Annotated in this window: 89 protein-coding genes, 2 tRNA genes, 1 rRNA gene and 4 pseudogenes (1 of these 96 running past the window's edge); 68 read left to right on the top strand and 28 right to left on the bottom strand. The window is 67.9% G+C overall.

The window, feature by feature from the left end:
* From rrf to F8O04_RS09610, 21 genes and pseudogenes are all read left to right on the top strand, one after another.
* A 5S ribosomal RNA gene (rrf, locus tag F8O04_RS15345) occupies nt 1–71 on the top strand; the annotation flags it as partial.
* A 940-nt stretch (nt 72–1,011) separates the two neighbouring features.
* A complete protein-coding gene (locus tag F8O04_RS09700) occupies nt 1,012–2,229 on the top strand; it encodes a tetratricopeptide repeat protein (protein WP_158029006.1) in 1,218 nt (405 codons plus the stop codon).
* An 87-nt stretch (nt 2,230–2,316) separates the two neighbouring features.
* The gene (locus F8O04_RS09695) at nt 2,317–3,360 is read left to right on the top strand and encodes an HAD-IIA family hydrolase (RefSeq protein ID WP_158029005.1); all 1,044 of its coding nucleotides are present in this window, start codon (nt 2,317–2,319) and stop codon (nt 3,358–3,360) included.
* Between the two features lie 11 nt (nt 3,361–3,371).
* Nucleotides 3,372–3,593, top strand: a complete 222-nt coding sequence (locus F8O04_RS09690) for a hypothetical protein (protein WP_158029004.1) — start codon at nt 3,372–3,374, stop codon at nt 3,591–3,593.
* A gap of 1 nt (nt 3,594) precedes the next feature.
* Complete coding sequence (locus tag F8O04_RS09685; protein ID WP_158029003.1) at nt 3,595–4,497, top strand: TlyA family RNA methyltransferase; 903 nt, start codon at nt 3,595–3,597, stop codon at nt 4,495–4,497.
* Complete coding sequence (locus F8O04_RS09680) at nt 4,494–5,429, top strand: NAD kinase (RefSeq protein ID WP_158029002.1); 936 nt, start codon at nt 4,494–4,496, stop codon at nt 5,427–5,429. Before F8O04_RS09685 ends, F8O04_RS09680 begins: the two co-directional genes overlap by 4 nt.
* Nucleotides 5,426–7,168, top strand: a complete 1,743-nt coding sequence (gene recN / locus F8O04_RS09675; RefSeq protein ID WP_158029001.1) for a DNA repair protein RecN — start codon at nt 5,426–5,428, stop codon at nt 7,166–7,168. Before F8O04_RS09680 ends, recN begins: the two co-directional genes overlap by 4 nt.
* A 6-nt stretch (nt 7,169–7,174) precedes the next feature.
* Nucleotides 7,175–9,037 carry a CTP synthase gene (locus tag F8O04_RS09670; RefSeq protein WP_158029000.1) on the top strand — a complete coding sequence of 621 codons (1,863 nt, stop codon included), beginning with the start codon at nt 7,175–7,177 and terminating at the stop codon, nt 9,035–9,037.
* On the top strand, nt 9,034–9,666 hold the full coding sequence (locus F8O04_RS09665) for an NUDIX domain-containing protein (protein WP_158028999.1): 633 nt from the start codon (nt 9,034–9,036) through the stop codon (nt 9,664–9,666). The genes F8O04_RS09670 and F8O04_RS09665 overlap by 4 nt, the downstream gene beginning before the upstream one ends.
* Nucleotides 9,667–9,704: 38 nt before the next feature.
* A complete protein-coding gene (locus F8O04_RS09660; RefSeq protein WP_158028998.1) occupies nt 9,705–10,787 on the top strand; it encodes a site-specific tyrosine recombinase XerD in 1,083 nt (360 codons plus the stop codon).
* A 48-nt stretch (nt 10,788–10,835) separates the two neighbouring features.
* Nucleotides 10,836–12,218, top strand: coding sequence for a heparan-alpha-glucosaminide N-acetyltransferase domain-containing protein (locus F8O04_RS09655; RefSeq protein ID WP_158028997.1), 1,383 nt, complete (start codon nt 10,836–10,838; stop codon nt 12,216–12,218).
* Nucleotides 12,219–12,361: 143 nt separating this feature from the next.
* Entirely contained in the window at nt 12,362–13,411 is a 1,050-nt protein-coding gene (locus F8O04_RS09650) for a ParA family protein (RefSeq protein ID WP_225734954.1), read from the top strand.
* Nucleotides 13,395–14,270, top strand: coding sequence for a segregation and condensation protein A (locus tag F8O04_RS09645; protein WP_225734953.1), 876 nt, complete (start codon nt 13,395–13,397; stop codon nt 14,268–14,270). The genes F8O04_RS09650 and F8O04_RS09645 overlap by 17 nt, the downstream gene beginning before the upstream one ends.
* The gene (gene scpB / locus F8O04_RS09640) at nt 14,260–14,889 is read left to right on the top strand and encodes an SMC-Scp complex subunit ScpB (protein WP_225734952.1); all 630 of its coding nucleotides are present in this window, start codon (nt 14,260–14,262) and stop codon (nt 14,887–14,889) included. Before F8O04_RS09645 ends, scpB begins: the two co-directional genes overlap by 11 nt.
* A gap of 709 nt (nt 14,890–15,598) precedes the next feature.
* Nucleotides 15,599–16,354, top strand: a pseudogene (locus F8O04_RS09635) (pseudouridine synthase); the annotation flags it as partial.
* A gap of 82 nt (nt 16,355–16,436) precedes the next feature.
* Complete coding sequence (locus F8O04_RS14835; RefSeq protein ID WP_188726475.1) at nt 16,437–17,057, top strand: hypothetical protein; 621 nt, start codon at nt 16,437–16,439, stop codon at nt 17,055–17,057.
* 147 nt (nt 17,058–17,204) lie between these two features.
* Nucleotides 17,205–18,311, top strand: a complete 1,107-nt coding sequence (locus F8O04_RS09630) for a prephenate dehydrogenase (protein WP_158028994.1) — start codon at nt 17,205–17,207, stop codon at nt 18,309–18,311.
* Nucleotides 18,308–19,042 (top strand): (d)CMP kinase, encoded by a 735-nt coding sequence (gene cmk, locus F8O04_RS09625; RefSeq protein WP_158028993.1) that lies wholly within the window; start codon nt 18,308–18,310, stop codon nt 19,040–19,042. Before F8O04_RS09630 ends, cmk begins: the two co-directional genes overlap by 4 nt.
* Nucleotides 19,042–20,598 carry a ribosome biogenesis GTPase Der gene (der, locus tag F8O04_RS09620; protein ID WP_158028992.1) on the top strand — a complete coding sequence of 519 codons (1,557 nt, stop codon included), beginning with the start codon at nt 19,042–19,044 and terminating at the stop codon, nt 20,596–20,598. Before cmk ends, der begins: the two co-directional genes overlap by 1 nt.
* A 187-nt stretch (nt 20,599–20,785) precedes the next feature.
* The gene (locus F8O04_RS09615) at nt 20,786–22,237 is read left to right on the top strand and encodes a glyceraldehyde-3-phosphate dehydrogenase (RefSeq protein WP_158028991.1); all 1,452 of its coding nucleotides are present in this window, start codon (nt 20,786–20,788) and stop codon (nt 22,235–22,237) included.
* 155 nt (nt 22,238–22,392) lie between these two features.
* Nucleotides 22,393–22,466 (top strand) — tRNA-Pro (locus F8O04_RS09610).
* Between the two features lie 82 nt (nt 22,467–22,548).
* On the opposite strand, the gene F8O04_RS15290 is transcribed toward F8O04_RS09610, so the two are convergent.
* The 8 genes from F8O04_RS15290 to F8O04_RS09570 form a co-directional block, all read right to left on the bottom strand.
* On the bottom strand, nt 22,549–22,806 hold the full coding sequence (locus tag F8O04_RS15290; protein ID WP_225735000.1) for a recombinase family protein: 258 nt from the start codon (nt 22,804–22,806) through the stop codon (nt 22,549–22,551).
* 403 nt (nt 22,807–23,209) lie between these two features.
* A complete protein-coding gene (locus F8O04_RS09600) occupies nt 23,210–27,436 on the bottom strand; it encodes a YobI family P-loop NTPase (protein WP_188726182.1) in 4,227 nt (1,408 codons plus the stop codon).
* A 444-nt stretch (nt 27,437–27,880) separates the two neighbouring features.
* A complete protein-coding gene (locus tag F8O04_RS09595) occupies nt 27,881–28,135 on the bottom strand; it encodes a hypothetical protein (RefSeq protein WP_158028988.1) in 255 nt (84 codons plus the stop codon).
* 475 nt (nt 28,136–28,610) lie between these two features.
* Nucleotides 28,611–29,468 (bottom strand): hypothetical protein, encoded by an 858-nt coding sequence (locus tag F8O04_RS09590; RefSeq protein WP_158028987.1) that lies wholly within the window; start codon nt 29,466–29,468, stop codon nt 28,611–28,613.
* Complete coding sequence (locus F8O04_RS09585) at nt 29,465–30,325, bottom strand: hypothetical protein (protein ID WP_158028986.1); 861 nt, start codon at nt 30,323–30,325, stop codon at nt 29,465–29,467. Before F8O04_RS09585 ends, F8O04_RS09590 begins: the two co-directional genes overlap by 4 nt.
* Before the next feature lie 430 nt (nt 30,326–30,755).
* Nucleotides 30,756–31,760 carry a hypothetical protein gene (locus tag F8O04_RS09580; RefSeq protein ID WP_158028985.1) on the bottom strand — a complete coding sequence of 335 codons (1,005 nt, stop codon included), beginning with the start codon at nt 31,758–31,760 and terminating at the stop codon, nt 30,756–30,758.
* A gap of 92 nt (nt 31,761–31,852) precedes the next feature.
* The gene (locus F8O04_RS09575; protein ID WP_225734951.1) at nt 31,853–32,614 is read right to left on the bottom strand and encodes a LacI family DNA-binding transcriptional regulator; all 762 of its coding nucleotides are present in this window, start codon (nt 32,612–32,614) and stop codon (nt 31,853–31,855) included.
* 27 nt (nt 32,615–32,641) lie between these two features.
* Nucleotides 32,642–33,277 carry a small multidrug efflux protein gene (locus F8O04_RS09570; protein WP_158028984.1) on the bottom strand — a complete coding sequence of 212 codons (636 nt, stop codon included), beginning with the start codon at nt 33,275–33,277 and terminating at the stop codon, nt 32,642–32,644.
* Between the two features lie 196 nt (nt 33,278–33,473).
* On the opposite strand from F8O04_RS09570, the gene F8O04_RS09565 reads away from it, so the two are divergent.
* Nucleotides 33,474–34,247: a helix-turn-helix domain-containing protein gene (locus F8O04_RS09565; RefSeq protein ID WP_158028983.1), complete on the top strand. Its 774-nt coding sequence runs from the start codon at nt 33,474–33,476 to the stop codon at nt 34,245–34,247.
* Nucleotides 34,247–34,966, top strand: a complete 720-nt coding sequence (locus F8O04_RS09560; RefSeq protein ID WP_225734950.1) for a GOLPH3/VPS74 family protein — start codon at nt 34,247–34,249, stop codon at nt 34,964–34,966. The genes F8O04_RS09565 and F8O04_RS09560 overlap by 1 nt, the downstream gene beginning before the upstream one ends.
* A gap of 32 nt (nt 34,967–34,998) precedes the next feature.
* Here the strand turns inward: F8O04_RS09560 and F8O04_RS14830 are convergent, their stop codons facing one another.
* A complete protein-coding gene (locus F8O04_RS14830) occupies nt 34,999–35,313 on the bottom strand; it encodes a hypothetical protein (RefSeq protein ID WP_188726183.1) in 315 nt (104 codons plus the stop codon).
* Between the two features lie 225 nt (nt 35,314–35,538).
* On the opposite strand from F8O04_RS14830, the gene F8O04_RS09550 reads away from it, so the two are divergent.
* A tRNA-Pro gene (locus tag F8O04_RS09550) sits at nt 35,539–35,609 on the top strand.
* Nucleotides 35,610–35,815: 206 nt separating this feature from the next.
* Here F8O04_RS09550 and F8O04_RS09545 read toward each other — a convergent pair.
* The 3 genes from F8O04_RS09545 to F8O04_RS09535 are packed head-to-tail and all read right to left on the bottom strand — an operon-like array spanning nt 35,816 to nt 38,785.
* Nucleotides 35,816–37,210: an MFS transporter gene (locus F8O04_RS09545; protein WP_158028982.1), complete on the bottom strand. Its 1,395-nt coding sequence runs from the start codon at nt 37,208–37,210 to the stop codon at nt 35,816–35,818.
* Nucleotides 37,200–38,135, bottom strand: a complete 936-nt coding sequence (locus tag F8O04_RS09540) for an NADP-dependent oxidoreductase (protein WP_225734949.1) — start codon at nt 38,133–38,135, stop codon at nt 37,200–37,202. Before F8O04_RS09540 ends, F8O04_RS09545 begins: the two co-directional genes overlap by 11 nt.
* Nucleotides 38,132–38,785 carry a DsbA family oxidoreductase gene (locus tag F8O04_RS09535; RefSeq protein ID WP_158028981.1) on the bottom strand — a complete coding sequence of 218 codons (654 nt, stop codon included), beginning with the start codon at nt 38,783–38,785 and terminating at the stop codon, nt 38,132–38,134. Before F8O04_RS09535 ends, F8O04_RS09540 begins: the two co-directional genes overlap by 4 nt.
* Before the next feature lie 74 nt (nt 38,786–38,859).
* On the opposite strand from F8O04_RS09535, the gene soxR (F8O04_RS09530) reads away from it, so the two are divergent.
* Nucleotides 38,860–39,309, top strand: a complete 450-nt coding sequence (gene soxR, locus F8O04_RS09530; protein ID WP_158028980.1) for a redox-sensitive transcriptional activator SoxR — start codon at nt 38,860–38,862, stop codon at nt 39,307–39,309.
* A gap of 400 nt (nt 39,310–39,709) precedes the next feature.
* Here soxR (F8O04_RS09530) and F8O04_RS09525 read toward each other — a convergent pair whose 3' ends face one another.
* Nucleotides 39,710–40,483: an SDR family NAD(P)-dependent oxidoreductase gene (locus tag F8O04_RS09525; RefSeq protein ID WP_158028979.1), complete on the bottom strand. Its 774-nt coding sequence runs from the start codon at nt 40,481–40,483 to the stop codon at nt 39,710–39,712.
* Nucleotides 40,484–40,595: 112 nt separating this feature from the next.
* Between F8O04_RS09525 and F8O04_RS09520 the strand changes: the two genes are divergently transcribed.
* The 4 genes and pseudogenes from F8O04_RS09520 to F8O04_RS15285 form a co-directional block, all read left to right on the top strand.
* A complete protein-coding gene (locus F8O04_RS09520; protein ID WP_158028978.1) occupies nt 40,596–41,174 on the top strand; it encodes a TetR/AcrR family transcriptional regulator in 579 nt (192 codons plus the stop codon).
* A gap of 453 nt (nt 41,175–41,627) precedes the next feature.
* Nucleotides 41,628–43,178 (top strand): MFS transporter, encoded by a 1,551-nt coding sequence (locus F8O04_RS09515; RefSeq protein WP_158028977.1) that lies wholly within the window; start codon nt 41,628–41,630, stop codon nt 43,176–43,178.
* Between the two features lie 151 nt (nt 43,179–43,329).
* Complete coding sequence (locus F8O04_RS09510; RefSeq protein ID WP_225734948.1) at nt 43,330–43,782, top strand: DUF4260 family protein; 453 nt, start codon at nt 43,330–43,332, stop codon at nt 43,780–43,782.
* 135 nt (nt 43,783–43,917) lie between these two features.
* A pseudogene (locus F8O04_RS15285) lies at nt 43,918–44,012 on the top strand (flavodoxin family protein); the annotation flags it as partial.
* A gap of 193 nt (nt 44,013–44,205) precedes the next feature.
* Here F8O04_RS15285 and F8O04_RS09500 read toward each other — a convergent pair.
* Nucleotides 44,206–44,802: a hypothetical protein gene (locus tag F8O04_RS09500; RefSeq protein WP_158028975.1), complete on the bottom strand. Its 597-nt coding sequence runs from the start codon at nt 44,800–44,802 to the stop codon at nt 44,206–44,208.
* A gap of 254 nt (nt 44,803–45,056) precedes the next feature.
* Nucleotides 45,057–47,816: an ATP-binding protein gene (locus tag F8O04_RS09495; RefSeq protein ID WP_225734999.1), complete on the bottom strand. Its 2,760-nt coding sequence runs from the start codon at nt 47,814–47,816 to the stop codon at nt 45,057–45,059.
* Between the two features lie 502 nt (nt 47,817–48,318).
* On the opposite strand from F8O04_RS09495, the gene F8O04_RS09490 reads away from it, so the two are divergent.
* The 4 genes from F8O04_RS09490 (at nt 48,319) to F8O04_RS09475 (ending at nt 54,313) form a co-directional block, all read left to right on the top strand.
* On the top strand, nt 48,319–49,383 hold the full coding sequence (locus F8O04_RS09490) for an extracellular catalytic domain type 1 short-chain-length polyhydroxyalkanoate depolymerase (protein WP_158028973.1): 1,065 nt from the start codon (nt 48,319–48,321) through the stop codon (nt 49,381–49,383).
* A 222-nt stretch (nt 49,384–49,605) separates the two neighbouring features.
* On the top strand, nt 49,606–51,309 hold the full coding sequence (locus F8O04_RS09485) for an alpha/beta fold hydrolase (RefSeq protein WP_188726185.1): 1,704 nt from the start codon (nt 49,606–49,608) through the stop codon (nt 51,307–51,309).
* Between the two features lie 342 nt (nt 51,310–51,651).
* The gene (locus F8O04_RS09480) at nt 51,652–52,938 is read left to right on the top strand and encodes a glutaminase (RefSeq protein ID WP_158029192.1); all 1,287 of its coding nucleotides are present in this window, start codon (nt 51,652–51,654) and stop codon (nt 52,936–52,938) included.
* 532 nt (nt 52,939–53,470) lie between these two features.
* The gene (locus F8O04_RS09475) at nt 53,471–54,313 is read left to right on the top strand and encodes an alpha/beta fold hydrolase (RefSeq protein WP_158028971.1); all 843 of its coding nucleotides are present in this window, start codon (nt 53,471–53,473) and stop codon (nt 54,311–54,313) included.
* 118 nt (nt 54,314–54,431) lie between these two features.
* On the opposite strand, the gene F8O04_RS09470 is transcribed toward F8O04_RS09475, so the two are convergent.
* Complete coding sequence (locus tag F8O04_RS09470) at nt 54,432–54,683, bottom strand: GPP34 family phosphoprotein (protein ID WP_188726186.1); 252 nt, start codon at nt 54,681–54,683, stop codon at nt 54,432–54,434.
* Between the two features lie 120 nt (nt 54,684–54,803).
* Here F8O04_RS09470 and F8O04_RS09465 point away from each other — a divergent pair, with 120 nt between their 5' ends.
* Nucleotides 54,804–54,953 (top strand): hypothetical protein, encoded by a 150-nt coding sequence (locus tag F8O04_RS09465; protein ID WP_188726187.1) that lies wholly within the window; start codon nt 54,804–54,806, stop codon nt 54,951–54,953.
* An 82-nt stretch (nt 54,954–55,035) separates the two neighbouring features.
* A pseudogene (locus F8O04_RS15090) lies at nt 55,036–55,161 on the top strand (alpha/beta hydrolase); the annotation flags it as partial.
* Between the two features lie 78 nt (nt 55,162–55,239).
* On the opposite strand, the gene F8O04_RS09455 reads toward F8O04_RS15090, so the two are convergent.
* Nucleotides 55,240–55,911: a MerR family transcriptional regulator gene (locus tag F8O04_RS09455; RefSeq protein WP_158028968.1), complete on the bottom strand. Its 672-nt coding sequence runs from the start codon at nt 55,909–55,911 to the stop codon at nt 55,240–55,242.
* Nucleotides 55,912–56,342: 431 nt separating this feature from the next.
* Here F8O04_RS09455 and F8O04_RS09445 point away from each other — a divergent pair.
* The 7 genes and pseudogenes from F8O04_RS09445 to F8O04_RS09415 all read left to right on the top strand — a co-directional run.
* Nucleotides 56,343–56,802 (top strand): annotated as a pseudogene (locus F8O04_RS09445) (relaxase domain-containing protein); the annotation flags it as partial.
* A 143-nt stretch (nt 56,803–56,945) separates the two neighbouring features.
* The gene (locus tag F8O04_RS09440; RefSeq protein WP_158028967.1) at nt 56,946–57,401 is read left to right on the top strand and encodes a hypothetical protein; all 456 of its coding nucleotides are present in this window, start codon (nt 56,946–56,948) and stop codon (nt 57,399–57,401) included.
* A 641-nt stretch (nt 57,402–58,042) separates the two neighbouring features.
* Nucleotides 58,043–59,176, top strand: a complete 1,134-nt coding sequence (locus F8O04_RS09435) for a serine hydrolase domain-containing protein (RefSeq protein ID WP_158028966.1) — start codon at nt 58,043–58,045, stop codon at nt 59,174–59,176.
* Nucleotides 59,177–59,325: 149 nt separating this feature from the next.
* On the top strand, nt 59,326–59,676 hold the full coding sequence (locus tag F8O04_RS09430; RefSeq protein ID WP_225734947.1) for an ArsR/SmtB family transcription factor: 351 nt from the start codon (nt 59,326–59,328) through the stop codon (nt 59,674–59,676).
* Nucleotides 59,673–60,302, top strand: a complete 630-nt coding sequence (locus F8O04_RS09425) for an SRPBCC domain-containing protein (protein WP_188726188.1) — start codon at nt 59,673–59,675, stop codon at nt 60,300–60,302. Before F8O04_RS09430 ends, F8O04_RS09425 begins: the two co-directional genes overlap by 4 nt.
* Nucleotides 60,295–60,507, top strand: a complete 213-nt coding sequence (locus F8O04_RS09420; RefSeq protein WP_158028963.1) for an iron chaperone — start codon at nt 60,295–60,297, stop codon at nt 60,505–60,507. The genes F8O04_RS09425 and F8O04_RS09420 overlap by 8 nt, the downstream gene beginning before the upstream one ends.
* A gap of 216 nt (nt 60,508–60,723) precedes the next feature.
* Entirely contained in the window at nt 60,724–61,194 is a 471-nt protein-coding gene (locus F8O04_RS09415) for an SRPBCC family protein (RefSeq protein WP_225734946.1), read from the top strand.
* A 146-nt stretch (nt 61,195–61,340) separates the two neighbouring features.
* Here F8O04_RS09415 and F8O04_RS09410 read toward each other — a convergent pair whose 3' ends face one another.
* Both F8O04_RS09410 and F8O04_RS09405 read right to left on the bottom strand, forming a co-directional pair.
* On the bottom strand, nt 61,341–61,802 hold the full coding sequence (locus F8O04_RS09410; protein ID WP_158028961.1) for an ABC-2 transporter permease: 462 nt from the start codon (nt 61,800–61,802) through the stop codon (nt 61,341–61,343).
* 21 nt (nt 61,803–61,823) lie between these two features.
* Nucleotides 61,824–62,246: a hypothetical protein gene (locus F8O04_RS09405; protein ID WP_158028960.1), complete on the bottom strand. Its 423-nt coding sequence runs from the start codon at nt 62,244–62,246 to the stop codon at nt 61,824–61,826.
* 154 nt (nt 62,247–62,400) lie between these two features.
* Here F8O04_RS09405 and F8O04_RS09400 point away from each other — a divergent pair, with 154 nt between their 5' ends.
* The 3 genes from F8O04_RS09400 to F8O04_RS09390 all read left to right on the top strand — a co-directional run bounded on the left by F8O04_RS09400 (nt 62,401) and on the right by F8O04_RS09390 (nt 66,246).
* Nucleotides 62,401–63,606: a sensor histidine kinase gene (locus tag F8O04_RS09400; protein WP_158028959.1), complete on the top strand. Its 1,206-nt coding sequence runs from the start codon at nt 62,401–62,403 to the stop codon at nt 63,604–63,606.
* A gap of 8 nt (nt 63,607–63,614) precedes the next feature.
* The gene (locus F8O04_RS09395) at nt 63,615–64,292 is read left to right on the top strand and encodes a response regulator transcription factor (protein WP_308420181.1); all 678 of its coding nucleotides are present in this window, start codon (nt 63,615–63,617) and stop codon (nt 64,290–64,292) included.
* 97 nt (nt 64,293–64,389) lie between these two features.
* On the top strand, nt 64,390–66,246 hold the full coding sequence (locus tag F8O04_RS09390; RefSeq protein ID WP_158028957.1) for a heavy metal translocating P-type ATPase: 1,857 nt from the start codon (nt 64,390–64,392) through the stop codon (nt 66,244–66,246).
* Between the two features lie 73 nt (nt 66,247–66,319).
* Here F8O04_RS09390 and F8O04_RS09385 read toward each other — a convergent pair whose 3' ends face one another.
* Together F8O04_RS09385 and F8O04_RS09380 are read right to left on the bottom strand one after the other, a co-directional pair.
* Nucleotides 66,320–67,810: a sulfatase family protein gene (locus tag F8O04_RS09385; protein WP_158028956.1), complete on the bottom strand. Its 1,491-nt coding sequence runs from the start codon at nt 67,808–67,810 to the stop codon at nt 66,320–66,322.
* Nucleotides 67,807–69,606, bottom strand: a complete 1,800-nt coding sequence (locus F8O04_RS09380) for a sulfatase (protein ID WP_158028955.1) — start codon at nt 69,604–69,606, stop codon at nt 67,807–67,809. Before F8O04_RS09380 ends, F8O04_RS09385 begins: the two co-directional genes overlap by 4 nt.
* A 154-nt stretch (nt 69,607–69,760) precedes the next feature.
* On the opposite strand from F8O04_RS09380, the gene F8O04_RS09375 reads away from it, so the two are divergent.
* From F8O04_RS09375 to F8O04_RS09345, 7 genes are all read left to right on the top strand, one after another.
* On the top strand, nt 69,761–70,702 hold the full coding sequence (locus tag F8O04_RS09375; RefSeq protein WP_158028954.1) for an ABC transporter permease: 942 nt from the start codon (nt 69,761–69,763) through the stop codon (nt 70,700–70,702).
* Between the two features lie 2 nt (nt 70,703–70,704).
* On the top strand, nt 70,705–72,546 hold the full coding sequence (locus F8O04_RS09370; protein ID WP_158029191.1) for a dipeptide/oligopeptide/nickel ABC transporter permease/ATP-binding protein: 1,842 nt from the start codon (nt 70,705–70,707) through the stop codon (nt 72,544–72,546).
* Entirely contained in the window at nt 72,543–73,382 is an 840-nt protein-coding gene (locus F8O04_RS09365; RefSeq protein WP_158028953.1) for an ATP-binding cassette domain-containing protein, read from the top strand. The genes F8O04_RS09370 and F8O04_RS09365 overlap by 4 nt, the downstream gene beginning before the upstream one ends.
* Entirely contained in the window at nt 73,379–75,289 is a 1,911-nt protein-coding gene (locus tag F8O04_RS09360; protein ID WP_308420182.1) for a glycoside hydrolase family 3 protein, read from the top strand. Before F8O04_RS09365 ends, F8O04_RS09360 begins: the two co-directional genes overlap by 4 nt.
* A 342-nt stretch (nt 75,290–75,631) precedes the next feature.
* Nucleotides 75,632–77,032, top strand: a complete 1,401-nt coding sequence (locus tag F8O04_RS09355; protein ID WP_188726189.1) for an ABC transporter substrate-binding protein — start codon at nt 75,632–75,634, stop codon at nt 77,030–77,032.
* A gap of 103 nt (nt 77,033–77,135) precedes the next feature.
* Nucleotides 77,136–77,756 (top strand): TetR/AcrR family transcriptional regulator, encoded by a 621-nt coding sequence (locus tag F8O04_RS09350; protein WP_158028951.1) that lies wholly within the window; start codon nt 77,136–77,138, stop codon nt 77,754–77,756.
* Nucleotides 77,747–78,718, top strand: a complete 972-nt coding sequence (locus F8O04_RS09345) for a formylglycine-generating enzyme family protein (RefSeq protein ID WP_444544320.1) — start codon at nt 77,747–77,749, stop codon at nt 78,716–78,718. Before F8O04_RS09350 ends, F8O04_RS09345 begins: the two co-directional genes overlap by 10 nt.
* 184 nt (nt 78,719–78,902) lie before the next feature.
* On the opposite strand, the gene F8O04_RS09340 is transcribed toward F8O04_RS09345, so the two are convergent.
* The 3 genes from F8O04_RS09340 to F8O04_RS09325 form a co-directional block, all read right to left on the bottom strand.
* Entirely contained in the window at nt 78,903–79,394 is a 492-nt protein-coding gene (locus F8O04_RS09340) for a MarR family winged helix-turn-helix transcriptional regulator (RefSeq protein WP_158028949.1), read from the bottom strand.
* A 788-nt stretch (nt 79,395–80,182) separates the two neighbouring features.
* On the bottom strand, nt 80,183–81,142 hold the full coding sequence (locus F8O04_RS09330; RefSeq protein ID WP_225734944.1) for a TIGR01777 family oxidoreductase: 960 nt from the start codon (nt 81,140–81,142) through the stop codon (nt 80,183–80,185).
* Nucleotides 81,135–81,755 carry a DUF4166 domain-containing protein gene (locus F8O04_RS09325; RefSeq protein ID WP_158028947.1) on the bottom strand — a complete coding sequence of 207 codons (621 nt, stop codon included), beginning with the start codon at nt 81,753–81,755 and terminating at the stop codon, nt 81,135–81,137. Before F8O04_RS09325 ends, F8O04_RS09330 begins: the two co-directional genes overlap by 8 nt.
* Before the next feature lie 177 nt (nt 81,756–81,932).
* On the opposite strand from F8O04_RS09325, the gene F8O04_RS09320 reads away from it, so the two are divergent.
* Entirely contained in the window at nt 81,933–83,402 is a 1,470-nt protein-coding gene (locus F8O04_RS09320; protein WP_158028946.1) for a threonine/serine exporter family protein, read from the top strand.
* A 25-nt stretch (nt 83,403–83,427) separates the two neighbouring features.
* Here F8O04_RS09320 and soxR (F8O04_RS09315) read toward each other — a convergent pair whose 3' ends face one another.
* Both soxR (F8O04_RS09315) and F8O04_RS09310 read right to left on the bottom strand, forming a co-directional pair.
* Nucleotides 83,428–83,916 carry a redox-sensitive transcriptional activator SoxR gene (gene soxR / locus F8O04_RS09315; RefSeq protein WP_158028945.1) on the bottom strand — a complete coding sequence of 163 codons (489 nt, stop codon included), beginning with the start codon at nt 83,914–83,916 and terminating at the stop codon, nt 83,428–83,430.
* Complete coding sequence (locus F8O04_RS09310) at nt 83,897–85,426, bottom strand: MFS transporter (RefSeq protein ID WP_158028944.1); 1,530 nt, start codon at nt 85,424–85,426, stop codon at nt 83,897–83,899. The genes soxR (F8O04_RS09315) and F8O04_RS09310 overlap by 20 nt, the downstream gene beginning before the upstream one ends.
* A 480-nt stretch (nt 85,427–85,906) precedes the next feature.
* On the opposite strand from F8O04_RS09310, the gene F8O04_RS09300 reads away from it, so the two are divergent.
* Nucleotides 85,907–86,815 (top strand): M48 family metalloprotease, encoded by a 909-nt coding sequence (locus F8O04_RS09300; protein ID WP_158028943.1) that lies wholly within the window; start codon nt 85,907–85,909, stop codon nt 86,813–86,815.
* A gap of 115 nt (nt 86,816–86,930) precedes the next feature.
* On the opposite strand, the gene F8O04_RS09295 is transcribed toward F8O04_RS09300, so the two are convergent.
* The gene (locus F8O04_RS09295) at nt 86,931–87,545 is read right to left on the bottom strand and encodes a TetR/AcrR family transcriptional regulator (RefSeq protein ID WP_158028942.1); all 615 of its coding nucleotides are present in this window, start codon (nt 87,543–87,545) and stop codon (nt 86,931–86,933) included.
* A 129-nt stretch (nt 87,546–87,674) separates the two neighbouring features.
* Here F8O04_RS09295 and F8O04_RS09290 point away from each other — a divergent pair, with 129 nt between their 5' ends.
* The 12 genes from F8O04_RS09290 (at nt 87,675) to F8O04_RS09235 (ending at nt 96,097) form a co-directional block, all read left to right on the top strand.
* Complete coding sequence (locus F8O04_RS09290) at nt 87,675–88,238, top strand: dihydrofolate reductase family protein (protein WP_158028941.1); 564 nt, start codon at nt 87,675–87,677, stop codon at nt 88,236–88,238.
* A gap of 14 nt (nt 88,239–88,252) precedes the next feature.
* The gene (locus F8O04_RS09285) at nt 88,253–88,585 is read left to right on the top strand and encodes a VOC family protein (RefSeq protein ID WP_158028940.1); all 333 of its coding nucleotides are present in this window, start codon (nt 88,253–88,255) and stop codon (nt 88,583–88,585) included.
* A 95-nt stretch (nt 88,586–88,680) separates the two neighbouring features.
* Entirely contained in the window at nt 88,681–89,325 is a 645-nt protein-coding gene (locus F8O04_RS09280) for a TetR/AcrR family transcriptional regulator (RefSeq protein ID WP_158028939.1), read from the top strand.
* On the top strand, nt 89,318–90,319 hold the full coding sequence (locus tag F8O04_RS09275) for a hypothetical protein (RefSeq protein ID WP_158028938.1): 1,002 nt from the start codon (nt 89,318–89,320) through the stop codon (nt 90,317–90,319). The genes F8O04_RS09280 and F8O04_RS09275 overlap by 8 nt, the downstream gene beginning before the upstream one ends.
* On the top strand, nt 90,316–91,149 hold the full coding sequence (locus tag F8O04_RS09270) for a CPBP family intramembrane glutamic endopeptidase (protein WP_158028937.1): 834 nt from the start codon (nt 90,316–90,318) through the stop codon (nt 91,147–91,149). Before F8O04_RS09275 ends, F8O04_RS09270 begins: the two co-directional genes overlap by 4 nt.
* A gap of 233 nt (nt 91,150–91,382) precedes the next feature.
* Nucleotides 91,383–91,868: an FBP domain-containing protein gene (locus F8O04_RS09265; protein ID WP_158028936.1), complete on the top strand. Its 486-nt coding sequence runs from the start codon at nt 91,383–91,385 to the stop codon at nt 91,866–91,868.
* 62 nt (nt 91,869–91,930) lie between these two features.
* A complete protein-coding gene (locus F8O04_RS09260) occupies nt 91,931–92,854 on the top strand; it encodes an ion transporter (RefSeq protein WP_158028935.1) in 924 nt (307 codons plus the stop codon).
* 81 nt (nt 92,855–92,935) lie between these two features.
* A complete protein-coding gene (locus F8O04_RS09255; RefSeq protein WP_158028934.1) occupies nt 92,936–93,946 on the top strand; it encodes a metalloregulator ArsR/SmtB family transcription factor in 1,011 nt (336 codons plus the stop codon).
* 52 nt (nt 93,947–93,998) lie between these two features.
* Nucleotides 93,999–94,520: an arsenate reductase ArsC gene (locus F8O04_RS09250; protein ID WP_158028933.1), complete on the top strand. Its 522-nt coding sequence runs from the start codon at nt 93,999–94,001 to the stop codon at nt 94,518–94,520.
* A gap of 42 nt (nt 94,521–94,562) precedes the next feature.
* Nucleotides 94,563–95,189: an arsenate-mycothiol transferase ArsC gene (locus tag F8O04_RS09245; RefSeq protein ID WP_158028932.1), complete on the top strand. Its 627-nt coding sequence runs from the start codon at nt 94,563–94,565 to the stop codon at nt 95,187–95,189.
* A 162-nt stretch (nt 95,190–95,351) separates the two neighbouring features.
* A complete protein-coding gene (locus F8O04_RS09240) occupies nt 95,352–95,864 on the top strand; it encodes a hypothetical protein (RefSeq protein WP_225734943.1) in 513 nt (170 codons plus the stop codon).
* On the top strand, nt 95,861–96,097 hold the full coding sequence (locus tag F8O04_RS09235) for a hypothetical protein (protein ID WP_158028931.1): 237 nt from the start codon (nt 95,861–95,863) through the stop codon (nt 96,095–96,097). The genes F8O04_RS09240 and F8O04_RS09235 overlap by 4 nt, the downstream gene beginning before the upstream one ends.
* Before the next feature lie 89 nt (nt 96,098–96,186).
* Here F8O04_RS09235 and F8O04_RS09230 read toward each other — a convergent pair whose 3' ends face one another.
* A complete protein-coding gene (locus F8O04_RS09230) occupies nt 96,187–96,663 on the bottom strand; it encodes an SRPBCC domain-containing protein (RefSeq protein WP_158029187.1) in 477 nt (158 codons plus the stop codon).
* Between the two features lie 43 nt (nt 96,664–96,706).
* Between F8O04_RS09230 and F8O04_RS09225 the strand changes: the two genes are divergently transcribed.
* Both F8O04_RS09225 and F8O04_RS09220 read left to right on the top strand, forming a co-directional pair.
* On the top strand, nt 96,707–97,033 hold the full coding sequence (locus tag F8O04_RS09225; RefSeq protein ID WP_158028930.1) for an ArsR/SmtB family transcription factor: 327 nt from the start codon (nt 96,707–96,709) through the stop codon (nt 97,031–97,033).
* A gap of 154 nt (nt 97,034–97,187) precedes the next feature.
* Nucleotides 97,188–97,287: the beginning of a hypothetical protein gene (locus tag F8O04_RS09220; protein WP_158028929.1), read on the top strand. It continues 458 nt past the right edge of the window; the window shows 100 of its 558 coding nt (coding positions 1–100); its start codon is at nt 97,188–97,190; the stop codon falls past the right edge of the window.

Genomic DNA, 97,287 nt, shown 5'->3' with positions numbered 1-97,287 from the left:
CGGAAGCTAAGACACTCAGCGCCGATGGTACTGCAGGGGGGACCCTGTGGGAGAGTAGGACACCGCCGGACTTCTTTCACGAAACGCCCGCCCCACGCTTGTGGGAGCGGGCGTTTCGCACTTAACGACCCCGCGCGCGTATACTCGTGCATTCGTCGGCATGTCCGGCGCAACAACTTGACAGCGCATCCCACGGGAGAAGAGGACGTCCACATGGCAGAGAACGACGGCGAGCAGCGCCGGCCCCGCGACGATCGCGGTGGTGAACGAGCCGCCGGCGGTGGGCGGCCCTTCCGCGACAATCCCCGCCGCCAGGGCGAAGGTGATCGGAATCGCGAGGACAGCAATGGCGCTGTCGATCGCCGTGACGGGCAGCGGGACCGCTCGTCGGACCGCAGCCGTGATGGCGGAGGCTCTCCCGGTGGTGAGCGTCGGTTCTCTCGTGATCGGGATGGTGCTGGTCGTGGTGGCGATGGTGAGCGTCGGTTCTCTCGTGATCGGGATGGTGCTGGTCGTGGTGGCGATGGTGAGCGTCGGTTCTCTCGTGATCGGGATGGTGCTGGTCGTGGTGGCGATGGTGAGCGTCGGTTCTCTCGTGATCGGGATGGTGCTGGTCGTGGTGGCGATGGTGAGCGTCGGATCTCTCGTGACCGGGATCGTGACGCCGCAGGTGGCGAGCGGCGGTTCTCTCGCGACGGTCGAACGGACGGTCGAACGGGCGGTCAGCGGTCGGGGGCGGGGTCGCCCCAGCGCCCGGCCCACGGCGAGGGACGCTGGGGTGCCGACCGGCGCGATTCCGGTGGTTCCGGCGGAGGCCGGGCTGGTGCCAGCGATGGGGCACGCGGCGGCTCACGTCAGGGCGGCGAGCGACCGCGTGGCGGTGCGGCCTCGGGAGGGCGCCGTTTCGACGACCGCCGGGGAGTGCCCGATCGCCGCGAAGCACGGGGCGCGCCCCGGGGCGACCGGCGACCGTTCGACGACCGTGATCGCGAGCTCTCGCCAGAGGAGCAGATGCGTCGGGAGCTGCGTCCGGTTCGAGCCGAGCACGATGACCCCGAGATTCCGGCCGGCGTCACGGCCAAGGACCTCCCCTTCGCCGCCCGCGTGCAGCTCAAGACGCTCACCAAGGAGAACGCCGACTTCGTCGCGGAGCACCTCGTCATGGTCGCCATGCTCATCGACAATGACCCGGAACGCGCCCATCAGCACGCGTTGAGCGCGGTCAGGCGTGGTGGGCGCATTGGCATGGTGCGCGAAACGCTGGCGATCACGGCGTATCAGACAGGAGACTTCGCGCTAGCGCTGCGGGAGTTGCGGACCTACCGCCGCATCAGCGGCAGCAATGACCAGCTCGCGCTCATGATCGACAGCGAGCGCGGCCTCGGCCGACCCGACCGCGGGCTCGAGCTCGGACGTAGCGTCGACCTCGCCACGTTGCCGCCCCAGGAGCGCGTCAACGTCGCCATCGCCATGTCCGGGGCACGCCTCGACCAGGGTCAGCCGGAGCTCGCGCTCGCCGAGCTCGAGATCGAGCAGCTCGATGAGCGTCGAGCCTTCCCGTACAGCCCCGCGCTCTTCGGGGCCTACGCCGAAGTGCTGCGCGAGCTGGGCCGGGCGGACGAGGCCGAGCGCTGGGACGCGCTGGCCGTGCGCGCCGGGGACGCACTCGAGGCCGCAGACCACGACGAGCACGAGACGATCGAGGTCGTTTCGGAAGAGCTCGAAGGCGACGAACTCGCGGCGTACCTCGAACAGCATGGCCGAGTGGCTGACGACGACGCCGACGCGGAAAGAGACGCGGATGCGCCGCCTCGGTCGGACGACGCGCTGTCCACCGGAGAAGACGTGGAATCGACGCCTGAGTTCGAGTCGACGCCTGAGCCAGATTCGGATTCGGAGTCGGAGCTTGAGTCCGAGCCGGAGCCGGAGCCGGAGCCGGAGCCGGAGCCGGAGCCGGAGTCGGCGTTGGTGCCGGAGTCCGAGTCGGAACCGGAATCGGCGTTGGTGCGTGAGTCTGTGCCTGAGCTGGCGTCGGAGTCGGGGCCTGAACCCGAGTCGGGGCCTGAACCCGAGTCGGCGTCGGCATCGGACTCGGAGCCTGTGCCGGAGCCGGAGTCTGAGTCGGGGCCTGAACCCGAGCCGGAGTCCGAGCCGGGGCCTGAACCCGAGCCGGAGTCCGAGCCGGAGCCCCGTGCCAAGGAGGAGGGCCCAACGCTCTTCGATCTGTAGTGCCGGCGGGCCCTGCGTGGCCGAGGACGTCGGTGACGCCGTGGCACGCTCGGGTCCACCACCAACCAAACGACGAGAGGACGTCTTATGGGGCTCTTCACTCGGGGCACGGGCATGGGCCCGTCGCCCATCGAGGGCGCCGACCTGGTGCTCGCCGACCTCGACGGGGTCGTGTACCGGGGGCGAAACGCGATTCCGCACGCGGTCGAGAGCCTCCGCGGCATCCGGGCACGCGGCCTCGACGTCGGATACATCACGAACAACGCCGCCCGTACCGACGAGGCGGTCGCCGAGCAGTTGCGCGGCTTCGGCCTCGACGCCGAGCCGCGCAGTGTCGTGACGAGCCCGCAGGCAGCTACGACAATGCTGCGCGAGCACGTCGCCCCCGGCGCCCTCGTGCTGGTCGTCGGCGGCGAGGGGATCGAGCGCGAGCTCGAGCGCGCGGGGTACCGCATCACGAGGTCGGCCGATGACGCTCCGGACGCGGTCATGCAGGGCTTCGCCCGGCACGTCGGCTGGGAGCACCTGGCGGAGGCGGCGTTCGCGCTCGCCCGCGACATCCCCTGGATCGCGACGAACCAGGACTGGACGATCCCGGTGGAACGGGGGGTTGCGCCCGGCAATGGCACGCTCGTCTCGGCCGTCCACACCGCAGTGCAGAAGCTGCCCCTGGTTGCCGGCAAGCCGGAGACGCCGATCTTTGCCGAGGCCGTCCGCCGGTTCGGAGCCACGGCCCCGATCTTCGTGGGAGACCGGCTCGACACCGATATCCGCGGGGCGGCGAAGGCCGGAATGCGCAGCGTGCTCGTCCTTACCGGGATCGACCGGGCCAAGCAGCTGATCGCCGCGCCGCCCGGCGACCGCGCCGACTACATCATCGGCGACCTGCGGGGCCTCGAGCAGCCATACCCGAACATCGAGATCGATGCTCGGCCCGAGCGGGCGACCGCACGCGTCGGCAAGGCGCAGGTGACGGTCGACGGCATCGACGTGCGCATCGACGCCCCCAGCCGGTCGAACCTCGACCTGCTGCGCGCCGCCTGCGCGGCGATCGCGGCCTCGGAGAAGCTCATCTACGCGCTGCGCGTGCCGGAGCGCCTGTATACGGAGCCGGAGGGCGGCTGGATATGAGCGACGAGGGCATGATCGACGAGCGCGAGCCGGATGCGCGGCATCAGACCGGCGCCGAGCGGACCGGGGCTGAGCAGACCGGCGACGATCCGACCGGCGCCGAGCCCGGTGACCGGTTCGCCGACGTCGGCGAACACCTTGCCGAGATCGAGGCCGCCCCGCTGCAGGAACGCGCTGAACGCTACAGCCGTCTGCACGAGCAGCTGACGCGCGCGCTCGACGAGACCTCGTGACGTGCCGGGCGACACGACCGGGGCGTCTCGCCTCGACCAGGCCCTCGCCGGCCGAGGGCTCGCCAGGAGCCGCACCCACGCCGCCAGGCTGATCGAGCTCGGAGCGGTCACCGTCAACGGCGCCGTGGCGACCAAGCCCTCCCTGCGCGTGACCGAGGGTGACACGATCGAGGTGCGCGCCGAGCATCCCGAGCATCGCTACGTGTCGCGGGCGGCCCTGAAGCTGGTCGCCGCGCTCGACGAGTTCGGCATCGACCCGCGCGGTCGCGCCTCCCTCGATGTCGGTGCCTCGACCGGCGGTTTCACGCAGGTGCTGCTCGAACGAGGCGCACGACACGTCATCGCCCTCGATGTCGGGCACGGCCAGCTCGCGGAGCCCCTCGCCGGGCACCCCGACTTGACGCTGCTCGAGGGCGTCAACGCGCGCGACCTCACCCGTGACGGGCTCGACGGGATGCTGCGGGGTTCAGGCAGCGAAAGCCAGGAGGCCGAAGCCGACGACGGCGCCGGTCCCCGCACCCCGCGTGCCGGGGAGCTCGACCTCGTCGTGGCCGACCTCTCGTTCATCTCGCTCCGCCACGTGCTCGGACCCCTGCGCCGTACGGCCGGGGAGGACGCCGACTTCGTCGTGCTTATCAAGCCGCAGTTCGAGGTCGGCAGGCAGGGCGTCCGCGACGGGATCGTGGCCGATCAGCGGCTCGTGGGCGGGGCGGTGTCGGGCGTTGTGCAGCAGGCCTTCGAGGCGAATCTCGGTACGCTCGGCATCATGGCCTCGCCCATTGCCGGCACGCACGGGAATCGCGAATTCCTGGCGCACTTCGCCGCTCGGGGTGAGCATCCGACACAATGGACCGACCGCATCCGCGAGGTCACCGGGGACACCACGAGGGGAGAGCCGACATGAGCGACGCGAACCGCGCGACTCGCCGGCGCATCCTCGTCGTCGCGCACACCGGCCGGGCCGACGCGGTCGAGGCCGGGTTCCGCACCGTCGAGGTGCTCCTCGACCACGGTGTGACGCCCGTGCTCGAACCGGCGGTCGCCGACGCGCTGACGAGCATCGAGCCGGGCCGGCTTCGCAACGGCTGCGACCGCCTCCATGGCCGCGCAGACCACTCCGAGGTCGAGCTGTGCATCGTGCTCGGGGGAGACGGCACGATCCTGCGCGCCGCCGAGATCCTTCGCGAGACGGGCATCCCGATCCTTGGCGTCAACCTCGGCCACGTCGGCTTCCTCGCCGAGAGCGAGCGAGACTCGCTGCCATACGCCGTGAAGCGCGTGCTCGATCGCGACTACGTCGTGGAGCAGCGCATGACCCTCGACCTTACGATCACCAACGCCGCCGGCGACGTCATCGCGCGGGAGTGGGCCCTCAACGACGCGTCGATCGAGAAGGTCAACCGGGCGAAGATGCTCGAGGTCGTCGTCGAGGTCGACGGGCAGCCGCTTTCGAGCTTCGGCTGCGACGGCGTCATCTTCTCGACGCCGACCGGGTCGACCGCCTACTCGTTCTCGGCCGGGGGACCGGTCGTGTGGCCCGAGGTCGAGGCCATGCTCATGGTGCCGATCAGCGCCCACGCGCTGTTCTCCAAACCCGTCATCGTCAGCACGGCATCCACCCTCGCGGTGGAGATCGTGCCGCGAACCGGCGCCGCGGGCGTCATGTGGTGCGACGGTCGCCGCCAGGTCGATCTGCCGCCGGGGGCTCGCATCGAGGCGACGACGTCGTCGCAGCCCGTGACGCTCGCGCGGCTGCACGACGCGCCGTTCTCGCGGCGGCTCGTCGAGAAGTTCCGTCTGCCCACCTCCGGATGGAGAGGACCGGTGCCGCAGTGATCGGCGATATCGAGATCCGCGGTCTCGGCGTCATCGACCACGCCGAGCTTCCCCTCGGAGAAGGCTTCACGGCGATCACCGGTGAGACGGGCGCAGGGAAGACCATGATCGTGACGGCCCTCGGGCTGCTGCTGGGCGGCAGGGCAAAACCCGGCACGGTGCGGACCGGCGCGCCGAAGGCGGTGGTCGAGGGCCGCTGGATCGTCCCGGCCGACGGCGAGGTCGCGGGAGCCGTCGCGGATGCCGGCGGCGCGATCGAGACGTTCGGGATCACGGAGGATGCCCTCGAACTCGGCGAACTGCTCGTGACGCGCCAGATCAGCGCGACCGATGGCCGAAGCCGCGCCTGGCTCGGTGGCACGTCGGTGCCCGCCGCGACCCTCGCCGATCTCGGCGAGCAACTCGTGGTGGTGCACGGGCAGAGCGACCAACTGCGGCTGCGAAGCGAGGGCGCCCAACGTGCGGCGCTCGACGCGTTCGGCGGGATCGAGCTGCTCGCGGTGAGCGAGCGCGTCGCCGACGCGTGGGCGCGCGAGCGCGCGCTGCAGGCCCAGCTCGCAGGCCTCACTGCGGCGCGGGACGAGCGCGTGCGCGAGGCCGAGGCGCTTCGCACCGCCATCGCAGACATCGAACCGGTCGAGCCGAAACCCGGCGAAGACGCCGAGCTGTTGCAGCGCATCGAGCGGCTCGAGCACCGCGAAGAGATCCGCCGCCTCGTCGGCGAGGCGCACGCCTTGCTGCGCGGCGGCGACGAGAGCGCCTCGGAGGGAGTACCGGCGGCGGCCGCGCAGATCGAGGATGCCCGTGCCAGGGTCGAACGCGCCGCGGCGCGCGACAGCGAGCTCGAGTCGGTCTCGGCCGCTCTGACCGACGTGCTCTACGGCCTGGACGACGCGGCGCTCCGGCTCAGCGGATATCTCGACAGCCTCGACCTCGACGGCATCGGAGAGCTCGACGCGCTCAACGAGCGGCTCGCCTCGCTCGTCGACCTCACGCGCCGCTACGGGCCGGCGCTCAACGACGTCATCCGCACCTACGACGACGCCGGCATGCGGCTGATCGAGCTCGAGGGCGACGACGCCCGCCTCGATGAGCTGACCGACCAGGCCCAGACCGCTCGCGAGCTGCTCGAGAGCGAAGCCGCGACGCTGAGCGAGCTGAGGCGCCAAGCGGCGAAGGCGCTCGGCGAGCGCGTGACCGCCGAGCTGACGCAACTGGCGATGCCGGATGCCGTGCTGACGGTCGACGTGCAGCCGACCGAGCACCTCGGCGAGCATGGTGGCGACCGCGTGGCGTTCCAACTGCGACCGCACGCCGGCGCGACGCCCGCGCCGATCCAGCGCGGGGCATCCGGGGGCGAACTCTCGCGCGTCATGCTCGCGCTCGAAGTCGTGCTCGCCGATGCGAACCCCGTGCCGACCCTGGTCTTCGACGAGGTCGACGCCGGCGTCGGCGGCGCGGCCGCGATCGAGATCGGGCGCCGCCTTCGCCGCCTCGCCGGGCACGCGCAGGTCATCGTGGTCACGCACCTCGCCCAGGTCGCGGCCTTCGCGACCAACCACATCCAGATCGAGAAGTCGAGCGATGGCGAGGTGACGACCTCGTCGATCCGCTCGCTCACGGGCGATGCGCGGGTGGCCGAGATCACGAGGCTGCTCTCGGGGCTGCGAGAGAGCGAATCGGGCCGCTCCCACGCCGAAGAGCTGCTCCGGCTCGCCGAGCACGAGACCTCGGCCTGAGCAGGAATGCGAGACACCCGCGGTGAAACCGAGCACCGACCGACGGGTGGGATAGGATTGAAATCCGTGAATGACTCCGCCGCGGAACGCCCAGCGCTGCAACTGCCCCCCGTCAAGCACGTCTTCGTCACCGGCGGCGTCGTCTCCTCCCTCGGCAAGGGCCTCACGGCCGCGAGCCTCGGAAATCTGCTGACCGCGCGCGGAATCCGTGTCGTCATGCAGAAGCTCGACCCGTACCTCAACGTCGACCCCGGCACGATGAACCCGTTCCAGCACGGCGAGGTGTTCGTCACGTACGACGGGGCCGAGACCGACCTCGACATCGGGCACTACGAGCGATTCCTCGACGTGAACCTCAGCCAGTCGGCCAATGTCACGACCGGGCAGGTGTATTCGGAGGTCATCGCGCGCGAGCGCCGCGGCGAGTTCCTCGGCGACACCGTGCAGGTCATCCCCCACATCACCGACGAGATCAAGCGGCGGATGCGCCTGCAGGCCACCGAGGAGCCGCGGCCCGACGTGATCATCACCGAGATCGGCGGCACGATCGGCGACATCGAGTCGCAGCCGTTCATCGAGTCGGCGCGCCAGCTGCGTCACGAGCTCGGCCGCGACAGCGTGTTCTTCGTGCACGTGTCGCTCGTTCCGTTCATGGGCGCGTCCGGCGAGCAGAAGACAAAGCCAACGCAGCACTCGGTGCAGGCGCTGCGCCAGGCGGGCATTCAGCCCGACGCCCTCGTGCTTCGCAGCGACCGGCCCGTGACCGACAGCAACAAGCGCAAGATCGCGCTCATGTGCGACGTGCCGGAGCGCGCCGTCGTCAACACGGTCGACCTGCCGTCCATCTACGACATCCCATCGGCGCTGCGCGATCAGGGCCTCGACGAGTACCTCATCGAGCAGCTGCGCCTCGAGGGCGACGAGTTCGAGTGGTCGGGCTGGGAGCGCCTGCTGAAGGCCGTGCACGAGCCGAAGCACGATGTCACGGTCGCCCTCGTCGGCAAGTACATCGACCTGCCCGACGCGTATCTCTCGGTGACCGAGGCCCTGCGCGCCGGCGGCTTCGCCCACACGACGCGCGTGCAGGTGCGCTGGGTGCCGTCCGACGAGTGCGAGACCCCGGAGGGCGCCGCCCGCCTGCTCAGCGACGTCGACGCCGTCTGCGTGCCCGGCGGGTTCGGCATCCGCGGCATCGAGGGCAAGCTCGGCGCGCTCCGGTTTGCGCGCACCAACGAGATCCCGACGCTCGGCCTCTGCCTCGGCCTGCAGTGCATGGTCATCGAGGCGGCCCGGAACCTCGCCGGCATCGATGACGCCTCGTCGACCGAGTTCGACCCCGAGACGCCCTCGCCGGTGATCGCGACGATGGCCGAGCAGGTCGACGTGCTGCGGGGTGGCGACCTCGGGGGAACGATGCGCCTCGGCCTCTACCCGGCCACCCTGGCCGAGGGGTCGGTCGTCGCCGACGCCTACGGCACCACCGAGGTGACCGAGCGCCACCGGCACCGCTACGAGGTCAACAACGCGTACCGGGAGCAGATCGCCGACACGGGGCTCGTGTTCTCGGGCACCTCGCCCGACGGGACGCTCGTCGAGTTCGCCGAGCTGCCCCGCGACGCGCACCCCTACTATGTGGCGACACAGGCGCACCCCGAGCTCGCCTCGCGCCCGAACCGCGCGCATCCGCTCTTCGCCGGACTCATCGGAGCCGCGCTCGAGCGCCAGCGCCTGCAGCGTCTCGTCGAGGTCGACGACGTCGAGGCCAGCCCGGTCGGTGACGCGCCGGTGGCCGACCAGGTGGTCGTCGAGGGCGCGGATGCCGCGGGCGCGCCGGTCGTGGCCGACGAGTTCCCCGGCGGGCGCGAATGACCGACGGCAGCTTCGCCGACGAGCCCGCCGACGTCGAGATCGCCTCGCGAGAGACGCTGCACGACGGGTACGTGTGGAACGTCGTGAGCGAACGCTTCGTGCTCGGCGGGCAGACGATCACGCGCGAGTTCGTCGACCACACGGGCGCCGTCGCGGTGCTCGCGCTCGATGACGACGACCGGGCGCTCTTCATCCGCCAGTACCGGCACCCGGTGCGGGTGCGCGACTGGGAACTGCCGGCCGGCCTGCTCGACCAGCCGGGCGAAGACGCCCTCGAGGCGGCCAAACGCGAGCTGGCCGAAGAAGCCGACCTCGTCGCCGAGCAGTGGTGGGTGCTACAGGACTTCTTCACGACGCCCGGCGGCAACAACGAGTCGATCCGCGTCTACCTCGCCCGCGGCGTGCGGCCGACGGACGAGGCGTTCGCGCGCACGCACGAGGAGGCCGAGATCGAGCCGCGCTGGGTCGCACTCGACGACGCCGCCCGCGCGGTGCGCGAGGGGCGCATCCACAACGCCTCGACCGTGATCGCGATCTACGCGGCCTGCGCCTCGCGCGCCGCGGGCTGGGCCGATCTGCGGCCGGCCGACGCGCCGTGGCCGACGCGCCCGCCCGGACCCGCCGCCTGATGCTCCGCAGGCGGGTGGCTCGGCGATAGCATCGCCGCGTGCGTGACGCAGGGGCAGGGCCAGGGGCCGCGGCCGCCGATGGCGGCAGCACGGCGGCGCCCGCACTGGCCCGCCAGGTCGAGCGCTACCTGCGGCACGTGACAATCGAACGCGGCCTGTCGCCCAACAGCGTCGCGGCGTACCGTCGCGACCTCGCCCGATACCTCGGCGCGCTGGGCGTGTGGGGCGTTCCGGATGCTCGCAGCATCCGGCGGTCGCACGTCACCGAGTTCGTCGGCCGCCTACACGACGGCGACGCGTCGGCGGGGCATCCGCCCATGAAGCCGTCGTCGGTCGCGCGCGTGCTGTCAGCCGTGCGCGGCTGGCACCGGTTCCTGCTCGACGAGGAACTCGTCGACGAGGACGTCGCGCACGACGTCGCGGCCCCGAAGCAGGTGTCTCGCCTGCCGAAGGCGCTGACGGTCGACCAGGTCGCGGCGATCCTCGACGCCTCGGGCGGCGACGAGCCCGCGCAGCTTCGCGATCGCGCCCTGCTCGAACTGCTCTACGCGACCGGCGCACGCATTTCGGAGGTCGTCGCGCTCGACGTCGACGACCTCGTGCGCGGGGGAGGCGCAGGCCAGCCCACGCACGGCGGCGCCCACGGCGCCACGGATGGTGGCGCCCCGGCCAGTGGTGAGGACGATGCCTCGGCGGCTCGGCCGGCGATGCCGGATCTCGTGCGCGTGCGCGGCAAGGGCGACAAGCAGCGCCTCGTACCGGTCGGGAGCTTCGCACGCCGCGCGCTCGACGCCTACCTTGTGCGTGCCCGGCCGCTGTTCTCGGCGAAGGGGCGGGCGACGCCCGCCCTGTTCCTCGGCGTGCGCGGCGCGCGCCTCTCGCGCCAGAGCGCCTGGCACGTGCTGCACGCGGCGGCCGAGCGTGCCGGCCTCTCGGAGCACGTCTCGCCGCACGTGCTGCGGCACTCCTTCGCGACGCACCTGCTGCAGGGCGGCGCCGACGTGCGCGTGGTGCAGGAGCTGCTCGGGCACGCCTCGGTCTCGACGACCCAGATCTACACCCTCGTGACCGCCGATGCGCTGCGCGACGTGTACCTCACGAGCCACCCGCGCGCGCGATAGCGCCGACCGCGCCCGGTCGTGCCGCCCGTTCCCGGTAGCGTGGCCGGCATGACCTCGTCACCGCCCGAGCAGCATCCGGCGTCATCGACCGCGACCGCCGGATCGGCTCCGTCGTGGCGCGTCGACGGCCTCGACCTGGCCCGCTTCCTCGCGCTGATCGGCATGATGGGCACGCACCTGTGGCTGAGCGACGCCGAGGGAGCGACGATTCCGCTCACGGGAGCGCTCGAGGGCAAGGCCGCGTCCCTCTTCGCGGTGCTCGCGGGCGTCGGCATCGTGCTCGCCACGCGCCGCCACCTCGACGCCGGCGACGCGCGCGCGGCGCGGCTCGCGCTCTTCGGCCGCGGGGCCGCGCTCATCGTGATCGGGCTCGTGCTCGGCATGTTCTCGTTCTACATCCTCGTGATCCTGACGTACTACGGCGTGCTGTTCTGGCTGCTCATCCCGTTCGTGCGGCTGCGCGCGCGGTGGCTGCTGATCGCCGCAGCGGTGTGGGCGATCGTGTGGCCGTTCTGCTCGCACGGACTCCGGCTGCTGCTCGCCACCGATGACTGGCCGATCAAATCGCCGAACCTCGCCGACCTGCTCTCGCCGCACCTGCTCGTCACCGACCTGCTGCTGACCGGCACCTATCCGGCGATCGCGTGGATGGTCTACGGGTTCGTCGGCATGGCGATCGGCAAGCTCATCGTCGAGCGGGTCGGGTCGGTCGGCGTGTCCGGAACCGGCACGGCAGCGGCATTCTCGCCCGATCGCGGCCCGCTTCGTCGACTCGGCGCCCAGCTTGCCCTGTGGGGCGGCGGCGTGGCGGCGCTCGTGACGCTCGTGAACCTCGTGATCGTGCGCTACGTCTACCTCCCGACGCTCGGGTCGGGCGGGACCATGGACGACGGCGCGCCGGGCGGGCTCATGGGCGGCGACTGGGAGTCGGGGGCCGCTGACCCGGCGCAGGCACAACAGATCGAGCTCGAGTCGCTTCGCGAGAACGCGTACGGCACGACGCCCACCGACAGCCTGACGAACCTCTTGTCGACGGGCCCGCACACGAGCACGCCGTTCGACCTGTTGATCACCGCGGGCGTCGCGATGGCGGTCATCGGGGTCTGCATCATCGTCGCGAGTTTCTTCGGCCGACTCGCCGGTCGCATCCTGCTGCCGGTGCTCGGCGCGGGAGCGGCGCCCCTCACCGTCTACGCCGTGCACGTCGTCCTCACGACGGCGCTGCGGCTGCTCGCGCAGGGCTCCGGCGCCGCCGATTCGTGGCTCGCGTCGAGCTGGCAGATCTGGCTCGTCAACATCCTCGTCGCACTCGCGATCGGGGCCGCCATCCGGCTCGCTCGGATGCGCGGCCCGCTCGAGTCACTCGTCACGGCGAGCGGTCGCTGGGCGGCCGGTCTGCGCGGCGCGCGGCGCGGCGCGGCTGTGATGTGACGTTCGCGCGCCTGACCTTCAACTTGAGGTTGAAGCGAGGGCGGGGATGCGCTGGTCGGAGAGGTGCGTCGGTCACCCGGTCGCGGCGTGGCCGTCGTAGGCTCGCGTCCAAGCCGCGAGACGGTCCAGGAGGGGAGGCACGCATGGCTGAGACACGCACAGGCCACAACGTAGCGGGGGCGTCCGCGCCGGGTGCCGCCGCCGATGGCAACGACCTGCCGGAGCTGCCCGGGCTCGAGGTACCGCCGGACCTGCTGAAAGCGCGCACCGGCCGGACCAGGGCAGCCACGCCTCGGTCGGTCTCCGCCGATGGGCCACCGCCCGTCATCGCCGCGCCGAGCCAGGGGCCGCGCAGTTCGAGCGCCGTGTCGACGCAGCGTTACCACCGGTTCGCCGAACCACCCGTCCTGCCCGATCACGGGCCCGCGCGCATCATCTCGATGTGCAACCAGAAGGGCGGCGTCGGCAAGACGACGACGGGCATCAACCTCGCGGCGTCGCTCGCCGAATACGGGCGGCGCGTGCTGTGCGTCGACTTCGACCCGCAGGGCGCGCTCTCGGCAGGCCTCGGGGTCGCGACCCACGAGTGCCCGACGATCTACGATCTGCTCATCGGCCAGCTGAAAGACCCGCACGACGCGATTCAGTCGACCGACTACCCCGGGCTCGACATCATCCCGGCCAACATCGACCTGTCGGCGGCCGAGGTGCACCTCGTCACCGAGGTGGCGCGCGAACAGATCCTCGCCGGGGTGCTGCGCAAGGTGAGCGACGAGTACGACGTGATCATCGTCGACTGCCAGCCCTCGCTCGGGCTGCTCACCGTCAACGCGCTCACGGCCAGCCACGGCGTCGTCATTCCCCTCGAGTGCGAGTACTTCGCGCTGCGCGGCGTCGCCCTGCTCGTCGAGACGATCGACAAGGTGCGCGATCGGCTGAACCCGGCGCTCGAGCTCGACGGCATCTTGCCCACCATGTTCGATGGCCGCACCCTGCACGCCCGCGAGGTGCTCGACCGCGTGTTCGAGGTGTTCGGCGACAAGGTGTTCGACACCGTCATCGGCCGCACCGTCAAGTTCCCGGATGCGTCGGTCGCCGGCGTGCCGATCGTCACGTTCGCGCCCGAGCACACGGCGGCCCAGGCTTACCGTCAGCTCGCGCGCGAGCTCGTCGCCCGTGGCGCCGTCGCCTGAGGCGATCGAGCTCGCCGTCGATTCCGGCGGCAGCGGCGGCCCGACCCCGGGCGTGAGCGGGCGGGACACGGAGGAGTCGCTCGACTTCCGCGTCTCGGTCGGCGTCTTCGACGGCCCCTTCGATCTGCTGCTCACGCTGATCTCGAAGCACGAGCTCGATATCACGGAGATCGCGCTCAGCCGCGTGACCGACGAGTTCATCCGCTACGTGCGCACCCTCCAGCGCGACGAAGAGCTCGAGCGCGCGAGCGAGTTCATCGTTGTCGCGGCGACGCTGCTCGACATGAAGATCGTGAGCCTGCTGCCGCAGGGGGAGTACGTCGATGCCGAGGCCGTCGCCGTGCTCGAGGCACGGGACCTGCTGTTCGCGCGCCTGCTGCAGTACCGCGCCTTCAAGGAGGCCACGGCGTGGTTCTCTGCGCGGCTCGGCATCGAAGACACGCGCACCCCGCGCAACGTGCCACTCGAGCCGGCGCTGCGGGAACGGCTGCCCGAGCTCGTGTGGACGCTGTCCGTCGACGACTTCGCCGCGCTGGCGACCGCCGCGCTCGCACCCAAGCCCGAGCCCGAGGTCGGGCTGAGCCACCTGCATGCGCCCCTCGTGAGCATCCGGGAGCAGGCGGCCGTGGTCATCGAGCGGCTCGCCGACGGAGCGCCGAAGACGTTCGGTGAACTCATCGCGGACGCCGATGCGACGGGCATCGTCGTCGCGCGGTTCCTCGCCGTGCTCGAGCTATATCGGCGTTCGGCGCTCTCGTTCGCTCAGGACGAGCCGCTCGGGGTGCTCACGGTCACGTGGGATGCGGAACGCTGGAACGACGACGACCTTGCGACCCTCGGAGCCGACTTTGACCGCTGAACCCCACGCGCGCGACGAAGCCGTCGATGAGGACGTGCCCGTGCCATCGGGCACGCCCGGCGGCGCGGACGCACCCGTCGATCTCGACCGGGCCATCGAGGCCATGCTCATGGTGGCCGACGAGCCGATCTCGCTCGTGTCGCTCGCCACCGCCACCAGTCGACCCGTCGGCGATGTGCGGGCGGCCGTCGCGCGGCTCGTGAGCGACTACAATGGCGAGACCGGCGGGCCCGTGCGCGGGTTCGAACTGCGCGAGGTGGGCGGGGGCTGGCGCGTGTACTCGCGAGCGGCCTACGACGACCTCGTGGCAGATTTCGTGCTCACGCGCACGCCGACCAAGCTGTCGCAGGCGGCGCTCGAGACGCTCGCCGTCATCGCGTACCGGCAGCCCGTGACGAGAAGCCAGGTGGCACAGATCCGCGCGGTCGGGGTCGACTCGGTCGTTCGCACGCTGGCGGCCAGGGGTCTCATCACGGAGAACGGCCACGACCCCGTCACCGGCGCGACCCGCTACGTGACGACCGACCAGCTGCTCGTGCAGTTGGGAATCAACAGTCTCGATGAGCTGCCGAAGATCTCGCCGCTCCTCGATGACGGGCAGGATGGATTGCATGAGTGAACGACCCGACCGCAGCGGCGGGCCCCGCGGGGGAAGCGGCCGGCGTGACCGCTTCGAGGGCGGCGGCGTACGACGCGGACGCACGCGCTCGGAGCGCGGCGAGCGCGGAAATCGAGGCGAGCTCCCGGAGAGCGCGGAGCGCGCAGATCGCGGCCCGGGGCGCACGGAGCGCGGAGATCGCGACCGGGGACGCACCGAGCGAGGGCGCGGAGAGCGTCCCGAGCGGCGTGAGTATGGGCGTACGGAGCGCGGCGACCGCCCGGAGCGGCGTGAGTACGATCGCGGGCAGCGCGGCGACCGCCCTGAACGGCGTGAGTACGAGCGCGGGGAGCGCCCTGAGCGGCGTGAATACGGGCGTACGGAGCGCGGGGATCGCCCGGAGCGGCGCGAGTACGATCGCTCGCAGCGCAGCGAGCGCCCCGCGCGCCGCTTCGAGGGCCGGTCGTCGCAGAGCAGTAGCTACGACCGCCCCCGAAACAGCACGCGAGCCGGTACCGAACGCTACGACCGTGCCGGCCAGGAGGCCGTTCGCCAGGCTGCCCAACGGCGCCCGGAGGGCGGATACTCGCTCGAGGACTTCACCGATGTTCCGATGCCCCGGTCCGCCGACGGTGCCGGCGTCGATGGGGGGCATACCCGGGACGAGACCGCCCCGGATGCGGACGCCCGCGATGCCGCCGCACGCCGCGCCCAGGACGTCGACGGTTCGATGCGCTTGCAGAAGGCCCTCGCGAACGCGGGCGTCGCCTCGCGTCGCGTGTGCGAGGAGTACATCATCACGGGTCGCGTGACGGTCAACGGCACGACGATCACGGAGCTCGGATCGCGGGTGCACCCGGAGCGCGACCGGATCGAGGTCGACGGCACGCCCGTGCAACTCGACCAGTCGATGCGCTACGTGCTGCTGAACAAGCCGACCGGCGTTGTCTCGACCATGCAGGACGACCAGGGCCGTCCCGACCTGCGCCAGTTCACGCGCGACTACCCGGCCCGCATCTACAACGTCGGTCGCCTCGACGGCGACACAAGCGGGCTGCTGATCCTCACCAACGACGGCGACCTCGCGCACGTGCTGTCGCATCCCTCATACGGCGTCGAGAAGACCTACGTGGCGAAGGTGCGCGGGCGCGTGCTGCCGCAGACGCTGCAGCAGCTGCTCGAAGGCTTCGAGCTCGAGGACGGCTTCATCAAGGCCGATCGGGCCCTCGTCCACGCCGACCAGCCGAGCCACTCCGCCACGCTCATCGAGCTCACGCTGCACTCGGGCCGCAACCGCATCGTGCGCCGCATGCTCGACCACGTCGGGCACCCCGTGCTCGAGCTCGTGCGCCGCAGCTTCGGCCCCTTGCATCTCGGCACGCTGCGCGCCGGTGAGACGCGCGAGCTGACGAACACCGAGATCGGCAAGCTGCTGCGACTTGCGCGACGGGCCGAGCGGCGGCCCGAGGACCGGCCAGAGCGTGAGCGGGAGGACTCCCGCGACGACCGCCGTGGCGGCGGCCGCGGCGACCGCCCCACGAGTGACCGACGCGGCGACCGCCCGGGCCGTGACGACCGCCAAAGCCGTGGTGATCGTCCGGATCGTGGCGACCGCCCGGCTCGTGGCGACCGCCCTGGCGGCGGTGATCGCCCGGCTCGTGGCGACCGCCCTGGCGGCGGTGATCGCCCGGACCGTGGCGACCGCCCGGTCCGTGGCCGTGATGAGCGTGGCGATCGCCCGGGCAGAGACGACCGCCCTGGCCGCGGTGACCGTCCATACCGTGGTGATCGCCCGGACCGGGGCCGTGACGACCGTGGTGACCGTCCGTACCGTGGCGATCGCCCGGTCCGTGGCCGTGATGAGCGTGGCGATCGCCCGGGCAGAGACGACCGCCCTGGCCGCGGTGATCGCCCGGCCCGTGGTGACCGTCCGTACCGTGGCGACCGCCCGGACCGGGGCCGTGACGACCGTGGCGACCGTCCGTACGGTGGCGACCGCCCGGACCGGGGCCGTGACGACCGCGGCGATCGCCCGGGCCGAGATGACCGCCCGGACCGGGGCCGAGACGACCGCGGCGGAGGGCGCGCGGGCGGACGACCAGGCGGCGGACGGTCAGGCGGTGGGCCCGGAGGGCGACCCAGCGGTGGACCAAGGGGTCGCCGCTGACCCGCCCTCGGTTGGGCGCTGACCCTTCAGGGTGGGAATATGGCACCTTGGGCGCCTTCCGCGTCCGGGGCGCCGCACGGCCACCCCGAAGGGACGCCGCTCCCGCCTGACCCCCCGCGCCCCCGAGCCGGCACCACCCGCAGCGACACGCACGAACGAGGATGCACGCATGACCCCGACCAGGACCAACTCGCCGGTGCTCGTGGTCGGCACGGGGCTGCTCGGCACCTCCGTGGGCCTCGGGCTGCGGCGGCTCGGCGTCGACGTGCTGCTGCGCGACGCGAGCCCATCGGCGCTGCGCCTCTCGGTCGATTACGGGGCGGGCCGCCCCGCACCGGCCGTGCGCGCCACCGACGCGCGCGAGGCCGACACGCCCCGCATCGTGGTCGTGTGCGTGCCGCCCGACGTGGCGGCGGAGGTCGTGGGGCAGTCGCTCGTGGCGTGGCCGGATGCCATCGTCACCGACGTCGCGAGCGTCAAGTCGCAGCCCCTTCAGCAGCTGCGCGACGCGGGTGCCGACCTGCGGCGCTACGTGGGCTCGCATCCGATGGCGGGGCGCGAGACGGGCGGGCCCCTTTCGGGGCGCGCAGACCTCTTCATCGGCCGACCGTGGGTGATCGCGACCCATGAGGACACCACGGTGCACGGGCTGCAGGAGATCGAGGGCCTCGCGCTCGACCTCGGCGCGACGCCGGTGCCCATGTCGGCCGACGACCACGATGAGGCGGTTGCGCTCATCTCGCACGTGCCGCAGCTCATCTCGTCGCTGCTCGCCGCGCGGCTCGTCGATGACGAGCACGACGCGAGCGCCCTCGCCGGCCAGGGGGTTCGAGACGTGACCCGGATCGCGTCGAGCGACCCGACGCTGTGGGTGCAGATCCTCGCGGCCAACGGGGCGCGCGTGGCGAAGGTGCTCCGGCGCTTCGCGGCCGACCTCGACGAGGTGGCCGGGGCGCTCGAGGGCGTCGACGAGCCCGGTGCCAGGCGCCGCATCGCCGAGGCGATCGCGGCCGGCAACGACGGCGTCGCGCGGCTGCCCGGCAAGCACGGCAAGCGACGCGAGTTCGCGAGCGTGACCGTCATGATCGCCGACCGACCTGGCCAGCTCGCCCGCCTCATGACCGACATCGGCGACGCCGAGATCAACATCGAGGACTTCCGCATCGAGCACTCGCAGGGCATCGAGGTGGGGCTCGTCGAGATCCTCGTCGTGCCGGAGGCGCGGGCGAAGCTCGTCGACGAGCTCACGAAGCGCGATTGGCGGATCGCCGCATGACCGCCGCGAGCACCGAAGCGCCCGCCTTTCACCGCGTCGTCGTCGCAGTCGACGGCCCGAGCGGCAGCGGCAAGTCGTCGGTCAGCCGTGCGGCCGCCGAGCAGCTCGGCTTCGACTTCCTCGACACCGGCGCCGCCTACCGGGCACTGACCTGGCTGGGTCTCGAGCGCGGCATCGACCTCGACGACGCCGATGCCGTCGCCGCCCTCCTGCCGGAGTTCGAGGCGACGTACCGCATCGCGCTGCGGCCGGCCGAACGCTGGGTCTACGTCGCCGGCACGGACGTGACCGAGGCGATCCGCACGACCGAGCTGTCGCGACGCGTCTCGGCGGTCGCGCGCGTGCCGCGGGTGCGCGAGGCGCTGAACCGCACGTTCCGCCGCGTGCTCGCCGAGGGGGATGCCCCGGGCGCGATCGCGGAGGGCCGTGACGTCACGACGGTGGTGGCGCCAGATGCTGCGGTGCGCATCCTGCTGACCGCCGACGAATCCGTGCGCATCGAACGCAGAGCCGCCGAGCGGGCGGGGGAGGACCGCGTCGCCGTGGCCGCCTCGGTCTCGCAACGCGACGCCGCAGACCGCCGCGTCGTCGACTTCATCGAACCGGCGCCCGGCGTGCGGGTGCTCGATTCGACGAGGCTCGACGTTCGCCAAACCATCGGTGCCATGGTGGAGCTCATTCGCGAGCGCTGTGGCCTCGACGCCGCCGGCACCGACGAGAAGGAGTCTTGATGACCGACGAAACCGACCCGAGCATCCCGCCAATCGACGACGACGCCCACGACGCTGCGGCGCACGACCCCGAGGCGCTCGATGCGTTCGCGCGCCGGGTGAACGAGCTCGACGACGACATCGCAGAGGCCCGCACCCAGTCACTGCGGCAGTCGCTCGACGACTACGAGCTCGAAGACGACGACGTCGAGCTGCTGCAGGGCCACGAGACCGACGCCGATGGAACGTATCTCATGCCGGCGCTGCCCGTGCTCGCGATCGTCGGCCGCCCGAACGTCGGCAAGTCGGCGCTCGTGAACCGCATCATCGGTAGGCGCGAGGCCGTCGTGGAGGACACGCCCGGCGTGACCCGCGATCGCGTCTCGTACAAGGCCGAGTGGGGCGGCCGCTGGTTCACGCTCGTCGACACCGGCGGCTGGGAGCCCGACGCGAAGGGCATCGACCGCTCGGTTGCGCAGCAGGCCGAGGTCGCGATTGAGCTGGCCGACGCCGTGCTCTTCGTCGTCGACGCCAACGTGGGGGCGACCGCGACGGACGAGCGTGTCGTGCCGATGCTGCGGCAATCCGACAAGCCCGTCATCCTCGCCGCCAACAAGGTCGACGATGCGGTGCAGGAACCGAACGCGGCGGTGCTGTGGAGCCTGGGGCTCGGGGAGCCCCGGCCCGTCTCGGCGGTGCACGGACGCGGGGTCGCCGACCTGCTCGACCACATCATGACGCAGCTGCCCGACGTGTCGAAGGTGGCGAAGGAGGAGTACGGCGGGCCGCGGCGCGTCGCAATCCTGGGCCGTCCGAACGTCGGCAAGTCGAGCCTGCTCAACAAGGCGGCGGGGGAGGAGCGCGTCGTCGTCAACCCGCTCGCGGGCACCACGCGCGACCCCATCGACGAGCAGGTCGAGCTCGGCGGCCACATCTGGCGCTTCGTCGACACGGCCGGTATCCGCCGCAAGGTGCACCTCCAGCAGGGCGCCGACTTCTACGCGTCGCTGCGCACGACCGCGGCGCTCGAGAAGGCGGAGGTCGCGGTCGTCGTGATCGACGTGATCGAGCCCATCGGCGTGCAGGACGTGCGCATCGTCGACCTCGTGCTCGAGTCGGGCCGGGCGCTCGTGCTCGCGTTCAACAAGTGGGATGAGCTCGGCGACGAGCGCCGGTGGCAGCTCGAGCGCGAGATCGAGCAGGACCTCGCGCACGTGGCGTGGGCGCCGCGCGTGAACATCTCGGCGAAGACCGGGCGGCACCTCGAGAAGCTCGTGCCCGCGCTCCTGACCTCCCTCGAGAGCTGGGACACGCGCATCCCGACCGGGAAGTTCAACGCGTTCCTCGCGGAGCTCACGCAGGAGTTCCCGCACCCGCTTCGTGGCGGGAAGCAGCCGCGCATCTTGTTCGGCACGCAGGCGCAGTCGCGACCGCCGACCTTCGTGCTGTTCACGACCGGCTTCCTCGACCCCGGGTACCGCCGGTTCATCCAGCGGCGCCTGCGCGAGATGTACGGCTTCGTTGGCAGCCCCATCGTCGTGAACATGCGGGTGCGCGAGAAGCGCAAGCGGCGGTAGGCGTCGCCCTGCGGGCGGGGGCCGTGCGGGCGGCGGCCGTGGCGCACACGCTGCGCCCAGTAGGCTTATCGCTGGCGGTCACCCCGCCGAAACGCCTGCTGCACCGCGCTGCACTGCACCGCTCTGCAGCCTGGGCCAGCAACACCGGCGCCGTACCAATTCGCCCGCACCGACGGAGGATGCACCCATGACCGACGACTTCATGCAGACCCAGCGCGAGTGGCTTTCGCGGGTGGCGTTGGCCGAGTCGATGATCCCTCTCATTGGCAACCTCTACCGCGAGCACAACGTGGTCACCTCCATTCACGGGCGTCGCCTCATCAACCTCTCGGCGATCGAGGTCATCAAGGCGCACCGCTACGCGCGCCGGATCAACGACATCGAGCTCGAGCTCGAGAAGACCCTGCCGATCCTGACGGCGATGCAGACGCTCGAGCTGACGACCGCGTCGATCGACCTAGGTCAGCTCGCGACGCGCTTCGACGAGCGCGGCGGCGACCTCCTCGAGTTCCTGCAGACCGAGCTGGCCGACGTGATCGGCATCTCGCCGGAAGACTCCGGCGCCGATGTCGTGCTCTACGGGTTCGGGCGCATCGGCCGTCTGCTGGCGCGCATCCTCATCGCGCACGCCGGTGCGGGCAAGGGGCTCCGCCTTCGCGCGATCGTCGTGCGGAAGGGGTCGGACGACGACCTCGAGAAGCGCGCGAGCCTCCTGCGCCGCGACTCAGTGCACGGGCCCTTCGCGGGCACGATCACGGTCGACACGACGAACAACACGATCCTCGCCAACGGCTCGCTCATCCAGGTCATCTACTCGAACGACCCGGCCGCGGTCGACTACGAGGCGTACGGCATCCGCAACGCGATCGTCATCGACAACACGGGCCGGTGGCGCGACGAGGCCGGCCTGTCGCAGCACCTGAAGTCGAACGGCGTCTCGCGCGTGTTGCTCACGGCGCCCGGCAAGGGCGGGCTGCCGAACATCGTGCACGGCATTAACCACGAGGACATCACCGACGAGCACCGCGTCGTCTCGGCCGCCTCATGCACGACCAACGCGATCACGCCGGTGCTGAAGGTGCTCGACGACAAGTTCGGCGTCGAGCACGGCCACGTCGAGACGGTGCACTCGTTCACGAACGACCAAAACCTCATCGACAACTTCCACAAGGGCGCGCGCCGCGGCCGGGCCGCCGGGCTCAACATGGTGCTCACCGAGACGGGCGCCGCCAAGGCGGTCGCCAAGGCCCTGCCCTCCTTCGCGGGCAAGCTGACCGGCAACGCCATCCGCGTGCCGACGCCCGACGTGTCGATGGCCGTGCTGAACCTGCGCCTCGAGCGCGCGGCGACGCGCGAGGAGGTCAACGTGTACCTGCGACAGGTGGCCCTGAACTCGAACCTGCGCCAGCAGATCGACTACATCGAGTCGGGCGAGGTGGTCTCGAGCGACTTCGTCGGCACGACGCGCGCCGGCATCGTCGACGGGCTCGCGACCATCGCCGACGGCACCAACCTCGTCGTGTACGTCTGGTACGACAACGAGTTCGGCTACTCGTCGCAGGTCGTGCGCATCGCCGAGCACCTCGCCAACGTGCACCCGGCAGTGGTGCCGACGCGCAAGGAGATCAGCGAGCTGTAGGGCACGCGATACGCGCGCGACTACGGATGCGCTGGCGCCCGTTCCGGTGATTCGGGGCGGGCGCTGGTGCGTGTGGGGGCGGCACGCGCGGCCGGCTGGCGGCTTCGCACGAGGGGTGCGGATGCGCTAGAGTACTCAGGTTGCTTCGGCGACATCGGGATGTGGCGCAGCTTGGTAGCGCACTTGACTGGGGGTCAAGGGGTCGCAGGTTCAAATCCTGTCATCCCGACGGAAAAGCCCTGGTGAGAATTGGTTTCTTGCCGGGGCTTCGTCATGCCTGCGACGGGTTCCGTTGGCCGCCTTCTAGTTCCTCACACGATGTTGCTGGCCGGTCGTGGATAGTCAACCGGATTCTCCCGCAGGTATGCGAGCGTCCGGTGGAGTTCCGGGCGGCTGGTGCTCCGCCCGGACTGACCTCGGTCGATGAACTCAGCAGAGACGAGGGCGCCCAGACCGTGCGCCTGCTTTCTTGTTCGCCTCGCGCGGGCCGGGCCCGCGAAGCGGTCCCGTTCGCCTCCTCTCTGCGCTTGCTGGGCTCTCGAGTCGCGGATGTAGGAGACGGCCGACATCGAGGAGCACGCAGCGAGGTGATCGGAGAGTGCTGAGGGGAGGGTCACCTCTCAACCCTGACCGCGACTTGGTGTGGGCCCTGCATATGCTGTGGCCATGGCTAGCGTGGCGGAGGGAGGTGTCCTGTTGCTCGTTGAGGCTCCCATGATGACAACTGCCCCCCGGTGTTGAAGCCAGTGGTCGCGGGCAGCGCCAGCGAGTATCAGACCGTCATGAGGATGTAGTTCCTCGGCGCAAGGTAAGCACCTGACGGGGGACGTCCGCCCTTATGTGCGCCTACCGTGCTGAGTAGGGTCACAATTCAGCGCCAGCCAGTCTCTTGTGGACTCCTGCGTCGCTGTATCCCTTCGGACCGGATACGCCAGGTCGCCATCGACAAGCGGCGTCATTGTGGGGGGAGCGTCAGAGCACGGTGATGCTGTAACGGCGCTTGGGGATGCGTGGGTAGCCTCGTTTGATCCGGCTTTCCCCGTGCAGGATCTTTAGGAGTCGGTCATGAATGTCGTTGAAGTCGAGGTCGAACGAGTCCTGCGAATTGGTGATGCGGTTGTACGGTCGCCCAAGGTGCAGGAAGGTCTCGACGATATGGTCGGCCGACGCGGTTGGAGAGGCCCGGTCCAGGAGACGCAGTACCAGGGGCACGTCGCGCCCATTTCGGTCCTCACCGACCCGGGCAATGCGCGCCACGTCGGAGGGGTCGAGCGCTGCCCGGTGCTGGTCAGCGTAGACGGCGACGGCCTGTAACGCTGTCCAGTCGTCCTCCGGTACGTACTCGTTCACGTTCGCGAGGATCTTGCCCGCAACCTTTCTTGAGCAATGGTCGTCGGCGAGTGCGTCGGCGACCATTCCATCGATGAGGGCAGCGCTCAGGAAGGATTCCACTCCTTTGGAGACCTTGATGGCGGGGCCAAGGGCGGCCCAGCCTCCGGCACGCAGGTGGGTGAAAGTCTCCGCCTCGTCACTGACCAGTCCGGCCTCAAGTAGGCGCGCGAAGAGGTCGCTTTCTTCGGCGTTGATTTCCGTCGCAGGAAGCGGCGTGGCCGGCTCTAGGGAGGTGACGAGAGCAGCGCGCGTCGGCGCTGACAGCTCGCGGGCGTTGAGGATGGCGAGCGCTGCGGCTTGGCGGTCGCACTCGTCACCATTAGGGCCGGTGGTGTCTCCGTCCTCGTCGACGTGGATAGTTGTGGCGTCCTCCAGCAGCCGCGCGAGCTGTTCGTCGATAGAGCCGACCGTGCCGCGGTAGGTCTCGACGTTGGACAAGGACGAGCGGAATAGCTTCGCTTCGGCAAGTGCCTTCCATGTGACCGGCGGGGCGTTGCGCACGTTGCGCAGTCGAGCGGTCGGTGAGGTGCGGGAGAGAAGGTCTGCGAACGCGCTAACACCAGGCTCCTCCTGCACCTCGGACTGCTGCTCGTCTGCCCGCTGCGCGACGATGTCGGCGAGCACCTTGGCGAGGGTTCGCGGCGCGGTCACCGCAGCGGTGGTCTGCTCGTCGTTGTCGACTGCGGCAAGGTAGCTGGGGAGGTGTGCCAGGGCGTAGGCGTATACCGTCTCGTTCCCGGAGTCGTCGTCTGTGAGCGTGTCGAGGTGCACTGAGTCGGAGTCCTGCAGGCCCAGGGCAGTGCGAAGGTTGGCAGCCGTCAGGGCGTACCGGTTCCCCTCGACGACGAGCATGCGGATCTCGTCGTTCAACTGCGTGAGCTCGGGGATGACGACGTCGCCGCGGCGCAACATCGTGTTGAGGCGCTGAGGCAGCCCTTGGGAGGAGGCATGTTGGGCTTCATCGTCGGGCGATTGCTGCGCGTCTGGTGCTTCGCGTTTTTCGGTGAAGACGGACATGGTGCGGTAGTTTGCGGTGACGAAATCGCGGACGTGCTCACCGAGGTTGTAGGTCGCGTCCGGGTCGAACGCTGCTAGCGCGGCGTTGACCAGCGCTACACGCGCGTCGGCTGGTACGTTCTCGTCCGAGGCGAGGTAGGTGAACACCTCTTGCCAATGACAACGCGTAAGAAGCCCTGCGAGTTTCTCGCGCTGAGCCCTCTTCGACGTGAAGTACGCGGAAAGAAAGCTGCGTGCGCTCTCATCAGGCCAGTTGGCGATGAGGTGCCGCGCGACTGTACTGGCACCGGCATCATCGGTCTCTAGAAGGTGGTTCACTAGGTCGATGTTGTACGCGGCGACCGTGTTCAGCAGGTCCTCGCCAGCTTCCTCGCCTTCGAGGAGAAGGTTTGCTGCGGCCCCTTCGCGTTCGTCCTCCTTCGGGCGGCTTAGGTCGTAGTCGATGTTCATGACGTTCGGCTGGACGTGCTGGACCATGAAGTTCGCGACGTCGACGCCGGTGAAGTTGCCGTAGAACTGGGCGGCGTATAGCGAGAAATTCCGGTCGATGTAGCCGCGCCGGATGAGGTCGCGTGCGAGCTCGGACTTCAACGTTGCGTCCATGAGGTCCGCGAATGTGTGCGGGTCTCCGGCGTTCTTCAGGCGTGTGAGCTTCTTCGACGCAGCCGCACCGTCTCGCAGCGTCACCGTAAACTTGGTCGTGATGAGGTCGGCGAAGTCGGCGCGTCGTAGTGCCTCGATCTCGGCTTCCTTCATTGCTACCTCGGTGCGGATGGCGTCCGAGTCGAATGTGGCCCACCGGTCGGCGTCGAGAGCTTCGGGGAAGAACACCTCTAATCCAGCGCCGTCGAAAGCGTGCCCGACCGCGGTGGCGCCCCCAGACGCCTGCTGGGACAGCACGATGTCGAGGGAGCGGGCCTCTGCGACAGCGGCCCAGAAGTCGTAATCGTTGACCTTGTCATTGCTGAACTCTCGGGTGCCAACCTTGAGCCGGTAGAGCTTCCACTGCTTGTACTGTGACGACTGTGCGGCTCTTACTGTCGACGCGAAAAGGGCAAGGCGCTGCCCGAGCTGCTTGGCGCGCGGCTCACGCTCGCGGAACCGCTCTGGCATGGCTAACAGGTCGCGGATGCGCTTCTCGTGGGCGTCAATAGTTTCGCGCGTGAGGCGCTGAGCGTAGTTGTAGATCTTGTCCAGGTCGCTGTCGCGGCGCGTGATGTTCTCGAAATCCTCCAAGTGGAAGTTCTTATACACGACCAGTGCGAACAGGTGCGTGGCATCCAGCCCGGGGGCAGGCGTAGTGGGCGCAGCCGGCTCCAAGAGGCGCTCGGCGAAGATCAGATACTCGTTGCACATATTGCGCATCAACCGCATGTCGGTGCAGTGCTGCGCCACCGTGTTGACAAGCCGTGAGTCGATCCCGGTGATGTCACGTTCGTCGAGCAGCATGGCCAGCAGGTCGCGTGCGTTGCGGTGCGAAATGAACGGCACCAGCGGGATAACAATATCGAAGAACTTCGTCCGATTCGCCCGTAGGGTCTCCGCCGCAGCTTCATCAAGCTCAGGCGTCGGTAGCGGTTCCTCGTCCTGATCTTGAGGTCCACGTGCGGTCCCGGCCGCGGCACGCTTGGACGAGCGCTCGACCAGCGTGGCGTCAATCTGACTGAATACGCTGTCGCGCACCGCGTATATGAACCGCAGCGGCTCGCCCAGACCCAGCACACGTCCAGCCCACGGGTACGGGAGCCGCGCCTCGAGACGACCGGGCCACTCCTCGTTGACTCGACCGAGCACATGCGAAATTCCGCGTCCGATACGGTTCCCCTTGCGCTTTCTGCGCCGCCCGGGAGTGTCGTTGAGCAGCACATTCAACTCACGCAGTGCCTCGAAGATGTTCGGGTCCTCGAACCTGTCGAGGTCCTCGAAGATGATGATGTCCTTCGGCTCCTGCGCGAAGTAGTGGACGATCTCGTCGATGTACTTGTCGAAGAACGTTTGCGGCTTCTCCGAGAGCGTGAGGCCGGCGCCGGCGGCGGACATGTCCTTCACTTGGTAGCGGCCATGAGTCAACAGCCGGACCACGGCCCCCAGCGCTGTCACCAGCACAACTGCGGTGATCCAGATAGCCACCCGTAGCCACGTCGCATCCTGCGCCGTGGGCCACTGAAGTTGTGGCAGCACGCCGAATACGTATGCCAGGCCCACAAGTGGGAGGACGACCGTCGCGGACTGTACGAACGCCTTGCGCCAGCTTAGGACCGCGATCTTGGTGAACCGTGAGTTCTTCCCGACCTTCTCCGAGGCGCCGTAGAGCAACAGCTTGACGATCTCCTTCTGAATGCGGTTCGTCGTGCTCTCGCCCTCCTCCCCGGGCGCGAGGGTCGAAATGGCGAGCCGCAGAACCTCCCTTCTGTTCTTGGCCTCGAACTTGTCCAGCACGCTTGACTTGCCCGCGCCGTAGCGGCCCGTCAGCGCGATGTTCAGGTTGTTCGGGTCCTTGACCGCCTGTTCCAGGCGCTTCAGGTAGGTGCCGTGGTGCTTCTCCTCGTACTTGGGCGTCAGCGATTGCAGCGGCTTGTCAGCAGACTTCTTCGCGACCGTCGGGCCGGCGCCGGCACCCGGGGCAGCATCAGTGGTGTTCTGCACAGGCACGGTGCCCGGGTCCGGTTGAGTGTCCGTCCCGGTCTCAGCGTTTGAAGTGCGCGGCCCGGTGTTCCCCTGCACGTCGGACGAGCCGGCGGCTTGACCCTGCCCGGATTCTTGTCCAGCGTCCTGCTGTGGGTCCTTCACTGTGCTCCCTTCGTGCGCGTCTCGCCATCCCCGAGACCTCGCTCGACTCGCCGCGCCTGGCACTCATGGCTCGACCGTCACGGAGGAGCACCCGAGCCTCCTACTCGGGACTATCCACTTTAGTTGAGCGCACGGACACCATCCCTAGCGCGCCGCCAGTGTCGGTATGGGGACTATGGCGAGATGAGCAACTAGAATGGGTGTCACCCATGGGGTGTGCTTTCCATTGGGCGACGAGGCTCCCGAGATGACAACTCCCCCCCCCGGCAGTGTCAGCTTCAAATGGCCGCGAGGAAAGCTATTGAGCGTCAAATCGCCCACTATGGGGCATGGTCGCCGCGAACTCAGCGCGAGCTAGCGAAGGCGCTGGCGGGAACAGGGGGAAGTCCTTGGGGGCGTGTCGCCACGGTCGGGGTTCGGCATGACTCGTTCGCCGCGAGCGATCTACTTGCTACGCATGACCCGCGCCGCCGCGCTGATGAGGTCGGCGACCACCGCCAGCACAAGATCGCACTCGGCCACCACGTCAGCCGGTGACTGCGAGTGACGGGCTGCCGAGGTGCTACGCGGGTCGACGTAGTCGAGTTGGTGCACGATGTCGTTTCGGGCCCAGAAGAAGCCGCCCAGTGCATTGATCCGGGCCGTCGGCACGGCACTGTTCGATGCCGAGTAGGTCGCGAACACGGGATCGCACGTCACCGCTGCCTTGATTACTGGGCTTCGTCTTCGCTTCGACATACAGCCTGACGAGTTCAGCGCGGTGCTCCGGTCCTTTCACGGCCGCCTTGAACCCGCTGGTCGGGTTCAAAAAGTGCTCGTCCAGGCAGATGTCGAACTTCATCGCTGCCGTCGAGCCTGCCTTCTCGACCAACTCCGGCAGGCACTCGGCGACCAAGGTCTGGCACGAGGCGTCCAAGCCGCTAGACGTGAAGACGAGAGCGGCCCGCAGCAGGTCGACCTCGTCGCGCCGCAGGCGCCCCTTGCGCGTTGGTCCTCTTGGAGACCGTGGCCTTGTGGACCACGTTGAACGAGTCGATGAGGCCGCTCACGCTTGCGTGGGTGGCCACGAGGTACCGGTGAGCACGTCGGACCTTTGGCGCATGGCCGCTAGGCGCCGGCGGCAGCGCTCGGAGCGACTACCACGGCCGCCGCCGGGGGTGGCGTTCGGCTGCCATCACAGGATCCCCACGGAGAGGTCGTCCCTGATCCACGCCCGGACTGCGTCGGCAACGCTGTCCTCGGAGGATAGGTCCACGGACTTGTAGATCTTGCCGACGAAGTCGGTCGGCATCCTCTCGATCGACCCGTCCTTCAGTAGCGCCACGCGCCGCCCCGACATGATCATGGCGCCGACCTCGATGAGCAGGTTGTGGTTGAGGCCCCTGTCGACCCGGTCCTCGAAGTAGCCCACCCCGTACCTGCTCGCCCACACGTGCGCGATGACGTTATCCCAAAGGTCGTCGACGAGGGCGCGGTCCGAAGCCAGGTGGAACTCCAGTCCGGCCTCGGCGCAGACCTCCTTCGTGACCGCCAGGGCGCGGCCCACCGGGTCGGCAGTCCCAGCCTTGGCGTCCGGGAACCGCGTCATTCCAAAAACGTTGGTTTCGAACGGGTGATCGGCGAGAAAGCCCCGGAGGGGTTGGACCAGGCCGGGCGGCGCCATGTGCACGGGAACCAGCGCATGCTCCAGCCGGCCGAGCACGGGGGCGTTCTGGTGCGCCGACTCAGCCACGAGGGCGACGAGGTCCAGGCCGGTCATCTGCTCCCCGACCCTCGCCTGCCCGGTGGGAGTCACCTTATACGAGGCCCGCCCTGGCTGCTTCGCGAAGTACTTCTTGGTTGCGAGCGCCCCAAACAGGTTGCCGATCTTGCCGGGCTCGGGGAGGGCGAAGTCGTGGAACAGCCTAGTGACGGCGGCGGGGGAGAAGGTTCGGTCTTCCGCCCGGCTTGCCGCCAGGTGGCCGAGCACGAGCACCTGCTCCTGCAGGCCGAGCCGCTGCAGGCGCAGCGCCACCGGGTCGTGGGCGCTCACGACTCAGACGCGCCGACCGTCTTGAGGTAGGCCTCCCCGTCCGGGGTGATGCGGATCTTCTTGTCCTGCGTTGAGCGGTTGGCGTAGTTCGATCTCTTGGCGGCGTTGAAGGCCGCGGTGATCTGCTTGTTCGGCACCCCGTTTCCGAGGTGGTCCGTTAGCCAGTCGATCTCCTTATTGGTGAGGGCCTTCACGTCGTTGACCTTGGCGATCTCCAGGGCCCAAAGCAGCCTGTCCTTGTTCTGCTTCATCTTGGAGTAGGGCGGGAAGCCGTCCAGCTTCGTGGGGAACTCGTCGACAGCGGCGAACGCCTCGGGCGTCTTCGCCTTCGTCCCTTTGCTAGAAGCCCGGGTCCTGGTCCCGTTACCTGACTTCGGGAACTTGAAGTCCCCGTCAAAGATGCCCTGGATCTTGTTGGTGACGTAGTACTCCTCGCCGTCGCCCTGGGCGATCCAGCCGGCCTGGACCGCGGCGGAGAGGTCCCGGCTGAAGTTGCCCGGGGGGGTTTCCCGTGCCCGGCGGAACTGCGCCTTCACGTCCTCGACCTTGAAGGTCTCCCCGCCGTCCTGGAGGACGTACTCCGCCAGCGCGATGATCTTCTCGGGGTTCGTCTTCGCGCCCGAGAGGTCGAGAGCCTCCCGCGCGCTTGCAACGGCCTGGCCTCCCTGCTGGCGGGTCCGCGCGCCGGCCGACGGTCGCCCCCCCTCGGCGCCGCCCCCCGGCGCCGGCCCGAGCGTTGGCTCTGATCCCTCTGCTGCGTTGAGGAACGTGATGATCTGGGCTGCCTGAGGGGCCGTGATCTCGTCCTCATACGAGATCTTGCCGCTCAGCGTGAGGGTGATTGCGTTGTCGCTCATGGTCGAAGAGTAGTACATCGGGACGTAAATGTCCCGATGTATGACTTCGCGACTTGGAATTTCCACGTTGCGGCGCGCTCGGGAACCATCACAGCGTAAATTCCGTGTTCCTAGACAACGGTATTCGAGAGTTACCGTCGCCGACGGCCGCCGTAGTCCCGACGACGCAGGCCGGGTGATGCCTTGCCGGGCGCAAGGTCGCAGTGCGGCTCGGCCCCCGAAGTTCCGCCACGGGGCGCGAAGTGAGCACCGGAGACGGCGGCGGGCCGCCCGGGCGGGACGCCCTCGGTCAGTCTGACCGACCGAGAGGAATCACAATGTTCGACGACAACGCCACCCTGTGCGCCACCTGCTTCGAGGGCTGGGCGTAGTACTTCGAGACCTTCGACGGGTGTGAAGCGACGATCGGCACCCACGACGATCGCTCCACTCAGCCCTGGCCGTCTTCGGCCCGCGGTTGCGGCGCGGCTTCCAGATATCTGACAAGATCATCGAGACTCGCGGTCACGACGTGGCGGAACCGGGCAGGGACCTTCGCGTCCGTGAGCATGGAGGCCCACGATTTCTCCGTTACGACTATGTCGCAGTAGGGCACGGCGATCGCGAGGGCGGTGACATCGTTGAGATCGTTGCCGCTCCAGGCCTTCTGCGGATTCGCCTGCCTCACATGCCTGAGCTTCATCTCGACCCAGCGGGAGGGTATCGCCTCGACGAGATGCGTCATACGGTCAAGGACGTCGTTGAAGGCGATGCCGAGCTCTCTGCTTATCCGAAGCAGGGGATCGATGATGTCGGCGACCGCGGTCGCTACCATGACATCGTTGAGGCGGCCTCGCCCCAGCTTCTTGAGCGCCTCCGCGACGCTGCGCTGACCGTCCACGAACCGGTCGTCGGTGAGGTTCTTCATGTCGTGCAGCACGATGCGTAGCTCATCAGGCATCCCATCAGGGGTCGCACCGGCCAGAATGACTCGCTCGAACTCCGGCTCGGCTCGGCGCTGAAGCTCCTGTTGCACATGTGCAGGTAGCGGTACTCCGAGATACTCAGCCGGCGCCACGTAGCTCAAAGCCGGTGATGCTGCCGCGTGAGCAATTCCACTCCCGAACAGATCGAGCTCCTCAACGGGTATGGGCAGACCGAAGGTATCAATCAGCGCCCGCCGGATTTCCCACGGAGCGATCACATGAGGCGGCGCTATCCTCAGCATCCCCGCGAGCCGCATCATCGTGGCTGCCAGATCCTCGCGTTTCCTAAGGTCGCCCTGCTTTCCCGTCTCGTAGTAGTGAGCCAGGCTGAGCGGGAAGCGTGCGCGTCCGTCATCTGCAGCTGCCCTCAGAACGGCCAACGTCTCGACGAAGCGTGCACCTTGTGGATGACCTGTCGCAGCGCGCGCGAGGTCAATCCACTTGTTCTGATCTAGGTAAACGGTGAGCACGAACACTAGTTTGCGTGGCTGCCACGCGCGAGCACCGTGTCCGGCTCAACTCAGCCCAGCACAATCACTCCGCCAGCAGTCCGCCACAACCGTCAGCGTGTGCGCGGGGGAGCCGTCGACCCGCGCACGATGAGCTGCGACGGAAGGGTTGCGACAGCCCGAGGCGTGTCGCCCGCCATCGCCTGGAGCAGCACCTCCACGCCGAGCGACCCGCACCGCGGGATGTCGACCCTCACGGTGGTGAGGCCCGGCTGCCAGACGGATGCCATGTCGATGTCGTCGACCCCGATGATGCTGAGATCGTCGGGACAGCTGCGGCCGAGGCCGGCGATGCCGGCACTGATGCCGAGCGCGACGAGGTCGTTGTACGCGATCACGGCGGTCGCTCCGCTGGCGACGACGGTGGCGGCAGCGGCGTGTCCGCCCTGGATCGTCGCGGACTGATGGCCCAGGACGCTCACGCGGATGCCGAGCGCATCGGCGACGGCGGAGATCGACGTGCGGCGACCGGCGTCGGCCCAGGAGTTCACCGGCCCGGATGCGTACGCGATGTGCCGATGGCCGAGCGCGTCGAGATGCTCGACGGCCTGCCGCGGGCCGTTTTCGTTGTCCATGACGACGCTGGGCAACCCATCGATCACGCGGTTCACCACTACGGCGGGCGTATCGCCGACGAGGGCGCGCACGTCGTCTTCCGGGAGGCGCGGGGAGCACAGCAGGATTCCATTGAGTGCCCGCGCCCGCTCGATCTGCTCGCGTTCCCGGTGAAGGTCTTCGTCGGTGTCGAAGAGCACGGGCCGGTGCCGGCCATGCCAGGACTGGCCGTGGATGCCCTTCAGGAGCGTCGCGTACACGGGCTGGCCGCATCTGGCACGATCACGTCACCATCCCAGGAGGGCGAGCGCGCCGGTCGCCGCGGCGGCGACAAGGCCCGTCCACACGATGATCGCGATGATCTGCCACAGGATGACCCACTGCTTTGGCACGCCGGACGCGACGAAGAACGCCGCGGTCAGCATCGTGGGGAGGGCGAGCGGGGCCAAGAGGCTCGCTCCCGGAACGCCGAAGCGCACCAGCCAGCGACGAAGCTTGGCCCGTCCCTTCGCCTTCCGTGAGGGCTTCGCTTCCGACTCGGAATCGCCCGGCGTAGCTCGGTAAGATTCCGTCTCGTCGTCAGTATCGCCCGACGCAGCTCCGCTGGTGTCCGCCACCGAGTCCGGTGCGCCGACGAGCTGGGGCTCGAGACGCTTCGCATCGGCCCGTCCAGCTTTCCGCAGCACGATGCCCTCTCGGACTCGCGAACCGAAGAGGACCACTGCGATAACGCACAGGATGTTTCCCGCCGCTCCCGACATGGCGGCGACGATCGGGTTGATGCCCGCGAGGATCCCGAGGCCCGCTGCGCCCTCGCCCTCGATGTACGGGATCGCGCCCGCGACCATGACGAGCAGCGGCTGCAGGAACTCGGGCAATTGAGCGATGGTGCTTTGAAGCCACTCGTACGGGTTGTTCACCATGGATATCTCCTTGTCTTCATGCGCTGAACACAAGCCAGCGCGTCCAAGGAGCAGTACAGACTGAGTTCTCAGAACAGGGTCAAGCGCATCCCGAGATCTGCTGACGGTATTGACCCTGTACCGAGAACACAGTCTTGAATGATCCCGAACCCCACGACCGAGACCCCGGCCATGGGATGAACGGAAGGAATCGACGATGCCCTGGAGCACGAGCGAACTTGCCGAGCTCGCGGGGACGACCGTGAACACGGTGCGCCACTACCACCGCTCCGGCGTGCTCGAGGAGCCCGAACGGATGTCGAACGGCTACAAGCAGTACGGCGCCCGGCATCTCGTCCGGCTCCTGCAAATCCGGCGGCTCCGCGACCTCGGCGTCCCGCTCGCCCAGATCGAGTCCGTCGGGCCCGGGGGAGACACCCCCAACGAAGCGCTGCTCGCGATCGACGCCGATCTCGCCGCGAGCATCGAGCGGTTGCAGCGCGCGCGGGCGGAGATCCGCGCCATCGTCGACGGAACGACGACAACCGACCTGCCCGCCGGTTTCGAAGACGTCGCACGTCGACTGTCGACTCCCGAACGGTCGCTCATGCTCGTCTACGAGCAACTCTACGACCCGGAGGCGATGGCGGATCTCCGGACGATGGTCGAGACCGAGTCCGACGACGGCAACGCAGAATTCGAGGCGCTCACCGCGGATGCCGACGATGAGGCCCGGCAGAGGATCGCGGAGATGCTCGCGCCGGCGATCTCGCAGCACATCACCGCCTACCCCTGGCTCAGCGATCCGACCGAGCACCTGTCGAAGGGACCGCGCGTGACGGCCCAGACGTTCCTCGAGACCGTCACCGAACTGTTCAACGAGGCTCAACTCGATGTCCTCGGCCGGGCGAGCGCGCTCGCCCGCGAGCTGGCGACCGCGTCGAGCACCGCCACCACCGCAGATGAAGCACACCACCAACAGGAGAACTGATGACGGACCAACTCGACCCCCGCTCGATGAACGACGCCACCGTCCCCGCTTTCGATGAGCCCCTCCTCGTCGAGGACGTGATGCTCCTGCTCTTCCAACCCGCCACGGGCTCCATTGCCGGCGAGAACATCCTTTTCTACGTGCTGGCCGGTGCAACGCTGGGCGACCTGACGCGCCAGGAGCGGATCGAGCTGCGCGAGGCGGACGCGCCCACGCCTCGCATCCATACGCTCAACGCTGCCACTGCCCCCGACCCGGTGCTCCTGCCTGGCCTCGAGTACATCGAGCAGAAGCCGCGCGCTGTGCAGACGGTGCTCGCCGCGATCGGCCCGAACCTCCGTGCGCCGGTACTCGATCGCCTCGTTGAGCGCGGCGATCTCACGAGAGAAAAGGGCAAGACGCTCGGCATCTTTCCGTCGACGAAGCTCGCCCTGGGAAGTGATCGGCGCGCCGTGTTGATCGAGCGCGTGCGCTCCGTCCTCACCGACGGCGAGACGCCGGACGCCCGCACCGCCGTGAGCATCGCCCTCCTATCCGCGAGCGGCACGCTGCCGCAGTTCGACGGCGAGATCCCGTGGAGCGGCGACGTCTACACGCGCGCCAAAGCGATCGAGCGCGGCGACTGGGGCGCGGCGGCCGCGTCCGAGGCAGTCACCCGCACGATGACCGCGGTCATCACCAACGCGCTCATCGCGGGCTTCGTCCAGCCCCGGAGCTGAGGCGCCGATCACTCCCGGGCGGCGTCCGTGCCTCAGTGGATGTCCTGGTGGTGGATGCTTCGCGCCGCGACGGCCGTGAGGCCGGCGGCGACGAGGATGAGCAGCATGGGCAGCCAGACGTGCAGGTCGCCGTCCGGGAGCTGGGGCACGAGGGCGAAGGGTGAGGCGTAGAGCGCCTCGGGCGGAACGAGGCGGAACGAGGCGGTGAACTCGAGCGCCTGGAACGCTCCGACCACGATGAAGGCGATGGCCGCGGCCGCGCGCGGGACGGTGGCGAGCAGCAGCGTGGTGAGCGCGATGAACACCCACGCGGCGGGCGCTCGCAGGGCACCGGCGGCAGCCAGCATCCCGAACGCGCCGGGGTCGGTGCCGAGTTGCGCGACGCCGATGCCGAGCCCGAACTCGATCAGTAAGGCGAGGGCCGCCAGCGCTCCGGTGAACGCGTAGGCGAGCAGCCAGCGGGCGCGGGCGACAGGGCGGGAGAGGACCGCTTCGGCGCGGCCGCTGGTGACCTCGCCGCGCAGCCGCAGGGTGGTCTGGATGCCGCGGATCGCATCGAACAGCGGCGAGAGATAGATGCGGCGCAGCTTGGTAGCGCACTTGACTGGGGGTCAAGGGGTCGCAGGTTCAAATCCTGTCATCTCGACGGAAAAGCCCTGGTGAGACGGCAAGTGTCATCAGGGCTTCGCCTTTTCTGGAAGTGATCACTGGATGGCCTGTTTGTTCCATCTCCTCGAGCCTCGCGCTGACTACGTGGACCAATCCGGTTCGGGCTCGTTGCCCGAGCATCCCGGGTAGTGACGTGAGTGTCCCGGGAGCGGAAATGCCCGTCGCCGCCCGCATGTGACCTCACGAGGTCTCCGCGTGGCGTTTGGTGGACCCCGTCGCCGCGACCAGGATGGCGACCAAGGCGAGCCCGAGGAGCACGCCGTAGAGGGTCGTAAAGGTGACGCCTGTGGCGAGCAGAGCGGCGATGAGTGCCGTGAGTACGCCGATACTCATACTTTCGCCCGCTTGCAGAGCGGAACTATAGGCCCCCTGTCTCTCTGCGCTTACGAGGGCGAGTGTGGCGCTGGACAAACGGGGATAGGCAGTCCCCATCCCGGTTCCCATTGCGATGCAGGCGGCTACCACGACTCCCAGCGGCAAGTTTGAACTGGTGTACGCAAGCGCCGTTGCAGGTCCGAAGGCGACGAGGACGGTGGCGAGCAAGACGAGCCGCCCGTGTGTTCTCTGCGTGCTCGAAAACCGTCCTTGTAGCCACGCTCCGAGTGCCCATCCAGCGGCCCCGAGAGCTATCACTAGTCCTGCGGTCGTAGGCGGATATCCGCGCTCCGTTTGCAAGTAGAGCGTCAGGTACAGATCAGTGGTGGTGACCGTTGCGCCGAGAATGGCTCGCAGTGCGATCAGCCGCTGCGGAGCGCCTCGCAACAGGAGCGTGCCTGCGGGGAGGATGCCGCGCGCGGTGATGATGAGCGCCAGCGAAGCCACCGCGACGACCACGACCGAGACGAACGTATTGAGTTGCCCAGCGAGGTGCAGAACGACGAGAAGGACGGCAGCGAGGAGGGCGAGGGAGCCGCTACGCCCGACAATCTTCGACCACGAACGATCGCCCGGGGATGGGTGCCGCGGGCCAAACTCATCCTGGGCGGAGGGCGTTTGGGTGACGCGTAGAAGGCAGAGTAGTGCGGCAGCGCTTCCCACGAGGACGATGCCGAGAACGGTTCGCCAAGTTGTGAGGTCAGTTAGGAAGCCGGCGATCAAGGGCCCTGCCAATGAAGGTACGAGCCATGCCGTTGTCAACAACCCGAACATGCGTGGGCGGGGACCTTCTGGGACATGTCGGGCGATCAGGACATAGAGGCACACGGAATCGATCCCGCCGCCGACGCCTTGCAGGAGCCGACCGAGGATGAAAGTACCGATGTCTGGCGCCACCACTGTCAGTGCTAGACCGAGCAGAAAGAGTGTTCCGCCAATCATGAGTGGTGTTCGTGGGCCCGATTGGTCGGCCCAGTTGCCGCCAATGACCATGCCGATCAGGGCGGTGGTGATGGTCGCGGCATAGGCGAAGGAGTACCAGGCGGTGCCTCCGAGGTCGGCGGTTACCACCGGGAGGATGGTTGTGACCGCGAACGACTCGAATGCGATGAACGTCATCAGCGTGAGAGTGCCCGCGATGAACGGTGCCGTCTGCCGTGTCCAGAGCTGTTCGCGGGTGCGGCGTGGATCAGTTTTCATGTCGACCACCGATGTCTAGGACGATCTTGCCGCGCCCGTGCCCAGACTCGACGTCTCGATGTGCGTCTGCGACGTCGCGAAGTTGGTAGCTGCGGCGGATATGTACCTGCAGTTCGCCGCGTCTAACCAGCTCGATGAGTTCGGCCAGGCGATCAGCAGAACGACGGCTACGGATGATGCCGCATCCGAGATCGGCTGCGAGTGCCATGTCCACGATCGTTGCTATCCGGGTGCGATCATCGACGAGATCGATGGCCGTTCGTAGGTTCTTATGGCCAGCAGCGTCAAACACAACATCAATCTGGGAACTGAGAGCGCGGATTCGCTCGGTCTGCCCTTCTCCGTACGCAACCGGGACGGCGCCCAAGGATCGCAAGTAGTCGTGATTGGCTTCGCTTGCGGTTCCGATGACAGTCGCACCCGAACGGATTGCGAGCTGAGTGAACATCGTTCCCACGCCGCCTGCCGCGCCGCAGACGAGCACAACATCACCGGCTTCGACGGCGAGATCCTCGAACGCCGTGTGCGCGGTCTGCCCTGATGCTGACAGAGCTCCAGCAGCCAACCATGGAACACCCGCTGGTTTGGGTACGAGGTGCGACTCCGGCACCACCACGTACTCGGCGTAGCAATTGAGCACGTTGAACCCAGCGACTTCATCCCCAGTTCGGAAGCCATGAACCTCAGGGCCGACCTGCTCGACGACGCCGGAGAACTCGTTGCCGAGAACTTGCGGGAACGTGATCTCTGCTCCCGGTGGTGTCCACCCCGCCCGGATGGCCGCGTCGGTCAATTGCACACCGGCGGCGATAACCCGAACCAGGACGCCGCCAGGGAAAGTGGCTGGTCTGTCGATCTGACGCACCCGGAGAGCGTCCGGCGAGCCGAAGCTATCGATCACCGCGGCCCACATCTGCTCGCTCATCGAATCGATCCCGCGCCTGTTAGGAAACGCACCAGTTCCCCGGCCGAAGCGGTCCCCGAGATTTGACTCCCGTCTCGGGCGACGATCGTTGGCACTGAGTTGACTTGCAGGCGTTGCGCGTCCGCGAGGTCGCGAGCAACGTCCTCCGCGAAGCTCTCTCCCACTAGTGCGCGCTCCACCCCGGCAGGATCGAGGCCCCAAACCGCAGCCATCGATCTCAGAACATCCCAATCACCCAGGTTCTCGGTACGACCGAAATGTGCAACGAAGGCTGCATCCCAGGCCGCTCCGGCACGGGACGGTTTCGCGGCGGCGACGAGCTTCAGAAGTCTGTGCAAGGGGCTTGAGTCGAACATCAGGGCGCCGTCGACGTTTATATCCAGCCCCTCTCCCCGGCCCTCAGCCCGTATGCGTTGGCTCTTGGATTCCCACTGCGCGATCGTCATACCCCACTCGCTCGTCGCGACCGCAGCAGTTGGCTGGCCTGGACTCACGGGTCCCCGAGGTTCGAGGAGGAAGCTCCGCCTCCTCAGCCGAACTGGCTCGCCAAGCTCAGTGGTCGTTCGTGGCAGTCGGCGCAAGCCGATCCAACACCACGGGCAGCGCACGTCCGCCCAAACATCCACATCGATCACTGCAAGCTCCTTCATCGAGTTCCCTTGAGCTAGAGTGAACTACGTCAAGTCGACTTGATGTCAAGCTTGCCTACGAGGAGAGTGCGCGTATGCCCCAAGTGCATGAAGGCGTCGTCTGGCTCAAACCCGGAGAGATCGCCGAGCGAGCTGGTGTCGCGGTGTCGACGCTGCACTACTACGAATCGATGGATCTCATTCGCAGCAGGCGGACGGCGGGCAACCGTCGCGAGTACCGTCGGGACACGCTGAGGGTCCTGGCCTTCATCCGAGCCTCGCAAAGGGTGGGCGTCAGCCTCGATCGCATCAAGGATGCCCTCGATCAGCTTCCTGAACAGGGTCTTCCAACGAAGAAGGACTGGGCGCGCATCTCGCGAGAATGGCGCGACGACCTCAACGATCGCATCGCGTACCTCACGGCCCTCCGCGACAACTTCTCGAACTGCATCGGTTGCGGGTGTCTCTCCCTCAAGTCCTGTCCGTACTCCAACCCTGACGACATACTCGGCGCTGACGGTCAAGGCGCGCTCCGGTTCCCGTAGGCGCCTGCCGGGTGCGAAGCGGCCGTCACCAGTTCGCCACTCTCGCAGCATGTGGGGACAAGAGTCATGCAGCAACCACTGCCACCGATTTGAAGCGCGGCTAGGAACGCGCGGAACTGACCCATAATCGGCCTTCGTGGCACCATCCGCCGACGGAGCTGTCACGCCTCTTGCAGGTCGAGGAGCGGCACCCGTGCTGGAGACTGAATGCATGCCTGAATCTTGTGCTTTCTGTGGGTCGGCGGGGCCCCTGAGCACGTCTTCGGTCAGTTGGTGAGCAGGACGGGCTTGGATCTCGCCCCGGTGCGTCATCATCCGGGCCCGTTGAATGCTCTGCCGCGCGACATGGCGGAGCAGCCCCTATTCCGTTCGCTCATGCGACGTGTCTTCGCCTGGGGTTTCATCGACCGCGCTCCTCGCTGATCGAGTTGGCGCCGTCTATCGTGATGACCTGACCCGTGATGTACGACGCGCCTTCGCCCGCGAGGAAGGCGATAACGTACGCGACTTCGTCTGGGGTGCCGGATCGGCCCACCGGTGTGGCCGCGCCCATTCGCCGTTCGCGATCCGACGCGGATGCCGTGTCGATCCACCCCGGAGCGACAGTGTTGACTGTGATGCCGGCTGCGGCGGTATCGATCGCCGCCGCGCGCGTCAGTCCGACGACGCCGGCCTTCGCCGCGTGGTAGGCGACGTCGCCGCCGTATGCGGCGACGGGCCCTGACACCGATGACACGTTGACGATGCGGCCGTAGCTGGCGGCCTGCATGAGGCCCGTCACCGCGCGGGTCATCAGGAACGACGTTGTCAGGTTGCGATCGAGCGAGGCATGCCAGTGCTCGAGAAATGTTCCGCCGATCGCACCCGACGCATACGAGTCGGACACGGCCGTCATCCCGGCGTTGTTGACAAGGATGTCCACGCCGCCCAACGAATCCGACGCGCACTTGACGACCGCATCCACGCCGGCCTGATCGGTGAGGTCGGCGACCACCCCTTCTGCGCGGATGCCGGCGTCGCGTAGTTCTGCGACCCGCTCGAGAATGCGATCCGTTGTCGATGTGATCACCACATGATTTCCTGCGGCGCCAAGAAGACGGGCTGTCGCGAGCCCGATTCCGTGAGTGCTTCCCGCGCCGGTGATGATCGCGACTCGCTGTCTTCGCGTGGTCATGGTGGAACTCTCCTCGTGGTTGTACGACCGCCGTGACGCCCGCAGGAAATCAACATGTCGAGTGAACGCCGTGTGGTAGCCACATGGTCAAGCCGCCGTTCCAGGCGATTCCATGGTCGCGGCCTGTGTCTCTCGCGCAGTCCCTGTCAGCCTGGTCGTGGCGGGGTTACCTGGCGCTGACGGGTGCTGCGCGCATCGAACTGCAACCCTCGCCGAGGTTGCCTCGGTCGCCGGGGTGTCCAAGAGCGGACTCATCCACCACTTCGTGAACCGGGATCAACTGGTTGTCGCCGTCGTGGATGACATGCACGCGCAGTTCCGCGAGGCGGTCCTCGCTCAGCTGGACCTATCGGAGAACCACCCGGGAAAAATGCTCCGCGCCTATGTTCGAGCACTGTGCGCGGGAAGCACCGAGGCCGTGGCCGCGCGCGACTTGACGTCGGCGGCGAACTGGAACGGCGTGTCTGCAATCCCAGGGGTGGCCCCGGTCATCGCGGAGTACAACGCGTGGTGGGGAGAGCAGTTCGGTGCTGACGGGCTCAGCGCGGAGCGGATCCAGATCGTTCGCCGGGCCGCTGAAGGCGTCGCAGCCGCTGCCATGCAGGGGAGCGAGGATGAGGCGAGTATCGCGACGGCGCGCGGTCTGCTGCTCGACCTCTCGTCTCACGGCACATTCCGCACACCCATCTAGCTTCCCTTCTCCCGCGAGGTCAGAGCACAGCGGGCGCCGCACCTGGCGCTGACGATCGCGGAGGCGCTGCTGGTCGCCGTCGAGAGGGGGTGACGCGGGCGCCGCGCTTCTTAACGTCGTTGAAGCCGCGTCCGCCGACGTGATCACGATGGCCGGCGACGCGCCCCCCGAGTGATGGTCGTTCGGGCGGTCGGGGGTGCTTGTCATCCTCCTAGAGCCGCGGTGAGAACTGACGTCGCTGTATGGCACGCGAGTGACCACTTGCGAAGCGGTCCGTCAGGGTTGACAGCGTGGCGGGCACACGGTTTCTGATGTCCGAAAGCGGGCGACGATCATCCGGGGTGTGGCGAGCACCTTGTTGTGCAGGCCGAACGGTCGTCCTAACAGACCGTATGGCCTGTTAGAGAGTTCTCGCGAGTACGACGTACTGACCGCGCGGATGAGAGGACGACCATGACCGGCACAATCCCCAAAGCCACGACCAAGAGCTGGGCCGGCCTCGCAGTGTTGGTGCTGCCACTTCTCCTCATCACCATTGACGGCACGGTCCTGATCCTGGGACTGCCCGCGATCTCTGCAGAGCTGAGGCCGACCGGCGTCGAGCAACTGTGGATGATCGACATATACTCGCTCGTCCTCGCTGGTCTGCTCGTGGCGATGAGCACGGTCGGTGATCGGTTTGGTCGACGACGGAACCTGCTCATCGGCGCGGTCGCCTTCTCGATCGCCTCCGTCGCCGGGGCGCTGGCGACTGAGCCCTGGATGCTGATCGCCGCCCGTGCATTGCTCGGTGTCGGTGGCGCGATCATGATGCCGTCGACGCTGTCGCTGGTGCGCAACATGTTCCTCGATCGACAGCAGCGCAGATATGCGATGGCTCTGTGGGCCGCAATGGCATCGGTGGGTGCGGCCGTGGGCCCGATCCTCGGAGGCTGGGTCATCGAGACGTTTAGTTGGCAGGCAGCGTTTCTGATGAATATCCCTGTCATGCTCCTCTTGCTCATCGTCGGCCCGCTCCTGCTGCCCGAGAGCCGCAACCCCGCGCTGCACCGCATCGACGTTCTCAGCGTCGTGCTCTCCTTCGTCGGAATGATCGGCGTGGTCCTCGCGATCAAGACCCTGACCGGCGGCAAGGACATCGTCCTCGGACTCGCCGCGCTCGTCGTCGGCGTTGTCGGCGTCGTGCTGTTCGTACGCCGTCAACTGAGGCTCCCCACTCCGCTGATGGACGTCCGGATGTTCAAGGTGCGCTACTTCCGCGGTGCCGTGGTCGCGGATCTCCTGTCGATCTTCGCGATGGTGGGTGCGCTGGTCGCCCTCATCCAGCACCTTCAACTCGTGCTAGGCCTCAACCCGCTGCAAGCGTCGATTTGGCTGATCCCGCAGGCGTTCTTCGCCGCAACGGCCGCCTTCCTCGCCGCGGTGCTCGTCAAGCGAATTCTTCCGGCGTACGTCATCAGCGCCGGCCTGCTGATCTCGGCCGTCGGCTTCGGGCTGACCATCTTCCTCACGCCGACGTCGAGCCCCGTCCTGATCGCGGCAGCGCTCGCGCTGGTTTCCCTAGGGGCGGGAATCGGCCTGGCGCTGAGCAACGACATCATCATGAGCTCCGTCCCGCCCGAGCGCGCTGGGCAGGCCGCCGCCACGTCAGAGACCGCGTACGAGATCGGCACGACGCTGGGCACGGCGGTACTGGGAGGGGTTCTCGTCGCCTGGTACACGCGCACCGTGAGCGCCGGAACCGACGCGTTCGACCTGGAAGCGGGCCTTGCCGAGCGGGTGTCATCGACGATGGCTGAGGCGCTGTTGGTGGCCGCCGAGATCGGGGGCGAATCGGGAGCTGCGATCCTTGACATCGCCCAGACCGCGTTCACCGATGCGATAACAGTGACCGGCATCGCCGGAGCCGGGGTCATGGTCGTGACTGCTATCTGGGCTTTGGTCACCCTCCGCGGCGCAGCGGCGCACGCCGACCTCGCTGCAGAGCACGCGGACGACCACTGACGACACGAACGCGCGGTATTCACCTTCGTGCTTGGTGACCAGGAACCCCTCGAAAACAACACCCACGTCTTCAGGGCCGCTTCGGGTTCGGTGGTGGAAACTCCCCTCAGGAGTTGACCCCGTTCCGACAACATGGTCTTCAATGATGAGCATGACCGACACTATTCAACGAGTCGAGGCGGGGGCAGTAGCTGTTCTCGCGGTCGTCGCGGTCGTGACGCTGTACCCCGCATGGTGGTGGATGATCCTCGCCGCATTCCTCGTGTTCGACCTTTCCATGGTGGGATACATCCGTTCCGCCAGGGCAGGAGCGCTGACCTACAACCTGGTGCACAATTTCGCACTACCCGCTGTGGTGAGCGTATTCGCGCTCGTGGCCCAGAGCTGGTCACCGATCGCGTCGACGACCCTGGGCGTCCTCGCCTGCGCGTGGGCATTTCACGTCGGTGTCGATCGTGCTCTCGGCTACGGGCTGAAGTTGCCGGGCGGGTTCACGCACACCCACCTCGGAGTAATTGGCCGAGTTCATGGGAGAGATCACCGCCACAGCTCGGGTGGACAAAGACGACGTCTCTCCGTAGATCGGAGCCGCGGACATCGATAGGAGTGTGACTGGCGGCTCGACGACGCCAAGGTTCGATGGGATCAGGGCGCTATTCATCAACGGTACCTTGAAGCGCTCGCCCGAGCCGAGCAACACCGACGGCCTCGTCCGACTCAGCAGCCGCATCATGCGTGAGCTGACGCCGGGTGGATCGGGGGGCCGGGCCCGGACCGGCCTATCTCGACCCCGGCTCGGGCGGACCGGAGAACGACTTCACCAATCGCAACACCCACCAGATCGCCGGGGCCCTCGCCGACGGACGGCTGAGGGACTTCGCCCACAGCATCGACCGCGTCCCCGCAAAGGCACGCAAGGTCGAAGAAGAAGACACCCGGTCAGTGGAGCGGATCCGAACTGAACGCCACGAAGAGTTTCGGCGGTGACGTCGAGACAAAACGTTCAAACGCTGCTTATCGTCCGTATTCACTTCCTGGTCTCCGTTCCTTCGGGCGCCGCAGGGCTCGATCCGCCGGCGCGGACTGCGGACGTCGTCGTTGCCATGTTGAGGCCCTTGGTTGAGTCGAACTGAGTCATGACCAGTGCGGCCGTACTTACGAATCCGGATGCGAGGATGAGGAGCAGGGACGGGACGAACGCGGCGGCTTCCGGTATCCAGCCGCCCAGCGCCCAAGGCAGGATGATGGCGGCGAGCACCGCTGCGCTTGTCAGCCACTCATTGACGACGAGTGCGCGTGACATACCTGATCCGCCTTTGACCAGCAGGCGGCGGCCCGTGTCGATGGTCATCAGTGTCAGGATGCCGCCAAGAACAGCGAATGTCATCGCCCCCAGCAGCGGCTCCATCGACGCTAGCACCAGTGTCACCAACAGGGGGATCGAGTAGGCGGCGAAGACCCACCGGGTGGCAGACCGAAGATAGGTGTCTATTGCTGCCGAACTGGCCACCCGTCGATGCATGTCGGAGTCGATGTAGAAAAATACCCCGACAATGAATGTTCCAAGGAGGGTGGCGGACACTCCGGCTAAGCCCAGCAAGAATTCCTGGTGGACCTCTCTCATGGCGCACACTCGTCTTTCCTTGAAGCCCGCTTGGCATCCCCCCGGGCCGGTGGGAACCCGACCGTTGGGCGCAAGTAGACACTGTGTTGTCAGGACTTAGTCAAGCCCCGACACCCGCATGCCTTTCGGTAGCGGCTGCCTGTGCGACTCAGCGCGGCCATGACGTCCACACATCAATGACGACCGCACGGTGGTTCGACTACACCGAGTCAATGCCATGAACGGCTGGCTTTCGCCACGGGGGTTCAGACCGGTCAGGGAAGTTCACTTCCACGTCTGGTCAGGTGCAGCTCCTTGAGCTGCCTGCGCGAGGTGATGTCGAGTTTCCGGAAGATGTTGCGTAGGTGCGAATCGATCGTGCGCGGGCTCAAGAAAAGCTGCGCGCCGACCTCTCGCGACGTTGCGCCGGTGGCCACCAAACGCGCGATATGCAGTTCGTGCGCAGTAAGTCCGTCGATCTGGCGGGCAGTTCGTTTTCGCGGATGCTCGCCGGTGGCTTGCAGCTCGCGCGCGGCTCGCGCGGCGAATGCACCGATGCCCATGTCTGACAACTGCTCATGGGCGAAACGGAGTGGATCGCGCGCTTCTTGACGGCGACCTTCGCGGCGCAACCATTCGCCGTAGAGCAGGTGCGCACGGGCAGCCTCGCCCCCGATCCGCGACGCGCTGAGCTGCGCAATCGCCTCAAGATAGAACTCTTCCGCGGCAGGACCGGTGATCGTCATTGCGCGGGAACGCATCTCCAGACCTAGAGCCCACGCGGTACCGCTGGCTCGCGCGCGCGCGCTGAGACGCTCGAGAGCCTGCAATGCGGTCTCTCTGTCGCCCGCCCGCAGCGATGCCTCGATCAACTCGGGCAGACCGACGGTGCTGAGGGAGAGTTCGGCAGACTCGCACGTTGTGGCCGCAGCCCCCTGCGCGGTCGAGTATTCGCCGCGTCCGTTGTGAAGTACGGCGCTCGCGTAGTAGGCGAATGCCGCTTGTGCGCTCCCGATGGGATTCCCGTCCGTCTGGAGAGTGAGGCTGTTCAAGCGTTCAACCTCGGCCCGGTCGCCATGCCATGCGGAGAGCATCGCTGCGGCGTGGCGCAGTGGAGCCACGCCCATTGACTCGGTGATCGCCTCCGCCTCCGTCGCGAGCGCGCCCGCTCGTGTGAGCTCGCCACTGATGGCCAGGATGTTGGCCTGGAGATTCAGCGCGCCCGGGAGGCCCGCCAGCGCCCCGGTGGCGCGAGAAACGGTGACATTCCACTCGGCGATCTTGTGTGCGCGCTCGTCATCGAGTATGCCGACGGCAACTCGTCCAGCCAGCCAGAGCCACGGCTCGCTCCCACCCTCCTGGGCGGCGCCCGGGTGCGCGGCCTCACTTAGCTCGTCGAGCGCGAGACGCACAGTCGGCACGCCCGCGGAGTACCCGTCGACCATCGTCATTGCGAGTCCGTCCAGAAGGAGGTCCACCGGCCGAGGGTTCGGGGCCGGCGATGCGGCGAGTGCGGTGCGGGCGATGATCACCGAATCGGGGGCGCCACTGACGATCGCCGCGTCCAGCGCGTGCAAATAGGTTTCACGAGACAGCGCAGGGTCGAACGGAGCAAGTGTCGCGGCAGCGTCCGCCAGCATTTGCGGCACCTCCACGCTACGAGTGCGATGGAACGCGATCTGAGCGCGCAGCAGCGCCACGCGAGCGCGTTGCCGCGCACTGGGCGACCCGCCCTCTGCGATCACCAGTAGGTCCAACGCCGCCTCGGAAGCCCCGGCGTTGTGCATTGCGTGCGCCGCTTCCAGCGCGCGCCGTGTGCGGTCGTCGACGGCCGGGGTGAGTTCGGTCGACCGTCGCATGAACGCTCCGGCCGCAGCATAGCCACCGCGAGAACGCGCCCGCGCTGCCGAGCGTTCCAGCTCCGCGGCGACCTCTTCGTCGACCCCCTGGACCGCGTGGGCAGAGTGCCATGCGCGACGATCGGGGTCGACCGCTACCTCAGTGGAGGCGGCCAACGCACTGTGGACGCGGCGGCGACTCGTTGCGTCTGCGGACTGGTACACCGCCGAGCGCACCAGAGGGTGACGAAATCGAACCTTCGAATCGATCTCGATCAGTCCGGCCGCTTTCGCGGGCTCCATCGCATCCGGAGTCACGCCGAGTTCCGCGGACACCCGCCCGAGTAAGACAGGGTCGCCGGTCGGATCGGCCGCAGCGGCGAGCAACAGCAACTGCGTCGAATCTGGCAGGTCACGCGAGCGACGCAGGAATCCGCGCTCGACGCGCTCTGGGACATGCGACAGTTCAAGTACTTCGAAGCCGCCCGCGAATCTCGCTGCCGGGACGTTCCCGGGCAACTCCAACAGGGCGAGAGGGTTGCCCCTCGCTTCCGCGATGATCCGCTCGCGCACCGCCTCGTCCACCGGCACCCGAAGTGCCGTGTCCAAGAGCGCCCGTGCCGCCGGCCGGTCGAGCCCCGACAGATGCAACTCCGGCAGGCCGGGGAAGACGCTTATGCCACCGTCGCCCCCGTCGCGTACTCCGAATGCCATTGCCATACGCTCGGCATCTATGCGGCGGGCCACGAACCCGATGACCTCAGCCGAAACCTGGTCCAGCCATTGCGCGTCATCCACCACGCACAGCAACGGCTCGTGCTCGGCTGCTTCGGCGACGAGGTGGAGTGTGGCAAGTCCGACCAGGAACTTATCGGGCGGGGAGCCACTTCGACTCCCCAGGGCGACGCCCAGCGCCAACTGCTGCGGCTCGGGCAGTGCGTCAAGGTGATCGAGGAACGGGACGCAGAATTGATGAAGTCCGGCGAAAGCGAACTGGCTCTCGGCCTCGACGCCCGTCGACGACTCGACGCGGAATCTGGCGGCGAGCGCGGCATCCCGCAGATGCTTCAGCAGCGCCGTCTTGCCCATTCCCGCATCGCCGCGCACGACCAGCGTCCTGCTGTGCCCGGCTTGCGCCCCGACCAGCAGGTGCTCGACCATTCGGCGCTCTCGTCCCCTACCCAGAAGTTGCGGCACGATGACTTCCAATAGGCAACGAGCGCCCCCGGTGGCCCAAGTATGTGGTCACCACATCATTATCCCGGAGTCAGACACATAATTCGTAAAGTGGGGACGACGCGTGCGCGCCGCTCTGCGACCCACCGTGCGCGGTCGTCCGATTGAGCAGCGCGAGGCTCCACCGTGACACTGCCCGTCAGCACAGGACGGAGTCGGCGAGCGGGCGCGAACAGCGGCTGGCGGACGCTGTCACCGTGCATGCCAGGTCAGCACCAGGCCCAAGAACATCGCGAACCCGAGGGCGAGGAGGATCGCTCGCGCGTAGTGAGTCTTCATCTCGATCTCCTTCATGAACACGAGGTGTGCCACCGGTCGAAGTCATGTTGTGAGCACATGGTCAAGTCGGGTTCGGCCGACCCCGGCGGTGTGGCCTCCGATGCGGCAACCGACTTGACCCTGTGGTCAGGCCACGGTCTTGGATCGGAAGCCGAAACAGCAGCAGTCGAGGGGAATTGCGAACATGAAGAAGTCTCCCGGGGACCCCGCCCCGCGCCGACGGCGCAGGTGGCGCTGGCTCGTCGGCCTCGCCGTAGCGATGCCCACGATCGCCGTCGTCGCGCTCGGCCTCGTCTTCCAGTTCGGGCTGCCCTGGTGGAGCGGCGCGAACGACCGCAACCACGTCTATGTGTCGTCGGACGGCACCCGCAAGCACTACCAGGTGCACCTTCCGCCCCAGCACGACGGGTCCACGGAGCTGCCGATAATGATGGCGCTGCACGGGTGCGGCATGACCGGGTTCGGATGGAACTCGATGAAGGAAGCAACTCAGTTCAACGTCCTCGCCGACCAGGAGGGCTTCATCGTCGTCTACCCGACCCAGCGGCCCTTCGAGAGCGACGTCAACTGCTGGAACTCCGCCGACCCCCGCAATCAGGTACGCGGGTCCGGCGAACCCGCGCTGCTGGCGGGAGTGGTACGCGAGGTCGTATCCACCTATGATGCGGATGCTGATCGCGTGCACGTCTCGGGTGCGTCGTCGGGCGCCGGGGCCGCCGTGATCCTCGGCGCCACGTATCCGGACGTGTTCGCCACCGTCACCTCGGTGGCCGGGGGCGAGTACGGCCTCAATCAGGTGGATCCAGACGACCCGGACTCCACGCCTGCGAGCGCCACCGCGCGACAGGCGTGGGCGCAAATGGGTGATCGAGCCCGACCCCTTCCCCTGCTGGTCGTGCAGGGCGGCCGAGATGAAGTCGTCCCGACGATCGTCGGCGAGAGGCTGGTCGATCACTGGATCGCGGTGCACGACCTGATCGACGACGGCATGCTCAACGAGAGTCTCGCTCTCGTCACCGTCACCGTGGAGCACCCGCCGGCGGGTCGGCAGTACGGATACGAGCACACCACAGTGAGCACTCCGGAGGGGCGGGTGCTCGTCGAGTACGTCTTCGCGGACCTGCTCGCGCACTCATGGTCCCACCCGAACAGCAGGGGTCTGTTCACCGACACGGCAGGACCGGACGTCACCCGGATCGCCTGGGCGTTCGCACAGCGCCACGATGCCGAGGAGGTCGACGGTCGGTGAGCCGCGCATCCTGAGGTGCGCGACTCTCTCGCCGGCGCCACCTCACCGCTTGACCCGGTGGTCAGGACAGCGTGTGGACTGCCTCTGACCGGCCGATTGGCGGCGGGTGCGACGCCGCCGGCGTCGCGAGCAGATGAGGAGAAGACCATGTCCGAACTCGGATCCGGCCCCGCCGGAACAGCGCGAACCCGTGGAAGAGACCGGCTCGCGCGCGGAGTGGCGGTGGCTGTCGTTGTCCTCGTCGTCGTCGTCGGGGCCGTGCTGGCGATCGTCACCCGCGACGCGGCCGCGCCCGATGCGCAGGGCGGCGCGACCCCGGACATCGCAGCGCTGGCCGGGCCGCTCGCTGACCAGACCCTGGTCTGGGAGGCGTGCGAGTTCAACGAAGACGGGCCTCCCATTCCCGGGGCGGACACCTCGAACGTCGAATGTGCGACGATCCAGGTCCCTCGGGACTGGCTGAACCCTGATCCGGAGCTCACCTGGGATGTCCGCATCTCACAGGCGCGCAACATCGATCCGGCAGACTCCGACTACAACACCACGATCATCGGGCACCCCGGCGGCCCTTACACCTCCGGGCTCTCGTTCAGCACCGCGATCCAGCTGTACACGCCGGAGCTGCGCCCGACGACGAACTACGTGAGCTTCGATCAGCGCGGGCTCGGGCAGTCGAGTCGCGCCAGCTGCGAGTACCAGTACGACCCCGCTGGCGGGCCGGCGGCCGCAGCCCAGGCGATCGGCGAGGCCTGCTCGGAGCATCCCGACGTGGCGACCATGACCACCGAGCAAGCCGCGTACGACATGGACTTCATGCGACTCCTGCTCGGCCTCGAGACGGTGACCTACATCGGCTACTCCTACGGCACGTGGATCGGTGCGTGGTACGGAACTCTGTTCGCCGAGAACATCGAGCGTATGGTCTTCGACTCGGCAACCGACTCGACGCGGGACTCGATCCAGCACAACTACGACGCGGCTCACCTCGCACGGGACCGCCAGTTCCGCCTGCACATGCTGAACTGGATCGCCCGCAACGACGCGATCGTCGGGCTCGGCACCGATCCCGAGGCGATCTGGGAGCGGTACTTCGCTGCGACCGCAGACCCGCTGACGTCGCTGGCGGCTCAGTCCGCCTGGACCGTCGTCAGCGGCTCCGCCGCATTCTCGAGTCCCGCGCTCTATCCGGCCGCCGGAAGTCTGGTGGCCAGCATCATCGCCGAAGCAGAGGCCTCGACTGCGCCCGTGGATCCGACCGAGCTGACCGCTCGGATCGTCGCGAGGACAGACTTGCCGGATGCCCTGCGAGCAATCGCGGACGAAAGGCTTGCGCTCCTGTCAGCAACACCCGAGCCCACCCCGGGCGAGATGATCCAAGGAACGCACGACTATGTCATCGAGTTCACCGCCTGCACGGACGGACAGTGGACGCAGGGAGCCGAGCACTGGGCGGACTTCCACGAGACGACTGCGGAGGTCGCGCCCCTCACGGCGCAGCTCGGCCTGCTGATCACGCCCACCTGCGCGTTCTGGCCCACCGACTCGAAGATGCCCGAGCTCGGCGCCGACTTCCCCGAGACCCTCGTGGTGCAGAGCGAGCTCGACTCGATGACGCCCTATGAGCAGGGGTGGGCGGCGGGCACCGGTCTGCCGAACACCAGTCTGATCGTGGTCGACAACGAGAGCATCCACGGCGTCTTCCCCTACGGCACGGATGCGGTCGATCTGCCGGTTATCGAGTTCCTGCTCGGCGGTGATCGTCCCGCGGACACCATCGTCGCGCCCGGTAAGCCGCTGCCGTTCGAGGAGTCCACCTACGAATCCTGGTGGCCGCTGGATGAGACCGGCGCCCCCCGGGACGAGCCACAGTTCACCGATCCGACCATCGCCGCCGAGACCGCGGAGCTGAGCGTCGGAAGGCCATGACCGATCTGGTGTCACCGGGTCTGTGTGATCCGGCGACACCGGACCGCACGCCGGAGTCGCGCGGCGTCAACCCGCCGCGTGCGCCTCCGAGGCGGGGGTCGTCGAAGGGCCGCGAATCCGCGTGCTGATCCCCGCTGACTGCAACGGCACCAGCAGGATGACAATGGCGGCATCCGTCTCGGGGACGTCGCGGATGTCACCCCAGTCGAAACGGGGTGGTCGACACCCGGTCAAGGTGAGCGCCACCGCTTCGACGGGCGACTTGACCGTGTTGCGACAACATGGTGTCGAATGAGCGCATTGTCGCGGCGCGACCGCGGGTGGAGCACGGAGGATCTGCGTATGAAGTCGATGGTGCCGGACTATCTCGACGCCGTGCTCCAAGGGGTGCGGTCGGACACTTCGGGCGAACGCGCGCAGTACATTCCGGAACTCGCCACAGCAGACCCCGATCTGCTGAGCGCCGCCTTCGCCACCGTTGACGGCGAGATCTACGGCTCCGGCGACGTCGACGTGGAGTTCACCATCCAGTCGATTTCGAAGCCGTTCGTCTACGCGCTGGCGCTTGCGGATCGCGGCTTCGACGCCGTGCACGCCAAGGTCGGCGTCGAACCGTCGGGGGAGGCGTTCAATGAAATCTCTCTTGAACCGGGATCGGGACGCCCGCGCAACCCCATGATCAACGCCGGCGCTATCACTGTGCACTCCTTGGCCGGTCGAGATCGCGAGAGCGCCGACGACCGTGTGGCACGCGTCGTGCGAGGTCTCTCCGCCTTCGCCAACCGGCCGCTGCATGTCGACGCCGACATGTGTGCGTCCGAGATGGAGCACGCGCACCGCAATCTCGCGATCGCTCACATGCTCCGCAGTCAGGACGTCCTCGTGGAGGATCCGACGGCGATCGTCGAGGGCTACGTCCGTCAGTGCTCGGTACTGGTCACGACGCGAGACCTGGCGGTAATGGCAGCGACGCTGGCGAACGCCGGAGTGAACCCGCTCTCGGGCGATCAGGTGATCCCCGCGCCCGTGGTGCGCCAGGTGCTCACCGTCATGGCCACCTGCGGCATGTATGACGCGGCAGGAGACTGGGCGACGCAAGTCGGTATTCCGGCGAAGAGCGGCGTCGCCGGAGGATTGATCGGCGCGCTTCCGGGGCAGATCGGCATCGCCACGTTCTCGCCGCGGCTCGATGCACACGGCAACAGCGCGCGCGGAGTGTCCCTGTTCGAGCGCTACTCGAACGACATGGGCCTACACGTCATGGAAGTGCCCCCGACGGCGCGCTCGGTCGTTCGGGCGAATGAGGCTCGCGGCAGCGGCGCCGAGGCGATGCGCGTCCTCGAGATGCAGGGAGGTATCCGCTTCGCCGGCGCAGAGCGCATCGTTCGCGAGGTCGTGGACACCGTGCCCCAAGAGCCGCGGGTGGTCCTGGATTTCACGGCGGTCCACTCGATCGACGATGTGGCGCGCCGCATGCTGCTCGAGGTCGCGCGTCGCCTATCCCTCGACGGGCACGATGTCTACGTCGTCGACCCGGATGGCATCGTCGCCGACCCCGACTCCCGAGCGGACCACCGCTTCACCGTCATCGGTCACATCGGCAGGGCAGCGCACCGTCGGTCGACATGACCAGGGGGCGGGACGCGCGGGCCCGAGGATGAGACGAACGGCACCTTTCCGCCCGCATCGAGTGTGACGAGATCCGTAGCGTGGGGACACTACTTCGGTCCGTGACTGGGATGCCGTGGTCGCTCAGCTCGAGTCCGCGCCGTCGCCGCTATCACCAATTCACACGACCTGGCGGCAGGGTTCGCGCAACATACGTTCACGACGATGGCCGAGGCATTGCTGCTATCGGCGGAAGTCGGCGGCTCCGTCCGGTGCGACGATCCTCAAGATCGCGACGGATGCCTTCATGGACGCGATCATCGTGACCGGATGGCCGGGGCCGGAATCATGGTGGTCGCCGCCGTCTGGGCGCTTGTGACTTTCCGGGTGCCGCCGCCAACACGGATCCCGCCGTCGAGCACGAAGCTGAGTTCCACTGAGCGCAATCGGTCCGGTGCCCGACCGAGGTCTTGACCGTGTGGCCACCACGTGGTTTCAGATGGGTGAGAAGTCACCGGCACTGGGCTGGTCGAACAGGCAGAAGGGCAGAACGATGGGTCACATCACAGTGGGAACCGAGAACAGCGCGCCGATCGAGGTTTACTACGAAGATCACGGTTCGGGACAGCCGGTCGTTCTGATCCACGGCTATCCGCTCAGCGGCCATAACTGGGAGCGCCAGACGCGCGAGTTGCTCGCGGCCGGGTACCGCGTCATCACGTATGACCGCCGCGGGTTCGGTCAGTCCTCGAAGGTCGGCTCCGGGTACGACTACGACACCTTCGCCGCCGACCTGAATGCGGTGCTCGAGACCCTGGACCTGCGGGGTGTAATGCTGGTGGGTTTCTCGATGGGCACCGGCGAGCTCGCGCGATACGTGTCGCTGTTCGGTCACGAGCGGGTGGCCAAGCTCGCATTCCTCGCCTCGATCGAGCCCTTTCTCGTCGCCCGCGACGACAATCCCGGGGGTGTGCCGCAGGAGGTCTTCGACGGGATCGCGGCTGCCGCGAAGAGCGACCGCTACGCCTGGTTCACCCAGTTCTACCGCGACTTCTACAATCTGGACGAAACCCTCGGTTCACGGATCAGTCCTGAAGTGGTGGCGGCGAGCTGGAACGTCGCGATCGCCAGCGCACCCGTGGCCGCCTACGCGGTCGTGCCGTCGTGGATCGAAGACTTCCGTGCCGACATCGAGGCGGTGCGCGCCAGCGGAAAGCCCTCGATGATCCTGCACGGCACGAACGACAACATCCTCCCGATCGATGCCACCGGCCGGCGCTTCCACGCGGCGTTCCCCGAGGCGGACTACATCGAGATCGAGGGGGCACCGCACGGCCTGCTCTGGACGCACGCTGACGAGGTGAACGCCGCCCTGCGCGAGTTTCTCGCCGGCTAAGTCGGGCTGCTCTCCGGGCGGCGACGGCGCAGCATCCGGGCGGCCGAGCCAGACCATGACCCCGTGATCCGACGCCCAAGCGCTGATTCACCGGCGTCCCGCACTGTGACGCGGCGTGTCAGGTGCGCGTCGCGGCAACCTCAGCGGCCACGCCGCTGACCATGATCGCCGTCATCGTGCGAATGATCGCGGACGCGGCTGCCTTGGCCTCCCACTGGCCCTGCTCAAATTCCTTGCTGCGAGAGGCGACCTGGCCGGTCCACGGGATCTCGGGGTCGAATTGCGGCAGCGTGCCGCTTGCCGAGAGCAAGCCGATGACCGCCGCCGTCCGTGTGTCCGGGCGAGTTCCGTCGAGAAGGACGGCGCGCACCTGACCGTCGAGGAACCGGTCGCGTCCGAGAAGGAGACCCGTCGCGCGAGGGGCCGACGGCGCATCAACGTGTGGCTGGTTCGGTTCGGCGTGCCCGGGGCGAGCATCCTCGCGCCATGGGTGCTTCCCACCCAACTCACCGCAGCGCTGTTCGTCGCGTCCGGAGTTAATAGGAGCTGGGTGATCCTCTGGCAGGCCGTCTCGATTGTGCTGTGGACCGGCCTGGTCGCCGCCGCTGCTCTCGGAGCCCTCACCCTGCTGGGGTGGTGATGGCTTCAGGCGGCGCTGTGTGCCGTCAGCAGGGCGGCTGTCACTGACGCCCCGCTGACGGTCTGCGCGGTAGCGTCGACCATCTGGTCGTCGGTTCCCGGCGTTCCCCCGGGCGGACTACGTCGAGATCGAGGGTGCGCCGCGCGGCTTGCTCTGGCCGCACGCCGACGAGGTGAACGCCGCCCTCCCCGAGTTCCTCGCAGGCTGATGCGGGTTGCTCCCCGGGCAGCGACGGCGCAACACCCGTCGCCGCCCGTACTCTCGCCACCGCGCGGGTGGAGCCGCGTCAGACCAGCACCGCTGACGCTGCGCGACGCAAGACGTCGCGCTGCACGGGTGAATACAGCTCGGCGACCGCGGTCGCGAAGGACGATCGGACTCCGCGTGGCGCGGACTCCGGCGCCCGCCAGTTCGGACCCTGCAGCGCCAGCTGAGATGCCAGGCGGTCGAGGTGGTCGTCGGTGGCATGGGGAGGCAGTTCGTAGAAGGCCCTGCGTCCGCGGTCGGATTCGTTGGAGAGTTGAGCCAGAAGTGCCGACTGCTCCGGGGGACCGTAGAGGCGGGTGAGGATCTGGATGAGGGACCTGTCCGGGTCGGACAGTCGCGCGGCCACCGCTTCGAACCCGCGTGGCGTCTCTGGCGGCGCGTTCTCCCGAAGGATCGCGGCGACATCGGACCGTGCACGCTGGAGTCGCTCGATGTCCGCTTCGAGCTCGGTGTCGACCGCGTGCAGCGTGGTGGGTCCCCGCAGATTGAGCTCCTGTATGCGGGCGAGGGGGACACCGAGTTCGGCGAACCTGCGTAGCCTGATCAGCTCGACCAGGTGCTCCACCCGGTACTGCTTGTAACCGTTGTAGCGACGGGCGGGAAGCGGGAGCAAACCCACTGCATGATAGTGCCGGACGGTGTTGACGGTGGTCCCCGCGAGATCTGCGAGTTCCCGTGTGCTCCATGCCATGACATCCTCCTCAACCGGTCGTGGCCCCTACTTGGTACCTTCTCAGCGAAGGCTCTTCCCCGGCGTCGGTGATGAATACGTAGTTGCACCACCTATTCCTTGCGTATCCCTTTCGCTGTCAAGTGACTGAGGAAGGAGAGTCGTTGTGACTCTTCGGGCGAGAAGCCGAACGCGCGCTCGTCGCGCAGCTGCTTGACGACGCCCGCGCCGGTCGCAGCGGCGCCCTCGTCATCCTCGGGGAGGGGGATGGGTAAGACGGCGCTAATGGTTATTGCAGCGGGCGTCGCCGAACGCGGCGAATTCATCGTGGCGCGCGCCGTCGGTCACTAGGCCGAGCGAACGAGCTTTCACAGGTCTTGCAGATCGAGGCTCGCGCCCGCTGACGCGGGCGCGGCATCGTACTTCTCCGATAACTGGAGAGGCGTTGTTGGGTGTCGGTGTCGACGCGGGTGATGAGCGCGCGGGATGGCTATAAGTACCTGCTCCGCACGGTCGCGGCGGGCGATGGCGACCGTCCTCTCTTCGCACCGTTTGCTCGCTATTATGCCGAGGCCGGTACGCCACCCTGGCGGTGGCTCGGAAGCGGGCTGCCAGCACTTGCCGGCGGCAGGGTCGCGGCGGGATCGCGGGTGTCCGAAGCTCAACTCGAGTTGCTACTGGGGATAGGGCGTCGTCCCGGAATGGGAGCGCCGCTCGGCCGGGCATATCCCGTGTATGGGGCTTCTGAGCCGAGTCCGGAGAACCCGGTTGCTCCGCCGGGTGACACAGCAGCGCCGGCGCCTCAGACCCGCCGCCGCGCTGTGGCAGGCTACGACTTCACCTTCTCGCTCCCGAAATCGGGCGTTTGTGCTCTCGGCGATCGCCGACGCCGACACACAAGCGAGGATCGCCGCAACGTGGGCTAGCCCGAATCCCGGTGCTCGGCGGCGTAGTCGGCTGGGAGCAGGACCGAGTCGCCCTGCTTGCGGCCTGATCGGCGGAGGGTGAGGGAGCCGTCGACGGAGTGGTCGGCATTGGCGCGATAGCCTCCGGGTGTGGGTTTCTCGCCGTTGGGTTTGATTGTCGGGCTCGCTGTGCTCGCGCCGAACCTGCTGTTGGTGTGGTTCCCGCCGCGAGTTCCGGTGCCGGCGGCGCACGTGCCTCGTCTGCTGGGATTGCTCGAACGTGCAGGTCAGGTGCTGTGCCTGGTCGTTCCTGCGATCACGCAACCCGGAGAGTTCGTCTGCTGGTGGACGGTTCCAACGTTCGTCGCCCTGGCGGGATATTACGCGCTGTGGGCCCGCTATCTTTTCACGGGGCGCGCGGGGGCGACGCTGTACCGGCCGTGGTGGGTGGTTCCGGTGCCGATGGCGATTTACCCGGTCGTCGTGTTCCTGAGCACCGCAGCGTGGCTGAGCAACCCGTGGATCGCCATCGCCGCCGTGATCCTTGCCGCTGGGCACATCCCTGCGTCCGCGATCGTCGCATCAGCCGTGCGGACTCGGTCATGATGGGTCGTCGCGCGCCGTGGTGGCTGCCCGTGGGGAGGACATCAAACCCGACGGTGTCACGGTGGGGACATCCGACATGGGGTGGATCTAGCGGGAAGGTTGTCGAAAACTCGCCCCGTCGCTGGCCGCCTCACGCGCTACTCGCATCGGTAGCGGGACGGGAACGTGCGAGTAACGTCAGTGGCATCGCATGTCGGACGTCATTCGCGGCGGAACGACGCAACGCCTTGGTCGCTGGCGGGACGCAGACGGCTTGCTTCCAAGTGCGTTCCCCCTGAGAGTTCCTCTTCGAACGCCGCCGCTGCTGCCCAGACCCGTAACTGGGAGACAACCCACCGTAGTTCAGAGAGGCAGCCCGGGAGTACGCTTCTCACCATACGAGGGATGCAACAGCTTCGGGCGGCGGCCTACGCGGTCTTCGAGTCTGCACCGTCGAGGGCGACTGGGAGGCGGCGCCGACGCGCTCAGACCTCGCGTCGTTCCAGGCCCCCGCAGGGGAGCCGGTCGAGCGCTGAGGGCTCGCGCGTGTGCCGCGTGGCGCGTCCGCCCGGCGAGGTTCACACGCCAGGACGGGTCCTCGTGTCGTCGTCGCGATCCGCCGCAACTCACGGTCGGGGCGGGCTCCCTGCCACACTTGGACGATGGACGCCATCGCAAGAATGCTCCAGGAAGAGGTCGACGCAGGCACGCTTCCGGGCGCAGTCGCTGTACGGTACCGGGGCGAGAACGCTGAGACAGTCGTGGTTGGTTCTCAGGACCTGGAGTCCTGTGCACCAATGTCGTCCGACACCCTGTTCTTCTGGGACTCCCTGGGCAAGCCATTGACTGCTGCCCTCGCCCTCACCTTCGTGGCCGACGGAACCGTCGATCTTGATTCGCCAGTCGATCGGTGGCTGCCCGAGCTGTCCAGTGCCAGGGTACTTGTGGACCCGAGTGGGCAGCTCTCGCACACTGTTCCCGCATCTCGCCCTGTGACGGTGGAGGATCTGCTTACCCTGCGCGGTGGACTCGGATTCACTACGGACTTCGAGTCACCATTCACCGAAGCTCTCGTCACGACGCTCCAGGAAGGCCCTCAGCTCCGCGCCCTGGACCGACAGTCCTACCTGACAGGAGCGGGGCGGTTACCGCTGGCGCATCAACCCGGCCAGGGCTGGACCTACAACGCCGGCAGTACCATCCTCGGGCTCCTGCTGGAACGAGTCGCACAGCAGTCGCTGGGCGTGCTCATGGCTGACCGTATCGTCGACCCACTGGGGATGCGGGACGCACGATGGTGGGTTCCACCATCCGAACGTTCTCGCTTCGCGAGCCGGTATCGAGCGACGGATAATCCTCGATCACCGGTGGAACTCGTCGATCCGCCCGACGGACAGCACTCTCGGCCCCCATCGTTTCCGGATGGCGCTGGTGGCCTGATCGGAACGGCCGACGATTGGCTCGCCTTCGGCAGGATGCTGCTCAACGGCGGTGAGTCCAACGGACAGCGGATCCTCCCCACCCCACTCGTGAAATCGATGATGACCGACCAGCTCACAGCCGACCAGCGGCGTCATGCGGGATTCTTCCTCGCCGAAGGCGAAGGCTGGGGATACGGCGGAAGCGTGCGCGCCGACAACACCTACGGCTGGGCCGGCGGCGCCGGGACCGCCGCGCGTGTCGATCCCCGGCATAACCAGGTCACCATTCTGTTGACACAGTTAGCTCTCGACGGTCCCCAAGGTTCCCGTGTCCTCAATGCCTTTGAAGACCTTGTCGCCGCCGAGGATGGGTGAAAACCGGTCACGATATTCCACCCCTCTCTCGCGCTGCCTTTGCGGGCATGGTGAACACCACCGACTCCCGGTCAGGGGAGGGTTGCGCCCCTTGTAGTTCGCACAGGAGGTCGTGAGTCTTTGCCGTGTGATATAACCGAAACTGTTATATGCTACGTCGCGTGGATGCGCTCGCTGTCTTGGCCGATCCGGTTCGTCGCCGCATCGTTGAGTACCTCGCTGACAGCGAGGTACCCGCCGGCGAGCTTGTCGAGGTGATGGACGCGGAGTTCGGACTCGTTCAACCGGCCACCTCGCGCCACCTGCGGCGGCTGCGTGAAGTCGGTCTCGTGCGATCCCGTCCCGACGGCGCTCGACGCCTGTATTCCCTCGATCCAGGTGCCCTGCGAGAAATCGACGTGTGGCTTGACCAGTTCCGAGGGCTATGGAGCAGCGCCCTGTCCGCCCTCGACGCCGAAATACGTCGAGGAAAGTCGCCACCAAGAAGCGAGACCACATGAACATCGCTGACGAAATCAACGAAGTGATCCGCAAAATCACGTCCAGCGGCGAGTCGCATCAGGTCATTTTGGAGAGGGCCTTCGGCACCGGCGCCGCCGACCTGTGGAATGCGTGCACGAATCCTCAACGGCTCTCGCGATGGTTCGAGCCGGTACGCGGCGACCTCACCCTCGGCGGCCGGTACACCCTCACAACAAGTGGCACGGAGGGGGAGATCCGGCGATGCGAACCACCCCGGCACCTCGCGATCACGTGGGAGTACCAGGGGAATATCAGCCATGTTGATGTCGAGGTCATTCCGGCCGCGAACGAACTGACCCTGCTCCGCTTAACCCACCCTGATGACCACTGGGACACCTACGGCCCCGCTGCGGCGGGTGTGGGGTGGGAGGAATCGCTCCGAGCTCTCTCGCGGTATCTCGGCGGCGACGCTCGATGCGACCCCGATGCCATGGAGGCGTTCGCGGGCACGCCCGAGGGACAGGAGCTGACCCGTCGGGCCGCCAATGCGTGGGGCCGGGCAGACCAGGAAGCGGGAACCCCCGCGAGTGATGCGGAGACACGCGCACTGAGGACGGCGGCCTTCTACCTTGGCGGCACGGGAGAAGAGCAGAGCGATGGGTGAGAAGGCGACGAGCATCGATGAGTACCTTGACGGCATCGACCCTGCATTCCGACCGGAACTCGAACGGATCCGTGCGATCGTGACCCAGCTCGTGCCGAGTGTCGAAGAAACCGTGAGCTACAGGATGCCCACATTGAAGTACAAGGGGCGCGCGCTGGCGTTCTTCACCGCATCCAAGCGACACATGAGTTTCTACCCTTCTTAATGGGCTATCGAGGAGCTGAAAGATCGGCTGTCGGACTACAAGACCACCGAACATGCGATCCAGTTCACGCTGACGAATCCGCTGCCCAGCGACCTGATCGAAGATCTCGTCCGCATCCACGTCCGCGAGATCGACGCCGACCGGCAGTGACCAATCCCCGCACGTCGCCATGGGCCGAAGCACCCGGAGGGTTCCGCCATGAAGTACTCCATCTCGATGGACATCGCACTGCCACGAAAGCGCGTCATTCAACTCCTCGAAGACCCTGCGCACCGACCGAAGTGGCTACGAGGCCTGATATCGCACGAGCCGTTACGCGGCGTGGACGGCCACGTCGGTACCGAGTCGAAGGTGGTCTTCCAATCGGGTCAGAAGACCATGGAGTGCACCGAGACCATCACCCGTCGAGAACCGGCGAACCTGCACGATGTCCCCTCGGAACGCGCCATCCATTTCGAGCGTGAGATCGTCGCAGAGGGCATGTGGAATGCCGCTCGCGAGCATCTGTCTGAGGCCGGTCCTGAGAGCACACTTTGGGTGAGCGAGAACGAATACCGGTTCAACGGCCCAATGCGATTGGCGGCTCCGTTCCTGCGCGGTATCTTCATCAAGCATTCACGAGAGCACATGCAGGACTTCAAGGCGTTTGCCGAGAACGGCACAGATGTCCGCGAGGGGAATGGCTGACAACTGCCGGTGCGACCTGGCCGCTGACCCTCCTGTGGCGATGCGGTCATGTCGGTCGCACGTCTGATCGCTGTGCCGTCTCTCTCGCGAAACGCCGCCGATCTGCAGCACCGTGCGGCGCGACAACTCGTGACGACGCGGATCGCTCATCGCCCGGACGTCTTCGACCGACGCTTCGCGTTCCGGTTGTCGATGAGGATGGCGGTGAGCACGCCGAGCGCTCCGAAGGCGGGCACGAGGAAGCCGAGGACGACGCCGAGGGCAAGTGGGATGGTCCCGTCGCGGAGAAATGCGGTTGCCAGGACGTCCTGGACGATGAGCGCGAGCAGCACACCACCGACGAGACCGAGGGCGCCGGAGCCGATCGACCGCCACGTGCTCCTCGGTCGCGGCGGGGGCGTCATGGACGCGGGCGGGTAGGACGGCCGATCGGTCCGGTGCGGCGTGGCCGTTTCCACCGGCGGCCAGTGGGCAGGGGGTCGCGTGTGCTCGGCGGACGGTTGGGGGTTCGACGCCTGCGGCCAGTGGCCGCGGACCTTCAGATCCCGTATGGCGGCGTCGGTTCGTGCCTCATCGGGATCACGGGAGCCAGGGGGCGAATAGGTCATGACCTTCCTTCCGAAACGCGGTTAGCGCGACTCGACGGCATCGCGGGGCCGGACACCTCGCAGGCGCTGGAGCAGGAGCGCCAGTCCGCCGGCGGCAAGGCCCCAGATGGCGTTGATCAGCAGGACCGGGATGATCGCGATGGGCATGGCGAGCGGGCCTTGGAGTTCCCCGGTGAGAATCGGGGAGAGGATGCCACTGAGGATGATGGAGAGCACCGCGTAGGTGAGCCCGGTGAACAGCAGAGTCAGCACGGGCTGAGCACACTTGCTCAGACCGATGACCACGATCCAGATCGCCGAGATGATGAGGGTGATGATGACCGGGACCGCGGGCGGACCAGTGACATCGAGCTGATGCTCAATGATGCTCACGAGCGGCCTGACCAGCGCGAGCGCTCCGAGGCCGAGGATAAGGGGCCATTGCAGGGACCTGATTCTGTTCATGCCAACCACGCTAGAAACGCGGTTGTTTCCTCACATCGGCCTCCGCTCTCGACACGTGTCGCCCGCTGTCTCGTCTTTTCGACGTCGAGAAGCGACACCGGGCATCGCCTGGAGGCTCATGACGGAGTGCCCTGGCCGCTCTTAACCTTGTCGCATGGCTGAACGATCTTCGGCGCCTTTGCGTGGACCGGGGGGCGATGGTCGCCGTGCCGGGTACGCGGCGCCGTGGGTCATCGACGCGCTGCTGGGAACGGCTGTCGCGCTCGCGCTCGCCCTCCTCGTCGCCACGGGTTCGGGTGGCGCCAAGCCGCCGGATGTCATCGCCTACCTGTTCGCGGCCGGCTTCGGCGCGCTGATGCTTCTGCGCCGGAGGACGCCGCGGACGGTGCTCGTACTCAGCGTGCTCGGGATGTTCGCCTACTACACCCTCGACTATCCACCGATCGGCGTCGCCGTTCCGGTCCTGCCGGCCTTGTTCTCTGCAGCGGAAGCCGGACTGATGCTGTGGTCGACGGGGGCAGCGTTCGTCGTGTTCGGCGTCTCCCTGTTCTTCCGGGTTTACGACGGCGGGGAGGCAATCGGGTTCCTTCTCGGCTACGAGTCGGTCTCCAACACCGCACTGTTCGCCGCGGCGATCGCACTGGGATACAGCGTTCGATCCCGCCGCCTTCGGGCGGCCCAGCAGGCCGAGATCGCTCGGTTGACCGAAGCGCAACTCGAGCGTGAAGCGGAGCTACGAATGCAGAGCGAACGCGAGCGCATCTCCCGGGAGCTGCACGACACGATCGGTCACACCATGTCGGTCATCTCCCTCCAAGCCGGAGTCGGAGCCGAAGCAGTCGGACAGGACGACCGCGCGGTCAGTGACGCCCTCGGACGCATCCGGTCAGCCAGCACACGATCGCTCCGAGAGCTGCGCTCGATGGTGCGCATCCTGCGTTCGACCTCCGATCGTGACGAGACACGGAGCATCCAATCCTTGTCGGCCGTGCAAGAGCTCGTGGACGCCGCGCGAGCCGCCGGCGTCGAGGTCACGACCGACATCACCGCGATCCCCTTAGACTTGTCCGCCCCGGTCGACGCGGCGGCCTACCGCGTGGTCCAAGAGTCGATCACCAACGTCATCCGTCACGCCGGCGCGACGCATGCGCAGGTGAAGGTCGGCATCCATGACGGCCGTGTCCACATCAGCGTCATCGACAACGGGCGGGGAACGGCGAGCGATGACGGCGCGACGGGCGGGTATGGAATGGCTGGCATGAGCGAACGAGTCAGACTGCTCGGCGGAACATTGACCACCCGGTCCTTCCCGGGCGCCGGGTTCGCCGTCGAAGCCACCATCCCCGCGAGCCTGCCATGATCCGTCTCGTGCTGGTCGACGACCAGGAACTCGTCCGAACAGGCTTGCGCACCCTCGCCGAACACGACGGCGACATCGAAGTCGTCGCAGAAGCCGACAATGGAATTGCCGGGATCAGTGCGGTACGCCAGCACAAGCCGGATGTCGTCCTCATGGACATCCGCATGCCGCAGATGGACGGTATCGCCGCGACCCGGGCGATTGTGGCCGACCGATCACTCGCGAACGTCCGCGTCGTCGTTCTGACCACGTTCGACGAGGACGAGAACGTGCTGGCGGCGATACGAGCGGGATCCGCCGGCTACCTCCTCAAAGACATCGCCCCCGCCGAGCTGCGAAGGGCGGTCCGCACCGTCGCGTCTGGCGACGCCCTCCTCTCGCCGGCGATCACGCGAAAGGTCCTGGGCACGCTGGCGGGACGTCCGACCATCCGCACTCGTCCGGCGCTTCTCGATGCGCTCACCGACCGCGAACGCGAAGTCCTCACTCGGATCGGCAAGGGCGAATCGAACGACGAGATCGGCGCCAGTCTCCACATCAGCCCTGCCACTGCACGCACCTACGTCAGCCGGCTCCTGTCGAAGCTCTGCGCACGCGACCGTTCGCAACTGGTAATCCTCAGCTACGAATCGGGCCTCATCAGCCCCGGCGGAATCTCCCCGACCGCCGCTCCCTCGGCTCAGTGACTCGATGCAGCGGCGGTCGCCTGTCGCATGCTCATCCCGTACGCGGCTCGCGCGGATCTAGCAACGCGTTCCCAGCCGTTTCGCAGCACACTGAAGGATGAGCTCACTGCGCGTGCTGTGGCGATACCCCGCGATCGTGGCCACTGTCGTGGCGCTCGCGATCGTGCTGACATTGCACGTCGTCGGGCTCGAGGAGGCAGGTCGTTGGCTTGCCACCGCCTACGTCGCGGCCTTCGTCGCGTGGACGCTCGTCGGCATGGTGCGGGATGTGCTCCGCGGGCATGTCGGTCTCGACATCTTGGCGGTTGTGGCGATGGTCGCAACCCTCGCCGTCGGGGAGTATGTCGCGTCGCTCATCATCGTCCTGATGCTGTCGGGGGGCGAAGCGCTCGAGGACTTCGCGGGTCGGCGTGCGAAGCGGGACCTGTCGGCGTTGCTCGACCGCTCACCCCGGATCGCGCACGTGTTGCTGCACTCGCCGGACTCGACCGCCGAGGAGGTGCGCGACGTGCCTGTCGACGAGGTCCGCGTCGGCGATGCGCTGCTCGTCCGGCCGGCGGAGATCGTGCCGGTCGATGGCCGTCTTGTCACCGAGACCGGCACGTTCGATGAGTCGTCGCTGACCGGCGAGAGCATGCCGGTCGCCCGGGTGGTCGGTCAGGAGGTCCTCTCCGGCGCGATCAACGGGAATCGTGCGGTGCGGATACGGGCGGTGCGCAGCAGCGCCGATAGCCAGTACCAGCAGATCGTCGCTCTCGTCCACGCTGCTGAAGCATCCCACGCACCGATCGTGCGGCTGGCTGATCGCTTCGCGATCCCCTTCACCGCGGTATCGCTCGTTCTCGCTGGCGCGGCGTGGGCCCTGTCCGGCGATTCGACGCGGTTCGCGGAGGTGCTCGTGCTCGCGACACCGTGTCCGCTCTTGATTGCCGCGCCCGTCGCCTTTCTCGGAGGACTCTCGCGATCGGCGAAGGCGGGAGTGATCATGAAGGGCGGTGCCGTCATCGAGCAGATCGCCCGCGTGCGGTCCGCCGCGTTCGACAAGACCGGAACGCTCACGCAAGGCCGTCCCGAGCTCGTCGACGTCCGTCCCGCTGGCGACCTCGACGCCCAGGAACTCCTCCGGTTGGCTGCTTCCGCGGAGCAGTACTCGACCCACGTGCTCGCGGAGAGCATCCGTCGCGCCGCCGTTGGACGTGGCCTCACGCTCCTCCCCGCGGAGAACGCCAGGGAAGTCGCGACAAACGGAGTTTCGGCGACCATCGGGGATCGAACCGTCGTTGTCGGCAAGCCCGCCTTCGTCGCGTCGGTGGCCCCCGATACCACCCGCGCGAGGCTCGACACCGGTCAAGCTGCCGCGTACGTCGCAGTTGACGGCCGATTCGCCGGGGTGCTCGTGCTCGCCGACGACCCTCGGCCTGAGGCGGGATCGGTCATCTCGTGGCTCAGATCACGCGGTGTCGACACCATCGCCATGTTCACCGGAGACGTCGCATCAACGGCACAGTCCGTCGGGCGCCAGGTGGGGATCGACGACGTCCACGCCGAGCTCCTCCCGCCCGAGAAGGTGCAGCTGGCGGGCCAACTGCAGCCACGACCCATGATGATGGTCGGCGACGGCGTCAATGACGCTCCCGCGCTGGCGGCGGCCGACGTCGGCGTGGCCATGGGAGCGAGGGGAGCGACGGCGGCCGGTGACGCGGCAGACGTCGTCGTCCTCGTCGATTCCCTTGAGAAGGTCGCGGAGGCGGTCGCCATCGGGCGTCATACCCGGCAGGTGGCGCTGACAGCGATCTGGATCGGTATCGCGTTGAGCCTGGGCCTCATGGTCATCGCGATGACCGGAGTCATCCCGGCCGTCGTCGGTGCCCTCGTCCAGGAGCTCGTCGATCTCGCGACGATCCTCTATGCGCTGCGCGCGCTCGGCGGCCCGCCCAGTCGGCTCGGCCGCTAGGGCGGGATGCCGCGACCTCGACCGCCGTGCCAATAGGACGGCAGGCTCGACCTCGACCTTCCGTCCCGCCGAGTTACGGTGCGGCCCGCATGACGCGCTCGACGCGCTCGCGGTCATGCGGGCCCCAGACCGGCGCGACGGTGTCGGGTCCCGTGTACGGCACGTCGTCGTATCGCTGCTGGTAGGTCGCTAGCACTCGCTCGAGCTCCGCCTTGATCTCGGCATACGCGGGGTCGTCGGCGACATTGCGGATCTCTTCCGGATCGGCTCGAAGGTCGTAGAGCTCCCATTCGGGTTCGAACACCTTCGTCGAGGCGCCAGGGACGCCGAGCCCCGCGCCGTAGTAATAGATCAGCTTGTAGTCGGCGGTGCGGATGCCGTAGTGCGCGGGCGCAGCATGGAACGGGTCATCGTGTTCCCAGTAGCGGTAGTACGCGGCCTCGGGCCAGTCTTCGACGCGCTCGCCTCGGAGCAGCGGACGGAAGCTGCGCCCCTGCGAGGAGGGCATCGCCTCAGCGGCGTCGACGCCGCAGGCGTCGAGGAAGGTGGCGGCGAAGTCGACGTTGGTGATGATCGCCTCGCACGTTGTGCCCGCCTCGATCTCCGCCGGCCAGCGCATGAGCATCGGCATCTGCAGGGACTGGTCGAACATCAGCCGCTTGTCGAACCAGCCGTGATCGCCGAGGAAGAAGCCCTGGTCGGAGGTGTAGACGACGATCGTGTTCTCGCGGAGCCCCTTGGCGTCGAGGTGATCGAGGAGCCGGCCGACGTTGTCGTCGATCGACTGCACGCACTGCAGGTAGTCCCGCATGTAGATCTGGTATTTCCAGCGCATCCGCTCGACGCGGTTCTCCGGACCCCGCAGGTGCGCAGGCACGTCTTCCTTGAGGTCGTCGGCGCCCATGTCGTCCGCGATCGTCATCCGCACGCCGCGGACGGCCTGGCTGCGACCCTCGTTGTCGTCGAAGAACGTCTCGGGCTCGGGAATGCTGCCATCCGCATAGAGGTGGCGATGCTTCTCGTCCGGCACCCAGGGCCGATGCGGGGCTTTGTGGTGAACCATGACGCAGAACGGCTGGTCGGCGGGAGTGTCATCGATGAAGTCGATGGCGAGGTCGGTCACGATGTCGGTCGCGTACCCGGGGACCACGGCGGATCCGCGCTCGTCGATCATCGCCGGATCGACATAGTCACCCTGGCCGGGGAAGACGCGCCACTCGTCGAACCCGCGGGGGAGGGAGACGCCGTGCTCGCCCAGATGCCATTTGCCGAACATCCCGTTCCGGTATCCCTCATCGCGGAGCACCTCCACGAACGTGGGCACGCGGTAGTCGAGCTCGGTCCAGATGGAGGAGACGCCGTTGACGTGACTGTAGGTCCCCGTCAGGATGCTGGCGCGCGACGGACTGCAGATCGAGTTCGTGCAGTAGACGGCGTCGAGCCGCATGCCTTCGTGTGCGATGCGATCTAGATGCGGCGTCGCGTTGACTCGGCTGCCGTAGGCGGAGATGGCGTGCGCGGCGTGGTCGTCCGAGAGGATGAAGACGATGTTGGGGCGACTCATCGCGGGGCTCCGTTCAGGTTCTCGTCGAGCGCGTCGTCGAGCGCGTCGTCGAGCGCGGCATCGATCCGCCGCACGACGGCAGCGGGGATGTGGGCACGGCGCGCGAGGTCTATGATGCTGGCGCCGCGCGGCGCGGTGAGGACTTCGGTATGCAGGAGGTCGGGTGCTTCGGTTTCCAACACGTCGCGCAGCGCGGCGTTGCCAACGATCTCGGGCAACGGGCGCGACAGCTCGTCCGCGTGGCGCAGCGCGCTCAGCGCGGGAAGCGGCTCGGCCGCGGATGCCGCCCGCTCCGCGTCGACGCGGCAGCGCAGGTGCGCATCGAGGATCTCGCCATCGACCGGCAGCCCCAGCCGTTCGAACTGGCTCGCCGGCGCATCGTTCGCGTGCATCGCCTGGATGAGGAGTTCGACCATCCGCCGCTCGACGGCGTCATCGATCAGCGGGCTCTCCTGCTTCGGGTCGTCCTGCAGGTCGAACAGGAGCGTGCCGTGCGCCCACGCATTCATCCATGCGGACGTGGAGTTCGTGCGCATGGTCCGCAGGCCCTTCGTGAAGGAGAACGGAGGCGCCGGTTCCCACGCTGCGAGCTCGGAGACGCTGAAACGCTGTCGCATGTGCGTCGGCATGAGGGTGAACTCCTCCAGCGGGGCGTTCTCGCGCGATTCCGGCGCCCGCATGTAGACGAATCGCCCGTCGCCGATGTTCACGTGACCGCCGTGGATGCCCCACAGGGCCGAGTCACGCGGGTCTCGTTCGGCAGCGATGACCGAGCCGAGGTCCGTCCCCTGCATGTCCTCGGGGATATCGAGACCGAAGAAGCCGAGCAGAGTCGGCGCCAGGTCGATCGTCTGCGCGATCGCGTCGCTGCGTTGTCCCGCCATGCCGTGGCGCGGATCCCACAGGAAGAACGGGAGATGCGCGAGCTCGTTGAACCACGGCTGCACGGACTTGGCCCACCAGCCCCGTTCCCCGAGCAGGAAGCCGTGGTCGGTGTTCACGATCAGGAGGGTGTCGCGCCAGAGGTCGTGACGGTCCATCGCATCGAGTACGCGTCCGAGCGAGTGATCGCAGAAGGAGACGAGCGATGCGTACTCGCGTCGGGCCTCATCGACCTGATCCTCGTCCTCGACGACACGACCGTAGGTCGGCCAGTCGAAGCGGTCCTCGGTGGGGGGCAGGCCGTGCAGGTCGCGGTATGACTGCGGGGCGAAGAACGGCTCGTGGGGATCGAACAGCTCGAGCTGCAGGAGCCACTCGTCTGCCTCCGCGTTGGTGTCGAGGAAGTCGATTCCGGCATCCACCGTTCGCGTCTGGACGTGGGTGGCTTCCGAGTCCATATACGTCCGGTTGACGCGGTCCTGCGCCCGCACGACGGGGCCGGGTTGCGCCGCGAACGACGCGCGTGAACCGACGACGGCCTTCCACGCGTCGCCCTCCTGCCCTCGGAATCCCTCCCAGGTCGTGTACCTCGTGTGGTACGTCGCCCCGCCGTCCTCCCAGTAATGCGGGTGATCGGAGACGAGGTGGGTGTGGATGCCCCGCCGAGAGAGCAGCTCCGGCATCGAGTCATCGAAGGGCTCGAGCGGCCCCCAGCTGCGGTGCAGGAAGTTGTAGCGGCCGGTGTGCATCTCGCGGCGGGCGGGCATGCACGGCATCGAACCGATGGAGAAGTTCTCGAACGTGACACTGCGTTCGGCGAGTCGCGTGAAGTTCGGAGTCTCGATCTCCGCTCCGCCATACGGGGGGAGCATGTGCCGGTTGAGGCTGTCGAACATCAGGATGATCGCGCGCATTCTGTCCTCCCGAAACACCATTGTCCGTACGTCCCTGGCGAGTCGAGCATTCGGAACGCGTTGCACACAATACTGAACTACGTTTAGTCTTTCGGTCAAGACGCCGAGGCTCCGTCCCGAAGCCCGGCCCACCCGCATCGGCAAAGGAGCCACCATGGTGACCTTCATCGCGCGCCGCATCGGCGCTGCCGTCACCCTGCTGCTGGCGGTGACCTTCATCGCGTTCATGCTGCTCTACCCGGCGGCGGGCAACATCGCCGCGAACATCCTCGGCGAGAACGCCACTCAGGAGCAGGTGGCGCTCAAGAACGAGCAGCTCGGCCTGGATCGCCCGTTGCTCGTCCAGTACGGGGACTGGCTGGCACATGCCTTCACCGGCGATCTCGGGCAGTCGTACTTCACGAGTCAGCCGGTCTGGACGACGCTCGCCGCGCGACTGCCGATCACGCTCTCACTTGTCGCCCTCGTCATGATCCTCACCGGTGTGCTCGCCTTCACGCTCGGCACCCTGGCCGCCGTCCGCCGCGGATGGATCGACCGGACGGTGCAGCTGCTGTCGACACTCGGCGACGCGCTCCCGCACTTCATCATTGGACTCTTCCTCGTCACCGTCTTCGCGCTCCAGCTGGGGTGGTTCCCGGCGACGGGCTACACGCCACTGGAGACGTCACCCGGCCTCTGGGCACTCGGTCTGACACTGCCGGTGGTGGCGCTCACCGTGGGCGGCGTCGCTGGCGTCGTGCAGCAGGTGCGATCGGCCACGCTCGGGGTGCTGCAGAACGACTACATCCGCACGTTGCGCAGTCGTGGGCTGTCAGAGACGCGCATCGTGCTGACCTCGGTGCTGCGCAACGCCTCGACGAACGGGCTCACCTCGCTCGCCGTGCAAGTCGTCGGCATTCTGGGCGGTGCGGTCGTCATCGAGCAGGTGTTCGCGCTGCCGGGGCTGGGCTCGCTCGCCGTCGAGTCGACGAGCCGCACCGATCTCCCAGTGGTGATCGGCGTCGTCCTCGCCGCGGTCGTGATCGTGGTGACCGTTAACCTCCTCGTCGACATCGCCGTCGCGGCCCTCAACCCGAAGGTGCGTCTCTCGTGAGCATGCAGATCCCCACCGCTGTCGTGAGCGGCGTCGGAGCGGTGAACAACCGACCCGGTCGTTCCGGGACCGTCCGCCGGTTCCTTCGCAACCCGCTCGGCGTCGGTTCGGCCCTCACCCTGCTCGTCATCGTGACGCTCGCGGTCATCGTTCCCGTCCTCGGGGTTCCCGACCCGAACCTCGTCAACATTCGTGGCGCCATGCAGCCGCCGTCCGCCGAGCACCTCCTCGGTACGGACGGCTCGGGCCGCGACACGCTCAGCCGCCTCCTGTGGGGAAGCCGGATCAACCTCCTGGGAGCGGCGCTCGCGGTCGCGGTCGCCTTCGTCATCGGCGTCACGACCGGTCTCATCGCCGGCTATTTCGGCGGATGGTTCGACAACGTCGCGAACTGGGTCAACAACCTCAACATGGCCCTTCCCGGCATCGTCGTGCTGCTCGCGGTGCGCTCCGTGGCGGGACCGAGCATCTGGGTCGCGATGGGGATCTTCGGAATCTTGCTCGCGCCGGGCTTCTTCCGGATCGTCCGGGGTGCGGTCATGAGCGTTCGCAATGAGCTCTACATCGACGCCGCGCGCGTGTCTGGGCTGAGTGATGCGCGAATCATCGGCCGGCACGTGCTCACCGTGGTGCGGGCACCCGTCATCATCCAGTCCGCGCGGCTGGCCTCCATCGCGATCGGCGTGCAGGCCGGACTCGAGTTCCTGGGCGTCTCCGACGCGACCGTGCCCTCCTGGGGTGCCATGCTCAACGAGGGATTCCGCAAGATCGCCCTCGACCCGGGACTCATCCTGTGGCCGAGCATCGTCATCGGGCTCGTCTCGATGGCCTTGGTCCTGCTCGGCAACGCGGTGCGCGACGCCCTCGAAGACCGCGATCGCTCGTCGTCGACGGCGGTGGCGGCGGCCCCCGCTCCCGTGGCGCCGCTCGGAGCCACCGACACCGAGTCCGACACCGAGTCCGTCATCGAGTCCGCCGCCCAGGCCGACGAGCGGCCGGACGCGCTGCTGGACGTGCGCGGCCTGTCGGTCACCTATGGGACGGGCCCCTCGCTGACCGAGGTCGTCCACGATGTTGACCTGCACGTCGCCAGGGGAGAGGTCCTCGGCCTCGTGGGCGAGTCCGGCTCGGGCAAGTCGCAGACGGCGTTCTCGATCCTCGGACTGCTTCCCGCAGGCGGCCGGGCGCGTGCGCGCAGCATCCGCTACGACGGGGTGGACCTCGAGGCGCTTGGCCCGATGCAGCGTCGCCAGCTGCGCGGGACGGACATGGCATACATCCCCCAGGAACCGATGAGCAATCTCGATCCCTCGTTCCGGATCGGCTACCAGCTGACCGTCCCGATGCGGTCCCGTCTCGGGATGACGAAGGAAGAGGCGACCGAGCGGGCATTGATGCTCCTGGCGCGAGTGGGCATCACCGACCCGCAGAGGACCTTCGACGCCTTCCCGCACGAGATCTCGGGTGGGATGGCGCAGCGAGTCCTCATCGCCGGGGCGATCTCGTGCCGACCGAAGCTGCTCATCGCCGACGAGCCCACGACGGCACTCGACGTCACGGTGCAGGCGGAGGTGCTGGACCTCCTGCGCGAGCTACAGGAGGAGAACGACATGGCGCTCATCCTGGTGACCCACAACTTCGGCGTCGTGGCCGACATCTGCGACCGGGTCGCGGTCATGCAGCACGGTCGCATCGTCGAAGCCGGCGACGTCGACCAGATCTTCGCCGCACCATCGCACCCCTACACGCAGACCCTGCTGGATTCGATCCTCGAGGACGTCGAGCCCCGGCCGTACCCCTTTGACGACCTCGACCGCGCCGCGACAGCGGAGGAGACACGATGACCGACCGCCTTCTCGAGATCGACCGTCTGGCGGTCGACTATCCGGGCTCGGGCAGGTCGAAGCCCGTCCGTGCACTCGAGGACATCTCCCTCCGCATCCGCCCCGGCGAGACCGTGGGCCTCGTGGGGGAGTCGGGGTCGGGAAAGACCACGCTCGGGCGCGCGATCCTCGGCCTCATCCCGGTCGCCGAGGGCAACATCCTGTTCGACGGCAACGACATCAGTCACCTCCGCCGGCGGGAGCGTCGGGCGCTGAGCGCAGACATCCAGGTCGTCTTCCAAGACCCGTACACGTCCCTCAATCCGTCGATGACGGTTGAGGACATCCTCTCCGAGCCGCTCATCGTGGCGGGTCGATCCCGCCGAGACGCGGTCGCCCGCACGCGTGAGCTGCTCGATCGCGTGCATCTCCCGCACGACGCGGGCCGTCGTCTGCCGCGCGAGTTCTCCGGGGGTCAGCGGCAGCGGATCGCCATCGCCCGGGCCATGGCGCTGAGCCCTCGACTGATCGTGTGCGACGAACCCGTCTCCGCCCTCGATCTGACGACGCAGGCCCGTGTGCTTGCGTTGTTCACCGAGATCCAGGAATCCACCGGCGTCTCCTATCTCTTCATCACGCACGACCTGAGCGTCGTGCGAGCGGTGAGTCATTCGGTGCTCGTGCTGTACCGCGGGAAGATCGTGGAGTCCGGACGGACCGCGGTGGTCACCTCGGCGCCCACCCATCCGTACACCCGGCGGCTCTTCATGTCCGCACCTGTCGCCGATCCCGAGCGACAGAAGGAACGTCGTCTGCAGCGGCTCGCGTTGACCGCATCGGAAGGAACCGCGGCGTGACCTCCCTCACCCCAGTGCCGGAGACCATGTCGGCGGACGGAGTGACCTTCCGCGATCTCAATCGGAACGGCCGGCTCGACCCGTACGAGGATCCACGTCTGGACGCCGAGGACCGCGTCGAGGACCTCCTCGGCCGCCTCTCAATCGAGGAAAAGGCCGGCCTGATGTTCCATCGGGTCACGGCCGTGCCCTCGAGCGGCCGGATGGAGGACGACGACCCCCGCGCTGGGCAGCGTCCCCTGTCCGAGATCCTCAGCGGCAAGCTCATCAACCACCTGAATGTCCACGAGATCCCGGAGCCGGCCGCGATGGCGGCCTGGGTCAACCAGGTTCAGGCGCTCGTGCTCGCCGCGACCCCGCACGGAATCCCCGCCACGTTCTCCACCGATCCCCGGCATTCGTTCACGGAGAACTGGGGTGCCTCGTTCTCCACCGCCCACTTCTCGGCCTGGCCGGAGCCTCTCGGGTTCGCAGCGCTGGGCGACGAAGAGGTGGTGCGCCGGTTCGCCGAGTTCGCCCGCGAGGAGTATGTCGCCGTCGGACTGCGATCAGCCCTGCACCCGACGATCGATCTCGCGACCGAGCCGCGCTGGGCGCGTCAGTACAGCACCTTCGGACGGGATGCCGACCTCACCTCTCGCTTGGCCGTCGCGTACATCGACGGATTCGAGGGGGATCGGATCGCGCCCGGGTCGGTCAGCTGCATGGCGAAGCACTTTCCCGGGGGCGGTCCGCAGCTCGACGGAGAGGACCCGCACTACCCCTACGGGCGGGAGCAGGTCTATCCCGGCGGGAGATTCGAGTACCACCTCGAGCCGTTCCGCCGAGTGCTCGCACGCGGAGTGAGCGCGATCATGCCGTATTACGGGATGCCGATCGGCTTGGAGCGGCGCGGCGAGGCCATCGAGCCCGTCGGGTTCGGGTTCAACCGCCAGGTGATCACCGGGCTCTTGCGTGGAGAGCTGGGCTACGACGGCGTCGTCTGCACCGATTGGGGCCTGATCACGGCGTCCGAGCTGCACGGTCGTTCGCTTCCGGCGCGCGCGTGGGGTGTCGAGCATCTCTCGGTGGAGGAACGCGTCGCGAAGGTCATCGACGCCGGCTGCGATCAGTTCGGTGGCGAGGAGTGCCCCGAGGTTGTCGTCGACCTGGTGCGGCGAGGAATCGTGTCCGAGTCGCGACTGGACGAGTCCGTGCGCCGGATTCTCCGGGTGAAGTTCGAGCTCGGCCTGTTCGACGCCCCCTTCGTCGATGAGGAGCGGGCGGGAGCGGCCGTCCGACGGCCAGAGGCCGTCGAGCTCGGGCACCGCACGCAAGCCCGTTCGGCCACCGTCCTCACGAACGACGCGATCGATGACGACGCCACCGGGCGGCAACGGCCGGTCCTCCCGCTGCGCGAGCGAGCGGCGGTCTATGCCGAGGGCGTGGACGCGGCGGACCTGGAGGCGGCGGGGCTTCGGGCGGTGATCGCTCCGAAAGACGCCGACGTCATTCTCGTCCGCCTGACCGCCCCGTTCGAACCACGCGACCAGTACATGCTCGAGGCGAGCTTCCGCGCGGGTTCGCTTGAGTTCGAGGAAGACGTGATCGAGCACGTGCGGGACCTCTCCCGGGCCGCCCCGGTCGTGCTGGCGGTGCACCTGGACCGGCCGGCCATCCTTACCCCGCTCGAACCCATCGCCTCGGCGATCGTCGGCGTGTACGGCACCTCGAGCCCGGCACTCCTCGACGCACTCACCGGAAGCATCCCGCCGGAGGGCCGGTTGCCCTTCGATCTTCCTCGCAGCCGTTCCGGAGTCGAGGCGTCACGATCAGACGTGCCCGGCGACTTCGATCCGCTCTTCCCCTTCGGCGCGGGGCTCTCGCTGGAGATCGTGTCGGGCGGGTCTACCCCGAACACTGAATGAGCATGGGAGTTCGCGGCCGAGCGTCTCGTGGTCTGATCGGCTGAACTTTCTAGACGATCACGATCGGATCACGACAGGAATGGCAAGCCCGCGCGCTCTTGCGGAGGAGTCCCGCATCCCAAAGACTAAACAGCGTTCAGCGAAGAACACCTCGGTTCGTGAGGACCGCCTTCAACCCGATGACGAGTGAGGAAACACACCATGCGATCGCGACGAACTCTGGGCGTCCTTGCGGCTCTCGCCGCTGCGTCCCTGGCCTTGACCGCATGCGGTGGAGGAGCCGCGACTGACACCGACGACGGCGGCGCTCCCGCGTCCGCCCCGCTCCTCCGGCTCGGGTCGATGCTCGAGCTCCAGAGCTGGGATCCGGCGCAGGCCAACGAGGGCCACTTCTCGCCGCTGTACCAGTCGGTGTACGACACGCTGCTCAAGCGCGAGCCCGACGGCTCTCTCGCCCCCATGCTCGCCGAGGACTGGGCCGTCAGTGACGACGACCTCGGCCTGACGCTCACGCTGCGCGAGGACGTCGTGTTCACCGACGGCGAGGTCTTCGACTCGGCAGCGGTGAAGGCGAACGTCGAGCACTTCCAGGCCGGGAACGGTCCGTTCGCCTCCTCCCTGGCAGCAGTCGAGTCGGTCGAGACTCCCGACGACTCGACGGTCGTCCTGCGTCTGTCCGAGCCCGACCCGTCCTTGCCGTTCGTGCTCTCCGAAGCGGGCGGCTACATGGCCAGCCCCGCCGCGCTGGACGATCCTGCCCTCGCAACGATGCCGGTCGGATCGGGGCCCTACACGCTGGACGCCACGAACACCGTCACAGGCTCGAAGATCACGATGGTCCGCAACCCCGACTACTGGGGCGACGATCTGCCGTACGACATGATCGAGTTCCACGTGATGACGGACGAGACCGCTCGACTGAACGCGTTGCGTTCGGGTCAGGTCGACGCCGCCGTGTTCAATCGCGCCGCAGCGGCCATCGAAGCCGAGGCCGCTGGTCTGCACTCCGAGCCATACACGAACAACTGGGTCGGGCTCCTGCTCTTCGACCGCGACGGAGCGATTCTCCCTGAGTTGGCGGACGCACGGGTGCGTGAGGCGCTCGCGCTGGCCGTCGACTCCGCCTCGATCCTCGAGGTTGTCGAACTGGGGAAGGGCGAGCCCACAAGCCAGACGTTCGGTCCCCTGTCCACCGGTTACTTCGAGGAGCTCGACTCCACGTACGAGTACGACCCCGAGCGTGCCGAGGAACTGCTCGCAGAAGCGGGTGCGCAGGATCTCGCGATCACGCTCCCGGTGTCGAGCGCGTTCGATCCCTCCATCTACGACGCCATCATCCAGAACTGGGAGGACATCGGAATCAGCGTCTCGCGGCACCAGTGGGGGCCCGGCGAGGCCATCCCGTCGATGCAGCAAGGCGACTTCCCGATCGCGCTGATGCGGCTCGGTCAGCGGGAGTCTTGGCGGCACATCCAGTTCCTCGTTGCGCCCGATGCCCCGTGGAACCCGATGCACTCCAGTACCCCGGAACTGGAGGAGCTGATCCGCACGGCGCAGTACGGCGACGAAGCGGAACGCGATCAGGCGGCGAAGGACATCAACCAGTACCTGGTCGATGAGGTGTGGTTCGTCCCGATGTTCCGCGTCGTCAACCACTTCTACTGGAACGACACCGTCAGCGTGGAGCAGCAGCTCGATCAGCCGGTGCCGTCGATCTACAACTACGCGCCCGCCGGCAACTGACCGGCATTGAGGGCGGGGCGCCGTCGCGCCCCGCCCTCCCGCGTGCACGCTCACGGCGTGCGAAGATCTTCCCAATGCGACGAGGCGATCTCGGAGGTGCTCGATGGCCCGCAAGCCCTACTCGCGCGGAATCGCGTCTCAGGAGCGCATCCTCGACACAGCTCTCGGCATCGTCGCGAAGAAGGGCTTCGGCTCGACGACCCTGAACGACGTTGCCATGGCGGTCGAGATGACGCCGGCCGGCCTCCTGCATCACTTCGGTTCGAAGGAGAACCTCTACGTCGAGATCCTCCGGCGCCGTGATGTCGTGGACTCGCAGCGGCTCGGGCCGAGCGGGCAGAGCGAGCTGCCGTCCACGCTGCTGCTCGCACGGCACAATCAGACGGTCCCGGGGCTCATCCACCTCTACGTCAACCTTGCGGCGGCATCGACCGATCCGAAGCACCCCGGTCATGAGTACTTCCGTGAGCGGTACTTCGTCATCCAGCGTCGAGTCGCCCGCGACATCGAGCTGCGCCAGGCCGACGGGCGCTTCGATCCCGCTGCCGATCCGGAGGAGATGGCGACGACGCTCATCGCGCTCCTCGACGGCCTGCAGGCCCGGTGGGACTTGGATCCCTCGTCGGTGGACATGTACGGCACGCTCGTCGCCTTCTGGAACCGGTTCGTGCCGGAATCGGCGCGCGTCCAGCCGAGCGCGGCAGCGACCGGTGCATCCGCGTGAACGATGCGGGTTGCGGGTGCGGCTGCGGTGCGCCTTCCCGTGCTGAGCTCGGCGGTGCGCTCAAGGGGAGCGGCGTTCAGGAAACCGCCGAGGGTCGTGGACGGCACCTGATCGAACAGTGCCTCGTGCCGAGAGGTGACTTCGTCATGGGCGATTCGTCCGGGGATCGCAACCACGCCGATGGCGAGGTGCCGCTGCACGAAGTCCGAATCAGCCGGTTCTCGATCGATGCGACGCCGGTGACCAACGCGGACTTCGAGCGCTTCGTGGCCGACACGGGCTACCGCACCGAGGCGGAGCTCTTCGGGTTCTCGGCCGTCTTCCACCTTGCCGTCCAGGCGGACGACGAAGACGTGATGGGGAAGGTGCCAGGGACGCCGTGGTGGCTCGGCGTCAGAGGGGCGGACTGGAGACGACCGGGCGGACCCCGCTCTGACCTGGATGAACTCGGCGAACATCCTGTCGTGCACGTCAGCTGGAACGATGCCGTCGCGTACTGCGCATGGGCGGGGAGGCGACTGCCGACGGAAGCGGAGTGGGAGTACGCGTCCCGCGGCGGGTTGGTCCGCAAGAAGTACCCGTGGGGAGACGAAGAGGTCGATGAGCACGGGTGGCGCGCCAACATCTGGCAGGGCGAGTTCCCCTCGCGCAATACGCTCGAGGACGGGTGGCTCACGACCGCGCCCGTCCGGTCGTTCGTGCCGAACGGTTACGGACTGTGGCAGACCGTCGGAAACGTGTGGGAGTGGTGCGCGGATCGGTTCGACCCGAACTATTACCGGCTGTCGCCGGATGTCGATCCGCCCGGCCCCTCGCGAGGGAGCGGGCGCGTGCTCCGCGGGGGCAGCTACCTCTGTCACAGCTCCTACTGCAACCGGTATCGGAATTCCGCGCGGTCGTCGAACACCCCCGACTCATCGATGGGGAACGCCGGTTTCCGGACGGTGGCGTCAGCGATCTGACGCCGGCTCGGCGTCGTCGAGCAGCGCTTCGATGCGTGACGAGACCCGCCAGAATCGCTTGCGCCTGCGGGGGACCGGCGGCCGTGCGCCGAAGCCGTCAGGGCAGGGCTGCACGACGGGGAGACCGTGAACACCGCATCGTGGTCGACGGTGCATGCCTCGCCCACGCCGCTCGCCTCGGCAATCAACTCGCGCGTGCGGATCCCTCATCGCGGCCACGTCGGTCGGCGAACGGCGCGAGGCCCTGGCGGAGCTCTTCGAGATCCTCCATGTCCACGCCGACCTCCTCGAGTACGCGTACAGGCACGCGAAACGCCTGCTGCCGAAGCTCACGGCCTTCCTGCGTGAGGGCGATCTCCAGCACACGCTCGTCGGCGGCTCGTCGCGAGCGGGTGACCAGGCTCTGAGTTTCGAGCCGTTTGACCAGCGGGGAGAGAGTGGCCGGCTCCATCGCCAACTCCTGTGCCAGCTCACCCAGCGATCGCGGCGACTGTTCCCACAGTGCGAGCATCACAAGATATTGCGGGTGCGTCAGCCCCAGGGGTTCCAAGATCGGCCGGTAGATGGCAACGATGTTGCGTGCCGCCCTGACAAGGGCGAAACACACCTGGTTCTCCAGTCGGAGCAGCTCGTCGGCGTCGGCGTCGGCGTCGGGTTCGGACGTCGGTGCGGTCATACCGAGAATTGTAGAGCGTGTCGATGTTTCGTACACTAAGGGTATGGCCACAAACTTCGGTTCAAGCAACCCGCGTCGACCTCTGCGCGAGCGCGTGAAGGAAGCCGGCGGCTGGTTTGCGTACATCGACGCCCACTTGATCAGGTGGGGTGGCCCAGCTGCTGTCGGTCCGTACGAGACCACGCCCGCGCCGAGCGCCGAGGAGCGAGCGAAGCGTGCCTGTCCCCTCTGTGGCCATCCGTTCAACCAGCACACCTTCGATCGCTCCGGCCCGAAGACGCATATGCACTGCCCAGCCGGGTCCGAGCACTCCTGACGCAAACGGTTGACGTCTCCAAGTCGCGTGAGTTCGTTCGCGAGACGTGCGCAGTGCTTCCATATCTCGAGTCAGGGGCGTCAGGGTGGGGATGTTCGGAGTGCACTTCGGGGCAGCTGGCACGCGTCGATGGCTTCGCCTCATGGCACGGGAACGGCGCAGAGAGATCCGCGGAACGTGGGAAGTGGCCCACCGGTCTGGGTGGGCCACCTCCGGGACGTCTCGTTGCCGGCGTTGAAGCGCTGGCGGCGGTGGCGGGAGTTTTCGAGTTGGTCGAGGGCCGCGATCGCGAAGTCGGGAGTGGTGATGCTCGAGCCCGGGGAAGTCCGGAAGATCTTTCAGCTGGACGCCGTGGCGATGTCCTGAAAGGCAGCGAGGTCCGCGAGATCGGCCAGTTCGCAGGTCTTCACGATGCTGAGCTACGCCCGGATCATGGTGAGAAACCTCGATCGCCCCAGCGAGCGTGCCCGGCTCAGCCCAGCGCGTCCCGCAGCGCAGGCTCCAGGTCGGGGTGGCGGAAGGTGAAGCCGGCCTCCGTGAGGACCTGGGGGAGGACCCAGCGGCTCTTGAGGATCAGCTCGGTCTCGGTGCGCATCGCCCACGCCCCGATTTCCAGAGCCCAGCGCGGCAGGGGCGGGCCGAAGGGCATGCCGACGATGCGGCGAATCGTGCGCATCAGGCGGGCGTTGTCCTCCGGGTTCGGCGCGGCGACGTTGACGGGGCCCGAGACCTCGGGATGTTCCGCCAGGAAGTCGATGGCGCGGGCGGCGTCGTCGATGTGAATCCAGCTGAACTTCTGAGTCCCGTGACGGGAACCCGGTCGTGCGCCGTGCCGGCCCGATCCGGCCGGCCACCAGCCATCGTGCTGCGCGCCGCCGAGGCCAACGCGGGCGAGCGAGCGAAGTGGTCCCAGCACGCCGCCCGGGCCCAGCACGATCGCGCTGCGGAACGCGACGCGACGCGTGCGCGGCAGCTGCGGGGAGAAAAGCTCCCGCTCCCACGCCCGGGCCACCTCGACGGAGAAGCCCTGGCCCAGCTCGCCGTCGGCCTCGGTCATCGGCCGGTCCATCGCGTGGCGGTAGATCGTCGCCGTCGAGGCGTTGACCCAGAGCGGGGGAGGAGAGGCAGCCGCGGCGATCGCCTCGGCCAGCGCCCTCGTCGTCTCCAGGCGGGAGCGGAAGATCTCGGCGCGATTGTCGGGGGTGTAGCGGCAGTTCACGCTCTTGCCGGCAAGGCCGACAACGAGAGCTGCGCCGTCCACGGCCGCGGCGATGCCGTCGCGGTCGGCCCAGGCGAGATCGGCCTCGGGCCCCGTGCGACGGGAGATCGTGACAACCTCACGTCCCGCCTCCCGGTACCGGCGCTGCAGGTACCGGCCCATGAAGCCGGTCGAGCCGCCGATCACGACACGCCCGTGCGATGCCTCAGTCACGATCCTCCTCGATGCGGTAGTCGAATCCGCCCGTGTACTCGTACACGCACCCGAGCAGCGGCAGGGTGATCCGCAGGTCGACGCGCTGTCGCGCCGTCGCCTCGTCGAACCGCTCGGTGAGGGTGACGCGCGGGGAGAGCGCCGGGGGCAGGGTGAGGCGAAAGCGCCCGATGCGGATGCCGGCGCTGCGGCTCGTCAGCCGCAGCGCACCCTCCTCCACCGAGACGTCGAAGCTCGCCGCAACGGTCTCGGGCAGGCCGATCACGTCCACGATGCGACTGGGGCCGACGAACGACACGGCATCGACCATGGTCCAGCTGCGATCGCCGAGCAGCAGCGTGCGCTCGGCGCGGGCACGCCCGTCCCGGATGGTGTTGCGCACCGCGAAGGGGACATCGGCGGCCGCGCCGGCGAAGACCACGTGGCGGCGCTGCAAGGGAATGAGAAGGAACCGCATCCAGCGGTATCGCGCGCCGATCCGGTCGAACACGCCCTCGCCGATGCCGACGTGGCCGTCCGGCACGCCGTCGAAGTAGCGGCGCAGCGTCGGATGCAGCAGCGTCATTCGGTCGCCGATCGCCCGCGCATAGGGCGAGCGAGCGTGCGAGACCATGGCGCCGAGCGTAGCGCGGCGGCCGCGAGGCGGTCCGCCACACCAGTACGGCACGCGCGCCCGCTCCGAGCCGTTCGTGCGATGAAGGTTCCTGCAAACCCGGCAGGATGCCTTTACTCCCAGGCGCGTCCCGTGCGGATGATGGTGGTGCGTCGCGGCGTCGGGGATCATGGAGGAATGGTTCGTGAACGTGGCCGGCGGATGATCGACACGCTGCGCCGGGCAATCCACACGGATGCCTCTGAGCGCACTCCGACAGGCGTGCTTACCGTTATCGACGACGCGATGGCCGTGGGCATCATGGACTTGGCGATGCGCGTCGCCGAAGTCATGCTCTCGGCCGGCGCATCAGCGAAGGAGGTCGTGCTCGCCGTCCTGCGCATCGCGCGCGCCTACGGGCTCGAGAATGTGCACGTCGACGTGACCTACAACTCGGTCACAGTATCGGACCACCGGCACGGCGATGACTGGCCCATCACGCTCATGCGGGTCGTGCGCTTGGCTGTGCCCGACCACTCGAAGCTGCAGGCGCTGCAGGCGCTCGTGCGCGACGTCGAAGCGGGGCTCGAGCTGGGGGAGGCGCGTACGCAGTTTCACCGCATCCGGCGCACCCCGGCTCGGTACCGCCCGCTCGTGGTCGTGCTGTCGCAGGCGCTGCTCGCGGTCGGCGTCGGCATGATGTTCGGCGCCTCGTGGCTCATCCTCGCCGTCACGTTTTTCGCGGCGCTCGCCGTCGCCCTCACGCAGCTCGGCCTCGCTCGGCTGCAAGTGCCCCTGTTCTTCAGCCAGATCGCCGGCGCCTTCGTGCTGACGGCCGTGACCGTGACGACGGCCATGCTCGCCCGCGCGGGCATCGAACCGTTCGTCGACGTGCGCGCATCTATCGTCGTCTCCTCCGGCATCGTGCTCATGCTCGCCGGTCTCGCGGTCGTCGGCGCCGCACAAGACGCGATCGACGGTTTCTCGCTCACCGCTGGTGGGCGCATCCTGGATCTCACGGTGCAGACGCTCGGCGTGGTACTGGGCATCCTCGTCGGCCTCGAACTTGCCCGAATGTTCGGCGTGGGTATGGACCCCCCGAGCGAGTCGCTGCCGTTCGGGCCGCTGCCCGCCCAGTTCGCGGGCGCCGTGCTCGTGGCCATCGCCGTTGCCGTGACCAACGGCGCCGGATTCGGGGTCGTCGTCGTGAGCGCCCTGCTCGGTACCGTCGCGTGGGCGGGGTTCGCGGCCGCGAGCGCCACGGGTCTCGAACAGGCGCCCGCGAGCTTCGTCGGCGCGCTCATCGCCAGCGTCATCGGCGCCCTGATGGCGCACCGCCTGCACGTGCCATCTGTGGCCGTGACGACCGCGGCCATCCTGCCGCTCGTGCCCGGCGCCGCCGTCTTCCGAGGCCTGCTCGGGGTCATCGAGTCGGGCGGCGATATCGCGCAGTCCCTCGATGCGGCCTCGTCGCTCATCACCGCCGGCATGGTGGGCATCGCACTCGCCGCGGGCGCAACCCTCGGCCTCTTCGTCGGCTCGCCCCTGGGCCGCACCATCGACGGGCTGCGCGTCGGCCGATCTTCCGCGGCGGGCGCGAATCTGGGGGGCCGGATGCCATTCGCGCCCCGTCGAGGCAAGGGGCGGGATGCGTCGCCACCACGTTGAGTCGATGTCGCTCGCCGCGCGGCCGTCACTGACGTTGCACGCGCACGGGTCCCGGTCCCCGTGCTTGGAGGGCGTCGTCGGGATTGAGCAGCAGGCAGGCTCGCATGGAGAGGCACCCGCAGCCGATGCATCCGGTGAGCTCTCGCTCAAGCGACTCGATTTGTCGCCGACGTTCTTCGAGCTGGCGCTTCCACGCGCGGGAGACGCGTTGCCAATCCTCGTGCGTTGGTGCGTGCTCGGTGGGCAGGCGGCTGAAGACTCGCGCGACATCGGCGAGGGGTATGCCGAGTCGTTTGGCGACAAGAATCAGCGAAATGCGGCGGAGCATGTGCCGAGGATATGCGCGTTGATTCGATGACGTTCGCACGCTCGAGATCAGGCCCTTGCGCTCATAGAAGTGCAACGCGGAGGCCGACACCCCGGTTCGTCGCGTGACGTCGCCGATGGTCAGCGTCTCTGACGGGTCGGGGCGGCCGGCCGGGGGTATGCCGACCTCATCGTGGGTGTGGTGCATGACGGTCTACTTTTTCCGGGATGGAGCGCTGAGGTGACAAAAGGAGGAGGGCGACGGCGACGGATAAGAGAAGGCAGACGGCACCGATACCGAGTTGCGTGAAATGCCACGAAACCGTGAATGCATCGACCTCAATACCGTAGTCGTGGCCGTTGATGGAACTGAGATCGCCTGCGGCGACCCGGGCTGCACGATCGGAGTCACCGAGCCGGATGGTGAGGAATGCGAGGAGCATTGCACTGAACACGGCGATCACCAGCGCTTCGGCGGCGCCGCGGAGCGTATTGAGGAATCCCGCGGCGGTGCCGACGAGGCGCGCAGGGACAAGGGACATCGCCTGGCCATCGGTGATGCCGAATGATGCGCCCATGCCGATCCCGATCAGCAGCAGCGGGACGGTGACGAGCGCGGTGGTGTGCTCGGGCCCAAGCAGCAGCAAACCGAAGTTGCCGGCCACGACCAGAACGAGCGCCGTCAGAATCAGTCGTCGCGCCGAGACGCCGCGATTGACCAGGGTGACGGCGAGCACCGGGGCGACGAGTACCGGCGCGGTCAACAGCAGCATCGTCAGGCCCGCCGCCGCGGGCGTGCTCCCCGCAACAGCCTGCAAGTAGGTAGGCAGGAACACCAGCGCACCGAGAAAGCCGATCGAGGTCGTCAACGTCGCTAAGCACCAGCCCATGAAGCCGCGTTCACGCACAAGTTCGGGGGCGAGCACGGGAGCCGCACTCCGGAGCTGCGCGATCACGAAGGAAATGAACGCCAACCCGCCGATGGCGAACGCGCTCACGGTCATCGGGTGGGCCCAGCCGACGTCCGGGCCTTCGAGAAGGGCGAGCATGAACGCGCTCAGCGTCGCGACGAACAGCGAACTCCCGATCCAGTCGGTCCGAATGCGGTCGGCGCGCGATTCTTGCAGGCGACTCGCCCCGCAGGCAATGAGTGCGCCGAGGACGGCGAACGTGACGAAGCTGCCGCGCCAGCCCGCGAGAGAGATCAGGCCGCCGACCAACGTCGGGCCTATGGCGATGCCGACGCCGGCCATCGTTCCCATGAACGCGAAGGCCCGGTTCCGTGCAGCCCCTGCGTAACTTGACGCCAGAATGGCGCCGCCTGCGGCCATCACTCCGGCGCCGCCGATACCGGAGATGATTCGCGCGATATCCAGAACCAGAATCGATGGAGCCAACGCCGTCGCCGAGAATCCCGCGGAGAACACGACCGCGGCAACGATAAATATCCGACGTCGGCCGACGCGGTCTGATGCTGCGCCCGCGACCAGGGTCATCGCGGCGAACGAGAGGTTGTATCCGGCTACGACCCAGTTCAATGCCGAACCCGAAGCGGAAAGGTCCTGGCCGATGCTCGGCAGTGCGATCGCGGTTCCGGAGATGGACATCGCTACGAGCGCGACGCCGACAAGGACGACTGGCAGCGTGAGTCGCGAAGGCCGGCGAGCCGCGCCTTCGCGTGACGCCCGCGCGGCGGTGCTGGTGGGTCGAGATTCCATGTGAACGCCCCTTCGGTCGTGGCCTTCTCGCATCGACCTCGCCACTTCAGCACTTCAACTTCGGTTGAGGTCAAGCCCCGAAAGCCGCCCCGGTGGACTGCGGAGGCCTGGGCTCGAGTCGAGGACTGCTCACGGCCTCTGAGCGGCGTGCTCGGTCAGGAACCGTGTGGGCAGTCGACTGACGTCGTCCGCCGCCGTTCGCTGCGGGAAGTGGCCTGCACCGTCGAGGACGGTCCGCTCGTAAACACCGGAGAAGTACTCCTCACGGCCCGACGAGGTCTGAGGGGAGTTGCATGGCGCACGTCTCGCGCGTTCTTCGCACCGCCCGGTGCAGCGCATCCCACTGGCATATTGAGCCGAGTGCGCTCAACCTTACGGAATGCGATCGAGTCGGGTCGCGTTTCTTGACGGTGAACGCGTGCGGCGGGCGCGGCGCACGTCCACGCGAACGAAGGAGAGTGACAAGAAGGGAGACCTGTGATGCGCCGTTCGTACAACGGACTCAAGACGGCGGTGCTGCTCGGCCTGTTGACCGCGCTGATCCTCGTGGCCGGATACGGCATCGGCGGGAGCAGCGGGCTGATCGTGGCGACGGTGCTGTCGCTGGTGATGAACGGCATCGCCTATTTCGCCTCAGACCGGATCGCGCTGCGCGCCATGGCTGCCCAGCCGGTCAGCCCGTGGCAGGCACCGCAACTGCACGCGATGGTGCGCGAGCTGGCCGCCGAGGCGGGGCAGCCCATGCCCCGGCTCTACGTGAGTCGCCTGGCGCAGCCGAATGCGTTCGCGACCGGCCGCGACCCCGAGCACGCCGCGGTCTGCGTGACCGAGGGCCTCCTGCGCATGCTGAGCCCGCGGGAGCTGCGCGCCGTGCTTGCCCACGAGTTGTCCCACGTCGGTAACCGGGACATCCTGATCTCCAGCGTGGCAGCCGCGCTGGCCGGCATCGTCACCTCGCTGGCCAATCTCGCCCTGTTCCTGCCCCTGGGCTCGGACGACGAGGATGCGCCCAACCCGCTGGCGACCCTGCTCATGCTCGTTCTCGGTCCGGTCGCCGCGGGCCTGATCCAGCTGGCGATCAGCCGCAGCCGCGAGTACCAGGCCGACGCAGATGGTGCCCACCTCTCGGGCGACCCGCTCGCCCTCGCCAGCGCCCTGGAGAAGATCGAGTATGGTACGCGGTCGATGCCCGTGGCCGCCGACGGGTCGTTGGCCGCGCAAGCCCATCTGATGATCGCCAACCCGCTGGCCGGTGGCGGCATGGCCGCCATGTTCCGCACGCATCCGCCCACCGCCGACCGTGTCCGGCGGCTGCGCGAGCTCGCCGGCCACCGCGCAGGCCGAACGGTCACGGATCGACCAATGCGCACATTCGACCTCATGCGCTGACGATCCCAGGCGGTGTCGGCCCCGCGATTCTGGTTGCCGTCGAACTCGAGGGCGGCCAGGAACGCGGTCCGGTGACGGATGCCGTCCGTGGGTCGGAGCGGAGCGCGAATGCACGTCACGGGCGGAGGACGCCCGCGATGATGTCGTCGACGGCGCGTTCGGCGATCGCGCGTGCCTCGTCGCGGGGGAGATGCCGCAGCGGCCCATGGATGGCCAGCTCGGCCAAGCCGTGCACGGTCGACCAGCACGACCACTCCGCCCCTTTTCGTCGCTTCGAGTCGATCACGCCGGCCGCCGCAAGGTCGTCGAGCGCCTCGTGCAAGAGCGTCAGCGGCGGCGGCATCCGGCCATCGGGGCGTTCGACGTCGCCCGGCGCGAAGAACGCGAGCCGGAACCATCCGGGTTCTTCGAGCGCGAAGCCGACGTAACCGAGCCCGACGCCACGGAGCCGCGCGACCGACCGAGCGGCAGGGCTCTCCACGTGGTCGGTCGCCGCCTGCTTGCGCATACCCTGGGCCATCCGGTCTTGGACTTCGGCGGCGACGGCGGCGATGAGGGCTTGGTGATTGGCGAAGTGCCGGTAGGCCGCGTTCGGGGAGACCCCGACCCACCGGGCGACCTCCCGCAGTCGCAGCGCGTCCGGCCCCCCGGTGCGGGTGAGCTCCAAGCCTGTCGCGATCAGCGAGGCCCGCAGATCACCGTGGTGATACCTGCTCCGCGGTTCCTGCATGGATTCTCCTAGATCTTGACCTGGGCCCGGGGTCACCCTAGCGTCAATGTGTACGCCGTGAACATTGCGATTCCGCGAGTCGACGGACTGACGGGCCGTTGCCAATTGCCGCGATGAAGGGAGGCCACCGTGAGCTTCAGGCGCAAGCTGATTGTGACCGAGAACGTCACTCTCGACGGGTCGATCGAGATGCTCGAGCCCTGGTTCTCGGCCGAGGCTGAGAACGACGAGGACGACCTCATCGAGGAGATGACCCGGCAAGACGCCACCAACGACGCCGTGCTCTTCGGCCGGAAAACGTTCGAGGACATGCGCGGCTATTGGCCGCACCAGACCGAGGACCGCACCGGCGTCACTGAGACCCTGAACAGGGTGACCAAGTACGTCGTGAGTTCGACCCTGGACGATCCAGACTGGGAGCGTTCGGTGGTGCTCACCGGCGATCCGGTCGAGGAGGTGCGCAACCTCAAGGGGACGGATGGACAGGACATCGTCTGCACCGGCAGCATCAGCCTCGTGCACGCACTCATCCCGTCTGGGCTGGTCGACGAGTACCGACTCTTCGTTTATCCCTCGGTGCAGGGACGTGGCCGGCGGCTCTTCCCCGACGGCTACGTCGTCCCCCGGCTGGAGCTGCTGGAGACCAAGCCGTTCCGTTCGGGTGTCGTCCTCACCCGCTACCGGCCGCTCTGACGAAGGAGAACTCCATGATTCACCGAGTGCTCGCCCAATGCACCGTTACCGACCTCGACCGCGCCGAGCGGTGGTACTCGATCCTGTTCGAGCGCGAACCCGATTCGCGTCCCATGCCGGGCCTGATCGAGTGGCACCTCGGTGATTCCGCCGGCATGCAGGTCTGGTCCGAACCCGACCGGGCCGGGCGCTCGAGCGTCGTGCTCGGTGAAACCGATCTCGATGCCGCTGCCGTACGAGCGACTGCTGCCGGCGCCGATCACGACGGACCGCAGCCCGGCGGCGGGGCGCGTATTCTGCCGCTCACCGATCCTGACGGCAATCGGGTGGTCTTCATCGGATCCTGATCGTCCCATGGGACCGGTCGTCATCGAGGCGTGACGGGAAGCCCCGGCGGTGCCGCAGCCGTGACATGTTGGACCGACTGTTCTAAAATCAGTCCATGTGTTCTGATGCCACCGAGAGGCGAGCCCCTTCGAAGGCTCCAACGGCAGGGCGTTCCTTCATCGAGACGGCTCGCCGCCGCCAGCTGATCGACGCGGCGGTCGCGACCGTGAATGAGATCGGCTACCACCGCGCGTCGCTCGCGGAGATCGCGAAGCGGGCGAACATCGCGAAGAGCGCGGTGGTCTACTACTTCGCCTCGAAAGAGGCGCTCCTGCTCGAGCTCGTCGAGACGGTCTTCGCCGCCCTTGGGGAGGCCGTCCTCACCTCCGTCGACGGCGTCGAGAGCCCCGCGGCGCGCCTCCGGGCGTACGCCGAGGCGTACCTCGCGCACGTCGACGCCGACCGGCACGCGATCGTCGCCGCCGTGGAGATCGTGATCTCGCACCGCACCGCCGACGGGACACCCCTCTACCTCATCGAAGACGACCAGGACACCGCCCTGCTCCGCAGCATCCTGGCCGCGGGAATGGAGGACGGCACGTTCCGCACGATGCCGATTGGGGTCGCGACCGGGCTGGCGGAGAGCGTGCTCGATCGCGCGATCACCCTCGTGCAGCGCGCCCCGCAATCCGACCTCGGCGAGCTCCGCGCGCACGCGCTGCCGTTCCTCTTCCGAGCCCTGGGGGTGGCTCATGTCTGAGCCCGTGCGCGGCATCGGGTACGACGCCGGCGTGATCTATGAGAAGAGCTTCGACAGCAACCCCGGCTTCACCGAGGAGCACGCGCGTCGCGACTTCCAGGCCATTCGCGCAGAGCTCGGTTGCGATGCCGTGCTGATCATGGCCAGCCACGCTGAGCGCCTCGACGTCGCGGCCCGCCTCGCGGCCGAGGAAGGGCTCGCGGTCTGGCTGCAGCCACGCCCGTTCGACCGGCCAATCGGGGAGCTGCGCGAAGCCGTCCGGGCCGCCGCCGCCAGTGCCGAGCGGCTTCGCGCCGAGGGTGCAACGAGCGGACTCGTGGTCGGTTGCGAGCTCACACTGTCGGCGTCGGGCCTGCTCCCCGGCCCGACCTTCTGGACGAGGGGAATGCTCCTGCCGGTGACGTTCCCGTTGATACCCCTCGCGAATCGGAGGCTTCGGCGTCTGCTCGGTGAACTCGTCGGCGACGCGCGCGAACGCTTCGGCGGACCGATCTCCTACGGTGCCGGCGAGTGGGAGCGCCCCGACTGGTCGATCTTCGACGTCGTCGGCGCCGACCGCTATCGGGATGCTCGAAACGCGTGGCGGTTCGAGGACGACATCCACGCCATCGTCGAGGGAGCGCACGCGCACGGCAAGCCCGCATACATCTTCGAGTTCGGCTCGTGTACCTATCGGGGCGCCGCCGACAAGGCCTCGATGGCGGCCGGCGTGCTTGGCGGGCGCACGGAGCTGGTCGTGCCCCGGAGGCTGGTCCGCGACGAGCAGGAACAGGCCGACTACCTGACTGAGCTTCTCGACACATTCGATCGTGCGGGGGTCGACGGAACCTTCGTCTGGGGCTTCAGCGAGCCCGCACTCACCACCTCCCGGGAACCGGGCCGCGACCTCGACCTCGCGAGCTACGGCATCGTCGCGGCGCACGCCGACGGCACCTGGACCCCCAAACGCGCCTACCGGGCGATCGCCGAGCGATATGGAGGAAGCACGCCGTGACTCCCTCGCCCACGCCGCTGCCTCAGCGCCTCGCCTCCACGGCGTGGCGGATCGCCCTTGCCGTGCTTCCGCTCGGCGCAGCCCTCGCGATCATGGTGTTGCTCATGCCCGCCACGAGTGACCCCTCGGATCCGATCACCCTGGCGGGCAGGATCGCCGTGGGCGTCGGGATCAGCGCTGTGTCGCTGTTCGTGATCGCGCTGCTGATTCGAAAGGCCGATGGCAAGCGGATGCGCGACGCCGGGGTGACGAGCATCCGCACCGGCTGGCGCCTCGTGCTGTGGGGCGCCCTCGTCTGGACGGTTCCCGCCGGCGCCGCGTTCGGGGTCTTCGCACTCCTCGGCGCCCCGCTGACCGTGACCGCTGAGACCGCCGAGGTGGCACAGACCGTCCTGCTGCTCCTCCTCGCCGTGCTGCTCACGGAAGCGCTCCCCGAAGAGGCCGTGTTCCGCGGTTACGTCACCACGGCATTGGGCGCCGTCGCCCGCGGATGGTGGGTCATCGTCATCCAAGCGCTCCTCTTCACGCTCGTCGCCGGGGCGCTCCGGCAGAACTGGAACCCGGTCGACCTCTCGCTCTTCCTCTCGATGGGAATCGGGTTCGGCTACCTCCGCATGACCACGGGATCGGTGTGGATGCCCGTCGGGTTCCACGCCGCCTTCCAAACCGGGTCGCAACTCGTCCTCACCCATGAGGTCGTCCACTTCACCGGCGGCACGGGAGCCGCAATGCTCGCCCTCGGCGTCATCCCGTTCACCGCTGCCGCCATCCTCGTCTCCACCACCGGAACCCCACGCATCGTGACCCCGGCACTGCCCGCCGCGCGCTGAACCGCGCGCTGCGGTGGCGTAAGATGCCTGACGTGATTTTGCGAGCGCCCGTTACGGGCAGTCAGGGGGTCATCGACGCGCGCTGCGTCGGTGAGTGACCGCGACGACAGCGGGGACTGGGCCGAGACCGCCCGGCTCCCTGCGCTTCTCCGCACCCTCATTCGCGTCGCCTGACGGGATTGAACGGCGGTGCGGGCATCCCTCTCGCTCACCCCATTCGCAAAGGAACCACCATGCTGTCCCTCGATGACGCCCGCATCCGGGCGTCGTTCGCCAACGTCTCCGTGCGCGAACGAAAGAACATCGTCCTCCCCGACCCGTCGACGATCGACTGGGAACACGTCGACTACCTCGGCTGGCGCGACCCAAGGCTGCCGCTCGTCGGCTACGTTGTCGCCGTTGTCGACGACGAACCCGTCGGCCTCGTGCTGCGCCAGACCGAGTCGTCGCCCCGCAGGCGGACCCTCTGCTCGTGGTGCAACGACGTGACGCTGCCGAACGACGTGGTGCTGTTCAGCGCACGCCGAGGCGGCGCGGCCGGTCGTCGCGGCGACAGCAAGGGCACGTACATCTGTCAGCGCTTCGAGTGCAACGACAACGTGCGCAAGCTGCCGCCGGCGGCCTACGCCGGTTTCGACCGTGAAGCCGCGCGCCAGGAACGCATTGCGTCCCTCCGCGAGCGGGTCGCGACGTTCATCGCCTCGGTCGCGCGCGACTGAACGCGCGCGCCGCGTCACTATTCTGTAATCCGCACGACCGGCGTGCGGGGAAGAAGTTGAGCATGGACAACGCGTCGCCAGGTTCGCAGGGAGCCGCCACCGGCGGGTCGCCCACAGTGCTCCAACCGTCGCCGGCGCCGCCGAACCGAGACGGCATCCGCGCCCGCGTCGACGCCTTCGTCGAGAGCGACGTGGTGCAGCGCGTGATCGTCGGGGTCATCCTCGCCAATGCGGCCATCCTCGGCCTGCAGACCACCAGTTGGGGTGATGGCCTTGGCCACACGCTGCTGGCCGTGCTCGACACGTCGTGCCTCGTCGTGTTCGTGGTCGAGATCGTGCTGAAGCTCTTCGGCAAGGGCGGACGATTCTTCCGTTCGGGCTGGAACGTGTTCGATTTCATCATCGTCGCGATCGCGCTCATCCCCGACGCCGGCGGGATCGCCGTACTCCGTACCCTGCGTGTGCTGCGCCTCATCTCGCTCGTCAAACGGCTGCGCTTCGTCATCGAGGCGCTCGCGGGTGCCATCCCCGGGCTCGCCTCGATCGGCACGCTGCTCGTGCTCATCTTCTACGTGGGTGCCGTCATGGCCACGTCGCTCTTCGGGCAGTCGTTCCCCGAGTGGTTCGGCAACGTGGGCGCCTCGGCCTACAGCCTCTTCCAGATCATGACGCTCGAGAGCTGGTCGATGGGCATCGTGCGGCCCGTCATGGAGATCTACCCGCTCGCGTGGGCGTTCTTCGTGCCGTTCATCGTGCTGTCCGCCTTCACGGTCCTCAACCTTTTCGTCGCCGTCATCGTCGACTCGATGCAGCATCTGCGCGAGAACCCCGAGGCGTGGCCGGATGAGCCCGAGGGCGAGAAGGCGTCGGTCGAGTCCCACGACGAGATCCGGGAGCTGCGGGGTCAGGTCGACGCCCTACAGACGGATCTCTCCGAGGCGCTCGCCCTGCTGCGTGAGCAGAAGGGTCCGCCGGAGCGGTCGTGACGGTGCCGCCGTGGCCTGAGGTGCGGAGGCGTCCCTCCCGCGGCCGCGGATAGGCCGGGGCGCGACGCATAGAGTTGCCCCATGGCTCACGTCGCCCCGTTCGCGGTGCTCGCCGACTCGACCCGGTCCCGAATCGCCCGCCTGCTGCTGGATGCGCCCGGCGGCCGGGCCTCGGTGACGGCGCTCGCCGACGCGCTCGGGCTCCGGCAGCCGACGGTGAGCCACCACCTCGCCCGGCTGCGCGAGGCCGGGCTCGTCCTCCCCGAGAAGGAGGGGCGGCGCGTCTGGTACTCGCTCGTCGCCGACGAGCGCGATCGCATCGCCGGGCTCGTGGCGGCGACAACCGCCCAGGCCGGCACGGGTGCCGCGGCAGGCAACGTCGCGCGCGGAACGGTGCCGTTCGATCGGGACCGCGCGGTCGAACGGCTGTGCGAGCGCTTCCGCGGCGTGCACTCGCGCGAGACCGTCGCCGCGCTCCTCGACGAGAGCCTCCAACTGCTCGAGCGTCGCGCGGGAGACGGTGCCGGGGGGCCGCTCGGGCCCAGGGCCGTGGTCTTCGCGGCCTCCCGGCTCGAATCGATCGCGCGCACGAGCGGCGCGTCGGCGGCGCGCACCGGCATGGGGACTCCCGGGCGCGCTTCGGTCTCAATGCTCTTCGTCTGCGTGCGCAACGCAGGGCGCTCGCAGCTTGCGGCCGGGATCATGCGGCAGCTTGCCGGCGACCGGGTGATCGTGCAGTCGGCCGGCTCCGAGCCGGCGCCCGAGCTGTCGGCCGGGGTCGTCCGCGCACTCGCCGAGATCGGGGTTCCTGTCGGTGACGAGTTTCCGAAGCCGTTGACGGACGAGGCGGTGCGAGCCGCCGACGTGATCGTCACCATGGGCTGCGGCGATGCATGCCCGGTGTACCCGGGGCGCCGATATCTCGACTGGGACCTGCCGGACCCGCATGAACTCCCGCTCGAGGATGTGCGTGGCATTCGCGACGAGGTCGAAGCGCGCGTTCGTGCGCTGCTGTTCGAGGTCATGGGTGGCGTGGATGCGGGTGGCGCGGCGGGTGCCGGGGTCGCAGGTGCCGAGGAGCCGGCGTCGTAAAACTCGACACGCCGACTTCGCCGAAGCATAGATGTGTGTCTATGCTTTCTGTATGACCACTTCGCGTGACGAGACTGACCGGACCCAAGCATCCGCTGACGCCGCCGCCGGCGACGCCACTGACGCGACGACAGCCTCCGCGAGCCCCGCCGTGCCGACAGTGCTGTTCGTGTGCGTGCACAACGCGGGCCGATCGCAGATGGCGGCGGGTTGGCTGCAGTCGCTCGCTGGTGACCGCGTCGAAGTGATGTCCGCCGGATCGGCACCGAAAGAACAGGTCAACCCGGTCGCCGTCGAGGCGATGGCGGAGGTCGGTGTCGATATCGCCGGCAATGCGCCCAAGGTGCTCACGGTCGACGCCGTTCGCGAGTCCGACGTGGTGATCACGATGGGCTGCGGCGACGCCTGCCCGATCTTCCCCGGCAAGCGTTACGAGGACTGGGATCTCCAAGACCCGTCCGGGCAGGGCATCGACACCGTCCGGATCATCCGTGACGAGATCCGCGGGCGCGTCGAGCAGCTGCTCGACGAGATCGCGCCGGTCGAGGCCGACGCCGGCGTCGGCAGGGACTGACTGAGCTCAGCAGGGCTCAGCGCATGAGAAGGGACACCGTCCATGACCAGTCTGCTTGATCCCCAGCGAGTCCTTGAGCGCGCAGCCGAGCGCCTCACCGCACGCTTCGACGGCATCGTGGCCGCCGAGACGGTCGAACGAGTCGTCTTCGAGTCGTATGCGAGCCTCATGCGTACCGCGCGAATCACCGATCACGTGCCCGCGCTCGCGGAGAAGTTCGCAAAGGACCGCCTGACCGCCCTCGCGACGTCCAAGGGGCTCGTGGCCAAGCCGCACCCGGAAGTGCTCTTCCTCTGCGTCGGCAATTCCGGCCGGTCGCAGATGGCTGCGGCGATGATGCGTCTCATTGCGGGGGAGCGGATCGTCGTTCGCTCCGCCGGGTCGCAACCCGGCGAAGAGATTCTTCCGCACGTGCAGGAAGCGCTGAGCGAGATCGGCGCGGATGTCAGCCACGAGTTTCCGAAGCCGCTCACCGATGACGTCGTGCGGGCATCCGACGTCGTGATCACGATGGGATGCGGCGACGCCTGCCCCGTCTACCCGGGAAAGCGCTACGAAGACTGGCCGATCGCCGACCCCGCCGAGCTCGATCTCGGGGGTGTGCGCGACGTGCGCGCGGAGCTGCGGCACCGGGTCGAGCGCCTTGCGGCGGAGCTTGCTCCGGCGTAGATGGTCGCCGCCGGGTCGATCGGCGGGCCCGTGCCCGTGGTGGCGTCGGCCACGGGGGAGGCGCAGCACGCCCAGTTCTACGCGACGTAGACTGGGCGCGCGCGATTGCGGTGCTCCGCCTGAGCCCCAGAACGCGATCGCGAGCGCGAGGGAGGCACGTGCGTGAGCGGACAGGATGCTGTGACGCAGGAGGTCGCCGATGGCACGGCCGGGAGCGGTGACATCGACGCCGCGGCCGCCGATGCGATCACGCCGTCGGCACGCATCGCGGCGGGACCGTCTTCGCCTCAGCGGCAGCCCCGGAGCGACTCGCCGGCCGACCGATTCATGCGGCGCCTCCTGCGGATACCCGAGATCGCGCCCTCCAAGCGCCATGACGACGCGGCCCACGGGGCGTTTCGCACCTCGTTGATCGTTTCGGGCGTCCGGTGCATCGTCATGTATCTGTTCGTGCCGATCATCGTGCCGATCGCTGGCCTCGCCGAGTGGTTCGCGGCACCGATCGGCATCGCGCTGTGCCTCGTGGCCTTCGTCACCGGGGTCTACAGCGTGCGGCGGTTCTGGATCTCCGACCACCGCTCCCGCTGGATGTACACGGGGTTCATTGCGTTCGTCTTCGCGGTGCTCGCCGTCTCGCTCGTCTCCGACATCGCTCGCCTGGGGAGCGCCCTGTGACCGGCGTCGCCGGCCGCGACGCGCCGGGATCTGCCGACCGCGGTGACGTGGCTGCCGCCGGCAATGCAGCAGCCACCGAGCGCGATCTGGCCGATCTGCGCGCGGCCGAGGTCGCCCGCGAGCTCGAGGAGGCCCCCGAGAATCTGCCGCCGAAGGCGTGGATCACGCTCGGCATCTTCGCGCTGTTCGTGGTCGGTGCGGGCGGCTGCATGGTCAATCTGTTCTTGCGGTAGCAAGCGCTGCCTGCGGTAGCAAGCGCTGCCTGCGGTAGCGGCAGCGAGCGTCCGGCCACCGTGCCGCCCCCGCGTTGGTTCGGGTTCCCTTAGCGGTAGAACCCCTCCCGAAGATTGATGCCGTGCTCGAGCCACGCCTTGAGTGCGGCGAACATGCCCGTCCACCCCATGCAGTTGTCGAAGGCGTTGCGCGATCCGTCGGCCGAGACCTCCCAAGCGGCCTCGCTGATCGTGACGAGGGTTCGGGCGCCATCGTCGACCGGCGCGAACTCGAACGTCGTCGTCGTGACGGAACGACCGGCAGCCGCGGCCTTGGCGTCCCACTCGATGACGAGCCGATCCGGAGGCGTCGCTTCGACGACGGTGACGGGGAACCGGCCCGGGAAGTCGTCAAAATCCCACGTGACGTCGGCGCCGGGCTCGAGGCGTCCGCGAGCGCCGCCCGTCGTGAAGTACTTCGAGAGCTGGTCGGGGTCGGCGACCGCCTCGTAGACCTCTGCGGGAGGGCGGGAGACGTGACCGGACACGGTGAAGGAGAGTTCGGCGAGATCGTTCTGCTCAGACATCATGTGATATTTTTATCACATGAATGTCAAGGCCGCTACGCAGATGAGTGACACGGATGACGTGGCGGATGCCGATGACGCGGTGTTCAAAGCGCTCTCCTCATCGACCAGGCGGCGCATGCTCGACGTGCTCAAACCGGGAACGCTGACGACGGGGGAGCTCTGCGCCGCGTTCCCCGGGCTCGAGCGCACGACTGTGCTGCAGCACCTCCGCGTGCTCGAGCGGGCGGAGCTCGTGATCGGCCGCAAGGTCGGCCGCGAGCGGCACCTGACGCTCGCACCGATGCCCATCAAGCGCATCCACGACCGGTGGATCGGGGAGTACGCCCGGGCTGCGGTGGAACTGCTCGACGACCTCGGTGCCTCATAGCCGGGTCGCGCCGGTATCCGGCACCGCGCGCGCCATCGGCTCCCGAGCGACCGTCGAGCCACCTCCACAGTTGCCACCGCGGTGCGCTGGTACGTTGCTGCTTCGAACTCTCGGTGCACGGGCACCGGATGCCTCGCATCGGGAACGGACGGCAATGGCGTTTGATGTCGCTGCGGCCCAGGCGGCCGTCAATGCGCGCGACTACGACCGTGCGCTCGCCCGCTGCGACGACGCGGAATCGCGGGCGGCGTCGG

The organism is Pseudoclavibacter endophyticus, from assembly GCF_008831085.1.
Lineage (GTDB): Bacteria > Actinomycetota > Actinomycetes > Actinomycetales > Microbacteriaceae > Pseudoclavibacter > Pseudoclavibacter endophyticus.
Note: the sequence above shows the minus strand (reverse complement) of the source record. Positions and strands in the feature narration are given on the sequence as shown.

What these genes read in the sequence shown, in the direction of transcription:
- F8O04_RS09700 (WP_158029006.1), top strand. Translation starts at nt 1,012, where the DNA reads ATGCGTCGGGAGCTGCGTCCGGTTCGAGCCGAGCACGATGACCCCGAG.
- F8O04_RS09695 (WP_158029005.1), top strand. Translation starts at nt 2,317, where the DNA reads ATGGGGCTCTTCACTCGGGGCACGGGCATGGGCCCGTCGCCCATCGAG.
- F8O04_RS09690 (WP_158029004.1), top strand. Translation starts at nt 3,372, where the DNA reads ATGATCGACGAGCGCGAGCCGGATGCGCGGCATCAGACCGGCGCCGAG.
- F8O04_RS09680 (WP_158029002.1), top strand. Translation starts at nt 4,494, where the DNA reads ATGAGCGACGCGAACCGCGCGACTCGCCGGCGCATCCTCGTCGTCGCG.
- F8O04_RS09670 (WP_158029000.1), top strand. Translation starts at nt 7,175, where the DNA reads ATGCGAGACACCCGCGGTGAAACCGAGCACCGACCGACGGGTGGGATA.
- F8O04_RS09665 (WP_158028999.1), top strand. Translation starts at nt 9,034, where the DNA reads ATGACCGACGGCAGCTTCGCCGACGAGCCCGCCGACGTCGAGATCGCC.
- F8O04_RS09655 (WP_158028997.1), top strand. Translation starts at nt 10,836, where the DNA reads ATGACCTCGTCACCGCCCGAGCAGCATCCGGCGTCATCGACCGCGACC.
- F8O04_RS09650 (WP_225734954.1), top strand. Translation starts at nt 12,362, where the DNA reads ATGGCTGAGACACGCACAGGCCACAACGTAGCGGGGGCGTCCGCGCCG.
- F8O04_RS09630 (WP_158028994.1), top strand. Translation starts at nt 17,205, where the DNA reads ATGACCCCGACCAGGACCAACTCGCCGGTGCTCGTGGTCGGCACGGGG.
- cmk (WP_158028993.1), top strand. Translation starts at nt 18,308, where the DNA reads ATGACCGCCGCGAGCACCGAAGCGCCCGCCTTTCACCGCGTCGTCGTC.
- der (WP_158028992.1), top strand. Translation starts at nt 19,042, where the DNA reads ATGACCGACGAAACCGACCCGAGCATCCCGCCAATCGACGACGACGCC.
- F8O04_RS09615 (WP_158028991.1), top strand. Translation starts at nt 20,786, where the DNA reads ATGACCGACGACTTCATGCAGACCCAGCGCGAGTGGCTTTCGCGGGTG.
- F8O04_RS15290 (WP_225735000.1), bottom strand. Translation starts at nt 22,806, where the DNA reads ATGTCGGCCGTCTCCTACATCCGCGACTCGAGAGCCCAGCAAGCGCAG.
- F8O04_RS09585 (WP_158028986.1), bottom strand. Translation starts at nt 30,325, where the DNA reads ATGAGCGACAACGCAATCACCCTCACGCTGAGCGGCAAGATCTCGTAT.
- F8O04_RS09570 (WP_158028984.1), bottom strand. Translation starts at nt 33,277, where the DNA reads ATGGTGAACAACCCGTACGAGTGGCTTCAAAGCACCATCGCTCAATTG.
- F8O04_RS09565 (WP_158028983.1), top strand. Translation starts at nt 33,474, where the DNA reads ATGCCCTGGAGCACGAGCGAACTTGCCGAGCTCGCGGGGACGACCGTG.
- F8O04_RS09560 (WP_225734950.1), top strand. Translation starts at nt 34,247, where the DNA reads ATGACGGACCAACTCGACCCCCGCTCGATGAACGACGCCACCGTCCCC.
- F8O04_RS14830 (WP_188726183.1), bottom strand. Translation starts at nt 35,313, where the DNA reads ATGCTGGCTGCCGCCGGTGCCCTGCGAGCGCCCGCCGCGTGGGTGTTC.
- F8O04_RS09545 (WP_158028982.1), bottom strand. Translation starts at nt 37,210, where the DNA reads ATGAAAACTGATCCACGCCGCACCCGCGAACAGCTCTGGACACGGCAG.
- F8O04_RS09540 (WP_225734949.1), bottom strand. Translation starts at nt 38,135, where the DNA reads ATGAGCGAGCAGATGTGGGCCGCGGTGATCGATAGCTTCGGCTCGCCG.
- F8O04_RS09535 (WP_158028981.1), bottom strand. Translation starts at nt 38,785, where the DNA reads ATGAAGGAGCTTGCAGTGATCGATGTGGATGTTTGGGCGGACGTGCGC.
- soxR (WP_158028980.1), top strand. Translation starts at nt 38,860, where the DNA reads ATGCCCCAAGTGCATGAAGGCGTCGTCTGGCTCAAACCCGGAGAGATC.
- F8O04_RS09525 (WP_158028979.1), bottom strand. Translation starts at nt 40,483, where the DNA reads ATGACCACGCGAAGACAGCGAGTCGCGATCATCACCGGCGCGGGAAGC.
- F8O04_RS09520 (WP_158028978.1), top strand. Translation starts at nt 40,596, where the DNA reads ATGGTCGCGGCCTGTGTCTCTCGCGCAGTCCCTGTCAGCCTGGTCGTG.
- F8O04_RS09515 (WP_158028977.1), top strand. Translation starts at nt 41,628, where the DNA reads ATGACCGGCACAATCCCCAAAGCCACGACCAAGAGCTGGGCCGGCCTC.
- F8O04_RS09510 (WP_225734948.1), top strand. Translation starts at nt 43,330, where the DNA reads ATGACCGACACTATTCAACGAGTCGAGGCGGGGGCAGTAGCTGTTCTC.
- F8O04_RS09500 (WP_158028975.1), bottom strand. Translation starts at nt 44,802, where the DNA reads ATGAGAGAGGTCCACCAGGAATTCTTGCTGGGCTTAGCCGGAGTGTCC.
- F8O04_RS09490 (WP_158028973.1), top strand. Translation starts at nt 48,319, where the DNA reads ATGAAGAAGTCTCCCGGGGACCCCGCCCCGCGCCGACGGCGCAGGTGG.
- F8O04_RS09480 (WP_158029192.1), top strand. Translation starts at nt 51,652, where the DNA reads ATGAAGTCGATGGTGCCGGACTATCTCGACGCCGTGCTCCAAGGGGTG.
- F8O04_RS09475 (WP_158028971.1), top strand. Translation starts at nt 53,471, where the DNA reads ATGGGTCACATCACAGTGGGAACCGAGAACAGCGCGCCGATCGAGGTT.
- F8O04_RS09455 (WP_158028968.1), bottom strand. Translation starts at nt 55,911, where the DNA reads ATGGCATGGAGCACACGGGAACTCGCAGATCTCGCGGGGACCACCGTC.
- F8O04_RS09435 (WP_158028966.1), top strand. Translation starts at nt 58,043, where the DNA reads ATGGACGCCATCGCAAGAATGCTCCAGGAAGAGGTCGACGCAGGCACG.
- F8O04_RS09430 (WP_225734947.1), top strand. Translation starts at nt 59,326, where the DNA reads ATGCTACGTCGCGTGGATGCGCTCGCTGTCTTGGCCGATCCGGTTCGT.
- F8O04_RS09425 (WP_188726188.1), top strand. Translation starts at nt 59,673, where the DNA reads ATGAACATCGCTGACGAAATCAACGAAGTGATCCGCAAAATCACGTCC.
- F8O04_RS09420 (WP_158028963.1), top strand. Translation starts at nt 60,295, where the DNA reads ATGGGTGAGAAGGCGACGAGCATCGATGAGTACCTTGACGGCATCGAC.
- F8O04_RS09415 (WP_225734946.1), top strand. Translation starts at nt 60,724, where the DNA reads ATGGACATCGCACTGCCACGAAAGCGCGTCATTCAACTCCTCGAAGAC.
- F8O04_RS09410 (WP_158028961.1), bottom strand. Translation starts at nt 61,802, where the DNA reads ATGACCTATTCGCCCCCTGGCTCCCGTGATCCCGATGAGGCACGAACC.
- F8O04_RS09405 (WP_158028960.1), bottom strand. Translation starts at nt 62,246, where the DNA reads ATGAACAGAATCAGGTCCCTGCAATGGCCCCTTATCCTCGGCCTCGGA.
- F8O04_RS09400 (WP_158028959.1), top strand. Translation starts at nt 62,401, where the DNA reads ATGGCTGAACGATCTTCGGCGCCTTTGCGTGGACCGGGGGGCGATGGT.
- F8O04_RS09390 (WP_158028957.1), top strand. Translation starts at nt 64,390, where the DNA reads ATGAGCTCACTGCGCGTGCTGTGGCGATACCCCGCGATCGTGGCCACT.
- F8O04_RS09385 (WP_158028956.1), bottom strand. Translation starts at nt 67,810, where the DNA reads ATGAGTCGCCCCAACATCGTCTTCATCCTCTCGGACGACCACGCCGCG.
- F8O04_RS09380 (WP_158028955.1), bottom strand. Translation starts at nt 69,606, where the DNA reads ATGCGCGCGATCATCCTGATGTTCGACAGCCTCAACCGGCACATGCTC.
- F8O04_RS09375 (WP_158028954.1), top strand. Translation starts at nt 69,761, where the DNA reads ATGGTGACCTTCATCGCGCGCCGCATCGGCGCTGCCGTCACCCTGCTG.
- F8O04_RS09370 (WP_158029191.1), top strand. Translation starts at nt 70,705, where the DNA reads ATGCAGATCCCCACCGCTGTCGTGAGCGGCGTCGGAGCGGTGAACAAC.
- F8O04_RS09365 (WP_158028953.1), top strand. Translation starts at nt 72,543, where the DNA reads ATGACCGACCGCCTTCTCGAGATCGACCGTCTGGCGGTCGACTATCCG.
- F8O04_RS09355 (WP_188726189.1), top strand. Translation starts at nt 75,632, where the DNA reads ATGCTCGAGCTCCAGAGCTGGGATCCGGCGCAGGCCAACGAGGGCCAC.
- F8O04_RS09350 (WP_158028951.1), top strand. Translation starts at nt 77,136, where the DNA reads ATGGCCCGCAAGCCCTACTCGCGCGGAATCGCGTCTCAGGAGCGCATC.
- F8O04_RS09340 (WP_158028949.1), bottom strand. Translation starts at nt 79,394, where the DNA reads ATGACCGCACCGACGTCCGAACCCGACGCCGACGCCGACGCCGACGAG.
- F8O04_RS09325 (WP_158028947.1), bottom strand. Translation starts at nt 81,755, where the DNA reads ATGGTCTCGCACGCTCGCTCGCCCTATGCGCGGGCGATCGGCGACCGA.
- F8O04_RS09320 (WP_158028946.1), top strand. Translation starts at nt 81,933, where the DNA reads ATGGTTCGTGAACGTGGCCGGCGGATGATCGACACGCTGCGCCGGGCA.
- soxR (WP_158028945.1), bottom strand. Translation starts at nt 83,916, where the DNA reads ATGCACCACACCCACGATGAGGTCGGCATACCCCCGGCCGGCCGCCCC.
- F8O04_RS09310 (WP_158028944.1), bottom strand. Translation starts at nt 85,426, where the DNA reads ATGGAATCTCGACCCACCAGCACCGCCGCGCGGGCGTCACGCGAAGGC.
- F8O04_RS09300 (WP_158028943.1), top strand. Translation starts at nt 85,907, where the DNA reads ATGCGCCGTTCGTACAACGGACTCAAGACGGCGGTGCTGCTCGGCCTG.
- F8O04_RS09295 (WP_158028942.1), bottom strand. Translation starts at nt 87,545, where the DNA reads ATGCAGGAACCGCGGAGCAGGTATCACCACGGTGATCTGCGGGCCTCG.
- F8O04_RS09285 (WP_158028940.1), top strand. Translation starts at nt 88,253, where the DNA reads ATGATTCACCGAGTGCTCGCCCAATGCACCGTTACCGACCTCGACCGC.
- F8O04_RS09280 (WP_158028939.1), top strand. Translation starts at nt 88,681, where the DNA reads ATGTGTTCTGATGCCACCGAGAGGCGAGCCCCTTCGAAGGCTCCAACG.
- F8O04_RS09275 (WP_158028938.1), top strand. Translation starts at nt 89,318, where the DNA reads ATGTCTGAGCCCGTGCGCGGCATCGGGTACGACGCCGGCGTGATCTAT.
- F8O04_RS09265 (WP_158028936.1), top strand. Translation starts at nt 91,383, where the DNA reads ATGCTGTCCCTCGATGACGCCCGCATCCGGGCGTCGTTCGCCAACGTC.
- F8O04_RS09260 (WP_158028935.1), top strand. Translation starts at nt 91,931, where the DNA reads ATGGACAACGCGTCGCCAGGTTCGCAGGGAGCCGCCACCGGCGGGTCG.
- F8O04_RS09255 (WP_158028934.1), top strand. Translation starts at nt 92,936, where the DNA reads ATGGCTCACGTCGCCCCGTTCGCGGTGCTCGCCGACTCGACCCGGTCC.
- F8O04_RS09250 (WP_158028933.1), top strand. Translation starts at nt 93,999, where the DNA reads ATGACCACTTCGCGTGACGAGACTGACCGGACCCAAGCATCCGCTGAC.
- F8O04_RS09245 (WP_158028932.1), top strand. Translation starts at nt 94,563, where the DNA reads ATGACCAGTCTGCTTGATCCCCAGCGAGTCCTTGAGCGCGCAGCCGAG.
- F8O04_RS09230 (WP_158029187.1), bottom strand. Translation starts at nt 96,663, where the DNA reads ATGTCTGAGCAGAACGATCTCGCCGAACTCTCCTTCACCGTGTCCGGT.
- F8O04_RS09225 (WP_158028930.1), top strand. Translation starts at nt 96,707, where the DNA reads ATGAGTGACACGGATGACGTGGCGGATGCCGATGACGCGGTGTTCAAA.